General features: G+C 42.1%; 109 protein-coding genes, 1 other RNA gene and 1 other annotated feature (1 of these 111 running past the window's edge). Of the genes, 25 read left to right on the forward strand and 85 right to left on the reverse strand.

The features are described 5' to 3' along the window. Positions 1–419: 419 nt before the first annotated feature. The 9 genes from FAY33_RS15055 to tadA form a co-directional block, all read right to left on the reverse strand. Positions 420–1,139 carry a CvpA family protein gene (locus tag FAY33_RS15055; RefSeq protein ID WP_143322063.1) on the reverse strand — a complete coding sequence of 240 codons (720 nt, stop codon included), beginning with the start codon at positions 1,137–1,139 and terminating at the stop codon, positions 420–422. Positions 1,140–1,150: 11 nt separating this feature from the next. Further along, on the reverse strand, positions 1,151–1,984 hold the full coding sequence (locus FAY33_RS15060) for a Cof-type HAD-IIB family hydrolase (protein WP_143322064.1): 834 nt from the start codon (positions 1,982–1,984) through the stop codon (positions 1,151–1,153). Between the two features lie 12 nt (positions 1,985–1,996). Beyond that, positions 1,997–4,216, reverse strand: coding sequence for a hypothetical protein (locus FAY33_RS15065; RefSeq protein WP_143322065.1), 2,220 nt, complete (start codon positions 4,214–4,216; stop codon positions 1,997–1,999). A gap of 112 nt (positions 4,217–4,328) precedes the next feature. Further along, positions 4,329–4,925, reverse strand: coding sequence for a recombination mediator RecR (recR, locus tag FAY33_RS15070; RefSeq protein ID WP_143322066.1), 597 nt, complete (start codon positions 4,923–4,925; stop codon positions 4,329–4,331). A gap of 2 nt (positions 4,926–4,927) precedes the next feature. Continuing rightward, positions 4,928–5,281: a YbaB/EbfC family nucleoid-associated protein gene (locus tag FAY33_RS15075; protein WP_143322067.1), complete on the reverse strand. Its 354-nt coding sequence runs from the start codon at positions 5,279–5,281 to the stop codon at positions 4,928–4,930. 41 nt (positions 5,282–5,322) lie between these two features. Then, positions 5,323–6,891, reverse strand: coding sequence for a DNA polymerase III subunit gamma/tau (gene dnaX, locus FAY33_RS15080; protein WP_143322068.1), 1,569 nt, complete (start codon positions 6,889–6,891; stop codon positions 5,323–5,325). A gap of 13 nt (positions 6,892–6,904) precedes the next feature. Beyond that, complete coding sequence (locus tag FAY33_RS15085; RefSeq protein WP_143322069.1) at positions 6,905–7,984, reverse strand: ATP-dependent 6-phosphofructokinase; 1,080 nt, start codon at positions 7,982–7,984, stop codon at positions 6,905–6,907. A gap of 211 nt (positions 7,985–8,195) precedes the next feature. Continuing rightward, an RNA gene (gene ffs / locus FAY33_RS15090) (signal recognition particle sRNA large type) lies at positions 8,196–8,457 on the reverse strand. Positions 8,458–8,525: 68 nt separating this feature from the next. Then, positions 8,526–9,014, reverse strand: coding sequence for a tRNA adenosine(34) deaminase TadA (gene tadA / locus FAY33_RS15095; RefSeq protein ID WP_143322070.1), 489 nt, complete (start codon positions 9,012–9,014; stop codon positions 8,526–8,528). A 69-nt stretch (positions 9,015–9,083) separates the two neighbouring features. On the opposite strand from tadA, the gene FAY33_RS15100 reads away from it, so the two are divergent. Continuing rightward, complete coding sequence (locus tag FAY33_RS15100; RefSeq protein ID WP_143322071.1) at positions 9,084–9,779, forward strand: anaerobic ribonucleoside-triphosphate reductase activating protein; 696 nt, start codon at positions 9,084–9,086, stop codon at positions 9,777–9,779. Positions 9,780–9,802: 23 nt separating this feature from the next. On the opposite strand, the gene FAY33_RS20160 is transcribed toward FAY33_RS15100, so the two are convergent. Next, positions 9,803–11,443, reverse strand: coding sequence for a hypothetical protein (locus FAY33_RS20160; protein ID WP_143322072.1), 1,641 nt, complete (start codon positions 11,441–11,443; stop codon positions 9,803–9,805). Between the two features lie 207 nt (positions 11,444–11,650). Further along, positions 11,651–11,971 carry a tyrosine-type recombinase/integrase gene (locus FAY33_RS15110; RefSeq protein WP_243126776.1) on the reverse strand — a complete coding sequence of 107 codons (321 nt, stop codon included), beginning with the start codon at positions 11,969–11,971 and terminating at the stop codon, positions 11,651–11,653. Between FAY33_RS15110 and FAY33_RS15115 the strand changes: the two genes are divergently transcribed. Continuing rightward, positions 11,959–12,783 carry a hypothetical protein gene (locus FAY33_RS15115; RefSeq protein WP_143322074.1) on the forward strand — a complete coding sequence of 275 codons (825 nt, stop codon included), beginning with the start codon at positions 11,959–11,961 and terminating at the stop codon, positions 12,781–12,783. The genes FAY33_RS15110 and FAY33_RS15115 overlap by 13 nt on opposite strands. A 385-nt stretch (positions 12,784–13,168) precedes the next feature. Here the strand turns inward: FAY33_RS15115 and FAY33_RS19990 are convergent, their stop codons facing one another. Continuing rightward, positions 13,169–13,252 (reverse strand): putative holin-like toxin, encoded by an 84-nt coding sequence (locus FAY33_RS19990; RefSeq protein ID WP_347562709.1) that lies wholly within the window; start codon positions 13,250–13,252, stop codon positions 13,169–13,171. 76 nt (positions 13,253–13,328) lie between these two features. Between FAY33_RS19990 and FAY33_RS15120 the strand changes: the two genes are divergently transcribed. The 8 genes from FAY33_RS15120 to FAY33_RS15155 all read left to right on the forward strand — a co-directional run bounded on the left by FAY33_RS15120 (position 13,329) and on the right by FAY33_RS15155 (position 19,093). Beyond that, positions 13,329–13,595, forward strand: a complete 267-nt coding sequence (locus tag FAY33_RS15120) for a DUF3784 domain-containing protein (RefSeq protein WP_143322190.1) — start codon at positions 13,329–13,331, stop codon at positions 13,593–13,595. Positions 13,596–13,814: 219 nt separating this feature from the next. Then, positions 13,815–14,540, forward strand: coding sequence for a glucosamine-6-phosphate deaminase (gene nagB / locus FAY33_RS15125; RefSeq protein WP_143322075.1), 726 nt, complete (start codon positions 13,815–13,817; stop codon positions 14,538–14,540). Positions 14,541–14,906: 366 nt separating this feature from the next. Continuing rightward, positions 14,907–15,737 (forward strand): hypothetical protein, encoded by an 831-nt coding sequence (locus tag FAY33_RS15130; protein WP_143322076.1) that lies wholly within the window; start codon positions 14,907–14,909, stop codon positions 15,735–15,737. Between the two features lie 40 nt (positions 15,738–15,777). Then, the gene (locus tag FAY33_RS15135) at positions 15,778–16,587 is read left to right on the forward strand and encodes an ABC-2 family transporter protein (RefSeq protein WP_243126778.1); all 810 of its coding nucleotides are present in this window, start codon (positions 15,778–15,780) and stop codon (positions 16,585–16,587) included. Beyond that, positions 16,541–17,551: an ATP-binding cassette domain-containing protein gene (locus FAY33_RS15140; protein WP_143322078.1), complete on the forward strand. Its 1,011-nt coding sequence runs from the start codon at positions 16,541–16,543 to the stop codon at positions 17,549–17,551. The genes FAY33_RS15135 and FAY33_RS15140 overlap by 47 nt, the downstream gene beginning before the upstream one ends. A gap of 64 nt (positions 17,552–17,615) precedes the next feature. Next, positions 17,616–18,020, forward strand: coding sequence for a bacteriohemerythrin (locus FAY33_RS15145; RefSeq protein ID WP_143322079.1), 405 nt, complete (start codon positions 17,616–17,618; stop codon positions 18,018–18,020). A gap of 58 nt (positions 18,021–18,078) precedes the next feature. Then, on the forward strand, positions 18,079–18,498 hold the full coding sequence (locus tag FAY33_RS15150; protein ID WP_143322080.1) for an HIT family protein: 420 nt from the start codon (positions 18,079–18,081) through the stop codon (positions 18,496–18,498). Positions 18,499–18,541: 43 nt separating this feature from the next. Beyond that, positions 18,542–19,093 (forward strand): TIGR01440 family protein, encoded by a 552-nt coding sequence (locus FAY33_RS15155; RefSeq protein ID WP_143322081.1) that lies wholly within the window; start codon positions 18,542–18,544, stop codon positions 19,091–19,093. Positions 19,094–19,255: 162 nt separating this feature from the next. On the opposite strand, the gene FAY33_RS15160 is transcribed toward FAY33_RS15155, so the two are convergent. From FAY33_RS15160 to metG, 5 genes are all read right to left on the reverse strand, one after another. Then, positions 19,256–20,917 (reverse strand): peptide ABC transporter substrate-binding protein, encoded by a 1,662-nt coding sequence (locus FAY33_RS15160; protein WP_143322082.1) that lies wholly within the window; start codon positions 20,915–20,917, stop codon positions 19,256–19,258. Between the two features lie 260 nt (positions 20,918–21,177). After that, entirely contained in the window at positions 21,178–22,053 is an 876-nt protein-coding gene (gene rsmA / locus FAY33_RS15165) for a 16S rRNA (adenine(1518)-N(6)/adenine(1519)-N(6))-dimethyltransferase RsmA (protein ID WP_143322083.1), read from the reverse strand. Between the two features lie 20 nt (positions 22,054–22,073). Beyond that, complete coding sequence (locus tag FAY33_RS15170) at positions 22,074–22,841, reverse strand: TatD family hydrolase (protein WP_143322084.1); 768 nt, start codon at positions 22,839–22,841, stop codon at positions 22,074–22,076. 20 nt (positions 22,842–22,861) lie between these two features. Further along, positions 22,862–23,590, reverse strand: coding sequence for a TraX family protein (locus FAY33_RS15175; RefSeq protein ID WP_143322085.1), 729 nt, complete (start codon positions 23,588–23,590; stop codon positions 22,862–22,864). Between the two features lie 85 nt (positions 23,591–23,675). Continuing rightward, on the reverse strand, positions 23,676–25,652 hold the full coding sequence (metG, locus tag FAY33_RS15180; protein ID WP_143322086.1) for a methionine--tRNA ligase: 1,977 nt from the start codon (positions 25,650–25,652) through the stop codon (positions 23,676–23,678). A gap of 92 nt (positions 25,653–25,744) precedes the next feature. Then, positions 25,745–26,032, reverse strand: a binding site (T-box leader). A gap of 142 nt (positions 26,033–26,174) precedes the next feature. Between metG and FAY33_RS15190 the strand changes: the two genes are divergently transcribed. Further along, positions 26,175–27,995, forward strand: coding sequence for a DUF885 domain-containing protein (locus FAY33_RS15190; protein WP_143322088.1), 1,821 nt, complete (start codon positions 26,175–26,177; stop codon positions 27,993–27,995). A gap of 42 nt (positions 27,996–28,037) precedes the next feature. Here FAY33_RS15190 and FAY33_RS15195 read toward each other — a convergent pair whose 3' ends face one another. The 3 genes from FAY33_RS15195 to FAY33_RS15205 form a co-directional block, all read right to left on the reverse strand. Further along, on the reverse strand, positions 28,038–28,574 hold the full coding sequence (locus FAY33_RS15195; RefSeq protein WP_143322089.1) for a GerMN domain-containing protein: 537 nt from the start codon (positions 28,572–28,574) through the stop codon (positions 28,038–28,040). Between the two features lie 27 nt (positions 28,575–28,601). Next, a complete protein-coding gene (locus FAY33_RS15200) occupies positions 28,602–29,051 on the reverse strand; it encodes a MarR family transcriptional regulator (RefSeq protein WP_143322090.1) in 450 nt (149 codons plus the stop codon). 107 nt (positions 29,052–29,158) lie between these two features. After that, positions 29,159–29,686, reverse strand: a complete 528-nt coding sequence (locus FAY33_RS15205; RefSeq protein WP_143322091.1) for a nucleoside recognition domain-containing protein — start codon at positions 29,684–29,686, stop codon at positions 29,159–29,161. A 116-nt stretch (positions 29,687–29,802) separates the two neighbouring features. Between FAY33_RS15205 and FAY33_RS15210 the strand changes: the two genes are divergently transcribed. Further along, positions 29,803–30,162, forward strand: coding sequence for an arsenate reductase family protein (locus FAY33_RS15210; protein ID WP_143322191.1), 360 nt, complete (start codon positions 29,803–29,805; stop codon positions 30,160–30,162). Here the strand turns inward: FAY33_RS15210 and FAY33_RS15215 are convergent. Next, positions 30,151–30,576 (reverse strand): hypothetical protein, encoded by a 426-nt coding sequence (locus tag FAY33_RS15215; protein ID WP_143322092.1) that lies wholly within the window; start codon positions 30,574–30,576, stop codon positions 30,151–30,153. The two genes, FAY33_RS15210 and FAY33_RS15215, sit on opposite strands and share 12 nt — an antisense overlap. 112 nt (positions 30,577–30,688) lie before the next feature. On the opposite strand from FAY33_RS15215, the gene FAY33_RS15220 reads away from it, so the two are divergent. Then, on the forward strand, positions 30,689–31,756 hold the full coding sequence (locus FAY33_RS15220) for an undecaprenyldiphospho-muramoylpentapeptide beta-N-acetylglucosaminyltransferase (protein WP_143322093.1): 1,068 nt from the start codon (positions 30,689–30,691) through the stop codon (positions 31,754–31,756). A gap of 45 nt (positions 31,757–31,801) precedes the next feature. Here FAY33_RS15220 and FAY33_RS15225 read toward each other — a convergent pair whose 3' ends face one another. The 14 genes from FAY33_RS15225 to FAY33_RS15290 are packed head-to-tail and all read right to left on the reverse strand — an operon-like array spanning position 31,802 to position 43,436. Beyond that, complete coding sequence (locus tag FAY33_RS15225; RefSeq protein ID WP_143322094.1) at positions 31,802–32,344, reverse strand: sigma-70 family RNA polymerase sigma factor; 543 nt, start codon at positions 32,342–32,344, stop codon at positions 31,802–31,804. Between the two features lie 17 nt (positions 32,345–32,361). Beyond that, positions 32,362–32,778 (reverse strand): HIT family protein, encoded by a 417-nt coding sequence (locus FAY33_RS15230; protein WP_143322095.1) that lies wholly within the window; start codon positions 32,776–32,778, stop codon positions 32,362–32,364. 37 nt (positions 32,779–32,815) lie between these two features. After that, on the reverse strand, positions 32,816–33,421 hold the full coding sequence (locus FAY33_RS15235; protein ID WP_143322096.1) for a rhomboid family intramembrane serine protease: 606 nt from the start codon (positions 33,419–33,421) through the stop codon (positions 32,816–32,818). Positions 33,422–33,470: 49 nt separating this feature from the next. Beyond that, positions 33,471–34,814, reverse strand: a complete 1,344-nt coding sequence (locus tag FAY33_RS15240; protein WP_143322097.1) for a DUF6382 domain-containing protein — start codon at positions 34,812–34,814, stop codon at positions 33,471–33,473. A gap of 1 nt (position 34,815) precedes the next feature. Further along, entirely contained in the window at positions 34,816–35,205 is a 390-nt protein-coding gene (locus FAY33_RS15245; protein ID WP_143322098.1) for a hypothetical protein, read from the reverse strand. After that, positions 35,202–35,636 (reverse strand): prepilin peptidase, encoded by a 435-nt coding sequence (locus tag FAY33_RS15250; protein ID WP_143322099.1) that lies wholly within the window; start codon positions 35,634–35,636, stop codon positions 35,202–35,204. Before FAY33_RS15250 ends, FAY33_RS15245 begins: the two co-directional genes overlap by 4 nt. 1 nt (position 35,637) lies before the next feature. Then, entirely contained in the window at positions 35,638–36,573 is a 936-nt protein-coding gene (locus FAY33_RS15255) for a hypothetical protein (protein ID WP_243126780.1), read from the reverse strand. A 14-nt stretch (positions 36,574–36,587) separates the two neighbouring features. Beyond that, positions 36,588–38,474 (reverse strand): DUF5702 domain-containing protein, encoded by a 1,887-nt coding sequence (locus FAY33_RS15260; RefSeq protein WP_143322100.1) that lies wholly within the window; start codon positions 38,472–38,474, stop codon positions 36,588–36,590. Next, on the reverse strand, positions 38,474–38,659 hold the full coding sequence (locus FAY33_RS15265) for a Flp1 family type IVb pilin (protein ID WP_143322101.1): 186 nt from the start codon (positions 38,657–38,659) through the stop codon (positions 38,474–38,476). Before FAY33_RS15265 ends, FAY33_RS15260 begins: the two co-directional genes overlap by 1 nt. A gap of 14 nt (positions 38,660–38,673) precedes the next feature. Beyond that, positions 38,674–39,915 (reverse strand): immunoglobulin-like domain-containing protein, encoded by a 1,242-nt coding sequence (locus tag FAY33_RS15270; protein WP_143322102.1) that lies wholly within the window; start codon positions 39,913–39,915, stop codon positions 38,674–38,676. A gap of 8 nt (positions 39,916–39,923) precedes the next feature. Further along, on the reverse strand, positions 39,924–40,688 hold the full coding sequence (locus FAY33_RS15275; protein WP_143322193.1) for a type II secretion system F family protein: 765 nt from the start codon (positions 40,686–40,688) through the stop codon (positions 39,924–39,926). Then, on the reverse strand, positions 40,651–41,871 hold the full coding sequence (locus FAY33_RS15280) for a CpaF family protein (RefSeq protein WP_143322103.1): 1,221 nt from the start codon (positions 41,869–41,871) through the stop codon (positions 40,651–40,653). The genes FAY33_RS15275 and FAY33_RS15280 overlap by 38 nt, the downstream gene beginning before the upstream one ends. An 18-nt stretch (positions 41,872–41,889) precedes the next feature. Then, positions 41,890–42,885, reverse strand: coding sequence for a hypothetical protein (locus FAY33_RS15285; RefSeq protein ID WP_243126781.1), 996 nt, complete (start codon positions 42,883–42,885; stop codon positions 41,890–41,892). A gap of 14 nt (positions 42,886–42,899) precedes the next feature. Then, on the reverse strand, positions 42,900–43,436 hold the full coding sequence (locus FAY33_RS15290; RefSeq protein WP_143322104.1) for a prepilin peptidase: 537 nt from the start codon (positions 43,434–43,436) through the stop codon (positions 42,900–42,902). Between the two features lie 539 nt (positions 43,437–43,975). Here FAY33_RS15290 and FAY33_RS15295 point away from each other — a divergent pair. Genes FAY33_RS15295 through FAY33_RS15305 form a run of 3 tightly spaced genes read left to right on the forward strand, consistent with a single transcriptional unit; the run spans position 43,976 to position 46,970 of the window. Then, positions 43,976–44,251, forward strand: a complete 276-nt coding sequence (locus FAY33_RS15295) for a YaaL family protein (protein ID WP_143322105.1) — start codon at positions 43,976–43,978, stop codon at positions 44,249–44,251. A gap of 21 nt (positions 44,252–44,272) precedes the next feature. Continuing rightward, positions 44,273–46,183 (forward strand): 1,4-alpha-glucan branching protein GlgB, encoded by a 1,911-nt coding sequence (gene glgB, locus FAY33_RS15300; RefSeq protein WP_143322106.1) that lies wholly within the window; start codon positions 44,273–44,275, stop codon positions 46,181–46,183. Between the two features lie 37 nt (positions 46,184–46,220). Continuing rightward, positions 46,221–46,970, forward strand: coding sequence for an aminoglycoside phosphotransferase family protein (locus tag FAY33_RS15305; protein ID WP_143322107.1), 750 nt, complete (start codon positions 46,221–46,223; stop codon positions 46,968–46,970). 57 nt (positions 46,971–47,027) lie between these two features. Here FAY33_RS15305 and FAY33_RS15310 read toward each other — a convergent pair whose 3' ends face one another. The 5 genes from FAY33_RS15310 to FAY33_RS15330 form a co-directional block, all read right to left on the reverse strand. Continuing rightward, on the reverse strand, positions 47,028–47,447 hold the full coding sequence (locus FAY33_RS15310) for a DUF3783 domain-containing protein (protein ID WP_143322108.1): 420 nt from the start codon (positions 47,445–47,447) through the stop codon (positions 47,028–47,030). A gap of 21 nt (positions 47,448–47,468) precedes the next feature. Next, on the reverse strand, positions 47,469–48,455 hold the full coding sequence (locus tag FAY33_RS15315; protein WP_143322109.1) for a diaminopimelate dehydrogenase: 987 nt from the start codon (positions 48,453–48,455) through the stop codon (positions 47,469–47,471). A gap of 135 nt (positions 48,456–48,590) precedes the next feature. After that, positions 48,591–48,872 (reverse strand): septation regulator SpoVG, encoded by a 282-nt coding sequence (gene spoVG / locus FAY33_RS15320; RefSeq protein WP_143322110.1) that lies wholly within the window; start codon positions 48,870–48,872, stop codon positions 48,591–48,593. A 25-nt stretch (positions 48,873–48,897) separates the two neighbouring features. Further along, a complete protein-coding gene (gene glgD / locus FAY33_RS15325; protein ID WP_143322111.1) occupies positions 48,898–50,019 on the reverse strand; it encodes a glucose-1-phosphate adenylyltransferase subunit GlgD in 1,122 nt (373 codons plus the stop codon). Next, positions 50,016–51,290, reverse strand: coding sequence for a glucose-1-phosphate adenylyltransferase (locus tag FAY33_RS15330; RefSeq protein WP_143322112.1), 1,275 nt, complete (start codon positions 51,288–51,290; stop codon positions 50,016–50,018). Before FAY33_RS15330 ends, glgD begins: the two co-directional genes overlap by 4 nt. 243 nt (positions 51,291–51,533) lie before the next feature. On the opposite strand from FAY33_RS15330, the gene asnS reads away from it, so the two are divergent. The 3 genes from asnS (at position 51,534) to FAY33_RS15345 (ending at position 55,942) form a co-directional block, all read left to right on the forward strand. Next, positions 51,534–52,925 (forward strand): asparagine--tRNA ligase, encoded by a 1,392-nt coding sequence (gene asnS / locus FAY33_RS15335; RefSeq protein WP_143322113.1) that lies wholly within the window; start codon positions 51,534–51,536, stop codon positions 52,923–52,925. A gap of 79 nt (positions 52,926–53,004) precedes the next feature. Next, positions 53,005–54,075 carry a DNA repair exonuclease gene (locus FAY33_RS15340; protein WP_143322114.1) on the forward strand — a complete coding sequence of 357 codons (1,071 nt, stop codon included), beginning with the start codon at positions 53,005–53,007 and terminating at the stop codon, positions 54,073–54,075. 4 nt (positions 54,076–54,079) lie between these two features. Next, positions 54,080–55,942, forward strand: coding sequence for an AAA family ATPase (locus FAY33_RS15345; RefSeq protein ID WP_143322115.1), 1,863 nt, complete (start codon positions 54,080–54,082; stop codon positions 55,940–55,942). Between the two features lie 55 nt (positions 55,943–55,997). Here FAY33_RS15345 and brnQ read toward each other — a convergent pair whose 3' ends face one another. The 20 genes from brnQ to FAY33_RS15450 form a co-directional block, all read right to left on the reverse strand. Continuing rightward, positions 55,998–57,320 carry a branched-chain amino acid transport system II carrier protein gene (brnQ, locus tag FAY33_RS15350; protein ID WP_143322116.1) on the reverse strand — a complete coding sequence of 441 codons (1,323 nt, stop codon included), beginning with the start codon at positions 57,318–57,320 and terminating at the stop codon, positions 55,998–56,000. A gap of 12 nt (positions 57,321–57,332) precedes the next feature. After that, entirely contained in the window at positions 57,333–58,511 is a 1,179-nt protein-coding gene (locus FAY33_RS15355) for a ribose-phosphate pyrophosphokinase (RefSeq protein ID WP_143322117.1), read from the reverse strand. A 72-nt stretch (positions 58,512–58,583) separates the two neighbouring features. Next, positions 58,584–59,579 (reverse strand): ATP-binding protein, encoded by a 996-nt coding sequence (locus FAY33_RS15360; protein ID WP_143322118.1) that lies wholly within the window; start codon positions 59,577–59,579, stop codon positions 58,584–58,586. A 36-nt stretch (positions 59,580–59,615) separates the two neighbouring features. After that, positions 59,616–60,677 carry a DnaD domain protein gene (locus FAY33_RS15365; protein ID WP_143322119.1) on the reverse strand — a complete coding sequence of 354 codons (1,062 nt, stop codon included), beginning with the start codon at positions 60,675–60,677 and terminating at the stop codon, positions 59,616–59,618. A gap of 262 nt (positions 60,678–60,939) precedes the next feature. Further along, complete coding sequence (murC, locus tag FAY33_RS15370; RefSeq protein ID WP_143322195.1) at positions 60,940–62,319, reverse strand: UDP-N-acetylmuramate--L-alanine ligase; 1,380 nt, start codon at positions 62,317–62,319, stop codon at positions 60,940–60,942. A 196-nt stretch (positions 62,320–62,515) separates the two neighbouring features. After that, positions 62,516–63,307 (reverse strand): hypothetical protein, encoded by a 792-nt coding sequence (locus tag FAY33_RS15375; protein WP_143322120.1) that lies wholly within the window; start codon positions 63,305–63,307, stop codon positions 62,516–62,518. Positions 63,308–63,492: 185 nt separating this feature from the next. Then, positions 63,493–63,996 (reverse strand): QueT transporter family protein, encoded by a 504-nt coding sequence (locus FAY33_RS15380; protein ID WP_143322121.1) that lies wholly within the window; start codon positions 63,994–63,996, stop codon positions 63,493–63,495. Between the two features lie 423 nt (positions 63,997–64,419). Then, positions 64,420–65,055, reverse strand: a complete 636-nt coding sequence (locus FAY33_RS15390) for a hypothetical protein (protein WP_143322122.1) — start codon at positions 65,053–65,055, stop codon at positions 64,420–64,422. Positions 65,056–65,289: 234 nt separating this feature from the next. Beyond that, a complete protein-coding gene (locus FAY33_RS15395; protein WP_143322123.1) occupies positions 65,290–65,475 on the reverse strand; it encodes a hypothetical protein in 186 nt (61 codons plus the stop codon). Positions 65,476–65,649: 174 nt separating this feature from the next. Next, a complete protein-coding gene (locus FAY33_RS15400; RefSeq protein ID WP_143322124.1) occupies positions 65,650–66,438 on the reverse strand; it encodes an RnfABCDGE type electron transport complex subunit B in 789 nt (262 codons plus the stop codon). A gap of 15 nt (positions 66,439–66,453) precedes the next feature. After that, the gene (gene rsxA, locus FAY33_RS15405; protein ID WP_143322125.1) at positions 66,454–67,032 is read right to left on the reverse strand and encodes an electron transport complex subunit RsxA; all 579 of its coding nucleotides are present in this window, start codon (positions 67,030–67,032) and stop codon (positions 66,454–66,456) included. Between the two features lie 12 nt (positions 67,033–67,044). Next, on the reverse strand, positions 67,045–67,776 hold the full coding sequence (locus tag FAY33_RS15410; RefSeq protein WP_143322197.1) for an electron transport complex subunit E: 732 nt from the start codon (positions 67,774–67,776) through the stop codon (positions 67,045–67,047). Continuing rightward, entirely contained in the window at positions 67,776–68,402 is a 627-nt protein-coding gene (locus tag FAY33_RS15415) for an RnfABCDGE type electron transport complex subunit G (protein ID WP_143322126.1), read from the reverse strand. Before FAY33_RS15415 ends, FAY33_RS15410 begins: the two co-directional genes overlap by 1 nt. Further along, positions 68,399–69,328, reverse strand: a complete 930-nt coding sequence (locus FAY33_RS15420) for an RnfABCDGE type electron transport complex subunit D (RefSeq protein ID WP_143322127.1) — start codon at positions 69,326–69,328, stop codon at positions 68,399–68,401. Before FAY33_RS15420 ends, FAY33_RS15415 begins: the two co-directional genes overlap by 4 nt. Beyond that, positions 69,325–70,659 carry an electron transport complex subunit RsxC gene (gene rsxC / locus FAY33_RS15425; protein WP_143322128.1) on the reverse strand — a complete coding sequence of 445 codons (1,335 nt, stop codon included), beginning with the start codon at positions 70,657–70,659 and terminating at the stop codon, positions 69,325–69,327. Before rsxC ends, FAY33_RS15420 begins: the two co-directional genes overlap by 4 nt. A 188-nt stretch (positions 70,660–70,847) precedes the next feature. Then, positions 70,848–72,152, reverse strand: coding sequence for a TRAP transporter large permease (locus FAY33_RS15430; protein WP_143322129.1), 1,305 nt, complete (start codon positions 72,150–72,152; stop codon positions 70,848–70,850). 4 nt (positions 72,153–72,156) lie between these two features. Beyond that, on the reverse strand, positions 72,157–72,651 hold the full coding sequence (locus FAY33_RS15435; protein WP_143322130.1) for a TRAP transporter small permease: 495 nt from the start codon (positions 72,649–72,651) through the stop codon (positions 72,157–72,159). Between the two features lie 3 nt (positions 72,652–72,654). After that, entirely contained in the window at positions 72,655–73,665 is a 1,011-nt protein-coding gene (dctP, locus tag FAY33_RS15440) for a TRAP transporter substrate-binding protein DctP (protein ID WP_243126785.1), read from the reverse strand. A 105-nt stretch (positions 73,666–73,770) separates the two neighbouring features. Next, a complete protein-coding gene (locus FAY33_RS15445; RefSeq protein ID WP_143322131.1) occupies positions 73,771–74,745 on the reverse strand; it encodes an aminopeptidase in 975 nt (324 codons plus the stop codon). Positions 74,746–74,779: 34 nt separating this feature from the next. Next, positions 74,780–75,241, reverse strand: a complete 462-nt coding sequence (locus FAY33_RS15450) for a RidA family protein (protein ID WP_143322132.1) — start codon at positions 75,239–75,241, stop codon at positions 74,780–74,782. A gap of 203 nt (positions 75,242–75,444) precedes the next feature. Between FAY33_RS15450 and FAY33_RS15455 the strand changes: the two genes are divergently transcribed. Then, positions 75,445–76,335, forward strand: coding sequence for a LysR family transcriptional regulator (locus FAY33_RS15455; RefSeq protein WP_143322133.1), 891 nt, complete (start codon positions 75,445–75,447; stop codon positions 76,333–76,335). A 242-nt stretch (positions 76,336–76,577) separates the two neighbouring features. Here FAY33_RS15455 and FAY33_RS15460 read toward each other — a convergent pair whose 3' ends face one another. The 7 genes from FAY33_RS15460 to FAY33_RS15490 all read right to left on the reverse strand — a co-directional run bounded on the left by FAY33_RS15460 (position 76,578) and on the right by FAY33_RS15490 (position 84,930). Then, positions 76,578–77,369 carry an AAC(3) family N-acetyltransferase gene (locus FAY33_RS15460; protein WP_143322134.1) on the reverse strand — a complete coding sequence of 264 codons (792 nt, stop codon included), beginning with the start codon at positions 77,367–77,369 and terminating at the stop codon, positions 76,578–76,580. Positions 77,370–77,572: 203 nt separating this feature from the next. Further along, a complete protein-coding gene (locus FAY33_RS15465; RefSeq protein WP_143322135.1) occupies positions 77,573–78,691 on the reverse strand; it encodes a glycoside hydrolase family 88 protein in 1,119 nt (372 codons plus the stop codon). 30 nt (positions 78,692–78,721) lie between these two features. After that, positions 78,722–79,849: a glycoside hydrolase family 88 protein gene (locus FAY33_RS15470; RefSeq protein WP_143322136.1), complete on the reverse strand. Its 1,128-nt coding sequence runs from the start codon at positions 79,847–79,849 to the stop codon at positions 78,722–78,724. A gap of 17 nt (positions 79,850–79,866) precedes the next feature. Continuing rightward, on the reverse strand, positions 79,867–81,717 hold the full coding sequence (locus FAY33_RS15475; protein ID WP_143322137.1) for a DUF2264 domain-containing protein: 1,851 nt from the start codon (positions 81,715–81,717) through the stop codon (positions 79,867–79,869). Continuing rightward, entirely contained in the window at positions 81,717–82,559 is an 843-nt protein-coding gene (locus tag FAY33_RS15480; protein ID WP_143322138.1) for a carbohydrate ABC transporter permease, read from the reverse strand. The genes FAY33_RS15475 and FAY33_RS15480 overlap by 1 nt, the downstream gene beginning before the upstream one ends. Then, positions 82,559–83,479: a sugar ABC transporter permease gene (locus FAY33_RS15485; RefSeq protein WP_143322139.1), complete on the reverse strand. Its 921-nt coding sequence runs from the start codon at positions 83,477–83,479 to the stop codon at positions 82,559–82,561. The genes FAY33_RS15480 and FAY33_RS15485 overlap by 1 nt, the downstream gene beginning before the upstream one ends. 89 nt (positions 83,480–83,568) lie before the next feature. After that, positions 83,569–84,930, reverse strand: a complete 1,362-nt coding sequence (locus FAY33_RS15490; RefSeq protein ID WP_243126787.1) for an ABC transporter substrate-binding protein — start codon at positions 84,928–84,930, stop codon at positions 83,569–83,571. A gap of 234 nt (positions 84,931–85,164) precedes the next feature. Between FAY33_RS15490 and FAY33_RS15495 the strand changes: the two genes are divergently transcribed. From FAY33_RS15495 to FAY33_RS15510, 4 genes are all read left to right on the forward strand, one after another. Continuing rightward, positions 85,165–85,908 carry a response regulator gene (locus tag FAY33_RS15495; protein ID WP_143322140.1) on the forward strand — a complete coding sequence of 248 codons (744 nt, stop codon included), beginning with the start codon at positions 85,165–85,167 and terminating at the stop codon, positions 85,906–85,908. Further along, the gene (locus FAY33_RS15500) at positions 85,905–87,749 is read left to right on the forward strand and encodes a sensor histidine kinase (RefSeq protein ID WP_143322141.1); all 1,845 of its coding nucleotides are present in this window, start codon (positions 85,905–85,907) and stop codon (positions 87,747–87,749) included. The genes FAY33_RS15495 and FAY33_RS15500 overlap by 4 nt, the downstream gene beginning before the upstream one ends. A gap of 34 nt (positions 87,750–87,783) precedes the next feature. Continuing rightward, positions 87,784–88,473: a Crp/Fnr family transcriptional regulator gene (locus FAY33_RS15505; protein WP_185967659.1), complete on the forward strand. Its 690-nt coding sequence runs from the start codon at positions 87,784–87,786 to the stop codon at positions 88,471–88,473. Between the two features lie 154 nt (positions 88,474–88,627). Next, complete coding sequence (locus FAY33_RS15510) at positions 88,628–89,815, forward strand: MBL fold metallo-hydrolase (protein WP_143322143.1); 1,188 nt, start codon at positions 88,628–88,630, stop codon at positions 89,813–89,815. A 4-nt stretch (positions 89,816–89,819) separates the two neighbouring features. Here FAY33_RS15510 and wecB read toward each other — a convergent pair whose 3' ends face one another. From wecB to FAY33_RS15560, 10 genes are all read right to left on the reverse strand, one after another. Next, positions 89,820–90,911: a UDP-N-acetylglucosamine 2-epimerase (non-hydrolyzing) gene (gene wecB, locus FAY33_RS15515; protein ID WP_143322144.1), complete on the reverse strand. Its 1,092-nt coding sequence runs from the start codon at positions 90,909–90,911 to the stop codon at positions 89,820–89,822. Between the two features lie 17 nt (positions 90,912–90,928). Continuing rightward, complete coding sequence (locus tag FAY33_RS15520) at positions 90,929–92,533, reverse strand: TlpA disulfide reductase family protein (protein ID WP_143322145.1); 1,605 nt, start codon at positions 92,531–92,533, stop codon at positions 90,929–90,931. Next, entirely contained in the window at positions 92,530–94,425 is a 1,896-nt protein-coding gene (locus tag FAY33_RS15525; RefSeq protein WP_143322146.1) for a hypothetical protein, read from the reverse strand. The genes FAY33_RS15520 and FAY33_RS15525 overlap by 4 nt, the downstream gene beginning before the upstream one ends. 8 nt (positions 94,426–94,433) lie before the next feature. Then, positions 94,434–96,512, reverse strand: a complete 2,079-nt coding sequence (locus FAY33_RS15530) for a cellulose biosynthesis cyclic di-GMP-binding regulatory protein BcsB (RefSeq protein WP_207706030.1) — start codon at positions 96,510–96,512, stop codon at positions 94,434–94,436. 58 nt (positions 96,513–96,570) lie between these two features. After that, positions 96,571–97,881, reverse strand: a complete 1,311-nt coding sequence (locus tag FAY33_RS15535) for a glycosyltransferase (RefSeq protein WP_143322148.1) — start codon at positions 97,879–97,881, stop codon at positions 96,571–96,573. 17 nt (positions 97,882–97,898) lie between these two features. Next, a complete protein-coding gene (locus FAY33_RS15540) occupies positions 97,899–99,497 on the reverse strand; it encodes a DUF2334 domain-containing protein (RefSeq protein WP_143322149.1) in 1,599 nt (532 codons plus the stop codon). Beyond that, entirely contained in the window at positions 99,487–100,350 is an 864-nt protein-coding gene (locus tag FAY33_RS15545; RefSeq protein ID WP_143322150.1) for a diguanylate cyclase, read from the reverse strand. Before FAY33_RS15545 ends, FAY33_RS15540 begins: the two co-directional genes overlap by 11 nt. A gap of 15 nt (positions 100,351–100,365) precedes the next feature. Beyond that, positions 100,366–101,904: a hypothetical protein gene (locus FAY33_RS15550; protein ID WP_143322151.1), complete on the reverse strand. Its 1,539-nt coding sequence runs from the start codon at positions 101,902–101,904 to the stop codon at positions 100,366–100,368. Then, complete coding sequence (locus FAY33_RS15555; RefSeq protein WP_143322152.1) at positions 101,891–102,856, reverse strand: glycosyltransferase family 2 protein; 966 nt, start codon at positions 102,854–102,856, stop codon at positions 101,891–101,893. The genes FAY33_RS15550 and FAY33_RS15555 overlap by 14 nt, the downstream gene beginning before the upstream one ends. A gap of 180 nt (positions 102,857–103,036) precedes the next feature. Then, complete coding sequence (locus tag FAY33_RS15560; RefSeq protein ID WP_143322153.1) at positions 103,037–103,777, reverse strand: cell wall-binding protein; 741 nt, start codon at positions 103,775–103,777, stop codon at positions 103,037–103,039. A gap of 442 nt (positions 103,778–104,219) precedes the next feature. On the opposite strand from FAY33_RS15560, the gene FAY33_RS15565 reads away from it, so the two are divergent. Continuing rightward, entirely contained in the window at positions 104,220–105,899 is a 1,680-nt protein-coding gene (locus FAY33_RS15565) for a methyl-accepting chemotaxis protein (RefSeq protein ID WP_143322154.1), read from the forward strand. A gap of 66 nt (positions 105,900–105,965) precedes the next feature. Here the strand turns inward: FAY33_RS15565 and FAY33_RS15570 are convergent, their stop codons facing one another. From FAY33_RS15570 to yyaC, 8 genes are all read right to left on the reverse strand, one after another. Continuing rightward, on the reverse strand, positions 105,966–106,490 hold the full coding sequence (locus FAY33_RS15570; protein ID WP_143322155.1) for a shikimate kinase: 525 nt from the start codon (positions 106,488–106,490) through the stop codon (positions 105,966–105,968). Continuing rightward, entirely contained in the window at positions 106,490–107,128 is a 639-nt protein-coding gene (locus tag FAY33_RS15575; protein ID WP_143322156.1) for a flavin reductase family protein, read from the reverse strand. The genes FAY33_RS15570 and FAY33_RS15575 overlap by 1 nt, the downstream gene beginning before the upstream one ends. A 13-nt stretch (positions 107,129–107,141) precedes the next feature. Further along, the gene (locus FAY33_RS15580) at positions 107,142–108,812 is read right to left on the reverse strand and encodes a putative manganese-dependent inorganic diphosphatase (protein WP_143322157.1); all 1,671 of its coding nucleotides are present in this window, start codon (positions 108,810–108,812) and stop codon (positions 107,142–107,144) included. Between the two features lie 309 nt (positions 108,813–109,121). Then, positions 109,122–110,066 (reverse strand): ROK family glucokinase, encoded by a 945-nt coding sequence (locus tag FAY33_RS15585; RefSeq protein WP_143322158.1) that lies wholly within the window; start codon positions 110,064–110,066, stop codon positions 109,122–109,124. 47 nt (positions 110,067–110,113) lie between these two features. Beyond that, positions 110,114–112,093, reverse strand: a complete 1,980-nt coding sequence (gene tkt, locus FAY33_RS15590; protein WP_143322159.1) for a transketolase — start codon at positions 112,091–112,093, stop codon at positions 110,114–110,116. Further along, positions 112,090–113,358: a DUF5711 family protein gene (locus FAY33_RS15595; protein WP_143322160.1), complete on the reverse strand. Its 1,269-nt coding sequence runs from the start codon at positions 113,356–113,358 to the stop codon at positions 112,090–112,092. Before FAY33_RS15595 ends, tkt begins: the two co-directional genes overlap by 4 nt. Before the next feature lie 73 nt (positions 113,359–113,431). Further along, positions 113,432–114,769: a LysM peptidoglycan-binding domain-containing protein gene (locus FAY33_RS15600; RefSeq protein WP_143322161.1), complete on the reverse strand. Its 1,338-nt coding sequence runs from the start codon at positions 114,767–114,769 to the stop codon at positions 113,432–113,434. Positions 114,770–114,831: 62 nt separating this feature from the next. Next, positions 114,832–115,343: the 3' portion of a spore protease YyaC gene (gene yyaC / locus FAY33_RS15605; protein ID WP_143322162.1), read on the reverse strand. The gene runs 88 nt beyond the window's last position; 512 of the gene's 600 nt are visible here — the last part of the coding sequence; the start codon falls outside the window, past its right edge; the stop codon is at positions 114,832–114,834.

The raw sequence follows: 115,343 nt of genomic DNA on the forward strand, positions 1-115,343 counted from the left end.
CATTCACAGTCATCAAACATGACTGATTTTTTAGAATTTTCAGGGTTTTACATACTGTTCAATCTTCTGTTTTCAAAGTGCTTTGTTGTTGTCCTGTCGATCAGCAACTCATGTAGTATACCATCTGGCTTCCCGTTTGTCAACAACTTTTTTATTTTTTTCAGTCAGTTTTATTTGACTGCTGATGTGGAGTATTCCGCATCGGAACTATAATATATCATGTACCAATATGATTGTCAAGGGAATTTGTTCCATTTGTTCAAACAATTTTTACTCTTCTGTTTTCTCTTCTATATATAGTAGTAATACGGATACTTTCACGCTTGATAGATAAGACTAAAAAATCTACAAACAAGAATATTCCGGACTCTGTTTGTAGATTTGTTTTAATTGGTCATAAGATAAATACAACTTCTTTCTTACTGGAAGCTCTGGAGAGCCCCTAAAACCAGCAGATTGAGAAAGTTATGGTTATATAAATAGGACAGCCATCTGCTGGACTCAATCTGCCTTGAAAGCGTAAGCCCCCATGAGGTTCCTGAAAAGGCAGTAATAAGAATACAGATCAGCCAGATAAAAACAAGACCCTGAATTCCTCCAAGCAATGCTCCTGTTATTTTATTAATTCCTGACAGGATCGGAAGTTTCGCAATAATATCCAGCCATCTAACGATTAACCTTATAGCCAGATGTACAATGGCAAAAAGGACAACAAAACCAATTGAATTTAAAATCTTATTTGCAAGATAACCTCCAATATAGTCTGCAAAAGCCTGAACTCCTAATAACTGATACATCTCATTGTTATTATTCTCAATAAGAGCACTCTTCATATTCTGAGGAAGATTCAGTTTTTCAATCACGGTTCTTTGCACGGATGGGATCTCAGAAGAATTATCAGGCAAGTCCTGTTCTCCTGATAAACCTACAGTCTTTTTCATATTTTCCGATATTGTCTGCTGAAGATGGGTGTGATCTTTCAAATAACCCGTTACCACCGGCAGAGAAACCCGGACAATCGTTAAAGTAAGTATCAGTGCAACCATTGATACTGCCAGCCGGATAAACCCTTTGCGATGACCATAGAGAACCATACCCAGAAGATAAATACCGGCAATGATTGACAGCCAATTTTCCATATATAACCTCGTCATAGATTTTCACCAAAAATAATATGATTAATCGCAGAAGCAACACCGCTTTTCTCGTTGGTTTCTGTAATATAATCTGCTTCTTCCCGTAACTGATTAATACCATTACCCATTGCTACTCCGACTCCAGCCATGCGAATCATGGTAATATCGTTTTCTCCATCTCCGATTGCCATCGTCTGCTCATATCCAATGCCAAGACGATCAGCCAGACGGCGAATCGCCTCGCCCTTTGTTGCGCCAGGTGCATTGATCTCCAGATTGTTAGGAATGGAAGATGTAACCAGGATATTATCTCTTTTATCCAGTTCCGCTCTTATTTGTGCTCTTTCCGCCATATTGGCAAAAAACAAATTAATCTTTTCTACCGGTTTATGAGTCTGCTTTACATATTCAATAATGCTTGGATAGACATCACGGGTCTTTTGCACCATGATCTTTAATTCATCAGACAGACCATAGTCAGACAGGTGATTATAAAATCGAGGCTCTGTAATTCCACGGCGTTCAATATAGGGATCATACATCACATGGTGGGAATCAATAAAATACAACAAATCCAGTGCTTCTTCAAAAGGAATCATACAGGTATCCAGTGCTTCTTCCTTTTCCATATCATAGATGACCGCTCCGTTGGTTGTAATTGCATAGCGGACTCCAGGTATCTCTTTTACCTCGTTTGGAACTCCGTCAACTGCCCTGCCAGTGCATGGAACAACCCATATTCCGTGTTCCACACATTTAGACAGTGCCTGAAGATTGGCTTCGGACAGTTTTTTATGATCATCCAAAAGCGTTCCGTCAAGGTCTAATGCAATAAGTTTAATATCCAATTTTATACTCCATTAATATATGAAATGTTCTTCTTTTAAAACCAGCAGTCCATCTTTATCATACTTTGAGGAAAACAGGTTTTTAATTCTCTTTCCTAAAGATGGTTTTTCTGCGCGATCTGCTGCACTCTCTATCAGACTCTCTGCATTGGCTTTATTCAGAGGAATTCCGTCTTCTTCCATAATTTCAATACGCTCGTATAATGCAAGCATGCTTTTGCCTGTAATGCTGCAGTCAATCTCATTGGCATAACGGCAGGCATACTGAGCAAACTCATCTAAATCCATCTCTTCCTCAGAATATGAATTCATAGGCTCAACTGCATTCTGGTCATTATAATGTTCCTCATCATATACAGCGGGTTGAGGAATTTCGTTATACTGATTATAAACAGGCTCTGAATTATAACGCGCTGAGCGTTTCTTTGCCTCCTGCTTATGACTTTCTGGTTTTTCAAAAGCAGGCTCTGCTTCAGGAATATACTGAGGCTGTGCGTATTCATCATAAAATTCTTTTTTCGGAATCTGCCCGTTATAAACTGGTGCCGGATAGTCTGATGGAGAAGATGCCTCTCCGCTTCCAATACACTCAAATTTACGAGCCAGAACTGGATGTTCTAAGTGGAGCATCTCCATCTGCTTTGGATTATCAATGAGCACTACTATCATGCCGCTATTATCCTGATCCATTAACTGGTTCAATTCTTCCAGTGCTTCCTGGCTAAGATCTCCAGCCTCTTCTATAATCAGGTCTTTTCCCGCCAGCTTATCTGCACAGGAAAAAATTCCTCTTTTTGATAGCTTGGAGCCGGTAATTTTAGCAACCGGGTTCTTTACACCATTTTCTTTATGGATCTGCTTTAACGCTTCTACAGCCATATGAAGTCCCTTTTCAGGGGTTCTTGCTTCTATCATCAGATGATTGCGGACCGGAACTTCCTCATCTTCCTCATACAGGTCTTCAAATTCCAGATCCTCATCCTCAAAGTCTTCGGGAATATTTTCCATATTCTCATTTTCCTCTGTCTGAGAAAACGATTCTTCTATAGAGTGAAACTGACTGGATACTTCTTCTCCAGCCAAAAGCGAATTCAACCCTTCTGCTGTTGCCGCTGCCTGTCGGGCTGCATAATCGGGACTTTCTAAACCATCGTCAAATTCATCATAGGAATCATTCTGCCCATACGCACTGCTTATGGAAGTACTTTCTGTTCCCGCTTCTAATGGCTCCTCTTCAAACACAGGGTCAGGAAATGCCTGAACAGGTGCTTCATCAGGAATATAAGCATTCTCCTGTCCACCTGCCATTGACAGAGGGCGTCCCACTCTTCGAATATCTTCCAGCACTCTTGTATGTTCGATCTTGCTCTCTTCTTCTTGAAATGGTTCATTGTAAGAAATCTTTGACATCTCTCTTGCCAGAGTCTCCTGAACATCAGCTTCCTGCATGGAGGTCTCAAATCCAGAAGTAATCGCAGGGTCCTGATACATCAGTTCTTGTTCCTGATCAGGCTCTGGAGTTTCATCATAATATTCTTCTTCCGGCTCTGGATCAGACTCTTCGTACACAGCCTTACCTGTCCGGTATTCCTGTTCCACTGCCCGAAGCTTTGCTTCATACTTATCTCTGTTTTCTACAAGATCCATCTGATAATTGGTTAAGGGCGCATATTGAATCTTTAGATCCATAGCCTTATCCACATATTTGCCAAGCCCAAACATCAACATAATCTTATCGCAGGTCTCTACACAGCGATCCGGCATTCCTGCCAGACTATACAATTCAGCTAATTCATAAAGCCACTTTTCATCCAGTTCCACACTGGTGTAGGATTCCAGGGAATGAATGAGCTGCTGGGCTGGTGCACCTTTCAGTTTTAAAATCATATAACGCAAAAGCTGCTGTCTGGGATCCTCGGAAGCAAGGTCGCCAAACTCTTTATAATAAGCTTCCGCTTCCTCAACGTTCCCTTCTTTAATCGCCAGTTCTGCCAGTTTATAAAGCAGACGTTTTCCAATGGGGGCACGTTCAAATGCCTGAAGGAGAATATCCTTAGCCTCCTGATATTCTTCATTCTTCTCATATACCATAGCTACCATGGACAGCAGATTGGTATTGCGGACTCTTCTCCAGTCTATTGTATCAGCTATTTTCATAGCTGTCTCATAGTCGTTTTTGCCGACCAGTTTTTTGATCTGTTCAACCTTTATATTAAACTCGTACTTATCCATTATTTATCTCCTAATGAGTCAAGCGGTATGCCTGCATATCCAGTTGATTCATAATATTAAGGCTGAAAGGTGTATCTCCCTCCACCTTATATCTCCTGACAAAGCAAATGAGTTATAACTCAACCCTGCCTTCCAGGGCCCGTAATAACGTTACCTCGTCTATGTACTCCAAGTCTCCTCCAACGGGAACTCCGCTGGCAATTCTGGTAACCCTTATTCCTGTTGGTTTGATCAGCTTACTGATATACATGGCTGTTGTTTCACCTTCAAGGCTGGAATTGGTGGCAATAATCACCTCATCTACGTCTCCCTGCAGCCTCTGCATCAATTCTTTCAGCTTTATGTCTCCAGGTCCAATTCCAAGCATAGGGGAAATGGCTCCGTGGAGCACATGATAAACGCCTTCAAACTTACCAGTCTTTTCATAAGCTGCTAAATCTCTTGTATCCTCCACAACCATAATTACCTTGTGATTGCGCTTTTCACTTTTGCAAATGGGGCATCGTTCCTGATCTGTCAGAGTAAAGCATTCTTTGCAGTAATGTACATTGCGTTTTGCTTCTGTAATGGATGAAGCAAGACCTGTCACCTGTTCTTCCGGCATATTAATAATGTGAAATGCCAGACGCTGTGCAGATTTGCTGCCAATGCCCGGAAGCTTTGACAATTCTTCGATCAATTTGGTTATCTGACTGCTGAAATAATCCATAATTAAAACGGAAAGCCGCCGCCCAGGCCGCCAAGACCGCCTGTAAGCTTTGACATGGCGGAACTGCTTTCTTCTTCCATCTGACGGAACGCTTCGTTTGTTGCAGCCATAATCAGATCTTCTAACATCTCAATGTCATCAGGGTCCACAACCTCTTTTGACAACTTCACAGATGTAACTTCTTTTTTACCGGAAACAGTGACCGTCACAGCGCCTCCGCCTGCTGCCGCTGTATATTCCTTTTCTTCCAGAGACTTTGTGGTCTCCTCCATCTGACGCTGCATCTTCTGAGCCTGTTTCATTAAATTATTCATATTGCCAGGCATTGCACCTGGAAATCCGCCACGTTTTGCCATGGTTTATATCCTCCTGATTTTCCTGTTTTATTCTTTCTGTTTTATTCTTCGATTGTTATATCCATTAAAATGTTTTCTTTTAATTCTTCTTCGCTGACGTATACAGTATTAAGCCTCTCGGCTCCGTCTCTGAGCCTTGTCTTAAAAGCAATGGACTTCCGGTAATGATCCTCCACATATCGCTCAATCTCCCGTATGGTGGTTTCCCGGCTTCCAATCATATAGTTGCTCTGATCAGAAAACACGACACACAGACAGCTTTCTCCTGCAGGCTCCACAACGGTATCCCGGAAACTCGCCCGGATAGGACCACCGAGTTCCCGCGTAATCTTCCCCCATTCATTCCGGATTAAATTCAAATCCTCTAACTGTCCTTTGGGAAGAGATACGCGCTCTGCTGCGGCCAGTTCCTGAACCGGTTCTTCCTTTTGATGAACCTCTGCTTTTGGAACAATTCCCTGTTCCAACTGCTTCTCAATATTTTTGATCCGCTCAATCAGCGAATCCAGATTCTGTTCCATCTGAGGACGGGTCAGCTTAATGAGAGTGACCTCAATGAGGACACGTTTCTGGGAAGCGTACCGGAGCTGGTTTGCCAGATCGGAAAATACCCGGATGTACCGGAGAATCGTCTCCTGGTCAACGGATCTTCCGTCCTCCCTTAGTAGAATCTGATTTTCCGTAGACATATCAAGGAGAGCATCTCCTCCATCAACAGACTTTAAAATAAGAAGATTCCTTAAATACCAGATAAAGTCAACGACAAACTGACCTAATTCCCTTCCCTGAATAACCAGCTCTTCCAGACAGGAAATGCAGTCCTTGGTCCGATTCTCGGTGACTGCCCGGAACAATTTACCAAATACAGTAATGTCTACAGCACCTAAAACATCAAGAACATTATCATAGGTAAGTACTTCTCCGTAATGAAATGCAATACACTGATCCAAAAGGCTTAATGCGTCCCTGAGAGCACCGTCAGCGGCTTTTGCAATATAAGTAATTGCCCTGTCCTCCACCTGAATCTGTTCCGCTTCTGTAAGATTCTTTAAATGTTCCGCAATGATCTCTACTGTAATCCGCTTGAAATCATATCTCTGACATCTTGATAAGACCGTTACCGGAATCTTCTGGACTTCTGTTGTTGCCAGTATAAAGATGACATAGGAAGGAGGTTCTTCCAACGTCTTCAGCAGTGCATTAAATGCTCCTGTAGAAAGCATATGAACCTCATCAATAATATAAACCCGGTATCTTCCCTCTGTAGGAGGATACTGGACCTGGTCCCGTATCTCTCTGATGTTTTCCACACCGTTATTGGATGCAGCATCAATCTCAACCACATTGAGAGATGCACCTGCTGCAATATTCTTACAAGTCTCACATTCTCCGCAGGGACTTCCGTCTGAGGGGTGTTCGCAATTGACCGACCTTGCAAAAATTTTTGCAATACTGGTCTTACCGGTTCCTCTCGTTCCACAAAACAGATATGCGTGTCCGATACGTCCGGATACAATCTGATTCTTTAATGTCTGTACGATGTGGTCCTGCCCTTTTACATCAGAAAAGGAAGAAGGGCGCCACTTGCGGTACAATGCCGTATATGACATGTCTATAAACTCCTTATTCGTCCCCGAAACTAATTCCTATCATCTTTGCTTCTTTTACAATAGAACACTGGGGATCGACTGTTTTTAATTTACCGGCAATCTCGGAAAGGGGTATCTTTACAATCTCATTGTTCTGAACCGCCACCATATTGCCATAATCTTTGTTCTTAATAAGCATAGCCGCTTCTGCACCAAGTCTGGTGGATAAAACCCGGTCATAAGGGCAGGGATCCCCGCCTCTTTGCATATGTCCTGGTACTGTAACCCGCACTTCCTGACCTGTCCGCTCTGTAATCATAGCACCGATCTCATAGGAAATGGACGGATAAACGACTCCGCTCTTTTTCTTTTCTTTTAATTCTTTTTTTGTCAGAGAGGCATTCTCTTTTGATATGGCTCCTTCTGCAACGGCTATAATAGAAAACTTTTTGCCGTTCTTTGTTCTTGTCTTTAAAGCGTCAATCACAAGATCAAGATCGTAAGGAATCTCCGGCAGAAGAATAATATCTGCTCCGCCTGCAATGCCTGCATATAATGTAAGCCAGCCCACCTTATGTCCCATCACTTCTACAATAAATACCCTGCCATGGGAGGCGGCTGTGGTGTGAATACAGTCAATGGCATTGGTTGCCACATTCACTGCACTCTGAAAACCAAAGGTAATATCGGTTCCCCACAAGTCATTGTCAATTGTCTTTGGCAGGGAAATTACATGAAGCCCTTCTTCCCGCAAAAGATTGGCTGTCTTCTGGCTCCCGTTTCCACCAAGTACAATCAGACATTCAAGCTTTAACTTCTTGTATGTGTGCTTCATGGCTTCCACCTTATCGAGACCATTCTCATCCGGTGTACGCATCAGTTTAAAGGGCTGTCTGGATGTACCAAGAATGGTTCCGCCTCTGGTTAAAATTCCCGAGAATTCCTCCTGCCTCATCACACGGTAATCTGCATAAATAAGACCTTTATAGCCATCTTCAAATCCTACAATCTCTATATCGTCGGATAGCCTGTACAGCGCTTTTGCAACGCCACGCATGGTCGCGTTTAAACTCTGACAGTCTCCCCCGCTTGTAAGCATTCCGATTCTCATCATGAAAGCGCACCTCTTTTTTATTTGGTTTTTTGAGAAATAGGTACTATTATACCCATTTTATTCTCAATTATAATACAAAGGGGAATGGCGGGCAAGGGAAAACTTCATTATAATAAGAAAAGTAAGAAAATATTAAAAATGATATTCAGGAATTGTAAAAGACACCGCAAAACAGGTTCCTGTTCCCGGTGTCTGAAATCTTATATTTAATCCGTGCGTCCCACTTTGAACCACTATCACAGGCGTTACCCTGACAGTTAACTCAGTCCAGGCTCCCTCACGGCACACAGAAACATTCATTTAGTGCTGCTGCATTCCTGCCCTGACACGGTTCATGAAGTTCTGTTGCGTAAGACCCAAACGTCATCGCCACTTATCAGGGGCAGCCCTGCAATAGCAAGCCCTGGGTGAGACATCACCCCTGCTAGAGCGGATTGCAGGTACAGGGCACCGCTATCTCCCCGGCTGCACGGAAGCTTTATGACATATTTTGGTTTAATCGCTGTTAAGTATACATGGAAATGCGGGTATTGTCAAGGATTTACCGGGTATTTGGCTCTTCCATTTTTTGTTTTTTCTTTTCTCTTAACTCTTTAAAAAATGTTTTCATCATGAGAGAGCATTCTTCCCCTAAAACGCCAGTCTTTGTCTCCGCCTGATGATTAAACCGTTCTTCGTGAAGCATATCAAGAATTGACCCGGCGCAACCGGCTTTCTGATTCATGCAGCCAATCACTACTCTGGGAATCCTCGCCTGGACAATGGCTCCGGCACACATGGGACATGGTTCCAGAGTAACGTACATGGTACAGTCTTCTAATCTCCAGTCTCCCATTTTCTTACAAGCTTTTTTTATGGCATTGATCTCCGCATGGGAGAGAACGTTCTGATCTATGGTCCGGCGGTTATAACCTCTGGCAATGATATGATCCTCATAAACGATTACGCAGCCAATGGGAACTTCTCCAATGGCACTGGCTTTTTTAGCCTGTCCTATGGCTGCCCGCATGTATTTTTCATCTGTGGTCATGTTCATTCCTCTTTAAAATTTATTGTGGTATAATGGTAGTATATCACGAAACAAAGGAATGGTGAAGATATGAAACTTTGCGGTCTGCAAAAGACAACGCTTCTTGATTATCCCGGACATGTTGCTGCAACCATTTTTTCAGGCGGCTGTAATTTCCGGTGCCCTTACTGTCATAACAGCGGTCTGATTTATGGAAATGCTCAAGTCCTTTATACAGAAGCAGAACTATTTGATTTTCTGAAAAAGCGGAAAGGAATTCTAGAAGGAGTCTGCATAACCGGAGGCGAACCGACTTTGCAGACAGACTTGGAACCTTTTATTAAAAAGATTAAATCTCTGGGATATTTAATAAAACTGGATACAAACGGATATCAGCCGGAAATTTTAAAACGTCTTGTTTCAGAAGGGGTCATTCATTATGTTGCAATGGATATCAAAGCAGGACGGAATAATTATGAAAATGCGTGTGGTATTACCAACATCAATATGAAAGCAGTAGAAGAAAGTGCCCGCTTCCTGATGGAGGGACATGTATTATGGGAATTTCGTACTACTGTAGTAAAAGGAATTCACACAGAAGAGGATTTCTCCGATATCGCCCTGTGGCTGCAAGGTCCCTCTTCGTATTTTCTTCAAAGCTATGTGGATTCTGATGAAGTACTATGCGGCGGACTCCAGGCATTTTCCAAACATGAATTAGAGCACTTTCTCCGCATTGTACAGCCTTCGATTCCTAACGTTTCCCTTCGGGGGATTGACACTTGATTCCGTACAAAAAGGGGGCTGGATCAGCCCCCTAATTTAATATCTGTATACCAAAAACCAAATCTTCCATCTTCTACCGGCTGCTGCTTTGAAAGAACAAAATTGGGGAAGCCAAACATGGATGCCATATATCTTTCATTGCTATAATAATGGCCCGGAATTCCCAGAAGATACCGAGGCATTCCTTTGGGATTGTTTAATTTTGCAAGTATTAAGTAACGATAATTATAATATCCATGGAGAAGGAAGCTGTTATTGCCATAAACCCATGCCTCTCTTGGTAAAAGACCGATATCCTGCGGTTTAATGGTCAAAATCTCACATCCGTCTTCATAGTCGAATGCCAGAATCCTTGTATGTTCCCGTTTCAGTTTATCCCACACCAGTTCATGGGGACTTTCTTCCTGATCCTCATTTTGAAGAAGACGCTCCAGTTCATCCTGATCTCCAAGTTTTGGTGTTTCTGCCTGATCCTTTGGTTCCTCTTCTACAACTGCATCTACCCGGTGAAGAATGGTTTTTCCAGGGGAAAGGGGTTCTTCCTCATACGCATTCTCTTCCTCAGCCGCTTCCTGACTCACAAGGTCACTTTGAGTCTCCGCAGAGATATCTTCCCGAACAGATTCTTTCCATTCCTGGGATATGGGACCGGTTGGTCTTAAATTTGGATCGGATACTACAGGTCTGGACCTTTGGGGCACTCCGGGAGCCGGTCCCGTGGAAGACGGAGCCGGGTTCTGCCACCAGCCCGGTATAGGACCTGTTGCAAATGGAGCCACACCCTGATTCCAGCCTGCTGTGGGACCAGTAATTGTGGGACCCGGAACAGTTGCTGGCGGAGGTCCTGTCATGAGCGGACTGGTTCCCGGTATCGGTCCTACCATAGCAGGAGATGCTACAGGCGCTGTTGTCATTGGCGTCGGCCGGGTAATGGGCATCGGTCCTGTCATGGTCGGAATACCAGATCCATCTTGTTCCACTGGACCTGTCGTTCCATCCTGCTGTGCCTCCAGAGATTCAGAGCTGTCTTTTTCTGATTCTTCCTGGCTTTCAATGACAGAGTCCTTCTCTGGCTCTGCAACAGTATCCTCTTGGTTCGTCTCCTCTTCTTCCACTTCAACAGACTCTTCTCCTGTCTCAGTTGAAGGTTCCGATGACTCCTTTTCTTCTGTAGTCTCACTTGACTGCAGCGGAAATTCTTCTTCGATCTCACGAACCGCTTTCTTTATCTGTTCTTCTGATATTCCAGGACGATCCTCTTTGGAATCTGCGGAGTGTGCTTTTTTTAATTCCACTTCTGCCGCATGGGCAACCGCATCTTCCCAGATGGTTGTGTAAGACCGCCATGTATTTTTAACGTCGTGGATGGTCAGTCCAAAACACTGATCCACGGTAACGCCGGAATGCTCCACATCAGTCGATGATACTACAGTTCTGAATTCACCAGAACCACCCCGAATAAATATATTTCCAAGGTATATCTCCTGTTCTCCGGCTAATAAGTACACTCCTATGTCATTGCCTCCAACATAAATCCGTTTGACACTTACCGTAATCTTGCATTGGATTCCTCTCGTCTCTATCTTGGCAAATCCGATGTTTTTTCCTTTGATTCCTCCTTCGTAGGCATAAATATATGAGATTAGTCTTCGATAGTTAGACATGCCACCACTCCTTTATAGTTATTTTATGCACAGGGGTATTTTTCCATGACAAAAATTATTTAATATTTCCCCATTTATGCGACATTTGCGTGCCCATGCAACAATTAGATAAAGCCTTTTTAGTTAGGAAATACCCCATATTTGCCCCATTTACAATCTGAAAGAAAAAAAGAGCCGATAACCCGGCCCTTAAAATGCACTTGCGATTTATTCCATTCCTTGCGCTTTTGCATCGTCTAAAACATGAGCATACCTGTTCATAGTCATTGCGTAGTCAGAATGTCCCAGTATCACCTTAAGTACCTGTGGGTCCATTCCTGATTCTATTGCTCTGGCTGCAAATGTATGCCTGAAACAATGCGGTGTAAACTTCTCAAACTCTATTCCTGCATTATTAATTATTTTAACAATCCGTTTTATTTCATTTTCGACTCTCCCTCTGCTAATGGGTAAACCATTATGCTTATAGCTTAGTGATTCTCCATAGCCTTGCCGTACCGGGACCACGAAAAAGTGTGAAGTTTCCAAGAAAGTTTCCAGTCAACCAAATCCGAACCATCTCCTTTTTGGAGAGCAAACGCTCCTGGGCAAGGGAATACCAGTTGCTTATAAGGTATGCCCATTCCTTGGGCTGTACTTCCTTTGCTGACTGCTTTGGGGGAAGCGGATTCATCATTCTTCTTGAAAGCAGTCTCAATTTGTTTGAAACGATATCCTTAAACAAAGGTTCTGCTTCCATTTATAACTTTCACAGTGTCATGAAATCGGAAGTTTATTTTCAGCAATTCCAAGCACGGTTAAATGCGCCCCCTCAATTAAATCAGGAATCCTTTTATATTTTAAAGGATATCTTCTATACAAAGAAATCAGACCATGATATAAAGTCATTTGAAGGTCGTGAACAGCGAAGACAGCTACAGACGGTTGATGTTCAGAAAGCAGTTCAACTCTATGCCATTAAACATTATGCCTATAACTGTCAGGGTGGCTTTACCACAACAAAGATTCCCCTTGCTTCTCACGTTGCTCCATTGAAAAAGACACATTTACTATATCAGTCTATCGAACTGTCCAATTACTACTACCGAAAGTTCCTGATAAGCCACTTATATGAAAAGGATTGCTTTATTATCATGGACCCTCCATACTTGCAAGAGTTCCGGGTACAAAAACAAAGTTATGAATTGGAATTTACTGACCGCCAACACCGCAGTATGCTACAGCTTTTAAGCAGACAAGACTACCCTGCAAAAGTGGTTCTTTGCGGATATAAAGAAAAAGAGAATGATATGTATAGTCGTTACCTGAAACGTGCCCCTGTTCCATGGCATTGCATTTAGTTTAAGCGAGCCGGACAAAGTAAGAAGAATACGGAATCCAGAGAATATATTTTGTGCAACTTTGAATTAGCAGACTTGTGCTCCGAGTACCCCCAGTTTTTTCATCTGATCTACTAAAAATCACTTTCTGCCACCTAGAGAAGCCCAATCCAGTATCAGAATTCGATTTTGGTTCGTTCGCTAATCATTTGTATTTAGAATCTTGCATTTTTTGCCTCATTGTGTTATATTATAATCACAAAGAAACAACCGCCCCTCTACAAGGGGTTTGGCCTGTTAAATAACGATAGAAAATCCACCCTATTAACCGCCAAAGTTTACAAGGGTGGTTTTTCTATGCCCATTTCTGGGACTTTATATCCCTTTCAGGATATTTATGAAAAACCTACTTACGATTATTAAATATAAAAGTAAGCAGTGCAAGAATGAACATTCCAAAAGCCATCCGGTCTTTAACATCAAAATTCATTTGCTTCCTGTTTTTTGAAGTTATATTGATAAATAAAATATTTTATCGTACTATCTTCATATAAAGAAAATTTGCAATATTCAAAGAAAAATCGTCAAATTTTGTTTCAGGATTTAATACTCTGCCTGAAAAGGAACAAGCTTTATATGATAAGGCTTATATAGCTAGAGATATTAGTAAATCGTGTTTTATATGGACAGCCATTATGGCTGTCGGTGCGTTAGGTTCTCTTATTCTAACACCTTGTTTTGCCATTGTTGCATACGCTGTCTGGGTGGTTTTATTTTTGAAAGATATCCACTTTGATACTCATAAAGCATTTGAAAAATACCTATTGAAATAATTGCTTATTTCCAGCAAAAAGCTCATGAAATCTTTGTAAATAGGAAAGGTTCATTTAAGGGTATATCGTGTACCGGATTGCAGTAACAATATATGAAATGGATAAGAAATAGAATCTTTTACTTTTATTCCAAATCCCATTGCACGCATGTTATAAAAATGTTATCCTGTTATAAGAATAGAATGAAAAAATTTTCCGTTTCTATGAAAGGGGTAAGGAATGAAGATTTATCAGGCAAACGATTATAACGATATGAGCAGAAAGGCTGCTAACATTATTTCTGCGCAGATTATCATGAAACCGGATTGTGTGCTGGGGCTGGCAACTGGGTCCACTCCCGTGGGAATCTATAAACAGTTAATTGAATGGTGCAACACGGGAGACCTGGATTTTGCCCAGGTTAAAACCGTTAATCTTGATGAGTATAAAGGACTATCCAGAGACAATGAACAAAGCTACTTCTTTTTTATGAATCAGAACCTGTTTCGCCATGTAAACATTGATAAGGCGAATACCAATATCCCAGATGGAACGGAAACAGACGCACAAAAAGAAGCTGCCCGCTACGAAAACACAATCAAGAATCTGGGCGGAATTGATCTCCAGCTTCTGGGGCTTGGGCATAACGGACACATCGGCTTTAATGAACCTTCTGATATTTTTCCAAAGGACACCCATGTTGTGGATCTGCAGGAAAGCACCATTGATGCCAACAAACGTTTTTTTTCTTCCATAGAGGAGGTTCCCAGACAGGCATACACCATGGGGATCGGCACGATTATCAGAGCCAGAAAAATTCTGCTGGCAGTAAGCGGTAAGGATAAAGCTGACATTTTACATGATGCTATTACAGGACCTGTTACTCCTGCTATTCCGGCTTCTATTTTGCAGCTTCACCCTGATGTTACGGTTATTGCTGACGAAGCAGCACTCTCCAGATTTTAGTCTTTTTATTGACGTTCTTTATTCAATATGCTATAATAATGCAAATTCTTTTTGAAAAGGAGGTGAGACGATATGAAACTTCTCTCAATGAAATCAACTTCATTATGGTTGAATCTTAAGTTTATTTCTGTAATTTTCTGTAACTATGGACCGTCCGTGTATAAGTGCGCCCATTTTTACGAAAATTACAGCGTCTCACCTCAGATTTCATCTGACATCCGGTAATCTTTTTGTGGATTTCTGAGTCATGATCTGACCGACGCTGCAAGTGTCGGTTTTTTTGCCCATTTTTCGTATCATAGGCGTTCGGAAACGGACGGAAACAGAGTTTAACTGTGAAAAACGCAAAATGGAGGATCTGTTTTCATGAAATGCTTAAAAGATATTCTTTCCGGCTATGGTTCTTTCTTCAAAGCCATAGGTTCTACCACAACAATCTGTGCAAAACAGATATTTGACGGGGCATTCTTATACGTTGCAGGCGGTTATGTGGTGCAGGCAGCTCAGTTTATTATGCTAATTTTTATCTGGAGATCCCTGGAGAAAGGAGGCGCCCTCTCCTTTGAGACTTCTCTGGACCAGCTTTTGACCTACACACTTATGTCAACTATTTTCCACCAGGAACTCAATATTATCTCTCCCGCGACTTCTTCTTTATGGGAAGGTTCCATTATTGGAAGATTTCTTCGTCCTATGCCCCTAAACGCAAGCTTTATTGCAGAAACCATAGGACGTTACTGGATCCCAAACTTTATTTTCTTTGGTCTTCCACTTTGGCTGATGTCTCCGCTTTTTGGAATCCGGCCTTTTCCGGCAACCCCCTGGTATGGGGTTCTTGCCATTTTAAGTCTCCTGCTGGCTGCTTCTCTTGGATTTGCCATTGACCTGCTTTTTGCGGCTTTTGCCATGCACTTGAAAAATGGATGCTGGGCTGCTTTGGCGGTAAGAGAGGCAATCTATGCCTTATTATCAGGGGAGATGATTCCGTTTTCTCTTTTTCCCAAAGAAATCGGAACCATATTTTCGCTGCTTCCTTTGGGTTCTATTGCTCATGGACCGCTGACCATATACACCGGAAATACCAGTACACCATTTCTTACTTTGGGACTTCAGATTTTCTGGAATGTCCTGTTATGGATTGCTGCAATCCGGATTTTTGAAAAAAGTAAAGAAAGGATGGTTTCATTTGGTGGATAATTTTAAAATACTATTTCGTTTATTTTGTTTATACGGAAAAATGGATTTTTTGTGGTTTCTTCGGGATTTCAGATATTTTGTATTACAACTGGTTTCTGACTGTATCAGCGGAGGATGCACCATTGCAGGAATTTATCTCTTATCGGCAAACTTTGAACATTTTGCAGGAATGAACCGGGATGAGATTCTATTTATGATGGGTTATTCTGTTTTGGTTGATGGAACTTTTATGGTGTTTTTTGCAGGCAACAATGCGGGGATTATAAGCCGGATCATCGGCAGAGGACAACTGGACCACGCTCTGCTCCAGCCGGTTCCTCTCTGGACAGAACTGGCAACTCAGGGGTTTTCTCCATTTTCCGGCTCTCCGATGTTTCTCTTCGGTGTGGGACTTACCTGGTATGGGGTTTGCAGATCCTCGGTTTTAATCAGTCCTGGCTTTCTGATACTTTTGGTCATCTATGTACTTTGCTCCTGCCTTTTAATTATATCTTTTTTATATCTGCTTTCCTGCATGGCTTTTTACGCACCAGCAGCGGCTGAGGATATTGCGGCAGTCGGAAAGGATATGTTTTCCTCTTTGAAGTCCTATCCTCTTGGCAATATCAATCCTGCAGTGAAACGGGTCTTTCTGACCGTACTGCCAATTGGACTTTCTGCCTGGTTTCCTGCTGTTATTCTTTTAAAGGCGGGAAAAGAAGGTTTTGACACCCTTCCCATACTATCTGCAATTGCTTTGCCGGCAGTGGCAACAGCATTTTGTGCGACAGCAATTTTATTTTTCAAGAAAGGAATGAAACATTATGAACTCTTTGGTTCCCCAAGATACACCGGCTTTGGTCATAGATAATGTAACAAAAATATATTCCCAGTGGCAGAGAAGCGGAAAAATAATTGATATCATTAAAAATATATTCCGCCCGGAAAAACGGTCAATTGCAGCGCTGGATCAGGTATCCCTTTCCATTCAGCCCGGAGAATTCGTGGCTTATGCGGGGGCAAACGGAGCCGGAAAAAGTACTACCATCAAGATTCTCTCCGGTATTTTAATGCCCACAAAGGGAACGGTAGAGGTCCTTGGCTTCAATCCTCAGACTGATCGGATTGCTCTGATGAAACGAGTGGGAATCTTATTCGGACAGCGGACGGAATTGTGGTGGGATCATCCCGTAATTACCAGTTTTGAGTGGAAAAAACAGGTTTGGAACATTCCTGACAATGTCTATAAGAAAAATCTTCGTATGGTTACAGAACTGTTAGACCTTTCTGATATTTTAAAAACTTTCGCAAGAGAATTGAGCCTTGGGCAAAGAATGAGGGCTGATATTGCCATGCTGCTTTTACACAGTCCGGAACTTGTATTTTTAGATGAACCGACTCTGGGTCTGGATGTACTTGCCAAGCAGCAAATGATTCATTTTTTAAAGAGAATTAACAAAGAACAGGGAACAACCGTTGTGGTCACAAGCCATGATATGGATGATTTAGAACAGATGGCACAGCGAATTGTATTGATTAACAAGGGAACCCTGGCTTTTGACGGAAGCTTTGACGATCTGCGAAGCCTGTGCGGAGGATTTCACCGCATTGTTCTATCCACACCTTGCGAGTGCGCTTCTCCTTCTCTGAAAGGCTTGAAGCTGCTTCATGGGGAAAATGGGACTCATGAATATGAATTTGACCCTGTTAAAATTCCAATCAATGAAATCCTTGGAAGCCTCTCTCATTTTCCTTATATACAGGACATTGAAATCAAAAAACCACCGATTGAAGATGTGATTGCAGATCTCTATTTAAGCTGGAGAGAAAAATAGTGATTGGATTTTTATATAAAGTGGTGTAAAATGGTAGCAAAAGCCGAAAAATGGAGGGTATCATATGGCATATACATTTACAAAAGATCTGGAGACAGGTAACCAGTTAATTGATACGGAGCACCGTCAGCTTATTGATGCAATTAACAACCTTTTAAGCGCATGTGCTACCGGGAAAGGCCGCACGGAGCTTGCCCATACAACGAAATTTCTTCAGGATTATACGGCAAAACATTTTAGTGATGAAGAGAAGCTTCAGCTCCAAAGCCAATATCCTGATTATGTAAACCACAGACGGTATCATGAAGATTTCAAAAAGGTTGTGGCTGGAATATGCCAGAAGCTGGAGCGGGACGGAGCCACCGTTTCTCTGGTAGGAGAGGTTAACAGCACAATTGCCGGCTGGCTGATCAACCATATTAAAAAGGAAGATGTAAAAGTAGCTAATCATTTAAAGAGCAGATCTTAATTTCGATGGAACCGCTCCTGATTATAAACATTAATATTGAGAAAGAAGGTACATGATTATGAAAGATCCTAACTGCGCATACTGCATGAAGGGAGATCTGGTAGCAAAATTTGGTTATCCAATCTGTGAAATGGAAACAGGATTTCTGTATTTATTTAAGGAACAAAGCAAACGAGGCAGAGTAATTGTTGCATACAAAGATCATGTCAGTGAGATGATTGATATCAGCGACGAGGAAAGAAACGCATTCTTTTCTGATGTTTCCAAAGCAGCCAAAGCAGTTCACAAAGTATTTCATCCGAACAAGGTTAATTATGGCGCTTATGGCGACACAGGCTGTCATCTTCATATGCACATTGTTCCAAAATACAACGGACAGGATGAATGGGGCGGTACATTTGCCATGAATCCGGACAAGACTTATCTGACCGATGAGGAATATGAAGAGATGGCAAAGGCAATCCGGGAAGCATTATAAAAAAGAAACGCATTCCCGTCTGAAAGGAAGGGGAAGATCATAGATGTTGGAAGAAATCAGACAACAGGCACAGCAGGCTGCGGAAGAATTGCTGGAAGCTGCAAGGTTAAAGACAGGGGATCTGGTTGTAATCGGATGCTCCTCCAGTGAAATATCGGACCACAAAATCGGTTCTCACTCCAGCGCTGAGATTGGAGAAGCAGTTTTTACCGCTATCTACGGGATATTTCATAAGCAGGGCATCCATATTGCCGCCCAATGCTGCGAACACCTTAACCGGGCACTTATACTGGAACAGGAGACGGCAGAACGGTTCGGTTACGAACCAGTTAATGTTGTTCCCCAACTAAAGGCAGGAGGTTCCTTTGCCACGGCTGCTTACCACACCTTATCCAATCCGGTTGCAGTGGAATGGGTTAAAGCACATGCAGGAATTGATATAGGTGATACGCTCATCGGCATGCACCTTCGTGCAGTGGCTGTCCCAGTCCGTCTTAAAATCAGTTCCATTGGTTCCGCCCATGTGGTTGCGGCACGCACCAGAGCTAAATTTATCGGCGGAATCCGCGCCTGCTATGATGATTCAAAGGAGTAATCATGAAGCTGTCACGAAATGAAGCTTTGATGAAAACTTATATGAAAAACAGGTTTTAGGTGACACAAAAATACGCCTTGAATGGGATTTTATGCCCATTCAAGGCGTATTTTATATTTACAACTTTTCAGAAGAGCTATTTTATAACAACTCCATACGGTTTTAATCCATGGTAGCGTACATAAAGAACCAGTAGCCCGATGGGGAATGCCATGTACCTTTTAATTCCGGCTTCTGAAGGTAGAAATCGTTTGAATATACCAAAGGTGCAACTGCTGCATCAGCCATGATCAGCTTTTCTGCTTCATGAAGCTTTTCATAATGCTCTGCTTTATCTACCGTATCTCTTGCCTGGGCTAACAGCGCATCAACTTCAGGGTTCGAATACTTTCCATCATTGTTACCGCTTCCGGAGGAGAATAAGGTGAGCATATTGGAAGGATCATCATAATCATATACCCAGCCTCCACGACAGATCTGGAAATCTCCTGCCCGACGGGTCGGAGTAAAGGTTGACCACTCAACAATCTTAATATCCATCTTTACACCAAGATCACTCCAGGCATTCTGCAAATATTCTGCCACCGGCTTGTTATAACCGGCATCATTGGTCATATACTCAATTACAGGAAAGCCTTTTCCGTCTGGATATCCTGCCTCTGCAAGAAGATCTTTTGCTTTCTGTAAATCTTCTTCATAGTTGCTGGCATGGAAGTAATCTCCGCCATTATTTTTTCTTGTAACTTCTTCAAAGGAAGATCCATCTTCCACATCACTTACTCCTGCCCCCACAAAGTTGGACGCCGGAGCAGCAGTTCCCATCATCAGCGTATTGGCAATGTAATCACGGTCAACAGCAAGGCTCAAAGCCTGACGTACCTTTACATTATCAAAAGGTGCCTTTTGTGTATTAAAAATGGTATAAGAAGTTGCCATACGAGGGTCCAGGTGGAATTCCGGCTGATCCCTCAGTCTTGGAATCTCTTCCGTTGGAACATCACGGATCATCTGAACTTCACCGGTCTGGTATGCACTGTATGCCGCATTAGGATCTTCCATCAGAACAAACTTTAAACTGTTTACAGTAACCTTTTGAGCATTCCAGTAATTTTCATTCTTTACAAATGTAATGTGGGAACCTGGTACCCACTCAGACATCTTTAAAGGACCGTTGGACACATAAGAATCCGGTGTCAGAGACCACTGATCTCCTTTTTCTTCAACCACTTCTTTCTTCACAGGTACCATGGTTGAATGTGTGGTGATTTTATCAAAATAAACACATGGGGATGATAACTCTACAACAAAAGTCCTGGCATCCGGTGCAGATACTCCCAGTGCATCGGTATTGCCCTGAATCGCCTCATCGTATCCCTTAATCATGGAAAGCATATCCTCTGCATAAGGAGCTGCCGTCATAGGATCTGCCAGACGCTTCCAGGTGTATACAAAATCTTCTGCTGTAAGATCTGTTCCATCACTCCATTTTAAACCTTCCCTTAAATGAAACGTATAGGTCAGACCGTCATCACTAACTTTAAAAGATTCTGCCTGTCCGGGAACAATCTTATTGTTCTCATCCACAGTCAATAATGTCTCAAATCCATGCAAAATAATGTTGGAACCGTCAATTGCCGAGTTAAGAGCCGGGTCAATTGTCTCCGGATCAGGTCCGATCTGTACTGCCAGATCCAGACCACCGGCAGATTCATTTCCTGCTGCCTGTGACTTCTCGCCTTTACCTGTTTTACCAGAACCGCCGCAAGCTGATAAAACAAGACCGGAAGCAAGAACAACCGCTAATACAAGTGCTAATTTCTTCATATTACTTCCTCCATTTTTTCTTAAGTCCGCCATTGGCAGACAACCAATGTTTAGCATAGCACAGAAAATTTATTCTTGCAATCTGATTTTTCTATCTTTTTCCCCCATATTTCAGCATATTAGCGTGATAATATGGAAAAGTATAATTTTCTCCGGCAAAGCACAAGTACGGTTAAGGCGGACATATTGACTGTTATTTCACAATGATTCTGAACCATAGAAAAACGGCACACTTCCGAAGAAGATGCCGTAATCATTCTTTAATCTGTATTTTTTAATTGTGTGAAGTAGTTGCTCAATCTGGCAAACTGCTCCAGGGTAAGGGTCTCTCCCCGGACAGAGGGAGACAGTTCCAGACTTTCTATTGCTTCTATAATCTGTTCTTTTGAGAAATTTATCTCCTGGGAATTATTTAAACCATTCTGTAAGGTCTTTCTTCTCTGGTTAAAAGACGCCCGGATCAGACGAAACATCAGATCTGGCTCCAGAACATTTACTGGAGAAATCTTATGTTTTGTCAGGCGGATTACAGCGGAGCCGACTCCCGGACGGGGCATGAAACAATTTGGAGGGACATTTGCCACAATATATGGTTCTGCATAATACTGAACCGCCAGAGACAATGCACCATAATCCTTGGAACCTGGTCCCACCTGCATCCGGTCTGCCACTTCCTTTTGTACCATAACCGTAATGTTATCAATGGGAACCTTTCCTTCAAAAAGTCCCATAATAATTGGTGTTGTAATATAATAAGGAAGATTCGCCACAACTTTTATGGGCCGTCCCTGATTATACCGGTCTACAATCTCTTTAATATCTGTCTTTAATATATCGCCATGGATAACCGTTACATTCTCATAATCAGCCAGAGTTTCATTGAGAATCGGAATTAAATTGGAGTCAATCTCAACAGCAACCACATGGCCGGCACTCTCTGCCAGGTACTGGGTCATGGTGCCGATTCCAGGCCCGATCTCCAGAACACAATCTTCTTTTGTAACACCAGATGCTGCAATAATCTTATCAAGCACATGGGTATCAATCAGGAAATTCTGACCAAATTTTTTCTGGAATGCAAATTCATATTTCTGAATAATCTCAATCGTTTTTTGGGGATTGCCCAGTGTTGCCATCCTTGTCCTCCCTTTGAATGTCAATGAAGCCTGTAAAGTTTTTTGGCATTTTGATTGGTAATTTCTATAATGTCCTCTTCGGAGATTCCTTTGATGGAGCTGATCTCTTCTATTACATAAGGAAGATTGAGCGATGAGTTACGTTTCCCACGATTAGGAACGGGTGCAAGATAAGGACAGTCCGTCTCTAAAACCATCTGATCCATAGGCATATATTCCACCACCTCTTTCAGTTTCCTTGCATTTTTAAAGGTAAGCACTCCGCCGATTCCAAGGTAATAACCCATATTTAAGTATTCCCTTGCCATCTCTTTTGAATAGGAATAACAGTGAATGACCCCTCCTGTCTCCTCTGCTTTTTCTACCTTCATAATATCCAATGTGTCTTTGGCTGCCTCCCGGCTATGAATGATTACGGGAAGACCCACCTCCTTTGCCAGGGATAACTGACGGACAAACCAGATCTTTTGTGTTTCGTGATCCGGCTCTTCCCAATAATAGTCCAAACCAATTTCGCCAATAGCCACAATCTTGTTATGAGAAGACTGGTCTTTCAGCCAGCCAAATTTCTCTTCGTCCAGCTCTTTCACTTCATTGGGATGCACTCCGATGGCTCCATATACATGGGGATACTGGTCTACCATCTTCAATGTATTCTCAGAGGTCTTTATGCTGGCACCGACATTGGTTACTGCTTCTATTCCATGACTGGGAAGATTGGAAAGCAGTTCTTCCCGGTCTTCATCAAATGCCTCATCATCATAATGGGCATGTGTATCAAAAATCATAAGTATCTCCTTTTCATTTACTATTTTATCAGAAAATATGAAAGAACATAGAGAAACAGGAGATGACCCGGATAAAACCAGTAGAAGGCATATTTAAAATTTTTATTTCCTCTTTCTCCATTGTAAAGTCTTATGGGAATCAGGGCAAGGACAGCCGCTCCAAAACAGGGCAGACTTTCTAATGCAGCTAAAACTCCGGCAAAAATAGTCTGAAGCTTTTTATTCTCCCGAAAGATATAAAAGATCAGGATCATGAGGATTCCAATAATATTATAATCCGATTTCAAAAAAACAGACGCTCCACAACCGGCTATGATTGCCAAAGACTGTTTTAAGGGATCCCCATAAGACTTCTGATACGTAGAAATAACCCAAAGTCCAAGAAATAAGGTGAAAAATACATTCTGGTATTCCATATGAAACAGCTCTCCATATATTGCAAGATCGAATGGAATCTCAGAAATCAGAGCAAATATTAATAATCTCAGCCCATACCGTCTTACATTCCTGGTGTGAAGAAATCCTTCTACTAACAAAAAACAAAAAATAGGAAAGGCAATTCTGCCTGCAGTACGAAGGAATACATCAATCAGAGTCCAATACGTCTGGGCTGTTCCTATTTGATTTTTTAAAATTCCATTTTCAATCATGACTACACCAAAATGATCCAAAAACATAGAAATAATCGCAATCATTTTCAACGCAGATCCAGTAATTCCTCTTCTTGCAGAATTGCTTTTTTCAATCATGGAACTCTCCTTTTCAACATGATAGACCGGATTAATTCACCCGGCCTATCCTCATCTACGATTTCGTATCTTCTGAATTTTTATATCAGCAGATTTCTGCTCCTGATGGCATTGTCTTTTCCGGAACCATAAGCGATAAGTTACCGTCTGCATCTTCTGCACATAAAAGCATACCTTCTGACATAATACCAGCCAGTTTTGCTGGTTTTAAGTTTACCACAACCATTACCCTTTTGCCAACCATCTCTTCTGGTGAGTAATGTGCCTTGATTCCGCTGACAATCTGCTTCATCTGACTTCCAATCCGGACCTGGGAACATAAAAGCTTTTTGGACTTTGGCACTGCCTCACAGGAAATGATCTCGCCTACCTGGAATTGAAGCTTGGCAAAATCATCGTAAAGAATCTCTGGTTTCGCCTCAATGTCAATGCCTTCACTTTCTTCTCCCTGTTCTGCCTCATCTGCCTGAACCGGTGGAGCCAGTGTTGCTTCCACTTTTTCCATAACTTCTTTGCTGTCCATACGGGCGAAAAGAATCTCTGGTTTCTCTGTAACCTTATTACCAGACGGATAAAGTCCAAATTCATTCATCTCCGTAAGTTCCCTTTTGCTTGTACACAACTGGGTTAATATCTTTGCTGAAGTCTCGGGCATAAAGGATTCAAGCAGGGAAGCTCCGATTGTGATGGCTTCTGTCAGGTTATAAAGAACAGTCTCAAGACGTGCCTTTTTCTCTTCATCCTTTGCAAGAGTCCATGGTGCGGTTTCATCTATATATTTATTGCTTCTTCTAAAAATATTGAATATAGCTGTCATCGCATCTGCTACACGGAGTTTCTCCATCTTCTCCTGAACTTTCTTTACCTCTTCCAGAACTACCTTCTTTAAATCTTCATCAAACTCATCTGTTTCGTTTCCATTGGTAACAATTCCGTTAAAATATTTATTGGACATGGAAATGGTACGGTTTACAAGATTTCCCAAAATATTGGCAAGATCAGAATTCATACGCTCTATCATCAGTTCCCAGGAGATGATTCCATCATTTTCAAATGGCATCTCATGAAGTACAAAATAACGGACTGCGTCTACACCGAAAAAGTCCACCAAAGTATCTGCATAGAGGACATTTCCTTTTGACTTGCTCATCTTTCCGTCCCCCTGTAACAGCCATGGATGACCAAATACCTGCTTTGGCAGCGGAATATCCAGAGCCATAAGAAAGATCGGCCAGTAAATGGTATGGAAACGGATAATATCTTTCCCGATTAAGTGAAGATTGGCAGGCCAGTATTTTGCAAACTGATCCGTACTTTTTCCGTCGCAGTCATAACCGATTCCGGTGATGTAATTGGTCAGCGCATCTAACCATACATAAGTCACATGTTTTGGATCAAAGCTTACGGGAATCCCCCAGGTAAATGTGGTTCGTGATACGCAAAGGTCCTGCAATCCCGGAAGTAAAAAGTTATTCATCATCTCATTTTTTCTGGAAACCGGCTGAATAAAGTCCGGATTGTCATTAATATGCTTAATGAGACGATCTGCATATTTACTCATACGGAAAAAATATGCTTCTTCTTTTGCAGGCTTTACATCACGTCCACAGTCAGGACATTTTCCATCTACGAGCTGGGATTCAGTAAAAAAAGATTCACAGGGTGTACAGTATAAGCCTTCATAGTATCCCTTGTAGATATCTCCCTGATCATATAACTTTTTAAATATCTTCTGCACCTGTTTTTCATGGTCTTCATCAGTAGTACGGATAAATTTATCATATGAAGTGTTCATTAAATCCCAGATGTTCTTAATCTGACCGGCTGCCTGATCTACAAACTCCTTGGGCGTAATTCCTGCTGCCTCTGCCTTTTCCTCTATCTTCTGGCCATGCTCATCAGTTCCAGTCTGGAAAAATACATCGTAGCCCTCTGCCCGTTTATAACGCGCGATGGCATCTGCCAAAACTGCTTCATAGGTATTACCAATATGGGGCTTACCGGATGCATAGGCAATTGCAGTCGTAATATAATAAGGTTTTTTATTGAAATCTTTAGACATGTGAATTCCTCCTTGTTTCTCAAATAAATATAAATAAATTGCTGTTGACTTTTCTGCAAAGAAAACCCCGTCTTTAGACATCCATTCGGAAATTTAAAGACGGGGAAATATCCCGTGTTACCACTTTAATTCATTCATACCTTACGGTATAAACCTTACCGGCTGCAAAAAGAGCAACGGATTCATAGTAAATCTTCCGCTGTACATAAACAGTCTGACACGATAACGGGTGTAACCGTCGAAACTTAAAAGCAGATTCCATGCCATTCAGTTCCGCTGCTCCAAGGCCATATTGGGAAATAGATTCATGCTTCCTTTTCAGCTTCCGGAAGTCTCTGTACATGAAAGTTATCTCTTACTCTTCTTTTCTCAGCATTCTCACTTATATTTAGTGTTTATGATCCTAGTGTAATAGCTTCGTTAAAGTTTGTCAAGCAGGGAACGCAGATATCCCTTGTTTTGTCATGAGTTTTTTTATATGATCATATAAATAGTAATAGTGAATTACGGAGGAACCCATATATGACAAACTTATTTTTGAAATGGGGGCAAAGAGGGCTGTGCATTCTTCTCTCGGCTGCCCTGTTGGGTGCATGTACACCGCCCCCAAACTCTACCGCAACTCCTTCCCACCCAGGATATGAACAATACAAGGCCACTGATTTATCCATGCAAAAGGAATTTGACTCATTCACCAATGATCTGTTCCGCCAGGAAATAAGCAATTCCGGAATCAGTTTTCATTTCAGCCTTGCAGATCCGGCTTCCAGAGGGATTGATACCGTTCCCCTGACTCTTGGGGATTTTTCTTTGGAGAAGATGAAAAACAACTCCAAAGATCTCATGGATTTAAAAAAGAAACTTACCCGCTTTAATCCAAGACTGCTTACCAAAGACCAGCGTCTTACCTATCAGATTCTATATTCTTACATAGAAACAGAGCTTACTTCCGAAGGGCTGGAGCTTTATTCCCAGCCGTTAACAAGCACCATCGGCATACAGGCACAGCTTCCGGTACTCCTTGCAGAATATACGTTTTATAACCGGGGTGATGTTGACAATTATCTACAGCTTTTATCTACCATTGACGATTACTACGCCCAGATTCTGGAGTTTGAAAAACAGAAATCAGAAGCCGGACTTTTTATGTCAGACACCTCTGCGGACCATGTATTAAAGTCCTGCGAGGCTTATTTAATCCAACCGGATCACAATTTTCTGTCTGAAACATTTAACAGCCGGATTGATGGCTTAACAGATCTGACAGAGGAAGAGAAAGCAGCTTATAAAGAAAAGAATTTAAAGGTTTTAGAAGAACATTTTATACCGGCATACAAAAACTTAATTGATGGTATTACAGCACTTATGGGAACAGGGAAAAATGACAAAGGATTATACTGGTACCCTGATGGAAAGCGGTATTTTGAATATCTGGTTCATACAAACACCGGAACATCTTATGATACCGTAGGAAATCTAAAAAAGGCCATTGAAAAGCAAATGAATTCAGATATCAAAGAACTGGGGAAAATCACCAAAGAACACCCCCAGGTTCTGGAACAGCTTGATACCTACTCATTCCGGTACAGTAAACCGGAAGAGATCCTGGAATCTTTAAAAACGGAAATCAAGAAAGATTTCCCAGAGCTTCCTCCCTGCCAGTATACGGTTAAATATGTTCCGGAGGCACTCCAGTCATCTTTAAGTCCTGCTTTTTATCTGGTTCCTCCTTTGGACCGGTATGAGGATAACACCATTTATATCAATGGCAATCCCCGTTTTGCAAATGACGACCTTTATACCACTCTGGCTCATGAGGGTTATCCTGGACATTTATATCAGAATGTATATTTTTTAAGCAAAAAACCCAGCGACTTGAGAAGCATCCTTTCCTTTTCCAGTTATTCAGAGGGCTGGGCTACTTATGTAGAATTCTATTCCTACACATTAGATAACGGTCTGGACCCTGAACTTGGAAAATTACTGGCACATAATACGGCTGTAACCCTTGGAATCTATGCTTATCTGGATATTTGTATTAATTATGAGGGTTGGGATAAAGAACAGACAGAAAAGTATTTAAGTACCTTCTATAATGTGAAGAATACGGATATCGTGGATTCCATCTACAACAGTCTTGTGGATAATCCCACCAACTATATGGAATACTATGTTGGATATCTGGAAATCATGGAGATGCGCCATGCCGCAGAGAAGGTATTAAAAGATCAGTTTAATCTAAAAGATTTTCATACATTTTTACTTGATATTGGTCCTGCTCCATTCTCTGTCATTCAACCGGAATTCCGCAACTGGCTGGCAAAAGAATTAAGGAAGGGCTAAATAAAACAGGCAGGAGCTTTGCATGTGCTCCTGCCTGTTCTATTATCCGATCTTTTTATAGTCTTTTACATATTCAAGAAAATCATTATCACTCTGCTTAATGGTTTCACTGGAATAGTTCTTTCCATTTACAAGAAGTTTTAATTTATCAAGTTCAAAGTTCTCAATAAAAGTATTACCAACTGCGGTCAGCGTAATTAAATCTTTGGTAGAGCTTTTGGCTGGTACCTTTGACAGATTAAGAGTGCCTGTCCCGTCTTTGGAGTCAAACTTAAGAACTTTGGTATCTTTTTCAAGAACCCCATATTCCACCAGCTTTTCAACCAGGGCATCTGCTGTCAACTCATCTACTGCATCCATTGCCTGGTTCAAACCGGTAGAATCACTGTTCTGGCTATATATCGAGATGATCTCCATCGGTTCCACATTAGGATCAGGAACCTTATCACTTGCGCCTCCTGTAGAAGCCTCTACCTGCGGACCAGGTGCCTCTGTCTCCACTTTACGCTGTGTTGGTGTACACGCTGCCAGGGACATCATCATTATAACACTCATTAATATCACGATGAATTTTCTCATAATTGCGTATTGCCTCCTTAAATTCTCTTAAAGACTCCGAAACCACTGATTTAAATTAGTGAGAGCTTTGATTAAAACTTCTATCTCATCCTTGCCTAACGATTTTATTATACCTTCAATCATCTCCTGATGAAATTTTGCATGGTGCTCATAGGCTTGTTTCCCTCTTTCAGAAAGGGAAATGTATACAACCCGCCGATCTTCTTTCCCTCTCTCACGGATTACATATCCTTTCTTCACAAGGCTGTTCATGGCTATGGTCAGTGTTCCAACCGTAACAGACAACTCTCTGGCAATGGTCGACATATTCTTCGGTTCACCAATACCGATGGCTTCTATTACATGCATATCATTATTTGTAATATTCTTAAATTCCTGCGTAATGATAGCCTGTTGTTCAATATCCATAATATCCCGAAACAGTCTTACCAATACTTCGTTAAGAGTTCCGTAAGTATCCACGTTTATCCCTTCCATATCGTTATGACAATAAAAGCTTCCTCGTAATTATACATGATTATGTATTTATAGACAACCACTTGAATTCTTATGAAATTCTTAAAATAGAACTGAAATAATTCCTTTTATACCAAAAAACGGCTTAAAAAGACACTGGCTGCAATCCCTGCTGCTGTAGCTGCCAAAGCACCGGTCAGAGTATACCTGGTTTTTCTGATTTTCACGGTTCCAAAGTACACACTAAGGCAGTAAAATAATGTCTCCGTACAACTCATCATCACAGAAGTCAGCATCCCCACATAAGAGTCAGTTCCGTACTTTTTGAAAATATCCAGAACCAGCCCGATTGCTGCAGAATTGGATACCAGACGTACCAGAATAACCGGAACCACCGGTGCGGGGAGGAACAAAAATTGTGCAGGCTTTGTCAGCAGTTCTGCCAGAAAATCAAGAAACCCGGAAGCTCTTAAGACCCCAACTCCTGTCATTAGTCCAATGAGCGTAGGAAGAATTCCCGCTACCGTCTTCATTCCGTCTTTGGCACCATTTATAAAATCATCAAAAACAGGTCTCTTAGATAACACGCCAAAGCCTACCATATAAAAAATGATAAGAGGAACCAGTGCTTCCGATAAAAATAATAAAAATCTCATTGTTTCACCCAGTTATTCTTGATTATTACAGTCTATTCCAAATCTCACCTTTTCATTCGAAGGGTTTCAGGGTAAAATAAAGGGAGAATTATAAAATGGAAAGGAGAATTGATTCTATGAGTCTGTTATTTTTACAATATCCACCATGCAGTACCTGCAAAAACGCGAAAAAATGGCTGGACAGCCATCAGATTTCTTATGAAACCAGAAATATCAAAGAGGATAACCCTACGGCACCCGAACTGACTGAGTGGATTAATAAAAGTGGATTTCCTATTAAAAAGTTCTTTAATACAAGTGGTCTTATCTATAAGGAAAAACATTTAAAAGATCTGCTTCCACAAATGAGCGAGAAGGAACAGATTGATCTGTTAGCAACAGACGGTATGCTGGTAAAACGTCCTTTGATTATTGGAAAAGACTTTGTTCTTGTAGGCTTTAAGGAAGAACAGTGGCAAAGTACTCTAAATCCTTAAATACATTGTTACATTTTCACAATAACAAAGAACGCCCAGGCGTTCTTCTAATCCCGCTTCTTTAAAAGACAATGATTTTCTGCTATGGCATCTGTATTGATTCGCCTTTTCAGAAGATAAATGAATGGAGGTTGCTGCAAGCAGCACACAGACTACCATTGACAGGAGAAACGGCTTGTGCACATGGTAAGCCAGTCTGCGGCAATAATGCAGTACACTTAACTGTCTCCTTAACAAACATTTCACTCCCCTGCGATCCATCTCTGCCATAATTTTCTGAAACTCATCCGGAGGCGGAGACGGCGTTACAGGTGTTAATTCCGGGTGTTTCTGCATATAATCAATAAGAGTTCTGTTTGATTTATTTTGTCCTAAAATGGAACATTTTTTTAATCGTTTTTTCTTCTGCTCCATATCTGCACCTCTTAAATACAAGTTATCCTTTCATTCCCACACTCTTTGGGGTTGACTTTTTTCAGTCAGCGTTTACTATTAATAGTATATCGAATTTGGGAGGCAACATTTTATGAAAAAAATTATATTAACCGGTGGAGGAACGGCCGGTCATGTTACCCCGAACCTGGCTTTGATTCCCTCCTTAAAACAGCGGAATTACGACATTCATTACATTGGATCTTACCAGGGAATTGAGCGAAAGCTCATAGAAGGTGCTGGAATTGCCTATATTGGTATCTCCTCAGGAAAATTCCGGCGGTATTTTGATTTGAAAAACTTTTCCGACCCATTCCGGGTTATAAAAGGGTATGGAGAAGCTTTGAAATTTATAAAAACTTATAAACCGGATATCGTTTTCTCAAAAGGCGGATTTGTAGCTGTTCCCGTGGTATTAGCTGCAAAACACTGCAAAATACCCGTCATTATACACGAATCCGATATGACTCCAGGATTGGCAAATAAACTTTGTATTCCCTCTGCCACCCATGTATGCTGCAACTTTCCGGAGACACTTTCTTATCTTCCAAAAGACAAGGCGGTTCTTACCGGTTCCCCAATTCGAAAAGAATTGTTAGAAGGCGACCGGTTAAAAGGCATTCAATATGCCAGATTATTTGAGAATAAACCTGTAATCTTAATCATTGGAGGGAGTCTCGGATCTGTAACGGTAAACAATGCCGTCAGAAACATTCTTCCTAAACTTTTAAAAAAATACCAGATAATACATATCTGCGGGAAAGGCAATCTGGATGAAAGTCTGATTGGAACCGAAGGATATGTACAATATGAGTATGTTGACGCTCCACTTAAACACCTGTTTGCAGCGGCAGACCTCATGATCTCCAGAGCGGGAGCCAATGCCATCTGTGAGATACTTGCCCTGCGTAAACCAAACATCCTCATTCCTCTATCGGCTGCTGCGAGCAGGGGAGACCAGATTTTAAATGCAAAATCTTTCGAAAGACAGGGATTCAGTTGTCTTTTAGAAGAGGAAAACTTATCTGGGGAATCTCTGTTTCAGGCAGTTACAGAGACATATAAGAACCGGGAACAATTCATCTCAAACATGGAACAAAGCGAACAGCATAATGCGATTGATTCCATAGTTGAAATGATTGAATCCATGACAAAAAACTAGAACCCTGTCCCGCTAATATAAGGGGACAGAGTTCAAAAATAATAGTCATAAATCAAAGCTGGGTCCCAGAATCTTTTTTAAACAGACTCTTGTCCGGTATATCCGGGAGCGGCATACTGTTCCCGGAATCTCCAGTAATTCGCAAATCTCAGAAATCGTAAGCTGTTTTAAGAAGTATAAAACAGCCATCTCCTTCCATTCTTTCCTCATATTGGAGATTTCCTCTGTTATCTTTCTTAGTGCTTCCTCCTCAAGAATCACCTCCAGAGGATCTGTAATTACATAATTCGCCAACAAAGCTACTTCGTGAGCAGCATCCTTCTCATTAAGGCTAACTTTCTCGTAATGACCATTCTTTCGAAGACAATCAATGGATTTTCTCTTGAGTATTTTAATCAGCATGCCTTTTTTACGCGTATCCGTCCAGGTTAATGAATAATTCTCAAAATATGCAATAAAAGTTTCCTGTACCACATCATCCAATTCCATATCCGGAACATGGTATGTTTTAGCAATTCTTCGGAGCAGTCCCTGGTACTCTCCATATATGGATTGCAGCAACATATTTTCATCTTCATGTATGCTCATTGATTATGCCCCTCTGGTTACAGGGCGCTCCTTATAGCGGCTCCTGTCTGTGCTAAGTCTTGCGGACTTTCTTTGCCCGATTCCCATGAAACCATAACAGGACCATCCTCATAACGAGGGATTAAATGTACATGAAAATGAAAAACGCTCTGACCGGCTGCTGCTCCATTATTCTGTACCACATTGAAGCCGGCACATCCCAATGAGGTCTTCATGGCGCCTCCAATTTTAGCTGCTAATGGAAGAACCCTGGCTGCTACCTTTCCATCAAGTTCACAAATATCTTTGTAATGCTGTTTTGGAAGTATCAGGGCATGCCCTTTGGAAGCCGGTCCCAAGTCCATAATAACGCGAAATGTATCATCTTCATATAAAGTCTCAGAAGGTATTTCGCCATTTGCAATTTTGCAGAAAATGCAACTTTCTTCTCTCACACGCTCACCTCCTTCCAATTTGATTATTCCCAATTAGTTATACTACAGGCCTTGCGGGTCTCCGATACAGGATTATTGCTATCAAAATCCCAAGGATAAGCCCTGCAATGTGAGCCGCATTATCTACACCTGTGCTGGAAAAACCAAAATACAGGGAACATACAATTACAACAACAAGCTGCCGGGTGCTTATGTCTTCCAGGCGCCCCCGGTTTACTGCCACTGCATATAAAAGTCCGCCAATTACACCAAAAATCGCACCAGAGGCACCTGCGGAAACCACCAGCCGGTAATCACCAAGATTACTAAACATAGATACAACATTGGCTCCCACTCCACAAAGCAGGTAAAAAAAGAAATATTTTACATGTCCCAGTGCTCTCTCCAGATTATCACCTAAAATAAACAGGATAAGCATATTATTCATAATATGATTAATTCCAAAGTGCATAAAAACGGAAGTAAGCAGGCGGTAATACTCCCTGCCTTCCACTACATAGGGTGCAAACAAAGCCCCATGGGATACCATAAACTCCGTATTCTCTGAGGACCCTGCTATCTCCAGATATAGAAAATAGATGACATTTACAGCAATTAGACCAAAATTCACATATGCTTTTTTTCGTCTGCTCCAGTCGTCCATTCCACATCTCCTTCAAAATATTATGTTTATTCTAGCACAGATCGACATATTATGTAAATATAAACCCAAAATTTGCTATAAAAACTTCATCTCCTTTTTTCAATGGTACGGTCTCATTTGTTTCTAACGTCTGGCCATTAACTGATGTTCCATTTGTTGAATTTAAGTCACTTAACAGGTACTCTTCTCCCGACCGGTCAATTCGTGCATGAATGCGGCTGATGGTTTCACTCTCAATTACATAATCTACAATTCCCTCCTGCTTGCCAATTAAGTAAGGAACATAAGATATTATGGCATCAGGAATATCTGTTCCCATTGAGCGCAGGCAGCAGACCTCTTTATCTTCTTTCTTATCAGTCAGTAAAACCGTCTGCATAGTCTCTGGTTCCGCTTTGGGTATAGGGGAAGAAGGATTGTCTATGAAAGCATTTCCTGTATCTTCCTCAAATGCCATCTGCCATTCACAATGTTCCTGTACCTGGGTCTCTGTTTCCTTCCCTTTTAGAACCTCCCCAGACAATGATACGATTCGTTTACAGGAAATCAAAAAAGCGGCGGCAGCTCCTGTAAGTCCAGCGGCAACAGGTGCATACCAGAATTGGTAAATTCTATGAATCCCCAAAAACAGACATAGAACGGCTGCACTGAAAGCGGCTGAAAACAGCCCAATGATAACCGCTTTATATATTGGCGTCTTTCCCTGCTCCTGACCCTGAACTGGCAAATCTTCCTTTTCTAAAGCCAGTTCTTCAAAGGAATTTTGCTCACCGGATTGAGGCTGATACATCTTTTCCCCCTTATACTTTGTATTTGGAGGTGCCTCTTTCTTTTCCTCTTTTCCTATCACAGCAGTTCTTCCCGAAATGACCTCATAAAGATTATTCAACCCATAATTTTCTTTCAGACTCTCTTGATAGAGACCATAAGCCATAACTACACACTCTTTATCCTGATGATTGATTTTCCCAAGAAGGTAACGCAAAAGAGATGTCATGCTTTCGGGCAGATATCCCACTTTACCAGGAACCAGGCAAAGAGATATCTGAAAAGACTTTGGTTCTACATAGATATAATCTGGTTCTAAGAGAACCTGATTCTCATCTAACAGATAAGGTTCCAGATTCTGAAGAGACTTCATAATCCCAGAAATTAATTGTCTTAATTCCTCCTCTCCAAGGCTTTGATATTCCAGTATCCGTGTTAAAGGCTGCCTTGACGTAATTTCATAATAGTAATACCTATGAGCATCTACCTCCTTTATATGAAATTTCATCAACCCTTCTATGGTATTATTCTTCAGCATGGAAACCTCAAACTGTTCGGGAGGACTTTCTTCCAGGTCTATGATCAGATAATTATGTTTCATTTCCCTTTTGTATGTAATCTTCATTTTATTCCTCCTGACTGACAAGTGTGAGCATCCGTAAAAAATTCTCCGGATCAAACACCTTTTGTTCCAGGGAAAGATTCCATTGCCCACCAGATGCGGATGCTTTCACAGTCCTTCCTGTAACGGGACCGGAAGATATTCCTATTTTAAACTGGTACCGTTTCCACGATAAGGGAATTCCTGCTCTATTCTCTGCCCAGGAGACTGCTTCTTTTTCTGATTCTGATTCATTATGCCGAAGTCTCTGGACGGATTCTCCAAGAGCCATTGCTCCAACTGTCTTATCCCTGACTTTATAGGCTGACTGTATGGAAAAAAGAAGTGCCCATAAAACAATTGCCATGACAAACGCCGCTTCTACGGTGAAACTCCCGGAAATACATTTTCTCATATCATCACCATCCCAATCCATAATGGTAGTAAAACCGGAAGAAACGGAACCGATATATGCTTTGCATCTTCTCCCCTTAATTTACATAAACAATAAATTCCGGCACAAATAATTCCATTAATAAAAATTCCATAAATCAAAAGTTTAACATTTAAAAGAAAATTCAGGTAAAATCCGCTGACCACAAAAAACCACCCATCCCCCTCTCCAATTGCCCCTCTGGTAAGACGGCTTAAAAACAATAATAACACCCCGACCAGGCAACTACAGAAACGATCTAATGATAACTGTCTGCAGAAGAATGACAACATTACGCCTGCCATACCTGCTACAACAAACAGCCATACTTTAATACTTTTCTCTTTTCCATCCTGCAGGGCTGCAATAATAAGAAACAAGGAAAAAATAATTCCGGTTATGCCTTTTGGCATTTTAGTTTACCTCCTGCTGAGAACAATAAGAACAAGGTCCAAGGTGACGAACTTGGGACAGAGGAACCGTTGATACATAAGAGATAATAGAAGAGCAGTTTTTATCTGTATGGTATTTTTCACCCCATGGCATAACGTAAACTTTTCCGCTGAAACCCAACTCTTTTTTGCACCGCTCACAGGGCTTATATTTTCCTCCGGAACGATTACGAAGATCTTTCACCTGGTCCAAAGACCTCTCCTGCAAATCATTATATAAATAATGGCAGGTTCTTAATCTGTGATATCTCTGACTTCCTCTTCCAATATAGACAAACTCTTCTTCCTCTCCACCTGCACTCCTGCTGACTCCCTCTTTTCCAATCCATGCCCTGCGGCAGGATCTTGCTGTCATCGGAACACTCTTTAAACCAAAAACAGAAAAAGGGAGGCAAATGCGGTAATTCATTACTAAATCAATGGTTTCTCCGTCCTCCATGAAGGAGGATTTTACAAAAGATATATCTGCCACTCGTTTTGAGTGAACCTGCTCCTCTACCCTATTTCTGACATACAGCAGAACCCCTGTCTCCGTAAGTTGCTCTGATAGCTTAAAATCAAGCTCTTCTTTAACTTCATTCACCTTCTTTCCCTGATTAATCTGTTCCAGAACATACGCATACTGACTCACCGTCTCCCCCGCAGACTCTAATGAAGTCTGAACCCGTCTCGCTTCATTCATAATTTCCATAGGCATCATCATAAGAATCATGGAAAATAAAAACAGTGGCAGGATCAGAGATGCTTCAAGGGTTAAACTTCCCTTTTTGCTAAATTCGAAGGCAGATGATAATACCCTCTTTGCAAAAAATCCTATTATCCTAAAGGGGGATTGTACCTGGAGAGTAACACCTTGTTTGTCTTTTAACACCGACTCTTTGAAAAAGGGCATAATCATCTACCTCCTCCCTATTAATATGCCTTTTCTGTCCGTACTTCTATAGAATAAAAAGGAGCACTTCCTCCAAAAAACAAATGTTTTGATTTTATTACTCCACTGATCTCCGCCTGATAAATACAGTCTTCCATGCGGAAACCAGCCTGCTGCATAGAAATATTCCATTGAATCACATCCATAAGGCGGTATCTTTGCATCTGACTATCCTTAATAAAAAGTAGAAGCTTTAAATATCCCATGTAATTAACGCCCTTATCTCCACCTTTTCCTCCAAATCCCTTGTCCTGATTTCCCATCTCCATCAGATTAGACAGACTTAGATTCCAATTATCTGAGGTTTTAAGCAAAACCACCTTCTCTCCTCTTAAAAGCATTCTTAAATCAACAATTGTTTCCCCAAACGCCCATACAGTCATAATGAAAAAGGCAATTACTCCAGTTAATGGAGTCATACCTGTAACACCGGTAATCACTCCCGCCAATGTCTTTGCTTCTTGCCGCTTTTCACTATCAGACAGAATATGAACGAAATTAAGCCCCTCTCTGACTGCCAGAATATCTGTCACCGCCTGTCTTAAATTTTCTTCATCAGACCTTAAGCCAGAGATCAGATATTCCATCTCATACTGAACCTCTTTTTCTTCATCAGATTGAAAATTAGTTAGAAAACGGCTGCAGTACTCTTCAAATAAGATTCGGTCAAGCAGACTTTCTCCGGTATCTTCTTTTTCAGAAAATTTCCCGGACGGAAGAAGACTTTCTGTTATAACACCTTTTGATACTGTGGCATCTTCGGGAAGCACCAGAGTTAAAAAACCATTACCAGACAGACCTATGATTTTTTCCAGTATACGCTGCTTTTCAGGGTCTTTTACGCCGTTGGAATAAGAAAATACAGGAATCTCTAATCCGGACCAGATATTCTCTACACTTCCCCACAATCCAGAATAATCCGGTTCGTCATCCTCATCTTCATCGCTTTCCCAATTATCAATCATCTCCTCCACCTCAGCCGCACGATCTCGTGCACGGACAATTACAGACTTCATGACTGCCATCTTTTCTGGAAGGTTTTCTATTTCAATTCTTCTTTGCCCCTCCTGACTGACATAAGATTCATAACTAGAAGTATCTTCATATAGATTTTTGCTGATCTCCGGGCTTAAATCACCACTTAGCTCTGCGTTTATATTGTGTGTGTCTTTTAATCCAGCCTGTAACTGATCTGCTGTCCTTTTATAATTCCGAACAAATTTCGAGAGTTTCTCCATCTCTTTTTCCAGCCGGTCCGCTTCTTTACGAAAGCCATTCCCATCATACTGATTCAGTCGCTGGAGTGCTCTCTGCCAACAGTCTTTTTGCTCTTTTAACGATTGATTGATGTCTGCAACCACCTGTTCTAACCGGACGACTTCCTTTGTATGACCGGAAAATGATCTGGAAAGTTTCCCCACGGCAGATGCCTGCTTTAAGCTTTCCATCAGATTATTTGCCCCCTCTGCATCAGGCAAATCTTTAAAAATCCCAAACTTCATATAATCCTTTATTTCCTGGTTTAAATGCTCCCCTCCATTGTCTGTAATCCGGATCAGTTCCTTTTTATCAGCGGAGACCATGTCCATAGAATACCAGCCGGAACTTTCCATATACGGTTCCATATATTTCTTCCAGTTATCATAGATCTCACCCTCATCCTTGAACTCCAAAAGAAAAAGGCGGTACTTGTCCCAGACTTCTCTGTGGTATTGACTGAATACAGAATCCATGGCAGAATCAGCCGCCAGCTTTAAATAACATCTGGCTCCAGCCGTCCGGGCGGACTCTATAAGTCCGCACATCAGACTGAATATGCACAAAAGAGCCAGACTTAAAAATACAGTTATCTGTCCGCTTTTATCCATTAGTACACCTCTTTTGACTGGTTATCAATCTGCTTGAATATAAGTTGAAGAAGTGCGTTAATTCTATCTTTAAAAATAATTACAAGTCCAATTAAAACTACTAAAATCAAAACCACTTCTATCACACCTACACCGTCTTCCTCCTTTATAAAATCCATAATCTGCTCATTTAGAAATTGTCTCATTCTCTCACCTCCTTTCAATAAAATGATAAAAATGCAGGAACTACAATCATAATCATGACAACAAGAAGCATAAGGAACAGAGGAATTAAAAGTTTGGTTCCAGCCTCTTCTCCTAGCTTTTTAGCCAGGTTTTTTCTCTGTTCAAAGGCTGATACCATCTCAAGCTCCAACACCTGACGGAGCTGGCGGCTGCCATTCTTCTGGCTTTGTTCCAAAAGCGTTGAAAGCTTTAAATATGGCTGCAGTGCACACCGCCTGCCAAAATCTCCAAATGCTTTGGATTCCGATACTCCGCTTCCGAGTTGAGACACCGTTCTCACAATCTCCTCATAAGCCGGTCGGATTCTCCTCTTCTTGCCGTCCCCTTCATAACCAGATGCAATCCTGGAAAACGCACTTCGAACGGTAAGACCTGCACCAATATAAACCACCAGCTTTGAAACCACCTCCGAATAGTCAAATAAAAGCTGCTGTTCCCGAAGCTTATCCCCTTTTCTCTTCTTCACACCTTCTTTTGCATAAAGCAATGCTGCCATAAAAATCCCCAGTACCGGAAAAATACGGTAACTGTTATCCGAAGGAAAATAATAGTTCAATTTCTGCCCAGAATATGATTCTGGAAGTTTGAGATAATCTTCTGTCTGCTGCCGGATATCTTCCTCTCCTGCTAACGCAAGAAACTGGTCTGCGGCTTTCTCCTCTTCGGTAAAGACTCGAGGCAAAATTCTAAGATTAAACTTATAGATTTTTTCATGAACTCCAGACGTGGCACGGGCAAGCACCATAACAGCTTCCCCCTCTTCGTTTACCTTTTCGTTATGAACAGTACCAAGGGTATCTACTAAGTCCGGGTTCTCTGATTCCCAACGCAGTTTTATGCCATAATCGCCGAGGCTTGTCTTAAAATTCAAATCTTTTCGAACCTCTTTCAGGGAATTATTCTCCCCTAAAATCTGTTCTTCTAACAGGAGCCGCGCTTCCTTAAATACCTGGTCTGCTTCTTCCTCAGAATAGGTCCTTTCCCGGACAGGAATCTTAACAGATATCTTTTTTTGCTGCTCTTTATCAAGTCCGGATACTTCAACCTCATAAATAGTCTCCCCCTGCCCAGGTCCTGCCCGTTTTAAACTTGTACTTTCTGACATAGCTCTGGCCTGCGCAGAAGATATTACAGCACCGGCTGCACATAGTATTATTCCAGCCGCAACACATGCTATCTGCGTTTTTGTTATGGTAAACTTTCCTTTATCTCTCATGTATTCTCCTATATCTCAATCTCCATGATTTTATGGGCAAAGAAAAAAGATATTATGTAAATCAGCATACAGACTGTCATCAGTATTCTGCCAATTCCAGTGGTATACATAATCGTAAAAAAACCTGGCGATGTAAGGTCAATATAAATTACAATAAAAAATGGAATCAAGTTCATAATCTTCTGTTCAAACTGTTTGGAAGCAGTCATTGTAAGAATCTCCTGTCTGACTGATACCTTGTCCCGGATCACGTTTGCCGTGTGACTAATAATGGATACCAGTTCTCCCCCACTTCGTTTAGCGGCAGCAAACACTTCTGCGAAATTTTTCACATCATCAAGACCACTGCGGTCTGCAAATTCTAAAAGTGCCTGCTCTACAGAACGGTTGACCTTTATCTGATTCTCAATATGTCTGAACTCTCCGGTAACAAGCCCTTTCTCACCGTATAGCAAAACCAGTTCCTTTACCGTAGAAATAAAGGCATTCTCTACAGAATATCCGGCACTTAAAAAAGAGGATAAGAGTAAAATCCCTTCTTTAAATTCCACATTAAGCTGTTGCAGCCTTTTTTCTTTCTGTTGCCTTTTCTTCATCACCGGAACTATATATCCCAATGGAATGAACAGCAAAAACGCAATGATACTGCGGTAAAAAACATAAGAAAATACGGCTGCAATCACCAGCCCCTGTCCCCCATATAAAAGCCATTCATAAGGTGTTAAAACGTATCTGTCATATCTCAATGCCTGCCGCTTTAAGCTTTTGGGCATTCTCAATGGTTCCCACTCTTTTAAGGCTTCCCTGCACTGTTTTGCTGTTGTCTTCGTTTTTATAATCTTCTTCAAACCGGTATAACGGATTGAGTCTGATCTCACCACTTTCATAACCTGCTACCTCCACAATTGACAGTACCCGTCTGCTTTTATCTCTTAATCTTCCAAGATGAATAAGAATGTCCAGTGCTGCACCAATCTGGTTTCTCACTGCCGAAAGAGGGATGTCTGCTGCCATAAGCACCATGGTTTCAAGTCTTGACAACATGTCCTTGGGACTATTTCCATGTCCCGTACTAAGGCTTCCGTCATGTCCTGTATTCATAGCCGATATCATGTCAAGAGCCTCCTTTCCTCTTACTTCTCCTATAATAATTCTGTCTGGATTCATCCTTAAGGATGCCTTAATCAGATCTCCAATGGTGATCTCACCCTCTCCTTCCCCATTCGCACCTCTTGTCTCGAGCCTCACCAGATTCTTAACCTGGGTGATCTGAAGTTCAGCGGAATCTTCTATGGTGATGATTCGTTCCCCTTTTGGAATATAGGCCGACAGGGCATTTAAGAATGTACTCTTACCAGAGTTTGTTCCTCCGCATATGAATATGTTGTATCCCGCCTCCACAATACATCTTAAGAAATGGGCAGATTCTTCCGTTAAGGACCCGATCTTTAAAAGCTTCCTCATGGTAATAGGCTCTGGAAATTTCCTTATGGTCAGCACAGGACCATCTAATGCAACGGGCGGCAATACCACATGGACTCTGGAGCCGTCAGGAAGTCTGGCATCTGCAATAGGTTTTGAAACATTCACCGTGCGGTTCACACTGCTTACAATCTGCTGAATGGTGTCCTCTAACTGCTCCTGACTGTCAAAGGTTTTTTCCCAAAGCTCCATATTTCCATTCCGCTCTACAAATACATCATTAGCTCCATTAACCATAATCTCGGTTACTTTCTTATCATCTACCAGCTCCTGCAAAGCTCCCAGCCTGCGAAAGGAATCGAATAACCTTCCTTTTAACTCCAACTGATCCTTTAATGGAAGAAAAAACTCCTGCCCATATTCCAGGACTTTTCTGTCAATCAAAGCACACAATTCCTCATCCATAACCTGCTGCTGATCATTTAATTCCCTTAAAATATCTTCCCGCATGCGTTTTCGATGTTCTTCATCCATATCTTCCTCTCCCTTCCCCTATTTTCTCAATAACTGTCTGGTGTAATCTCCTAATTCCCCCCATAAAAGCTGCTCCAGATAGGAAGTACTCTTTCCAAAACTGTGATGATAAGGAAGTTTGATCTTTTGAATCCGACTCTTCATAGATTCATGACCAGAAACAGATAAATATGTTTCAAACTCTTCCACTTTGGCTTCAGAAACACAATCTTCTATTATAGGCATATAAACGACATCACAGATTTCAAGAACCTGAACTGCCCCCTTTCCAAACTGCCCAAGGTCCAGAATAATGGCTTCATATGTACTTTCCTTCGCTATGTGCCCCACCAGTTCAGACACTTCCAAAGCCGTTATCTGTTCCAGGTCTTCGGGATAGCGGACCGGGGGAACATAATCCAATTCGCCCCAGGTATAAATTAAGGATGCCAGCCTCACCCAGTTGTAGTTTTCCTGGCTGTAATAATAAAACAGATCGGATAATCCCTGCTTGTGTTCCTCTCCAATTAACTTTCCCAGTCCGGAACAGTCCTCAAAATTCAAATAAAGCACCTTTAAATCCCTGGACAAAAGCTGTCCCATCGTAAGAGAGAAGGAAGTCTTCAAACAGCGATTAACAGGAGAATATACTCCTATTACTCTGCCTTTTTTCGAAATTATGGTGGTATCCTTATCCTGAGCGCTGCTGCAAAAATATTCCATGACCTCCCTTATAATTGCTTCGGCTGACTGGAATTTATAGATACTTTTTTCAGACTCCTCATAAAGTACGTCTTTTCCTTCCGTAAGAAAAATCACCTGTAACGCACGAATCCCGGCAATCTCTTCTCTGGAAACCTTCCCATGAATCAGTAAAAGCTCAATCATATGCACCTCTCCATAACTCTTTAGTTTTTCAAGTTCTGTAAATGCGATTATAGAAAATGGAATCTGACCTCTTTTGTTTACAAAATCTGCAAATCTCTCTGCATATAAAGGATCTGCATCATAGACTGCCATCACTCGATCTGCCAATTAAAAACCTCCTTTTACCGCAAAATTACCACTGTAATAAATGTTCCAAGGAAAAGACATAGCCCGAGAGGGATAACATCTTTGTATCCATCCCTTTCCGGGCGGTAATATGCGGTTATTTTACCTGTTTGGATTACATACCTGATATAGGTGTGAAGACAGGAGAAGCGGTATCGAAACCTATGCCCGCCTGCCATTTTGATCAGGGACCAGAATGCCCCTATAAGAAAACCGGCTCCAATTGCCCATGCACCGGCTGAAAAGCCAAGATATCCACATATAAGTGCCGCCATTTTTATATCACCGGCTCCAATCATACGAAATAAAAACAAGAAAAAAAGTGCTGCTGTTACAACAAACATGCGGAGCAGGAACATAAAAAGCGGCTCCAATAATGAAAACCCAGCGGTTCCAGTTCCTGCCTTTAGAATCTGCAAAAAACCTCCGTTAAGGACGCCAAAAAGCACCCACCAGTTAGGAATTCTGTGTTCCCGTACATCAAAAAAAGCACCTGCTCCCAACAGAAACAGTATAATAAAATTAAAAACAATATCATCTCCTTCTTATTCATGTCAGTTCTAACAATACAAATTAACATAGGAAAATATGCTGGATTATCAGCTAAAATATCTGAAATGCTGTACACAGAACGCGTACAGGAATATGAATCTATTATGCACAGCTTTTCTGGAAATGTCAACCAGTTTTTTTTATTTTTTGTGTTTTATTTTTAACATCGAATTTTCACGAATTAGCTCACTTATTCAATTATTTTGTATTATTTATACAATTATTCTTGTATATAATTATATTTTCAAGTAATATTGACGATATATTTTTATCAAATTATTGACTCCTGCTGCACAGAATGATAAGATAGAATTAGTCTATTTTTTACCAAAAAAGAAAGAGCCAGAGCTTTCATGTGCTTTTTCGGACTGCACGCCCTGCCCTCTCTCATTATCTAAGGATTTTAAAAGAAGCAGGGAAAGAACCACCTATACAGGTAATATATGAATAAAAAGCCATTTTCCAGTTATAATGAGTTTTATAGGGATTCTATAAAAGATCAGGAAACGGAGCTGGAAAAATGAAGCATATTCTCTTTAAAAAGCATCTGACTGAATGGGAAGAGGAACAAAGATTAAGACATGAGATCGAATGTTCCAAGACAGCCATAGATGCTGCCAGGAACCACTTTGAACATGTGGTAGATCCAACACTTATTGATTGCTATATCTACGAACTGAACGCAGCACAGTTGCGTTATCAGTTTCTTCTGCGGCGTTTTAAAAGCAGAGAAATGAAACTGCAGGAAGCAAAGCCGCTTCCAATTGCAAACGGCAAGCACAGAGTGCTATCTTAGAGATCACGGAGGAGTGAGCAAATGGCTGAAGAAAAAGTGGAAATGGGAACTGGGTTTATTACAGAGGTAGACCGCTATCTCTATAACAACGGAAAACATTACGAGATTTATGAAAAGCTGGGCGCTCACCCAAAGACTTACAATGGCAGAGAGGGAATGTATTTTGCTGTCTGGGCCCCTCATGCAAGCCAGGTCAGTGTCGTAGGAGATTTTAACGGCTGGAATTCCGATAAGACTCCCATGACCTGTCTGGCTGACTCCGGAATCTGGGAGGTCTTCGTCCCGGATCTTGGTATTGGCGCACTTTATAAATATGCCATTACCCAGGAAAGCGGAAAGATCTTGTTTAAAGCTGACCCATATGCGTTTGAAGCGGAATACCGCCCTCAGACCGCCTCTGTTACCTCTGATCTTTCCGGTTATGAATGGAACGATAGTTCCTGGTTGGATCAGCGCCGGAAGCAGGATCCCATGGAAGGTCCCATGAGCATTTATGAAGTACATCTGGGTTCCTGGAAGAAAAAGAACCGGGAAGAAAAAGACGGATTTTATACTTACATAGAAGCCGCTCACGAACTGGGCGATTACGTTTCCTCCATGGGCTACACCCATATTGAACTGCTCGGAATTGCAGAACATCCTTATGATGGTTCCTGGGGATACCAGGTGACTGGTTACTTTGCTCCCACCTCCCGTTATGGAACACCAAAAGAATTCATGTATTTTGTTGATTATATGCACCAGAAAGGCATTGGCGTCATCCTGGACTGGGTGCCCGCCCATTTTCCAAAGGATGCCCATGGATTATCTGATTTTGATGGGGGAGCCTGCTACGAATACGCAGACCCACGAAAAGGAGAGCATCCGGACTGGGGAACAAAGGTCTTTGATTACAGTAAATACGAGGTAGATAATTTTCTTATCGCCAATGCTCTTTACTGGGTGGAAAAATTTCATATTGACGGACTGCGGGTCGATGCGGTTGCTTCTATGCTTTATCTGGATTATGGAAGGGACAGGGGGGAGTGGATTCCAAATAAAGACGGCGGCAATGAAAACCTGGAAGCCATCGCATTTTTTAAACACTTAAATACTGTTATGAAAGAACGGGGAGGAAATGCGGTAGTAATTGCGGAAGAATCTACTGCATGGCCGAAAGTCACCCATTCTCCTGATGACGGTGGTTTGGGATTTTCCTTTAAGTGGAACATGGGATGGATGCATGATTTCCTGGAATACATGAAACTGGACCCTTATTTTAGAAAATACAACCACCATAAGATCACCTTTGGACTTACATACTTTACCAGTGAAAAATATATACTTGTGCTGTCTCATGATGAAGTTGTCCATTTAAAAGGCTCCATGATTGAAAAAATGCCTGGACTTCCTGAAGATAAATTCGCCAATTTAAAAGTCGGATACTCCCTTATGTTCGGTCATCCGGGGAAAAAACTTTTGTTTATGGGGCAGGATTTTGGACAATATCACGAATGGGATGAAAAAACCGCTTTAGACTGGTATCTTGCCAGTGAGCCATTGGGACAGGATTTAAAGAACTTTGTCAGAGATCTTTTGCATCTTTATAGAGAATATCCAGCTCTTTATGAAAGAGATTATGACTGGGACGGGTTTTCCTGGATCAATGCCAACGATAGCGACCGGAGCATATTCAGCTTTATCCGCAGAGGTTCCAATCACAAAAACGGATTGCTATTTGTCCTTAATTTCACACCGGTGAAACGGGAGGATTATCGGGTTGGAGTTCCCCAAAAAGGCAAATATACACTTGTATTAGACGAAAGCCATGGTCTTTACTCTTCGGACAAAAAAGCGCCCTCTTTTGCAGCAGAATCTTTGGAATGGGATAAACAGGCATACTCATTTGAATTCCCCCTTCCAGCTTATGGTGTAAGAGTCTTTCGCTTTTAAAATTAATAGATCAGTCTAAATGGAAGGGAGAGGTATAATGGAAGTGGAAGTAATTGCCGAAACAGCAGCTAAAACCGTGTATCGGGATGGAGAAAAAGCAATTAAGGTCTTTTGTAAGGGGTTTCCAAAGGCCGAGGTCCTCAATGAAGCATTAATCACCGCAAGAGTGGAGGAAACAGGAGGAATTCAAGTTCCTAAAGTACTGGAAGTTGGAGTTTTTGAAGAAAAGTGGTCCATTACTTTTGATTTTATTAAGGGCAGGACTTTAAAACAGCTTATGGATGAGCAACCGGATCAACTGCACGAATTAATGGATCAGATGGTAACACTCCATCTTTCTATTATGGAAAAACAATGTCCTCTTTTAAACAAACTGAAAGATAAGATGGCAAAGCAAATCTCCGACAGTGAAGATCTGGAAGATGTGATGCGTTACGATTTGCAGACCCGTTTAGACAGTATGCCAAAACATACGAAACTCTGCCATGGAGACTTTAATCCCAGTAACATCATTGTCAAAGAGGACGGAACCATGTATGTTCTGGACTGGGTTCACGCCACTCAGGGTAATGCCAGTGCAGACGTAGCCAGAACTTATCTTCTCTTCTGCCTTGAGGATCAGCGAAAAGCAGACCTTTACATGGATCTTTTCTGCAGCAAAACAGGCACTGCCAAAAAGTATGTACAATCATGGCTTCCCATTGTAGCTGCAGCACAGCTCTCAAAGAAACGACCGGAAGAAACAGAGCTTCTGCTTCAATGGGCAAATGTTTTTGAATATCAGTAATGCATCTGACCAAAAAGAACCTTGCATGGTTTTCTGTACCATGCAAGGTTCTTTTCTCTATTCTGACTGTGGCTGCTGACTGCCGGACATCACATCGTGTTCCTTCTTAAGTTCTACGTATAGTTCATAGAACGTCCACTTACTGTTGGTTCCGGTAACGACTGCCTTTAACTCAATCTTTGGCACTCCAGCCCGTCTTAAATTCATAATCAGTTCGTCCACCCGCCGGTTGGAAAAGTTCTTCATTACAAGAATCTCCTCCTCTGCAGGAATGCACGCTTCCAATGGTTTTTCTTCAAACCCTTCATATCCAGCCAGATATCCTACTGTCTGATTCATCTGATCTCCGGAAACATTCTTAATGCGGATTCCCATTCGCACCAGAACTGCCTTTAATTTTGCTGCTTTGGTGTCATTTCCACTCTTTTTGGTATGCTCCGGCTGATAGTAAAGAACCATCTCCTTTGTAGCTGCCATAGTTTCCCTCCTGTTGCCCTATTATAACAGTTGTCTTCTCAAATCTTCCCCGCTTAACGGACTTAAATACGCTGGTGCAATATCAAACACGGTCTTACAGCCCTTCTGCCCTTCCTTATTGAGCCGGTAAGCTGCGCGGGCATATGCCGTCAGTACAGACGATGTAAATTCAGGGTTAGAATCTAATTTTAAACTATATTCAACCACATGGCTGTTCTCATCATCCCAGCCGGTCGTACCTGTTCTGATAACAAAACCACCATGGGGAATGCCCTTATGGTCTCTCATAAGCTCTTCTTCACTGATAAAGTGAACCGTAGTGTCATAATCAGAAAAATAATTAGGCATGGTTACAATCTCCTGGCGGATTCGTTCCAGGTCTGCGCCGTCTTCCGCCACAACAAAACATTCTCTGGTGTGCTTCTGTTTTGCTGTTAATTCTGGATTGGTTCCAGCCCGCACTGCCTTTAACGCATCCTCAACAGGAATAGTGTATTGTCTGGCATTCTTTACACCCTGGATTCTTCGAATGGCATCAGAGTGTCCCTGACTAACACCCTTTCCCCAGAATGTATAGTCGTGTCCTCCAGGTAAAACAGAACCTCCATAGAGTCTGTTTATGGAAAACATCCCCGGATCCCAGCCTACCGATATAATTGCCACTTTACCACTCTGCTCTGCCACAGAATCAACGGTCTTAAAATGATCCGGTATTTTGGCATGAGTATCAAAGCTGTCTATTACATTAAAATATTTTACCAGCTCCGGAGTCTGAACCGGCAGATCCTTTGCGCTTCCGCCGCACAAAATGAGTACGTCAATGGAATCTTTTTTTGATACGATTTCATCATAAGGGTAAACTTGTACTCCCTGGGTCAAAAGCTTTACTGATTCCGGCTTCCTTCTGGTAAATACAGCGGCAAGTTCCATGTCCGGATTATGACGAATGGCACATTCCACGCCTCTTCCAAGGTTTCCATATCCTACAATACCAATTCTAACTGTCATATTTTCAACACCTTTCTAAAATTGCTGATATTCATTATAACCCTAATCTCTATATGCTGTAAATAATAGATTTTTTTGTCTCTTATAGAAAAATCCGCAGACAGCACCTTCAACTGTCTGCGGACCTCTTATTTTTTATGCAAGTACTGCTTCTGGTACATCCATGGCAGTGGTTTCATATTTGTCTAAAATCACCTTCTGGATCATATCCCTGGTATTCGAATTGATGGGGTGAGCAATGTCCCGATATTCTCCATCTGCCGCCTTACGGCTCGGCATGGCAATGAACAACCCCTTCTCTCCCTCAATCACCTTAATGTCATGAATTACAAATTCATTGTCCAGTGTAATGGATACGATAGCCCTCATCTTTCCTTCTTTTTCGATGCGCCTTACTCTTACATCTGTAATCTGCATGTTAAACCCCTTCCCGTCACATTTCCTATAATGTGTATCTTTCGTTTTTTTCGAGGACAATTTTTATCTTGTCCGGTGTCCCTATATAGGTGGTATTGGCACGGATGGTATCCCTGCTTTCCACAATACAGTTTTCAATCACCGTATTGTCCCCTATATAAACGTCATTCAAAATAATGGAATTTTTAATGACGCAGTTGTTACCAATATAAGCTTTCTTAAAGAGTACAGAGTTCTCAACAGCTCCGTTAACAATGCTGCCGCTGGATACCAGACTGTTCTTTACCGACGCGCCCTGATTATATTTTGCTGGCGGAAGATCATCAACCTTGGAATAAACATCTGGATACTGGCGAAAAAAGTAGTCCCTTACTTCTGGTTTCAAAAAATCCATATTGGTTCTGTAGTAAGATTCCACGGAAGCAATATTTCTCCAGTAAGTACTCATTTTATAAGCATATATTCTCTTTAAACTCCGATAACGTACCAAGATGTCATTGACAAAGTCATAGCGGTCTTCCCTTGCACACTTCTCGATTAACTCAATCAACTGTCTTCTGCGGATTACATAGATCCCGCATGACACGGTATTGGAGGAGGCAACCATGGGCTTTTCCTCAAAATCTGTAATTCTTCCATCCTGGTTTGTCTTTACCAGTCCAAAACGGGTGGTATCTTCTCCAGGCGGCAGTTCGGTACACACTACGGTAATATCTGATTTCTTCTCAATATGATATTCCAGAACCTTGCTGTAATCCAATTTGTAAATGCCGTCCCCAGCGGCAATTACTGCATAGGGTTCATGGCTGTTTTTTAAAAATGTCAGATTCTGATACAGGGCATCTGCTGTTCCACGATACCAGTCACTGCTTTCTGACGTTATGGTAGGCGTAAATACGAACAGCCCTCCCTGCTTTCTTCCAAAATCCCACCATTTAGATGAACTTAAATGAAGATGAAGAGAGCGTGAGTTATACTGGGTCAAAACCGCCACATTCTGAATGTGGGAATTGGTCATGTTGCTGAGTGCAAAATCTATGCTTCGGTAATTTCCCGCAATAGGCATGGCTGCAATGGCCCTTTTGCTGGAGAGTTCTCTCATTCTCTTACTGTTGCCACCCGCTAATAATATTCCTATCGCCCTCATCGCATACCACCTGCCTTTATGATATAATCTCCACCAGCCAATTGCCCCTCTGTATAATCTTCCAGTGTGGTATTCCCTACAATTGCTGTATTCTTTCCCACTTTTACCTGTTCTGGTATTATGGAATTTTCTCCAACAGTGACCAGATCAGACTGATAAACCTTTGGATCATACCGGCTCTTCTGGTACTCTCCCACGCCAAGCTCTGCTCCCTGTCCTACTTTTACATTTTCAGCAAGAATGGATTTATTAATCACAGCACCTTCTCCGATGACACATTCCCTCATAATTATGGAGTCCTTTATAACTGCTCCTTTTTTTATAACTACCCCGGGACCAAGCACAGAGTTTCTCACTTCTCCATAGACTTCGGTGCCCTCGCCGATGATACTTCTTTCTATCACCGCATCTTCTGAAACATACTGAGGCGGAATGATATCGCTCTTTGTATAAATCTTCCAGTATTCTTCATAAAGGTTAAACTCAGGTATGATATCAATCAGTTCCATATTGGCTTCCCAGTAGGAAGCAAGGGTACCCACATCTTTCCAGTAGCCGTTGTATTCATAAGCAAATACCCTTTTTCCCTCTTCAAAACAGAAAGGGATAATATGTTTTCCAAAATCACAGCCAGGTACATCAGACATGCGGATCAGCGCTTCCTTTAATACCTTCCAGCTAAATATGTAGATTCCCATAGAGGCAAGGTTGCTTCTTGGCTCCACGGGCTTTTCTTCAAACTCTGTAATTTTATTATTCTCATCAGCAATCAAAATTCCAAACCGGCCTGCTTCCTCAATTGGTACAGGCATTGCAGCAATGGTGATATCTGCATTATTGGCTTTATGATATTCCAGCATCACTTCATAATCCATCTTATAAATATGATCCCCGGAAAGGATCAGTACATAATCCGGATTATAGGTCTCCATGTATTCCAGATTCTGATAGATTGCATTAGCTGTTCCTGTATACCAGTCACTTCCTTTGCTCCTTTCATAAGGAGGGAGTATGGTAACACCGCCCACATTACGGTCTAAATCCCAGGGGATTCCGATTCCGATGTGAGTGTTCAAACGCAGCGGCTGATACTGAGTCAGAACTCCAACTGTATCCACCCCTGAATTAATGCAGTTGCTAAGCGGGAAATCGATGATACGGTACTTGCCGCCAAAGGATACTGCTGGTTTGGCAACTTTTTGCGTCAGTACACCTAAACGGCTTCCTTGTCCACCTGCCAAAAGCATGGCAATCATCTCTTTTTTAATCACGTTATCACCTCTTGCTGTGTATTTATTGCTTCTACATTATACCATACTTCCCAAAAATAGTGAACAAATATTTCATTTTACTTCTTCTTTTTTTGTGCAATTTCCGACATTTTTCGTGCATTATACCATTTCTTTACATTTTAGGACTTATTTAACGTTTTTACTTCCTGCCCCCTTGAATCAAGTCTAAAAATACAGTATAATCTTAATAAGTATGCGAACATATTAAAAGGAGACGCAATTATGGATTTAGCAACAGTAAGACAAATATATAAAAACCGGGATTCATTTCTCAATACAAAAGTTACAGTCGGTGGCTGGGTAAGAAATCTCAGAGATTCCAAGACATTCGGCTTTCTTGTTTTAAACGATGGCTCTTATTTTGAAACACTCCAGGTAGTTTATCACGATACCATGGTGAATTTTTCCGAAATATCCAAGCTTAATATCGGTGCTGCTGTAATTGTTAAGGGTACTCTGGTTCCAACTCCCGATGCAAAACAGCCGTTTGAGATTCAGGCAGATGAGATTACAGTAGAAGGTGCTTCTGCACCGGATTATCCTCTTCAGAAAAAGCGTCATTCTTTTGAATATTTACGGACAATCTCTCATTTACGTCCAAGAACCAATACTTTTCAGGCAGTCTTTCGGGTACGTTCCTTAATCGCCTATGCCATTCATCAGTTTTTTCAGGAGAGGGACTTTGTCTATGTGCATACCCCCCTTATTACTGGAAGTGACTGCGAAGGTGCCGGTGAGATGTTCCAGGTAACTACCATGGACCTTAATAATATTCCTAAAACAGAAGACGGTAAGGTGGACTTTTCTGAGGACTTCTTTGGCAAGCCTACAAACTTAACCGTAAGCGGTCAGTTAAACGGAGAGACCTATGCCATGGCTTTCCGCAACATCTATACCTTTGGACCTACCTTCCGTGCAGAGAACTCCAATACTACCCGTCATGCAGCCGAATTCTGGATGATCGAACCGGAGATGGCTTTTGCTGATTTAAATGATGACATGGAGCTGGCTGAATCCATGCTTAAATATGTCATCCGATATGTTCTTGAGCACGCTCCGGAAGAGATGAATTTCTTTAACCAGTTTGTTGACAAGGAATTGCTTAACCGTTTAAATCATGTCCTTAATTCTGAATTTGCCCGTGTTACCTATACAGAAGCCGTAGAGCTTCTCACCAGGCACAACGATGAGTTTGACTATAAAGTATTCTGGGGCTGTGATTTACAGACAGAGCATGAACGTTATTTAACGGAGCAGCTCTTTAAAAAGCCTGTTTTTGTTACAGATTATCCAAAGGAAATTAAGGCTTTCTATATGAAGATGAATCCAGATAACAAAACAGTTGCTGCTGTGGACTGTCTGGTGCCTGGAATCGGTGAAATAATTGGCGGAAGCCAGAGGGAAGATAATTATGACAGACTCGTTGCACGAATGGACGAGCTTGGACTTGAAAAAGAAGATTATGATTTCTATCTTGATCTTAGAAAATACGGTTCAACCCGCCATGCAGGCTTTGGTTTAGGCTTTGAGCGCTGCGTAATGTACCTGACCGGAATGGCTAATATCCGTGATGTAATTCCATTCCCAAGAACCGTTAACAACTGCGAACTTTAAGCCTGTACCACAAGTTCCCTGCTAAATGAGGCGGGGGATTTGTGGTATCTTTATACATAGGACCAGCGAGGTAACGACAATGAAATTTATACATATTGCAGATGTCCACTGGGGCATGAGTCCTGACAGCGACAAGCCCTGGAGTAAGGAACGGTGCCAGGATATTAAGGAAACTTTCGCAAAGGCTGTAAACCAGGCAAAAGACCTGGAAGCGGACTGTCTTCTGATCTCCGGTGATTTGTTCCACCGGCAGCCTCTTGCCAGAGATTTAAAAGAAGTAAATTATTTATTCTCCACCATTCCTGCCGTTCATGTGGTCATCATCGCCGGCAACTATGACCGCATCCGTAAAAACTCCGCCATATTAAGCTTTGACTGGGCACCTAACGTGACTTATCTTATGAGCGAAGAACTGGACAGTGTGTATTTTAAAGAGATCAATACGGAGGTTTATGGTTTCAGCTACTACTCTGCCGAGATCTTTGAAAACCGTCTGGACCACATCAAGGTACCCAATAACGGGCGGATTCACATTTTACTGGGTCATGGAGGAGATGCAAACCATATTCCTTTTGATAAGGGTGCCATGGCAAACCTGGACTTTTCTTACATTGCAATGGGACATGTCCATCGCCCTGAAGTGCTGATTGAGAACCGGATGGCATACGCCGGCTCCTTAGAGCCTCTTGATAAGACAGAATCCGGACAGCACGGTATGATGGTGGGAGAAATCAATGAGGTAACCCGCATGATAACCTCTCTCAAGTTTGTCCCTCTTGCAAAACTCCAGTATATCTCTCTTGCCGTTAACGTAACAACCGCTACCACCAATACGGAGCTGGCTATGAAGATTACACAGGAAATCCAGAGCCGGGGTCCAGAGAATATCTTCCGCTTCCGCATCAAGGGCATGCGTGATCCTGATATCTCTTTTGATCTTAACATGCTCTCTGCACGGTTTAAGATTATGGAGATTGTGGATGAATCCGAGCCTCAGTATGACTTTTCTGCTCTTTTTGCAGAGCATTCCAGTGATATGATCGGATTTTACATTCAGGCTCTCCAAAAACCAGAGATGAGCCCGGTAGAGAAAAAGGCACTCTATTACGGCATTAACGCGTTGCTTCGTACCACAGACGAAAGGAGTTAATTCCATGAAAATACTGGATATTTACATCAATGGTTTTGGAAAATTCCATGGCAGGAATTTAACCTTTGGGGATGGTCTTAACATTGTCTATGGAAAAAATGAAGCTGGCAAATCCACAATCCATACATTTATCAGAGGTATGCTTTTTGGCATCGAGCGTCAGCGGGGAAGAGTCTCCAGAAACGACCTTTACCACAAATATGAACCTTGGGAGAACAGCCAAACCTATGAAGGTCAGATTCGTCTGGAACACAAAGAACACATTTACCGGATTGAACGGACCTTTCAGAAGAATAAAAAGGAATTTAAGATTGTAGATGAAACAGCGGGACGGGAAGTTGAACCGACCAAAGCTTTTTTAGATGATCTTTTATGCGGTCTCAGTGAAACTGCCTATATCAATACCGTCAGTATAAGCCAGTTAAAAAGTGCAACAGACGAAGGCATGGTTTCTGAACTGAAAAATTACATTGCCAATTTGAACAATAGCGGAAATCTTGCCCTTAATGTTACAAAAGCTGCTGCATTATTAAAATCCCAGAAAAAGGAACTGGAATCACAGATGGTCCCAGAAGCAGCACGCACCTATACTTCGTTATTAAGCGAAATCCGCAATACAGAAAAGGAAATTTCCTCTCCGGAATATGAAAATCAGATTACAGAGTTTCATACTCTTCGCACAAAAGTAAAAAGCACTCTGGAAAAACAACAGCAGGAGAAGGAAGAACTGATCAAGAAAGCTGCGAAAGGCAGACAAGTATTAAGCAGTAACCAGTTTACGGACCAGGATTCCATTAATGCCTATTCCTTAAAGGCTCAGGAGAACTTTGATGAGTATATGGAAGCCAGAGAAGCCTGCACAAAAAAACCTCAAAAGGTATTTTCCGTCCTTTCCCTGATTCTTGCAACTCTTCTTTTATGTGGAATGGGGCTTTTGTATTATCTGGGAGAAGCCAATTACCTTACCTCTTATTACGGTCTGGATCTGTTCCTGCTTATGGGAATTATCTTGGGCGCAGCAATTATCTTTTACTTGATCGGACTGATTTTATTTCTCCGGTTGAAGCACAATCAAAAGGATATGGAGATGAGCGCTAAAATTCTCCAGGAAATTCTCTCCAGACACCTTGGCAATACAGAGATTTCTACAGAAGCAATAAGGGCATTTCAGAGCAGAATGACAGAATTCACCAGACTTTGTACGGCTGTTGTAAAGTCAGAAGCCGCTGTCAGCCAAAAGGCAAAAGAAATTGAGGAACTGCAAAAAAGGCAGGATGACTGTGGAGAATCCATTGAAAAACAGCAGAAAAACCAATGGGAGCTTGAAAAGAAGTTAGAACACCTTTCTAATTGTAAGACTCAGGCGGAAGGGCTGAAACATATCCTGGAGGAAAATGACCGGATTCGTGAAGAGATCACCTCCATTGATCTGGCTCTGGAGACTATGATCAATCTCTCCTCCTCTATCCGGGATTCCTTTGGTCTTTATTTAAACCGGACGGCATCTGATTTAATTGCGGGCATTACGGGAGGAATCTATACCAGTATGAGTGTGGATGAAAATTTAAATGTCTTTTTAAATACAAAAACCAAACTGGTTCCCTTAGAGCAGGTCAGCAGCGGAACCATGGACCAGGTATATTTAGCACTCCGTCTTGCAGCCGCCACCTTGATTCAGGAAGGCGGAGAACGTATGCCTTTAATCTTTGATGACAGCTTTGTTCTCTATGATGATGACCGGCTGCGCACCGCCTTAAAATGGCTGATTGGCACCTATACAGATCAAATAATTATATTCACCTGCCATCAGAGGGAAGCACAGATGCTGACAGCTAACCTGATTCCCTATCACCTGGTAGAAATATAAGAAAAAATATGCCCAACGGGATCTTCTGATCCAGCCAGGGCATATTTTATTTTTGTCATGCAGTTCTATGTCTTTCCGTCTTTTTACTTCTCATCATATCAAAAAGCAATCCGATTATACAACCAAAAAGAGCAGGAACAAGCCAGCCCAATCCAATGGGATATGCGGGAAGCTTTGCAAGAGTGCCATGTAACAATGCAAATCCTGCCTGTTCCAGAGATAATAGCACGCTGGCTGCCCCGGTCAGACTAATGGTACAAAAGTAAACTCCTCTCCAGCGCTTTCCGTTGTGGAATACAAAGGAAAGAAGGATTAGTACGATTGCCACGGGATAGAGAGCATTTAAAATCGGAACTGAGATTTCTAATATTCTTGTCAATCCAATATTGGAAATAAGGAAACTTATAAGAGCAAAAATCAATGCCCATACCCGATATCCAATTTGAGGAATAATCGTGCAAAAATACTTACTGCAGCAACTGATCAGCCCAATACAGGTATTTAAGCAGGCAATGAAGAAAATAGCCGCCAGAATCATCAGACCGGCATTGCCATACAGGTAACGCACTGCCTGATTGAGTGTCTGTGCCCCATTTTCTAAGGAACCAAAGGCACCCCCGGTGGCAGCACCAACATGAGCCAACGCTCCATATACAAGAAGCAGAATCACACCCGCAATCAGACCGGCCTTTATGGTTTCGCCTACCACAACCGACTCTTTTCTCACTCCGATCGCCTGGATATTAAGAGATATTACGATTCCAAACGTGAGGGCGGCAAGTGTATCCATGGTCATATACCCCTCTAAAAATCCCTTCATCAAAGGATTAGCGGTATATATGACATCCGGTACGCCATAAGATCCCGGCGGAAAAATTACAATTCCCCAAAAAATCACAGCAATCAGAATAAGAAGACAGGGGGTTAAAATCTTACCCAACCGATTGGTCAACTGATCTGGATTTAATGAAATAAAAAAGGCAATTGCAAAAAATACAGCGGAATAAAGAAACGGAGCTGCCGGATATTCCCCTTTTCCAAGAAACGGAACCACCGCCATCTCAAAGGATGTACTGGCTGTTCTTGGAATGGCAAGACACGGACCAATGGAGAGATAATTAAGCAAGGTAAAAACAAAGGCAAACCTTGGATGAACCCGCTCTGCCAATTGATAAAATCCTCCTGCCTTTGCGACTGAAATTACTCCAAGAACGGGAAAACCAATAGCAGTTAATCCAAAGCCAGCCATGGCAATCCATGTATGTGTTCCTGCCAGTGAACCTAAAAAGGGCGGAAAAATCAGATTTCCCGCCCCAAAAAACATGGAGAAAAGTGTGAGACCAACTAAAACCAGATTACGCTTTGATAATCGTTCCATTCGTCCCCCAGATTACCTGTCACCAGAACGATAACGTTCCAGTACCCGGTTAATTCTTGTTGTAGGATTCAACAGATCACTTAAAGAAGCATCATGATTCAAGTTGTCTATAATCAATGCAATATATTTGCTCATATCCACATCAATGTAATAAGGTCTGGAAAGAAGATCCGGAGTCTGATATACAAGATTGGTTGTAAGAATCCGGTCAATAAAACCATTCTCATAATATTCATCAAACTTGGCAAGGCCATTGGTGAACAGACCAAAGGTTGCACACACAAATACCTTTCTTGCCTTTCTTCTCTTCAACTCTTTGGCAACGTCAAGCATGCTCTCACCAGAAGAAATCATATCATCAACAATAATTACATCCTTGCCTTCCACACTGCTTCCCAGGAATTCATGGGCAACAATCGGGTTGCGTCCATTTACAATCTGTGTATAGTCACGGCGTTTGTAGAACATACCCATATCAAGACCTAACACATTGGCAAAATACACAGCACGTCCCATACCGCCTTCATCCGGACTGATCACCATCATATGATCGCTGTCAATCTCCAGCTCTTTCTCATTCTTCAACAGATGCTTGATGAACTGATAGATGGGTTGTACTGTCTCAAATCCCTTTAATGGAATGGCATTCTGTACTCTGGGATCGTGAGCATCAAATGTAATGATATTCTCCACTCCCATGTTCACCAGTTCCTGAAGAGCAAGAGCACAGTCTAAGGACTCTCTGCTGGATCTCTTATGCTGTCTGCTTTCATATAAGAAAGGCATAATTACGTTGATCCTGCGTGCTTTTCCTGCCGCTGCAGCGATTACACGCTTTAAATCCTGGAAATGATCATCTGGAGACATATGGTTTGTCATACCGCTCAAAGAATAGGTCAGGCTGTAGTTGCAGACATCAACCATAACATATAAGTCATCTCCACGAATGGATTCCTGTAATGTACCTTTTGCTTCTCCAGTTCCAAATCTTGGCGTACTGGCTCCCACCAGATAGGTATCTCTCTGATAACCGGAAAAAGCAATGGTAGACTTATGCTCGCTCTCGCGTTCCTGCCTCCATTCAACCAGATAATCATTCACCTTTCTGCCTAATTCCCTGCAGCTCTTTAAGGGTATGAGGCCAAGGGGACCAACTGGAATGGTCTCTATCGTTTTCTCTTCGTAAAGCATTCTTTTCTCCTCCAACGTATCTAAATACAAAGTAACATTTATTTTATAACATTATGTACAGAATTAGTCAAGTTAATCGGTTCTTTTCGCTTTCTTTCTTATGCGGATATCGTCTCCATAAATCGGGATGATCGTATAGTGGCTGATCAGCCTTGATGTTACCCGTTCTGTATACCGGTCCCGCAATTCATTGATGGGATGATTGGTGGATATAATGGTTGACTTTCGGGAATTAAGCCGTTCATTGATGCAGTAAAAAAGCTCTGATGATGTAAAGCTGTTATTCAGCTCTGTTCCAAGATCATCAATGATCAGAAGATCACAATCTAAAATGTACTGGTACATTCCTTTCATGTCCTCTTCATCCTGATAATCGAACCGGTTCTTGGAAAAAACTTCAAACAGATCGTTGGCGGATAAATAGATGACCGAATAGTACTGGTCAATCAGCTCTTTTGCAATACAGTTTGTCAAAAATGTCTTTCCAACTCCTGTCGGACCTGTAAAGAGCAGGTTCCCGCCTTCTGTGGAAAACTCTCTGGTAAAATTCCTGCAGGTCTCCGCCACTTGTGCCATGTATTGCTTAACGGTACGGTTTAACTGGGGAATCACCCTGGTGTCGTCAAAATATTCTGTGGAAAATGTATTAAAATTCTCCACTGTCACGATCTGTTCAATGTTTGACTGGGCATAGAGGTAACGCATCTCGGATTGGCGGAAACAGTGACATTTAACTCCGTCTGAATATCCTGTATCCTTACAGTCCCCACACCGGTACCGCATCTCCATATAATCCGGGGCAAAACCTGCAGACCTTAAGAGCACCCCCTTTTGTTCTCTTAAGTCTGCAATCTCTTCCCGCAGTTCATTCAACGCTCCCTTATCCCCTTCTAAAAGTCTGCGGGCACAGGCAACAGCTCTTGAACTGATGGACTGATCCAGCTCTTTTATGACCGGAACCTTTTGGTATACCTGTGCAACCCGCTCCTCCTGTTCATGACGGTTCTTAAACTGCTGCTGCCCGTAAGCCCTCATGATGGCATCGTACTGTGAATTGCTCAGTGCCATAATAACCTCCGTTCTATCTTTCGATCTGTAACACGATTACTGTTTGGTTAGTTCTTCAAGAATCAGGGCATCGTAATCAATCTCCCTCTGAGGAAAGTTCTGAAACTGATTCTGGCTGCTCTTTCCCTTAAAGGACTGGGACTGCTTATATCCTCCCTCTGTTCCCGGCTTCTTTCCATTTTTGAATTCTCCGCTCTTTGAACGGTCTGCATACAGCTCGTCCTGCTTCTTAACCTCTGTCATCGTACGGACTCCCGCCTTCTTCCAGCCTTCCAGGATCTTATCTGCATACTGGAAACTGGGTTTGTTGGTTGCTGACAAAGTTCGGTTGCATGCTTCAATCACGATCTCCCTGGTGAAACCATAAGAAGAAAACCATCGCTCTAAAAATCCCCGTTCCATATCACCAGGATTCCTGTCACTTAATCCAAAAGCTCTCATAACTGCATAATAGTCCTTAGTAAAAGAAACGGCATTCCCCTTGGCTTCTTCAACAGTCTTAAAGCCCTTCTCATGCCAGTTAATGGCAACTGTCTCAATATAGCGAATGCTTTTGTGACCCGCCTGTACACAGTATTCAACCAGATACTCAAGAAGTTCTGCCGGCATATGAAGCCCATCATAAAGATAGGCAAAGACTTCACACTCTCTCTGTGTAAAAACCTTATTCATATATTTCTGGGCAATATAAAGGAGCTGGGAAAAATCCTCATCTCCTGCAAGTCCGCTGATCTTCTCCGGGGTATAAGCGGGACGCTCCGCCGGTGTCTCCGTCTTTTTCAGAACAGAAGGTGCCGCCGCCACGCTTCCGGAACAGGCGGTCTCAGAAACTGCCGGAGAAGCCTCAGATTTCTTCACAGCTTCCTCAGCAAGTACTCCCGCCTTTTTCCAATAATTCAGCGCACGCATCACATCCGCCTCTGTATGGTTCAGTGCATCTGCGATCATGGATACCGTTACGTCTTCTCCTTCATGACGCAGAAGGAACAAGTACTCTTTGATGTATTCTCCGTTGGCCTGAGCCATATATTCATCTATGAAATCGTTGGATATCACCGTTGCACGGACCCTTAAACTACTCTTCACATTCACTGCCATAACCTCACCTTTTTATCATGTTCTTATCATAACACAGGTACGGAGAAAAGAAAATAGGGGCAGTTATCCACCAAATAAATTGTGGAAATTGTGGATAATGTGGAAATCAGGTATACATAATACGGATTTCCTCTTCCTATCATGTCGATTTGCTGATAAAACCGACATTTTCCAAATTGTGAGACTTCAAATTATGTAAATCAAAAAATCCACATAGTTTCTTAACATAAAATGTTGAAAACTATGTGGATAATGTGGATAACTACAATCCCAACAGAGTTTCTCCCACTTTTACAATGTCTCCAGCTCCCATAGTTATCAACAAATCACCGTGTATACAATTATTTAAAATAAATGTTTCAATCGCTTCAAAAGAAGGGATGTAATGAGCTTTTACCCCATTTTTCTCGATTCTTTCCACAATATCCCTGGAACTGATCCCCAGATTGTCGGTTTCCCGTGCAGCGTAAATATCTGCCAGCACCACTTCGTCAGCCAGTGACAATGCCTGCGCAAAGTCATCCAGAAAGGCTTTTGTTCTGGTATAAGTATGGGGCTGAAAAACAACCCAGAGTTTTTTATGTGGATAATGTTTGGCAGTCTCCAAGGTGGCTTTTATCTCCTGTGGATGGTGTGCATAATCATCAATGATTGTAACGCCTGCTATCTCTCCCTTTTTTTCAAACCGTCTGTTTGTTCCGGTAAACCGTTTTAATCCTTTTTTTACCATCTCAAGGGTAATTCCCAGTTCGGAGCAAAGAGCAATTGCCGCCAGAGAATTATACACATTGTGTTCTCCCGGAACGCCTAAAACAACCGTATCTACCATAACTTCATCAATCTTTAAATCATATGTTGCCCTGGCAAGATCATCGAACCGGATGTTCTCCGCCTGATACCTGCTTTTGTGGCTTTTTCCGAAGGTGACCACCTTACAGGGAAGTTCTTCAATGATCTCTTCCATGTGGTCAATATCCTGATTCATAACTAATAATCCATTCTCTGGAACCTTTTGTGCAAAAAGGCGGAAGGAATTCCTGATATCTTTTATATCTTTAAAGAAATCCAGATGATCTGCTTCTATATTTAGTATCACTGCTGTAGTTGGGAAAAAGGATAAGAAGCTGTTGGTATATTCACATGCTTCCGTTACGAAAAGATCTGGTCCTCCCACCCTTATATTCCCGTTGATGGAGTTTAATATTCCTCCTACGGAGATAGTCGGGTCTGTGTCCGCAGATAATAAAATTTCAGTAATCATGGATGTGGTTGTAGTCTTTCCATGAGTTCCTGAGATAGCAATGGCATTTGCGTAATTCTTCATCATCTGTCCCAGAAGTTCTGCTCTGCTTAAAATGGGAAGTCCCACCTCGCTGGCTCTTGCAAACTCTGGATTATCCGGATGTACGGCTGCTGTATAAACCACCACATCAATTCCTTCTGTTATATTCTCCGGTCTTTGTCCGTATGCCACCTTTGCACCCTTTGCTTCTAAATGGCGGGTTAGATCTGATTCATGAGCGTCCGATCCAGTTACCGTAAATCCTTCATCAATCAGAATCTCTGCCAGCCCGCTCATGCTGATTCCACCTATTCCAATAAAATGAATTGCCTGTGGTTTATTAAAATCAATCTGATACATGTCTTTTCCATCCTTAATTTTGTATTCGGCATTTCTTAATACTTTCACTTACTTTTACTGCTTTTTTCTTCGAAAGTCAACTGCTTTCTCTTCTATTATATAAGAAAGCATACAGAAAATCTACTGTAGAATCCCAATCAAAAAAAGGCACCTTACAGATTTTATGACCTGTAAAGTGCTTTTTATGACATGATTATCAGAAACCGTCCGCTTCCAGAACTCTCCCAGAGACTAACATAGCCTCCAGAACACCGGAAATCATGCACAGCATTTCTTTAAAACTACGAAACTGCTGCTGTACCCTTGCTTCACGCCAGTATAGAATCCCCTGCCAGGTAAAGTGTTCCCGAAACATCACTTTTACGGAAAATGAGGCATTTCTTCCAACTGCCTGCAGCAACGGACCTGCCTCGGTGCATACCAGTTTATCAAGACAGATGCCAAATACGGGTGGGGATTCCTGCCCCATATCAATATCCATATAACTCTCGCTGGGCTTCCACTGTTCATTATAGGAACACGCAGGGTTATTTAAAGCAAGGGCAGCCCGGTTCACTTCTCGTTTATTTCCCTTTAAAATAGCATCCGACAGCAGAATAAACTGCAGTTCACTTTCAAATGCTTCTTTGCACAATCCATGATTCCAAAATATGTTTCCCTGCCAGCTTGCATGGTAACGAAACCTGAGATAAATATAAAGTGTATTAAGATTTCCTGTATGACGCTCCCGCCTTATCCTCTGCATAGGAAATTCCAAAGGATTGGCTCCCGGCAGACTGCGTGTCTCAAAAGTCTGCCTCGGACCTTCTATCGCATCAAAAATCCGGTCCATATAAATCATCATTTCTGTAAAACTGTTAAATGGAACCCCAAGGGAACTGCCGCTTTGAAAGATCACGCCCTTAATATTCCAGTTCTCATAAGAATCTACTGCTATTGTCAAATACCTGTCTGTCTCATTGACTCCACTTAATCTTCCAACTGCCATCTTTCCATCCCTGTCCTCATGTAATATTCTAATTATAAACATAGATGGTTACATTCTGGTTACATGTTTTATACTTTATAAAATATTATTTTTTCACTGTAACTATACCAGTTTATCTATAAATGGATAATAGAAAGCCCCTGGTCATGTCAGACAACCAGGGGCTTTCTATCAATAAGAATGATCTATTCTGATAAAAACGGTCCAAAAATCGTATGCCTGTAGCGTTTTAAAACACCAAGCAATACATTACCCAAAATACCAATTGCCAGAATCTCTCCTATTCCAACAGTAATCATGGCATACCAGATAAGGTCCTGTGAACCGTAGGCGAACCGGAGTACCCATGGAACCACAATGGTATTGGCAATAATTGGTGGAAGGCATACCAGCCACTGTTTTTTCCGAAGCTGATAGGAACCAATGGCTCCAATTAAAGTGGCGAGACTGCCAAATATCACATCAAGCGTTGCCGCTCCAGCCAGGAAATTAGACAACAGACAGCCGATAAATAAACCTGGGATTGCTGCGGGTGTAAAAAAGGGAAGGATACAAAGGATTTCTGAAATCCGGAACTGGATTGGACCGAAACTGATTGGTGCAAAGATTAAGGTCAGCACAGTGTAGATGGCTGCAATGGCTGCGGAAAAAACCATAAAGTAGGTTCTTCCTGAGGATTTAAAATTCATATTGACTTCTCCTTTAGTTTTGTTTTAAGTGTGGAAGGTTTCGAACACACTTTCTTTTTTTGTAAAATCCCTTGGTTTTACAAGGAATTTTGCAACCTTGGTGATTCAAAAAAGCTTTGTTACGGTAACTTATGTACAGTTTTTGTACAGTTTCTGAAAAATATGGATATTTACCGCTTTGCACTGCTTATTTTGACTTATACAGTATAACACTACGCATTTGCTTTCGCAATCCCCTTTTATTTACTGCCCCCATAAACTTAAAACATAATTGACCGTTCTTTTTATCAGACAGTTACAATTTTTTTGTCTGGTAAAAACAACCGTCTAAGTATCAATCAAGAAAAATATGTTCGTTCTAAACTTAACGATACTCTAAATAATAATTTATTAAAATTGCCCAAATTTATACATGTTTTTTTTCTATCTTTCCTGCCACACCCCCATAAGTATCACCCTTTGTTTTTTCATACCACGCAAACCACGGTTTCCCGCAATATCTTTTGAGATATGTCTAAGCAAGGAAAAATAAACAAAGTTTTCAGCCAAAATTCCTTTTATGGTTGCCTCATCAGCACCAGCTCTGGCAATAAAATAATGTGCAATTCCTATATCCAGAAAATAAAATCTGGCATTCTCTTTAATGTTTAAATAATCACAATCTATGCTTTTGCTTGCATAAGCAATTATGTGGGTAGCCCGAAGCCAACCGATTGCATGGTTGATCATCTTTTTCGTAAATCTTCCACTTTCTTCCTTATACACGATCTTGCTTAAATCCTCAACCAGGTCTCTTATACCCTCTTTTTCTTTTTTCAGAGTAACTGCAATCCCATGGAACAATTTTTCAAATGTATTTGTCTCCATTACATCATCAAAATACTGTTTAGATTCATTGGTAAAAATCTCCAACAAACGCCGCAGTTCCACATCACATAGTTCAAAGCCTTTATGCTCTAAATATATATTAATTACGGAGGGATAACCTCCTATTCTCTGGTAAAGATCAAAGATTTCCTTTAATTCCTTATATTGAGCCGGATCAGAACCTCCAAACAAGTCAACAGAATCATATAAATCCCGCTTTCCAAAAACCTCTGTATAAACCAGAGCAAACTTCGATAAAAAATAAGAGTCATCCCCTGCCCTGAAAAGGGAGGAAATAACTCTCTATAAACTGATAGAAAATACACCTGGATTAAGTTTTGTTTAGGTGTGAAAGGTCTCAAACACACCGGCCTGTTTTTATGAAATCTCCTTTGAAATCAAAATTCATCCGCTCCACCTCCCACCTTATGATGGAAGGACAGAACCCTCCACCCATATGTATGGAAGCCACTCCCCAAACATCTTAAGAATTCCAGCCGTGTTTATTCCGGGCATATGCTGGAATCTTGGAAATGTCATATAGTGTTGACTTCCCGGCTCCATTTTCTGGCACTCTTTATATAACATTTTCAAGGCATCATTTATTAACATGTCATCACGCCTTCCTTGTAAACGCATTATAACACAAGCACATAACAGAATACAATGCAGCAGTCATAACAATTGGGGGAAGTACTTTTTATGCCGCCTCCTCCACAAACTCCCCATGAATTAATAGCAATGTAGATATGTCAGTTGTGCCTTATAGTAGAACTCGCTTTTTATTTACAGGATCACTTTTACCGGACATTTTTCCGCACATTTTCCACAACTCGTGCATCTTCCGTAATCGATTACCGCTACGTTATTGTCCATGTGAATGGCATCATATTCGCACTGCTTTGTACACAGCATACATGCGATACAGCCAACTTCACACTTTGCTTTTACTGTCTTTCCCTTATCATTAGAATTACATGCAACCAGGTGCTTCGCCTTATAGGGGACCAGATCAATCAGATTGTTTGGACAGGCTAACATGCATTTGCCGCATGCCACACATTTCTCCTTATCCACCACTGCTATCCCGTCAATCACATGGATGGCGTCAAATTCACAGACTTTCACGCAGGAACCATAGCCCTTACAGCCATAAACACAGGACTTTTCCCCAGAGCCGGGAACAACGGAAAGCATCCGGCAGTCCTCAATTCCGTAATAATGATACTGAAGGTTTGTCTTATGACAGGTTCCCTTACATTTTACAAAGGCAGTTTTCTTATCCAGGGAACCGGCCTTAACGCCCATGATCGTTCCAATTGCCTCTGCCACCAGGGCACCGCCCACCGGGCAGGCAAAAACCGCTGCCTGACCCGATACAATGGCCTTAGCCAAAGCGTCACAGCCCGCGTATCCACAGCCACCGCAGTTATTACCCGGAAGCTGGTTTCGAACAAGAAGCTCCCTTTCATCTTCAACCACCTTAAATCTTTCGCTGGCAAGCCCTAAGAACACACCGGTGAAAATACCAATGGCTCCCACTACTGCCGTCGCTAATACAATACCTGTTACCATGCTTTCGTCTCCCCCTTATTTGATTAATCCGGAAAATCCAAAAAATGCGATTGCCATAAGGCCCGAGGTAATCAGGACAATGGGAGATCCCTTAAAAGACAAAGGAACGTCATTGTACTCAATTCTCTCACGGACACCTGCCAGCATAATGATGGCAATGGTAAAGCCTACGGAAATACCCACACCGTTAATAACACTTTCCAGAATACCATACCCTTTCTGAACGTTGGCTAAAGCTACACCCAGAACTGCGCAATTGGTTGTAATTAGAGGAAGGTACACTCCCAATGCTTCATAAAGTGAAGGCATGGACTTCTTTAAAAACATTTCTACAAACTGGACCAGGGCTGCAATGACCAGAATGAAAACGATTGTCTGCAAAAACTCCAGGTGAAGTTCCATCAGGATCCCCCTGTAAATTACACTGGTAACAAAAGCCGCAATGGTAATGACGAAAATAACAGCCACGCCCATGCCGGCGGAGGTCTTTACTTTCCTGGATACCCCAAGGAACGGACAAAGACCGAGAAACTGGCTGAGCACCACATTGTTGACCAGGGCTGAACCAATGGCAATCAATAACAATTCTTTCATCAATCCATCCTCCTATTTCTCTTTTCCAGAAACCGTATCACCTGCACTAGCCGGTTCCTTTGCGGATTCCGTCTTGGTTTTTTTCTTAAAGCTACAGGCAGTACAGTTCCCTTTGCAGGTCAATTCAGACTTTAAAACCGGGCCATTGGTCGCAGAAGGTGCCTTAAACTTATTTTGAAGAGCGGTCAAAACAGCCAATACAAAGAACGCACCGGGGGCCAGAACAAAAATAGCAATATGAAAATCCTCTGGTATGACGGCCTTTCCGAATACAGCTCCCGAGCCTAACAACTCCCGTACAAGGCCTATGCAGGTAAGGGCAATGGTAAAGCCCAGCCCCATTCCGATGCCATCAAATGTGGATTCTAAAACACCATTTTTAGACGCATAGGATTCTGCCCTTCCTAAGATAATACAGTTTACTACAATTAGAGGAATGTAAATTCCCAGTGCAGCATACAGGCCGGGGACATAAGCCTGCAAAAACAGCTGCACAATGGTAACCAGTGTCGCAACCACAACAATATAAGCTGGGATTCTCACCCTGTCGGGAATGATTTTACGGAGAACTGATATCAGCATATTAGAAAACAGCAGCACCACGGTGGTGGAAAGCCCCATGCCTGCACCATTTACCGCCGATGTGGTAACAGCCAGAGTCGGGCACATGCCAAGCATCAGGATGAATGTGGGATTTTCCTTTACAATCCCGTTAAATAAACGTTCCATACATTTGTTGTTCATCATTTCTCCTCCTGCCGGTCTATACTGTGATGGACGTAATACAATGCAGCATTGACCGCATTCGTTACCGCGCCTGATGTAATGGTAGCACCGCTGATGGCATGGATTTCCCCTTCAACGGCATTTCCGGATTTTGTAACTATAAAGGCTTCCTCCTTCTTCCCAGCGTACTGATTCTTAAAATCCGGTTCCCTGGCCTTTAACCCCAGTCCGGGTGTCTCGCTGATTTCCAGAAATTCAATGCCATTTATAGTTCCGTCCTTTTTGATCCCTACAGAAATTTTCAGGCGGCCTGCATAGCTGTCGTCAGAATGTGAAATGACCACATATCCCAGGACAGTCCCGCCTTCATCCATAGCCAAAAGAGCGTCTTCCACAGCCACCTTTCCTAATTTCTGTAAAAGCAGTTCTTCATTACATGCCTCCACAGAAGCTATCATTTCATTATTCGTCATAAAATCCGTCGCTTCAGGAAATACCTTTTGATACGCCGCCAGGTTTGCCGATTGGGTCGCCCGTTCAATGGGCCTCTTGGTAACCTCATAACCGCTGCCCAGCAGAAAACCAGATACCAGAGTGATTAGACATAAAACCATTGCATCTTTCATATACCCAGCCTTTTTCATCTCACCTTCCCCTCCTTTCCAAATGCTGCAGGAAGAGAAACCTTTTCAATCAAAGGTACCAGAATATTGCCAATGATAATCGCATAGGAAACACCTTCCGCAGTGCTGCCAAATAAACGAAACAGGCCCGTCAGCACTCCCAGCAGAATGCCAAAAAGGATTTTCCCTCTTGGAGTAACAGGGGTAGTCGCATAATCCGTAGCCATAAAAAATGCCCCAAAAATAAGACCGCCACCGCATAAATGCGCCAGCACATACGGAATATTCTGATGTCCAAACACAAAGACAAAAACTGCAACAGTAAGAATATAAGCCCCCGGAATTTCAATGGAAATCACCTTTTTAAACAAAAGATAAACCGCACCCAGGAGCAGTGCTATGACAGACACCTCTCCAATGGTTCCTGAAATCCTTCCTATAAACATGGCCGTAATATTAACGTTTTGTTCCGCTTTAAGTGCGGCAAGAGGCGTCGCCCCTGCCACTACATCACGATATGTAAAATCCGTCATTTTTCCCGCAAAGGAAATCATCAGAAAGCATCTTGCTGCCAGCGCAGGATTCATGAAGTTCTGGCCAAGACCTCCGTAGAGCTGCTTTACCACAATGATAGCAAATACACCTCCTAAAAAGGGGATCCATAATGGAATGGCAGGAGGCATGTTAAGGCCCAGAATCATTCCTGTCACCAGTGCGCTTCCATCACTTACTGTGATGGGCTTTTTCATCAGAGTTTCAAATACATATTCACTGAGAACACAGGCCAAAACACTGACCAGCAAAACCAGTGCCGCCTTTATTCCAAAATGATATATTCCATACCCTGCCGCCGGAAGCATGGCAATGGCAACATCCAGCATAAGATTTCTGGTTGTAACCCGGCTTCTTATATGAGGTGATGACGATACGTTCAGCAAATCACTCATGGTTTCCTCCTTGCATTCTGCCTGCTTGCCGCCACTTGTCTGCGCATCTCTTTAAATGCCTGGGTAAGAGGGATTTCAGCCGGACAGATATAGCCGCAGCAACCACATTCACAGCATTCCATGCCGTTTAATTTTACAAACTGTTCCAGATCAAAACGCTTTGCAGTCTCCATTAGCATCACAGGAACAATATTTCCAGGACACACATTTACACATCTTCCGCACCGGATGCAGGCGTCAGATACCTGCTTTACTGCCTCATCCTTTGTCAGGCAGGTCAGGGAAGAAGAAACTTTTGTTACTGGAATATTTATATCAAACAGGGAATGCCCCATCATAGGTCCACCGGAGACCATCTTTTGGGGTTCGATGCGAAAACCACCGCAGGCTTCTATAAGTTCCCTATAACTGGTTCCAGTCCTTACATGGAAATTTCCAGGATTTTTTACCGCGTCCCCTGTCACCGTAATGATACGGCGGATTAATGGAATTCCCTTTGCAACTGCATTATAAATAGAAATCACCGTATCCACATTATCTACGATACAGCCTGCATCTGCAGGAAGCATGGAGGAATTAATCTTTCTTCCTGTAACTGCGTAAATCAGGGTCCGCTCACCGCCCTGTGGATATTTTGTCTGTAAGGGACAGACCGTGATTCTTGGTTCATCCTTTACAAGCGCTGTCAGCCGCTTAACAGCTTCCGGCTTATTGCTTTCAATGGCGATGACTCCTCTCGCCCGTTCAAACAGATGAAGAATGATATTGAGTCCTTTGATGATGCTTTCCGGTTCTTCCAGCATAAGACGGTAATCGGAAGTCAAATACGGCTCGCACTCCGCACCGTTTACAATGACCGTATTAATTTTAGATTCATCCTTGGGCGCCAGCTTTACATGGCTGGGAAAGCCGGCGCCTCCAAGACCTACGATTCCTGCTTCCTTTATCATGGTCCTGATTTCTTCCTTTGACAGGGTTTTATAATCACGTCCTTTGCCATAGCCGTCTGCCACATGATACATACCATCATTTTCAACGATCACAGAAGGAATTAAGGTTCCATTTGCAACCCTTCTTGATTCAATCGCTTTCACTTTCCCCGAAACAGAACTAATCACACAGGCAGAAATAAGGCCATCCGCCTCCCCAATCTTCTGACCGACCAGCACCTGTTCCCCTGCTGTTACCAAAGATTTTGCCGGTGCACCGATATGCTGGGATAAGGGGAAAACCATCTCTCCCTTTGGATGCACCACCATGATTGATTTATCTTCCGACAGTTCTTTTCCATCATAGGGATGGATACCGCCTTTAAATGTAGCCAAACCCATTTTATTGACCTCCTTATCTGTAACCCCTTACTTCTTTTGCAATGCCCAGACCTTCCTCCCGCAACAGATCGAATCAATTGGGTCTGGAAAATATCCTGAAATATTATATAACTCTTACAAAAACTGATCAGGAAATGTCCTGACCAGTTCTAGTTTTACTTCCATAATTGTTAGGCCCAGCAAAAATCTCACTTATAACCAGCCAGACCAGGTATGAAGGTTGACAGCCCCGGAACAAACGTCACCAACATCAGTATGACGAAAATAGCCGCATAAAATCTTAACAAGATAGGCATCACATGTTCCAGCTTTCTTCCGGCTATCTTTATTCCCACAAACAGTATGTTTCCTACCGGAGGAGTGATACATCCGATGGAAAGGTTAAAGACAATCATTATTCCGAAATGAAGCGGTGACATACCTAACTGCTGGCAGATAGGTAATAAAATAGGTGTAAAAACTAAGATTGCAGGGGTAAGATCCATAAAGGTCCCTACGAAAAGCAGCAGTAAATTAATGGCAATTAATATAATAATCCGATTATCTGATACAGACAGCACAACGCTTGCAATCGCATCCGGAATGCCTGTAAACGACATTACCCATGCCATAATATTAGAGGAGCCTACCAGAAACATGATGATACCTGACATTTTAGCACTGTTGACCAAAATGGTGTAAATATCTTTTATGTTAATCGTTTTGTAAAAGAATACCGATAAAATCAGACTGTAAAGAACCGCCACCGCAGATGCTTCTGTTGCAGTAAATATTCCGGCACAGATTCCGCCGATTACAATAATAATTAACAAAAGACTTGGAATGGCTTCCAGGGTATAATTGAGAAATTTTTTTAAAGTAATCTCTTTTTTGCTTACAAGATTCTGTTTCTTTGCATATGCATATGTAATTACCATACAGCTAAGCCCCCACAAAATGCCGGGAATATATCCCCCGAGGAACAATGCTGCAATGGAAGTTCCCCCACTGGCAAGGCCATATGTGATCAGACCCGTACTAGGCGGAATCAGTAACCCGGTAGGTGCAGTTGCCACATTCACAGCAGCCGAAAAATCTTCATTATATCCTTCTTCTTTCTCTATCGGACCAATGATAGAGCCCATGGCAGACGCTGCTGCTGTTCCTGAACCGGAAATGGCACCAAACAGCATATTTGCCACAATATTGGTGTGTGCCAGCGAACCGGGAATTTTCCCGGTCAAAGCCGTTGCAAAATTAATCAGACGTATGGCAATTCCACCCTTATTCATAATATTTCCTGCAAGTATGAAAAACGGAATTGCCAGTAAGGTAAAAATATTGATTCCCTGAAACATTTTTAATGCGGCAGCCGGAGCTGCTCCGCTAAAGCCCAAGGACTGGACGATAACGGTCAAAGACGCAACGCATAACGATATACCAATCGGTACTCCTGCTAACAACAGGATCACAAGAATTGAAAAGATTAAAATACTTGCTGCGGCTGTTCCCATGGCCTTATCTATCCTCCTTTGCTCTGTAAGCTGCAATAAGCTCTGCAATATTAATTAAGTTGAACAAAATAATCAGTATGCCGCTGAAAGGCAATATGAGATAAACCACATCCATGGTGATCCCCAACGTTGGTGATACCTGGATTGCCCCAACTCCTAAAAAACTCATTCCTCCTACAAGCAAGACCACGAATGCGGTAGCCATTACCAGAAGTTCAGACAGTATCGACAGCAATACCTTTATAATTGGTGAAAACTTATCCAGAAAGAACGTAAGATTCATGTGCTCACGTTCCCCAAATACCAGGGCTGTTGCAAGTAAAGAAATCCATACAAAAGAATAACTAAGGATATCTTCTGACATGGTAGATGGATTTTTCATGACATAACGCATAAATACCTGATAGATTGCCAAAAACGACATAAAGGCAAATAGTAACGCTACCGTACCGCTTAAAATTTTATTTAACCATGCTTTTAGTATTAAAATTGTGCGCATACCCTATTTTCCCTCCTGTATTTCCTGCAGTCTGTCATAAAGTGGCTGTAGTACCGGAGTTGCAGCAAGCAATTCCTCCCGCACCGTTTTTTGTACATTTTCGAACGGAGTCTTATCCACTTCAATAAATTCAACTCCTATTTTTTCTGCCTCTGCAATACAGTCAGTAATCTGCTTATCCCATTCTTCGCATTCGACGTTTGTAGCAACTTGAAAAGATTCATATAAAACCTTTTTTTCTTTTTCTGACAGGGAATCGAGAAATCCCGTATTACCCACCAGCATATCTGTAAAAATCTGATGTTCCGTACGGCTGTAATATTTGGCAACTTCCCCATGTTTCATGCTGATCAGCGCCATCTCCGGATTCATTGCCGCATCAATTACGTGGTTTTGCATTGCTGTGTATACTTCTCCATATACCATAACAACTGCTGCCGCACCAAATTTCTGAACAAATTTCACATTGGCCTCACTGGATTGAATTCTTACTTTAAGCCCTTTAATATCCTCCGGTGTATGAATTGGTTTTGAAGCGTATATGTTGTTGACTCCATTGGCAAACCACGCAACTCCCCGGATTCCTTTATCAGCAGTGCAGTTATAAATCAGATTTTTAAATACCTCATCGTTCATACATTTCCGGAAACTTTCCTCATCACGAAACAAATAAGGCAGCCCAAAGATTTTATAGCTGTCATCAAAGGATTCTAAATTACTTCCACTTGTAGCAACCAGGTCTAACGTCCCCATCTGAAGAAGTTCCAGCGCTTCACTGTTTCCTCCCATAATTCCGTTATAATAAATCTTCACCTCAACAGAATCACCCATCTGCTCCACTATGTAATCCTTCATAGCCCGTAAGCCAAAGCTGATTGGATGACCCTCCGGCTGGACCGTTGCAACACTTATAATACGTTTTTGGCTTTCTGCCTGGCCAGACACAGTTTTTGAACAGCCATTAAGGAAAATAATCATAAACAACCCCAATACCATTACCCATGTTTTTTTCATGTTAATACCCCTCTGAAAGCTTAATAAACTCCGCATAAAAGCTTTACACCTGTAACTTTAATCAAAGCCTGAGCGAACTGCCCAGGCTCAAATAAGATTGGTTTCCTATACCAGAAGTTCTCCGTCCTTCATGATTACAAGTCCATCAATGTCACAAGTGATCTTTTTCATTACAAGATCCATATGTAATGGGGAATCGGTATGGCCCCCAAACATTAAATTCTTTCCGATTCCAATGTGAAGATTTCCAAAGGAGCCTTCATCTGGTGCCATATGACCGCAAAGAACATTTTTTTCATTAAGCCCAAGCCCAAGTTCCCCCACATTATATACGGAAGAATCATGATAATCCTCTAATATTTTACGCAGAACATCTGCTTCTCTTCCTCCGCGAATGGCTACGATCATTCCATCTTTTACATCCAGATAAATGGGTTCTTCAATCAGATTCAGCTGAGGGTGAGGAATACTTCCATCAATGACTATAACTCCATTGGCGCTTCCTTCCACCGGTCCTAAAGCAACCTCAGCATTGGGCGGAAATGAAGCAGAACCCGGATGGATTGATGTTCCGTAATCAATCACCACATTGCGTCCCTTTACGCTGCAGACTAAATTGGTTCCTCCTTCTGAAGTGAGGGTAAAGGTCTCTCCATGGAATTTTTCAGCTACCCGGTTGATTACTCTTGCTACTTCATCAAAATCAGCCGTCAAGCCTCCTGTTTCAAACATATCAAGTGTGTAATCCTGCACTCCGACCCAACGGAGTCTGCCTGCCTTACACGCCTCGATGCGTGCCTTGCTGTGCATCAATGACATGGTGGTGCAGCCAAATGCAACGTCTACATTTTTCATCGCTATTGCAATTGCCTCTGTCGGTTCCGCGCCATGTCCGGCAGTGGGAGGCATTACTACCATTGTTGTTTCAAAGTAGTCTTTTGCATATTTGTAAACCATTTCTCCGATCTCTCTCTTATTATCATCGGTTATAACAAGAACCTTTTCGCCTTCTTTTAAATGGGTAACGGTGGTTAATAATTGCTTTACTCCCAATGGCATTTCTTTTGACATTTCTTTCATGAAGATTCTCCTTTTTTTATATATTTCTGATTTTTTATTTTACTTCTACAATAAGTTCCACTTCTACCGATGTTCCTCCAGGAAGTGAAGCTGCCCCAACTGCTACACGGCTATGTTTTCCAGCCTCCTCAAACACCTGATTTACAAGGTCTGAAACGGAATTTATAACAAGGGGCTGATCCTTAAATTCAGGGGTACTTGCCACATACCCTTTGATATTTACAATCCTGACAATTTCATCTAAATCACCGGTTAAATCCTTAACTGCCTTCAGACAATTTATAAATGCTGCTTTGGCTGCTTCCTGTGCCTGTTCCAGGCTGACCTCTCCTCCTACAATTCCTTTATGAATCAGCTCTCCATTCACTCTTGCCGCATGTCCTGAGACAAAAACCAATTGCCCTGTACGAACAGCACTTTCAAAGGGGCGTGCATGGAGTGCCTTTTTCCCTGCAAGCGTAAATCCGGCGTTTTTCAACTTTTCCTCGTAATTCATTCTGATGGTCTCCTTTCTTATCTATCCTTAGAGTACCATACATCATTTTCAAAAACTAATGTGAAATTTGCCCTATATTTATTGATATTGTCTATAGATCAGAGTTGAGATTCAATAATATATTAAAAATACTTCTATTTTAATTTTATTTTTCTTGTATTTTTTGATATAATAGTCAAAACAGCAATGTCAGGAGGGAAGACTTGAATTTTAATAATCTTTATTACTTTTCTGTATTAGCCAGTTTTCAGCATTATACAAAGGCTGCGGAATATCTCTGCATAACCCAGCCAAGTCTCAGTCATGCAATTGCTTCACTGGAAAAAGAATATGGGGTTAAGCTTTTTGAAAAAGACGGACGCAATGTAAAGCTAAGTAAGTACGGAAAAATGTTATACTCCTATATATCAAAAGGGTTTAAAGAAATTGAAAACGGCGACCGGCTGTTAAAGCAATTTGCATATAATGATGCCGGCTATATTGATCTGAGTTTTTTATTTGTTTTAGGTTATCAGTTCGTTCCCCAATTAATTAAAAGTTTTAATCACCATTCCGAATACAAAAATATTGCGATTAATTTGAAACAATACAATACACAGGATAGTATTAACGAACTGAAAAGCGGAAACATTGATATCAGTCTCTGCGCTTATATTTCTAATGAACCTAAAATTACATTTTTACCTGTTTTAAAGCAGGAACTGATCTGTATCGTATCCGATCAGCATCCCCTGGCTGTTTATGATTCAGTAGAAATGGAACAATTAATACCTTATCCTTTAATAAAATACTCGGAGGCTGTGGGAGAAATCCAGAATGTAATTGATAAACTATTTGATGGCTGCAGAGATCATCCTCAGACGCAAAGTTACCTTAATGAGGAAATTACGATTGCCGGACTGATCTCCACTGATATTGATCATTGCATTGCAATTGTACCTGACCTGGAACTGCTTGATCGATATAATATAAAAAAAATCAAACTGAATCATCCGGATGCATCTAGAAATATCTATCTTGCAACCGCCAACAATCGCCCCATGCCAAACTGTGTAAAACTTTTTTATGATTTTATCAAGGAATTTTGTCAGTGAGAAAAAGAAATGTCTTATTGAGATCAGAAACATTCAGAGGAAGTCACGATCTTGAAAAAAAATACAAAAGGACAGATCCGTCAAAGAACGGTCTGTCCGGTAAAACTACTATATAAATCAAATACCTGGGATCTGAAAAGCTTGTGTATGAAAAAGCCGGAATTAAATTCCCATTGTATTACCCACTAGAAGAAGAGAATCTGAATGTGTCTGTTGATGGAGCAAAACTTTGAAATTATAGGTTATTGCTCCTTCTTCCACCATTTTACAGGAATCTCATCCAGTTCCATGAGACAGTTGATCTGATTTGACAAAATTTCTTTTGTAACCTCATACACTTTGTTGGCATCACAAAGGATGCAGGACGCATCACCAAATGAAACCTTTTTCGCAGCATTTCTATCGTAAAAAGCCTGCTCCAGTTTTGTGTAAGCTTCTGATATATGATCTGTAAGAGGATTGTAGTGTCGATGCACATAAGAAGGCTTTCGTGTCCCGTCAGGCATGACAATCTCAAAATGGACCGGGTCCTTGGTGAAGCGCTCAGGTACATTTAACAGCTCCTCTACGCAATGGATAAAGGTATTTCTCTCATGCCCAACCCCAAGAAGCAGAATCTTTGCATTCAGCTCTCTCAAACGGTCATAACTTCCCCCTGGTTCGCATGGAGTAGAACAGGTTTCCTCCCCTTTGACAAACGTTTCACAAGCCTTCCCAAATGCCGCCACACTATGGGTCGGATGAAGAGATCTTACCACTCCCTTTCTTTTCAAAAACAGGTTGGGCAGAATCCCAACACAAGCCGGTTCCTTTGCCGGATCATAAATGTTATGGTCCGCTGACATTGTTGCCCATGTATGAGTCGGCAGAATGAGCAGACCGTCTGTGAGATATTCCATAAAAGCATCCAATACCGTTTCAGCGCCTCCTGCTACCTGCCCAATGGATTTCATGGACGAATGGATCAGCAACGTATCATCAGGTACAATTCCCATGGTTTTCATATCCTGCCAGAGATTCTGTTTCGTATACATAATAACAACCTTTCTTTTTCATCCTTTATCCAGGTGTGTATGAAAATGCCGGTTCATGACATGCCCTGGTTTGCAGATTCTTATGATATTCCCCCCATTATAGCCAAATTAGCTCCTTTATGCAATGCCATTCCCGTTTTTCCTGAAAGAGCCCTGCAAAGGTGAGTAACTTCTTCCTCTGCAGGGCTTTTATGTTTTGCCTGTTATTTTGTAAGGGCTTCGCACAGCGCAAGAATCGTCAGGGACTGTCCATATGCCATGGGCGCAACCAGAATGTTTTTATAATGATCCTTATTATATCCCATACCTGTTCCGCCAGACACATGGAGGACCGTTCCGTCGGAATCAATGTTGTTAAGGATTCCGGCAATGGCTTTATTGGCACACTCCAGATAAGAATCATCGAGAATTCCCATCTTGATGCCTTTTAAGATTCCTGCTGCAATAGCTGCGGAGCCAGACACCTCTTCATAGCTGTCCCGGTCATCCAGTACCGTGTGCCAGAGACCGCTTTTGCTCTGTAAGTGAATAAGAGCTTTTGCCTGGGCTTTATAAGTATCTGTCACAAACTGCCGGATTGCAACATTCATGGTTCCCTGGAATAAATCAATGTATTCCAGGATTCCGGCTGTAAACCAGCTATTCCCCCGGCACCAGAATACTCCGCCAAAGTTATTTCGCTCCTGGAAGGTCCAGCCATGATAAAACAGTCCTGTTTTCTTATCATACAGGTATTTAATGTGCATGAGAACCTGATGATATGATTCATCAATCCAGTCCTGTCTGTTGTATTTCAGTCCCATTTTTGTGAGGAATAATACGGTCATGAACAGAGTATCGATCCACATCTCATTTTCATTTAACCGGACACCCAGGCGGTCCCCATTGGCACTGGTTACATGCTGGAATCCGCCCTCTTCCGTTCTTGGAAGGCATTTCATCAGCCACTGTGCCCAGCTAAGACAGAGATCCTCCATCTCCTTGTCTTTCCATGATTCATTTAAGTCTGCAAGAGCCAGAAGGGGAGTTGTGGTATTGATGTTTTTAGAAGGAAGACCTTCCTTTATGTTTTCTTTATACCACTGATACAAAAAATCATTGTAAGCTTTTTTTTCCTCAATTTTCTCCATCTTTGCAAGACCGTAAAGCCCTACGCCCTGGGGCCAGTCCCATTCTTTGATTCCAAAGTCTCTTTTAAAATATCCTACAGACTCTTTGCGGTCTTCCTCTGCCAGAACTGCTTCTGTTTCGCCAAGATGCAGCAATTTATTAACTACAAGATCCAGCTTCGTTCTGATTTCACTGGTGTCTGGTCTTTGCATGTTTTTTCTCCATTCTGCTGATTTTAATAGTTACCACATATCTACGGCATGGCCATTGATTTTTAAAATTGCTTCTATGAAATAAAAATCGCCATAGATAATCGGATATTCGTGAATTGCTTCTTTATAAGAAGCAGAGCATTTATCAAGAAAATAATCCACATCTTCTCCCCACTGGCATCTCTTTTCAGATAATGTTTTTAAAAGATCAAGGGCTGCATCTTCATAGATATTTTTGTCTTTTTCCTCCAGACAGGCAGCCAGTTCAAGAAGACCGGATGCAGCAAGTGCGGCTGCAGAGGAATCTTCCCAGGTACAGGTCTTAGGCTGGCAGAAATCAATGGGAATTAATCCACTTTCCGGAATATGGTTCACATAATAATCTGCAATACGGCAGGCAGTGTCCAGATACTCCTTTTTTCCAGTGTGTTTATAACTGAGGGTGAAACCATAGATGCCCCATCCCTGTCCTCTGGTCCAGGAAGAACCTTCTGCATATCCCTGCCCCTTGTGGCTTTTTACCATACCGCCATTTACCGGATCAAACTCTACGATGTGAGCAACGGACCCGTCTTCTCTGACAAAGTTTCTCATGGCTGTATCCGCATGGCTCACTGCCATCTGATAAAATCTTGGGTCCTTTGTCTCATTTGATGCCCAGTAAAGCAAAGGAAGGTTCATCATACAGTCAATAATGGCATATCCCCTGTGATCTTCCTCCCCCCGGTCATTCCAGGCCCTAAAAAACTGTCCTGCCGAATTGTACCTTCCCGCCAGATTTGATGCCGCCAGAAGCGCCCGGTTAAGGGCATGTTTTGATCCAGTTGCCTTATAATTCACCACTGCGGTGGGAAGCCATTTAAATCCGTTGTCATGATCCATATATTCATAGTGAAGAAAATTTTCATCCAGTTTTTCTTCAATTTCCAGAGCATTGCCAAGTCCGGTCTGATCTCCGGTCCGGTCATATAAAAACCACATGATTCCTCCAAAAAATCCATTGGTCCACCAACCGATTTTCTCTCCGGAACAGTCGTCAAATATGCCGTTTTCCGCCGTATAGGGAATCTTATGCTGACTGCGCTGTGCCACCTTTTTCAGTTTTGCCATAATACGGGCTTCTGCTTTTGCAGCCCAATCCTGATATTCCGCTCTCATCCCGCTTCCTCCTGATTTTATCCATTTACTGTGATTTCTTTTTCTTTATATTTCACAACAATTCCATTTTTAATTATTTCTACTTCCGGACGTTCTTCATAAAAAGTACTCGCTTCTTTTGAAGCATCTCCAAACACACAGCTTACCAGTACATGGCTACCCGCCTTTAGGTGATGACGAATCAGGGGCATGACTGTAAGGGAGTGCATGACGTTGGTATTTGGAAAGCACTGGATTACTTCCGGTGCTCCGCCTGACAGACTTACCATTGCAGAGATTCCCCATGGTAATCTGGCTTCTGCAGATGATTGATTGGTTCTTATCTGACTCTGGGAGTATTTTATACCTGTGCTGCTTTCTGCCTGAATGCTGAATCCCCCGTCAATGATATCAATCTCTGCCTCACAGGTAATCTTATGAATTCTGACATGCCATGGAGAACAGGGAATAATAATACTTTCTGCCCAAACATCACGAACAGGTTCATAGACGGTTTTTAAATAGTCCTCTTCTACCAGGAACTTTTTACACCCCTGCATCATGACAAACCGGTTTTCCCCTCCATGGGAAAAAGCAATGGTATTGTCAAATGCTCCATCGTTGCACTCATAACCTCTGGATATGCTGAAACCAAACTGATTGGAGTAGACAAATTTCTCATACTTTTCCGAAATATGACCATGATTTCCAGGACAATGCTGACCAGCCGGGTATGCCATGACACTGTGATTAGCTCCATGAGTGATAATCATATGAGGACTTTTTAACCTTTTATGAGTTTCATAGTGAAATTCTTTCTTTTCTGCCTTCCAGAATTCATGATCTTTTGGAAGGGCAAGAATAAGAAATGCTTTTAAAGACCAGTAAGGAGAACCCGGACCATTATAATGTTCTGCCATGATCATATTGGGGTAAGAGTAGCCAATTGTCAGGATTCCAGCCTGATCAAAGATTGGTTTCTTAAACCAGCCCTCCATATGGTTTACAAATATCTGTTTCACCACACTGGTATCAGTGCCGGAAGATCCGCAAAACGCAAAAGCGCTCCAGAATGCGCCCTGGGCAAACCGGTAGATCAGGCTTCTTCCAAAAGGAATGCTGCTTCCGTCATTGGCAAAGAAATATAAGAACTCTTTTGCAAATGCCTCTGCCCTGTTCTGCAATACCTTTGCCCACTCCGGATCTCTTTCTTTCATGAAAGTCCCATAAATCTGTCCATAAAAATGGAAGGCAAATGCGATATAATAATCCATCTTATCCTTGCCCCCATCCACGTACCAGCCATGTTCCAGATAGGAGTCTTCAATGAGTTTTTTGTCCTCAGAAAAACGCTCAGAAGAGGAAGGCAGGCCCAGAAGTTCAAATAAAGCATTGGCAAGCACCCGGAAGAACCGCCAGTTGTTCTTTGGCATCTCACAGCCATTCATCTGATTGAGCCACTGATAGAGATTGAATTTCTCCTGTTCTTTCAATCCGTGCCACATGTCTCTGTTTAACAAAAAGAGAACCACAATGGCGGCTGCCTCTACAATTCTCTGATCGTAGTCCTCCATGTCTCCCCAGTATTCGTCCCCTTCTGGATCAGTTCCTGCAATTATTCCCTGTAAGATCAGGTTTTTCCACTCTTTTCCTTCTGTTTGGATTTCCTCATCATCATAGGAGCATAACTGGGAAAAAAGGGGACCAAGCCCCCATAGTATTCTTGCGAAGCCTTCCATGGCAGCAATTCTGCTGCCATAATGGACTCCTGTTGCTCCAATATTTAAATATGCCTTTTTCGGACTGTAATGTTTTTTCAAAGGTCTGATTAATGTAAGCAGACTCCTTGCCATATCTTCCCTTGTTTGAAAACTGTAATCAGCCATCATTATCCTTTCACACCTCCTGAAGTGATCCCTTCTACAAAGTATTTCTGTGCAAAGAAATAAAGAAGTATCGGTGGTATCATAGATACAAATGACATCGCCAGTACCTGATTCCACGGAGTGGATGATCCCTGACCGTCAATGGACATCTTTAGGGCAAGAGATAATGTGAAATTTTTCACACTGCTGATATAAACCAGATTGTTAAAGTAATCATTCCATCTCCAAAGGGTCTGGAAGATTACTACGGAAAACAGTGCCGGTTTCATCAGCGGAAACAGTACCTTAACAAATACCATGAATGGGTTGCAGCCATCAATATATGCGGATTCATCCAGCTCTCTTGGAATTCCGCGGAGAAACTGAATCTGCATAAAGATAAAGAATGGATAACAGGCAAGAATCGCCGGCATCCAGAATGGCATATAAGTATCCACCCAGCCAAATTTATTAAATGCCACATATCTTGGGATAATAACCACGGAATCGGGGAGCATCAACGTGGAAATCATCAACAGAAAAAACAGTTTCTTTCCCGGAAAACGGAATCTTGCAAAACCGTAAGCAACAATTCCCGTTGATAAAACAGTAAATACTACCGTGGGAATAACAAGCTTAAACGTATTTAAATAAAAACTGGTATAAGTAAACTGTCCGCTTCCTCTCCAGCCCTTTTTAAAGGGATCAAAGGAAAAATGCTTTGGAAACAGGTCCATCTTTCCAAACAGTTCCTGGTTTTCTTTAAACGTTGCAAAGAACAGCCAGATTAACGGATAAATCATAAAAATACCGATAAAGATCAGGATGCCGTATGCAGCTAAATTTTTTCTATCTCTCATTTTCATCAGTCTGTTCCTCCGTCATTATAAAATACCCATGCATCCGAAGACTTGAACACAACCATGGTAACTGCCAGAATTGTTAAAAATAAAATCCAGGATGCCGCAGAAGCATATCCCATTTTTAAATTCTGAAATGCGTCTTCATAGATTTTTACTCCCATTAAATAAGTTCCATGGTTGGGGCCTCCATTGGTAATAATAAAGGCAGAAGTAAATTCCTGAAGGGCATGGATAATCTGCATCATCAGGTTAAAGAACACAATCGGAGTGATCATAGGAAGTGTAATCTTCCAGAACTGTCTCCATTTGCTGGCTCCGTCTACAGAAGCGGCTTCGTAAAGTTCTGTTGGAACATTTTTTAATCCTGCCAGAAACAATACCATGGAAGAACCAAACTGCCAGACAACCAGAAGGCTGATGGAAACAAGCGCAATCTTAGGATTGCCAAGCCAGTCTACGGATGGAATTCCAATGACAGCCAGTGCTTTATTTACCATACCTTCTTTCATAAACATGAACTTCCAGAGAATGGAGATTGCCACACTGCCTCCCATAATGGAAGGAAGATAATAAACAGTACGGAAAAAGTTAATTCCTTTTAATTTCATATTTAAAACCATTGCAATTGCCAGTGCCATGATCAGCTTCATGGGAACAGACAGCAGGGAATATTTTATCGTAATGAAAAAGGACTTCCAGAAATATTTGTCCTTATTAAACAAGTTAACATAATTTTTTAATCCTACCCATTTTCCATCACTTAATATAGAAAAATCTGTGAATGAATAATAGAGCGACATTAACAGGGGATAAGCCTGAAGAAGCGCAAATCCAATTAACCATGGGAAGATAAAAACCAGTCCCCATTTCCAGTTTTTGGGGTATTTTCTTACACCCGCACTTGCTGCATATTGATTTTTCATGTATTTCCTCCATCAAAAAAGGAATACCGGCCTTCCACATGTCTGTTCAGGCAGAATCCAGTATCCCTTTATTTCGTTCCTGCTGCCAGTTACTTCTCTGATTTCAATGAGGAAAGTACCTCTGTATACTGGTCAACAATATATTTGGCTCCCTCTTGCGGAGTGAGATCTCCGTAGATAACTTCCTGGATTACATCTTTTCGGATGGTTTCCAGTTCTGTGTTGGCACTGATTGTGTTGATGTTATAAGAATCAGGCTGGCAAAGAGCAACTGCCTTTTTCTGGGTCATATTTAACAGACCTTTTTCTTCCAGAGTCTTTTCTGCTATTTCAGTGGGACAATAGCCTCTTGTTGTCTGTAAGATCTCAATCGCTTCCGGATCATTTTGCAGGAAGTTTAAGAATTTTGCAGTTTCTTCTTTATTCTTTGAGTTGTCATTAATGCAAAGCCCCATATTACTGGAGAAATCAACACCGCTTGACACAGCATTTTCAATAACCGGAATCTTCATAACATCAATGTCACTGGATGTGGAAGATTCATATTTAGGACTGGAACCGGTATTGTCAAGAAGCATTCCAACCTTTCCATTCACCCATTTGTTGTTCTGATCCATCTGACCTACAAAGACTGCCGCTTCACCAAATGGTTCTAAGGTATTTGTCTTATACAGATCCAATATGTTCTGAAGGGAACCTGCCATCTGCTCCTCTGTAAAATTCAGCTCATAAGTATCCTCGTTTACCAGGCTGTCTCCTGTCTGCTGTGCAATATATGCCAGTACAATCAGACGGTTCAATACGTCAATATCTGCAGTCATTAAGTAAGACTCTGAATCCTGTGCATGTATGCTTTCACCCAGTTTTTTAATCTCATCCCAGGTATACTGCTTTGTGCTGTCAATGCCGAAACGGGAAGCAAATTCTGTATTAATATAAAGAACCTGTCCTCCAACCGTACAAGGGAACATCACTGGTTCACCATCGTACATTCCAGATTTTTCAATGGTATCCTTCTTTAAGGTTGTTAAGTCTACCGGAAGTTTGGAAAGGTCTGCAATGTAATGCTTTGCATTCTGCACATCACCGATCCAGTCTCTGGAAAACTGGAAGAGGTCCGGAGCCGTTCCGCTCGATAATGTGGTCATCATCTTTTCATAATAACCATCATATCCCTGATATTCACCCTCAATTTTTACGTTGGGGTTTTTGCTTTCATATAATTCAATTGCCTTTAACGTTGCTTCATGTCTGGAATCACCGCCCCACCATGCAAATCTTAATGTAACCTGTTCCCCGTTGTCTGCGCTTCCAGCCTTTGATGACTCTGCCTCTGTCTGAGCACTTGTTGTTTCTTCCTTCTGGCTGGATGAATTACATCCGGTCAGAGAAAAAGCAAGTGCCGCCGCTGTAATCAGTGAAAATACCCCACTCCATTTCTTTTTCATCATAATCCTCCTCATTACTGAAATAGTTAGTGCTTGTTTGTTCTTGCATTATCTTACCATAGATTCCTAAATTTGAAACTGATCTGCCATTGGCTGTAGATATCATAAAATTCTATCTTTATTTTTCCAGACTATCTTTATTTTATAGAATAGTAGGTTGTCTTGCATTCAATTTTCTTCTTTGTTATACTGAACACGAAACTACATTCTATGGGGAAAGAAATGCAGGGGGATTATATGTATCAATTATTGGTAGTGGATGACGAGATTCATTCAAGAAACACGCTTGCCACATGTTTTCCCTGGGAAGACTTAGGATTTCAGATCTGTGGACAGGCAGATAACGGAAAAGAAGCACTGGATCTAATGAAAGAGAAAGTGGTTCATGTAATCTTTACAGACATCAGTATGCCGGTTATGGATGGCATCGGACTGGCGAAATCCATTGCTTCTTTCAAAGGGACAAAACCGCTTGTGGTATTTTTAAGCGCACATGATGATTTTAAGTACGCACAGGAAGCGCTTCGGTATGGGGTGAGATATTATGCACTGAAACCTTCCAGTTTCTCAGAATTAAAAGAAATATTTGGTCTGATCCGGGAAGAACTGGATGTGAAATTCCAGATTCAGCCTGCTTCTGAGAAAACAGAGAACGGAGATGAAACAATTAAAAAAGTACTGGAATACTGTAAAACTCATTATAGGGAAGGGTCTCTTTCTGATTTATCTGAGTCCCTTTATTTAAATCCATCTTATTTAAGCCAGCTGATCAAACAGAGAACAAGCATGACATTTTCCGATCATCTTGTGAAAATGCGCATGAAACAGGCAGTTCTGTTTCTACAGGACCCTGATGTGAAGATCTATCATATCAGCAGCATGGTTGGATACATTAACTCCAATAACTTTACACGGGCTTTTCGGGCTTATTACGGAATGACGCCCTCGGAATACCGGATGAACATGGAGAAACCAACATGAAACAGACCAAAAAGGGCGTACGCAAACGATTATCTGTGAGGTATAAGTTTTTTACCAAAAGTCTGTTGACCAATTGCCTTCTCCTGCTGATTCCAATTATGATGGTAGGACCTTACAGCATCTTTCAATCCTCTAAGGCAAATACCACCTCCATTGAAAAGAGCACTTATCAGACCCTTCACCAGCTTGAGAAGACCATGGATCTGCTTTACTCGAACATTGATAATGCAAATATCTTCTTCTCCTCCAACCCAAGGGTTACCATTCAGATGAAGAAGGCATTTAACGAAAAAGCTCTGTCTTTAGATTCGTTAAAAAACATTGAAAATCTATCGCTATATTTTCAAAATCTGATTTTTACAGATCCATATATCGAAAATATTTATGTGTATTTTGATAATGGTAATAATCGGATTTATCTTCCTCAAAAAGGAGCAATTCAGACAATTTCTTCTCCAGAAGAACAACTTTTTGTTGATACCTATCAGGCTTCCGGCAACCGGGATTTCTGGATGGAGATCAGTCATAAAAAGGCAATTCGTTCCAAAGGCACCATTGACTCGCTGATCATCTACCAGAGACTTTATACCCGTTTTGCTAAAAAACCAGTGGGTATGATTGCTTTTGAATATAATTTAAACCGTATGGAACAATACTTTCAGACTCTGCTGCAGTACACCAGCCAGACCGTATACTTCATGGACCCTGAGGGAAATATTCTCTACACCAATCAGAAGTCTCCGGATTCTGCAAAAGAGCTGAAATCCGTTTATCACAAACTGGCTGCCAGAGAGGAACAGCACCTGTTTGACATGGAATTTGAGGGTGTGAGTCAAAAAGCAGCCTATTTAAGTTCCAAACGAACCAACGGGCTGACCTATATTACGTTTACGCCCTCTAGTGAGATCTATAAGACTACAAGAAATCTATCCGGCACCTATATGCTTCTTATGTTTTCCGGTATTTTTCTCTCATTTATGCTGGCTTTTTATAAGACTAATAAGGAATACCGGTATTTAAACAGTATAATTGATATATTCAGTGATCCTTCCGCTTCCCAGCAGCATTTTGAGAAGATGCCTGCAAAAGCAGGAAATCCGTTTGAATACATTATGCTGAATATTATACGGTTGTTTTTGGAACAGAAATACTTAAAGGTTCAGGCTTCCGAGCGGGATTACAAACTTCAGATTTTAAAGATGCAGGCTTTGCAGCATCAGATCAATCCCCACTTTCTTCATAATACATTAAACACCATTTACTGGGAGTCCATAAGGCTGACATCTTCGGAAAATTCGTGCAGCACCATGGTTTCCAGCCTTTCCTCCGTCATGCGCTATTCTTTAAGCGATCCTCAGGAAAACGTTATGATACGGGAAGAACTAAACTATTTAAAGACTTATTTAACCATTATGAAAACCAGGTATCAGGATCAATTTGAGATCATTTCCCGCATTGATGAGACCAGTAATCTCTATCCCATTAAAAAAATGATTCTCCAGCCCATTGTAGAGAATGCCATCTATCATGGAATTAAGGAAAAAAAGGGAAAGGGCATGATCTATGTGGGAGTAAAACGTCTGAAACGATCCATACTGTTTTATATTCTGGATAACGGGATTGGAATTCCTTCTGATCAACTGAAAGACCTGCAAGAAAAGCTTTCAAAGAATTCAGGAATTTCCTCCTCTCACATCGGACTGACCAATACCAACCTCCGGTTAACACTCGCCTATGGAAACCAGTGCGGTCTGCGGCTGAAAAGCATCAATGGAAGGTATACACTGGTTTACTTCCGTATTCCGCTGATTCAGACTTCCATAGGGCAGAATAATTCTTAAACGATCAATCATCATGCAAAAGGAGGTTTTACCTATGGCTCACCACTGCAATTGTCACGGTCAGCTATGTACTTCACGAATCTCCCTCTTTGAATCCCTTTCCTGTGAGGAACAAAAAGAATTAATTGCAAAAGCACAGCATCTGGATTACCAAAAGGGGGATACTATCTTTTATGAACATGACCCAGCGGACAAAATTATGATCATCCGATATGGAAAAATCAAAATCAACCGTTACTCTTTAGAAGGAAAAGAATCTGTTCTTGATATTCTGGATGAAGGGGATTTCTACGGAGAGCAGAACCTGTTTGGAGGCAATTTACTGGAAGCAAATGCGGTATCCATGGGAGAAAGCGGTGTCTGTCTGATTTCTGTAAAAGACATTCAGGAACTGATTTTAAAACGACCGGAGGTGGGAATTAAACTTCTTAACGTTATTGGTCATAAGCTTTCCCTTGCCAATGAGCTGGTTCAGTTATTATCCGTCAACGATGCCAAAGCAAGAATTGCAGGTTTTATCTTATATAGAAGCAACCGTACCAGCCTTTCCACCATTGAACTGACCAGAGAAGATATCGCAGCATACATCAACATCCGGAGAGAAACCATCAGCCGGAAGCTGGGAGAGCTGCAAAAAGAAGGCGCCATTATGCTGGAAGGGAATAAAAAGGTTCGGATTCAGAACAAAGATATTCTGCGGGATCTTTTTGAAAATAGCCGGTAAATAAAAAGAAACTTTAAAATAATGATTCAAATCACATTTTTCTTTCTGTTAACGGGTTATACTAGGTTTACAAAAGCGGTTGACGCTAAGAGAGAGAAATATATATCTACAGAAAACTCACAGTTGTTTTTTTAATATGAAGGAGGACTTTAAGATGAAAAAACTTGTAAAGAACAATGTAAACTGGGTAGGTATTATTGACTGGGAGCTGGAATCCTTTCACGGTGCAGATTACTCCATCAATCACGGTTCCAGCCAGAACGCTTATCTCATACAGGAGGAAAAGACCGTTCTGATTGATACGGTGTGGAAACCCCACTCCACTGAATTTATTGACAACCTTGAAAAAGAGATTGATTTAAAGAAAATCGACTTTATTGTAGCAAACCATGGTGAGATTGATCACAGCGGCTCTCTTCCTGCATTGATGGAAAAGATTCCTGGAACTCCCATCTATTGCACAGAAAACGGCGTGAAATCCTTAACTGGACAGTATCACCATCCGGAATGGAACTATCAGGTGGTTAAAACCGGAGATTCTGTGGATATTGGAAACGGCAAAAAGCTTGTATTTGTGGAAATGAAAATGCTTCACTGGCCAGACAGCATGGCTACCTATCTGACAGGAGATAATATTCTTTTCTCCAACGATGCCTTTGGACAGCATTTTGCTGTGGAAGAGCTGTTTAATGACAAGGCAGATCAGTGCCGCCTGTGGGAAGAAGCTCAGAAATATTATGCGAATATCTTAAATCCATTTTCTGTTCTTGTGAAAAAGAAGGTGGAAGAAATCCAGGCGTTAAACCTTCCCATTGATATAATAGCAACCAGTCATGGCTGTATCTGGAGAGATAATCCCATGCAGATCGTAGAAAAATACTATGAGTGGTCCCAGAACTATAAAGAAGACCAGATCACCATTGTCTACGATACCATGTGGGATGGAACCAAACAGCTTGCCCATAAAATCAGCGCTGAGATTGCGCAGATTGCTCCTCAGACCCGTGTGAGAATCTATAATATCTCCAAATCAGACAAAAATGATATTATGACAGAAGTATTCCGGTCAAAAGCGATTGCCCTCGGTTCCCCAACCGTTGGCGGAAACATTCTTTCCTCCGTAGGGGGCTGGCTGGAATTTTTAAAAGAGCTTCGATTTAAAGAGAAAAAAGCGGCTGTCTTTGGCTGCTACGGCTGGAGTGGGGAAGGCACAAAAGTTCTTAGAGAGCGGCTTAGCGGTGCTGGATTCTCCGTAGTCGACCCGGAAATCAAATGTCTCTGGAACCCACGGGAAGACGATTTTGATCAGGCAAAGGATATTGCAAAAGCCCTTTGTGAATAAATCTTCAATTCAAAAGAATATCTGCGATTTTTCTGCAAGCAGAGCCATCTCCGTAAGGATTGCTGGCTCTGCTCATCTTTTTGTATACCTCTCCTTCATCCAGCAGCGTCTTAACTGCCTGATGGATCTTCTCCTCTTTGGTCCCCACCAGGAGAAGAGTCCCCGCCGTTACTCCTTCTGGGCGCTCTGTTGTATCCCGCATTACAAGTACCGGTTTTCCAAGGCTTGGAGCTTCCTCCTGAATTCCTCCGCTGTCAGTCAGAACCAGATAAGACCTTGCCATAAAGTTATGAAAATCAAGGACATCAAGAGGTTCAATCAGATGAATTCTTTCTTCTTCTCCCAAAAACAGTTGTGCCGTTTTTCTGATCTGAGGATTTAAATGAACGGGGTAGATGACTTTTACATCTGGATATTCCTCTATGATTCTTCTGACCGCACGAAACATATGAGTCATTGGAATTCCCATGTTTTCTCTTCTGTGGGCAGTCAAAAGAATCAGCCTGCTGCCTGCTGCCCACTGTAGCTGTTCATGACTGTAGTCCCTGCGTACCGTTGTATTTAATGCGTCAATGGCTGTATTTCCGGTTACAAAGATGAACTCAGAAGATTTCCCCTCTTGCAGAAGATTCTGTTTTGCCTGCTCAGTTGGGGCAAAATGGTATCTGGCGATCAGGCTGACTGCCTGCCTGTTGAACTCTTCAGGAAAAGGAGAATCCATACAATACGTTCTTAATCCTGCTTCCACATGTCCAACTGGAATATGAAGATAAAAGCTTGCCAGTGCCGAAGCAAATGTGGTGGTGGTATCTCCGTGAACCAGCACCAGATCCGGCCGCTCCGTTTCAAGAACTCTGCGAATGGACTGCAATATACTGGCAGTGATTTCGAATAACGTCTGATTCTCTTTCATAATAGAAAGATTATAATCCGGTTTGACTTCAAATACGTTCAGCACCTGATCCAGCATGGTTTTGTGCTGTCCGGTAACACAGACCTTCACCTGTACGTGCTCCCGCCCTTTAAGCTCCTTTACAAGAGGACACATCTTGATGGCTTCCGGTCTTGTTCCAAATATGATCATGATATGTTTCATATACAGTACCTCTCTGATTAATTGGTGTATTCATAAGCCAGCATTGCCATAATCTGGTCAAAAGACATAATTCCTGTTCCATCCTTCCTGCCAAATGCCCCATGGTAGGCATAATCCATATTTACTATCCTCATTTTTTCCATCTTCTTTAATGCTTTTCCCATCAGATCCTGATCCCCTGTTTTCTCACCAATCATGGCAGCAAGGGCATAAACAGCCGTGGAATCATAATTATACCCTTCCACCACCTTTCCCTCCACGCTATATCGTGCTTTCAGTCCCTCCCTGTCCATCTGGTCCTTCAACCAGGCGACCGTATCCTCTTTCAGAAGGTCCGCCTCTGCCAGATGAAGAAGAGTAACCATTGCCTCTGCTGTGTTTAAATCATCGGGTTCATATTGACTGGTTTTAAGATTATACCAACTGTAATATAAGGGAAATGCAGTGCTGATCTTTCCCTCTGTCAGCAGCTTTCTGGCATTCTCATAAGGCTTTCTTAATTCCTGATTTTTCTCCGCCAGTACAGCCATTGTCTTAAGGTCCCCATAACAAAGAGTAAATCGTCTGGCATACTGTTTATAACGGTTATCATAGAAGTCAACATAAAGCCCTTTCTTTACCCCGTATCTGGATAGAGAAGCAATATAACGATTAAGGTCACGGTTATATCCGCCCCATATCTTATCCGCTTCCATTAAAGCATCAATAATCCGCAGATCATCCAACAGAGAGTTGGTGTGTGCCGGCTTCCCCCCGGTCACCTTCCATGCCGTAAGCCCCTGGGAATTCATATAGGAATCAATATAATGGAAAATCTGGTCAAAAAGCGGTCTGTCCTTTTTAAGCAGGGCATATTCAAGCATGGCACCCTGGGATTCACTTAGAACGTCACTTTCCCTCATTTTTTCTCTTGAAAGATCATAGACAGAATGAATTCCTCCGTTTTCATCCATCATACCGCCGATTACAAAATCACCAGTCACCTTACCGCTTCCTTCAATGGCATCCTTTAACAAGCCCTCAAACACGGACACCTCTGTAATGGTTTTGGAACTCCATGCCCGAATCACTCCCCGCTCATCCAGAAATATGGTTGTGGGGATGCTGTGCAGTCCCAGCCTTTTATATGCGGCTAAGCCATTGTCATAATAGGTTGTTAACGGGATATTCTGACCGGACAGATACTGGCGGGCTTTTTCCTTTGTTTCCTTTTTCTCATCCAGACGGTTAATCAGAATAAAATTGACCTCCCCATAATGATCTGCCCGCTCCATAAACTGCTCCGTCAAAGGAAGCTCTTTCTGGCAGTCTCCACACCAGCTTGCCCAGAAGGTCAGAACCGTCGGTTTCCCTTCAAAAGACCGGACAGACACTTCTGTTCCATTCTCATCCTCCAGAAAAAATTCCGGTATCTTCTGGTTTAAATTGCATTGATCTGGAAGGGAGGCAGTAATATCATCAAGAGATGTGGAAGTCTCCTTTACAATCTGCTCTGGTTCTCTCTCCTCTTTTACAGAATATACTGCCAGAAGACCTCCGCCTGTCATTACAATAACCATCAAACAACAAAGAATGGTCCATAATACTTTTTCCATTCCAGTCAGAGGTATTTTTGTTCTCATGATTTCTTGTCTCCTTTCCCGGAATTTCCTCTTTTTATTTTCTCTAATTCTTCAATCAAAGCTCCTACCTGATCCATTAACGCTTTATTTTCACGCTCCAGCTGTTCAATTTTTTCTAATAACTCCTGATATTCCTCTTTTTTGTATTTCTCAGAAACAGTCACAGTTACATTTCCATTCTGAATGGCAGAATCCATATCAAAGGAATTGGTCATGGTTTTATAGCGGGTTTTAATTGCCTGATGTTCTTCCTCCTCAAACTGCCTTAACAACTCTTCTTCTTTGATTCGCTGCTTTTTCTTTTCCTCTTTCTGGATTTCGTTGGACCTTACAAACCCTCTGGCATTTTCAAATATATAACCCACTCCCACAGAAGCAATGATCATAAAAGCAGGAAGCACATGATAATGATATCGGTTCTGACTTTCTACCAGCACATGTATGGCAGCCGTTCCCAGAAAGATAAGAACGGGCAGATAAAGATAAGAAAATCTCCGATACAGTAAATAAATCAGGGTCATAAAGGAGAACAGTATGGTTACCATATATACCATATGATTCCCGGTCTGCATGGACGAAAGAAAGTCTGCCCTGGAAGGGGTCAAGTGCCCCTGCTCTTTTAAAAAAGAGAGATTCCAGGTTGTTCCATAATCATCATTTCCCCACAGCAATTCGTATTTCTTCACAAACAGTTTAAAGTTTTCCATTAAGTCAGAAGAAAGCCGGTTTACTGCCTTTTCCCGACAGGCCCTCTGAGCTTCTACAGGTGACCCGGTCCGTTCTAAATTCTCATATAAAAATTTAGAGTCCTCTTCATTCCAGCCCCCGGCTGAATCCACATTTAACCCCACCAACAGGTTGTACCCGGAAGATTCACTCATAGAAGGCACAGACTGGTTGATGGTCAGTTCAATATTGGTGGTAAGAATGCTGGAAAGAATGAAATAGGAGACAACAATCAAAAGTCCCCTGATCCAGCCTTTGCCTATGAGCTGTACCCAGACAGAAAGGCTGGTCTTTGGTATATTGGGAAGTTTCATATTCTGAGGAACAACACAGATGACCATTGCAATGAGAAGAATCAATGCCATAGGGCGGATGGCGGATGTAACAGCAAGAAGACAGCCTAAAAATATATGAAGAAGCAGACAGAACGCCGCATGCTTTGATACCGCTTTATAATCCATGACAAGGTGAAGGAAAAGAAGCAGGGAAAGATAAAAGAAGAAAGAAAAAGAATATTCCGCCGCCAGCATGTTCACATACAAAATCTGAGAAGGCCAGAATGCCGCCGCCGTAAGGACAATGGCTCCGGATAATCTCCCTCCCAGCTTTCTTCCTATCCGGTAAAGTAAAAATACAGTACCAACGGAAAAAAACACATTGGCAAGCTGACCATGAAAAACACTGGTGCCAAACATGACAAATACATGTTTTAAAATATAACAGTACCCAATGATGTGAGGAAACATTGCAATATAATTACAATATCCTTCCCCCTTTTCCTGAAGAGTTCCTTCTTTTAACAACCTTGCAATCTCATAATAAGTCTTATAATCCGATGCCGGCTCCATGGGAATGCGGGTAATCACTGCATAGCGGGCAGCAAATGCCATACTAAGTATGACTACCACATAAATAACCTCAATCCCGGTTAAAAAACCCTTTTTTTCTCCGGTCTTAAACCTTGCTCCCAAACGGGCAAGCAGCAGCGCAAGGAAATGAGTTCCTGTCCACACCAGAAAGAACAGCAGAATCAGAAATCCTTTCATCTCATAGGGATAACTCTGGCTTCCACCACCACTGGAGACGCCCACAATGAGAATATAGCCAAAAGCCATGACTGACAGTGCCACGGAAAATTGATAGAACAGGTTTTTATCTTGTCTCATTCTTTTCTCTACTCCCCATCTCTTTTCTGATACATGCGAAGCCTCAGCAAAATAATAATAACTGAAACCAGCATCAGAAGCATTGCAGAGGTTGCAACCACAGTAAATATGGCGGACCGTTTATTTTGAATAAATTTCTCCACTGGGCCAGGTTCCTGTTTTACCTCTGAGGAATGAATAAACTGGAATGCAGAAAAACTGGAATCAGGTGTAATTATCACGCAGTCCTTTGTCAGTTTTCCACGGGTCTGGCTGCTTCTTAAGAACTTTTCCACATTTAGAAGACTTTCTTCACTGATTCCTGTGGCTGCAAGCATCCCCCGGTTCCTGGCATAAGGGGATTTTAATAATTGGAGAATTCCGATGGTCTTTGCATAATCCCCGGACAGAATTAACTGGCGGTTACTTTCAAACCCAAGTCCATCGGGGGCATAGGAAAAGCTGAGATTTCCGTTTATTTCAGAAAGAAACTGGTTGGTTTTAAAAGTTCCTGCTGTCATGATGTTATAATCCCCCTCATCAGGATCAAACTCCCCCGCCTTTTTTACTGCAACCGTTCCATAAGGTTTTATTCCAGTGCCATACATGGCAGCCATCTGCCCCAATAGATTCAGTTCCCTGGTAGAAGGCGCATCAGAAACCACAAACATTACATCATGAAATCTTCCTTCCCTGCGAAACGGAGAGGATTTTATATGAAAAGACAGAAGCAGTTGGGAATCCACAGGCAGAAACACACTGGAATCCTTTGATACATAAGCCCAGGGCATCTCATTTTGTCTTGGAGTGCAGATCAGATCTGCAATCTCTAAGTCAAAAGCAATTTTAATACTGCTGGCAGGCGTCTTTGACACATCACCTGGAATCTCAAAGTTCAGTTCATCGCCAGAAGCACTTTCCTGGTTCAGCCGTTTGCTGGCAATTGGAATATCACCCCAGGATACGGTTATAAGGGATCGGGTAAAATCAAGATTCTCACTATAACGGAACTTCAAAGCAATCTTTCCGCCTTCTGAAAGAACATAGTCTCCCGATACGGGAAGATACAGATAACTTTCCTGATGAAAGGGACCTGAGAATTTCATTCCTCCCCCCATAATATCTTCAAATGTATAATTCCCTGCGGTCCGTTCATCCTGCCCGGCTCCCTCTGCTGACAACTGAGAGCTTCCCTTTTCCACCACTGCATAAGACCCATTCTCCTGCATGGTTCTGTTTTCATCCATTAACATATCAGCAGCCTCTAATAGGCTTGAATCTTCTCTTGATGTTACAATCAATAACGGATTCCCCCAGGCATCGTCCGTATATGTTACAGCGGCATACTCCGCCCCCTCCGGGATATCCGGTACCAAAGTTCTGTACTGCTGAGGAAGGTTGTCATAATCAGAGATGAGAATGGTTCTGTCTGGATTGAGGTTTAAAAGATCGGATAAAAGGCAGACCTGGATTTCATTGTTCTCCCTTGTACTTCCGCTTAAATAAGCCATTAAATTCATGGCAGCGCCAATCTCTCCTTCTGCTGCCTGATCGGATACTGCAAGGGCAAGACCATGCCCATCGGAGTTATCAGTTGATACAAAGGGATACGGAAAATACGAAATCTGATGTTGGGGATCTTTGCGCTCGTACCCACAACGAACATGAGAGGTTTCATCAATTCTAAGCCAGTTTGCATCAGAATCCTGATCCACACAGCCCTGTTCATCAAAAAGTCTGGCATAGGCAGATATGGTAACGGAATTAAAACCTGTCCGGATCTGTTCCACTGGAATCTGAACATCAAGAACCTGTGAGTTTCCCTCTTGATACTCCAGTTTATAAGAATTTAAAGGAACATCATTTATGGAAACCGTCATGGAAGATAAGGTTCCTTCCAGAAGCTGGCTGACTTCATACTGAATCTGTGCATACACATATTTCACATCCCAGTAATCCTGAACATTAAAAAACAGCTCCTCAGAAGCATAGATTCCCTTTAATGTCTTCGGAGCAAAGAATTCGTCCTGAGTATAGGTTGCTTCTCCAGGAACTTCCTCCGTTGACATACCCGGTTCCTGATTATCTCCATATGCACTTCCTGGCATTCCTCCTATCAAGAAAAGGAACAGCATCAGATATATAACCGTCTTTTTCCTCATTTTATCAACCTCTATTTCTCCGCCCGCGGCGGTATGATCTCTCTTTTGTTCTGGACTGTGTTTCCTCAAACCGTTCTGTCTTGTCCCAGATTACTTTCCTGCCATAGATGGTGTCCTCCACACCTTTTATCACACCGTTTAAAACCACCAGAACCCACAGTTTTGCATAAGTAAACAGCATAAAAAAGGTAAGCAGAAGATTGCTGAAATTAAATTCATTTCTCTCCACAGATAAGGTAATTGCCACATTTAAAACAAACAATAGAATTGCCATCTCCCATAAAAGGGAAGAAAAACCGCCTAAGGTCACATGCCAGAACCCTAAAATCCCCATAAAAAAGATTAAGTCGGAACAGATAAGGGAAGAAAACATCAACAGATATACCATGGCATAGTAGATCACATCCAGCCTCATTCTCCCCGCTTTTTTATCAAAGGCATATTTAAAATTACTTCTTAACACATATAGATTTCCCTTCACCCATCGGGTCCGCTGTTTAAACCACTGTTTTAAAACCTGTGGTTCCTGCTCCCAGGTAACTGCCTGAGGAATAAACTGAATATAATATCCCATCCGGTATAAACGGAAACTGATTTCTGTGTCCTCCGCAAGCGCATTGACATCCCAGCCCCCCATCCGGTCAATCAATTCCCTTCTTATTACATAGTTTGTTCCGGGAATGGTGCATAACCGAAAGAAGAAAAACCTTCCCGCCTGATTCATACACTGGTAAGCCAGCGTTTCTATGTTTACAAAACGGGTCAAAAGAGAGGCATATTTGTTTCTTGTCCGAAATTTACCTATAACAGCCCCTAGTTTTTCATCACCAATCAGATTTTCCACCAGAATTTTCAGTGCCTGTGGTTCCGGAGTATTATCTGCATCATAAACTGCAATTACTGTTCCCGACGCCACAGATAATGCAATATTTAACGCATTGGACTTTCCCTTTCCCCCGGTTTTATGATCTGTATTAATCACAATCACCTTATAATCTGGATTGTTCTCCTGAATCTTTTTAAGAATCTGAGCAGAATCATCGGTGGAATTATCATTAACCACAATCACCTCATAGCGGTCTGCTGGATAATCGAATTGTAACAGGGCTTTCATTGTCTTTTTTATAACAATTCCTTCATTGTGAGCCGGAACCATAACCGTTACCATGGGATACTCTTTTACTGGCTTATGTCCGTCTGTGCGGTACATTCTCATAATGTAGATAAATCCGCCAATGGAAAGCAGAATGTTTAAAAACATCAGCCCCCATATGACAAAGATGGAATACAATGCCAGAACATCGACAATTGACATAAGACCTTCCCTTCTCTTTACGGTTTTTCCTCTCCCTGATTTTGAAAGAAATAATTTTTCCGGTTCCTGTATCTGGCAAGCGCAATAAAGATTACAAATAAAACAGAAGTAATTCCAACGAGAAGAATCAAAGTCCGGTTTTGGGAACTTAAATCTCTGGAAAACCGCTCCAGCATATTCCGGTGGTAATCATAGGTTTCGGGAAACGTGCTGGGAACATAACTTAAATCCTTTTTCTTTCCATTAAGCATAAGGCTCTGCCCATCGTATTGCATCAGATCTTTTTCTGTCCAGAAACTGTGCTCCATATCCCACAGACTTTTTAAGGGAATGGGGGAGCTGCGGCTTGCACTGATTGCTTTTAGAATCTCTTTCTCATCTGAATGAAGGTTGATTCTAACGGCAGTGGAGTAGGAAGAGGTGCTGCTCACTCCAGAATCATCAAGTTCTGCACCACTGCCAATCCATTGATGCCCGTCCCGATACACTTCATTGGTATTCATTTCAGAAGGCTCCAGGTAGGAATCCTCTCCATCATAGGTAACAATGGTTTTAAAATGACTCATGACTTCAATGGCATCCCGGTTAAACATCCAGTTGCGGGGCACTTGAAGTGCCAGCGGATAGATGTCCTGTTTTTTGTATACCTCCATCGCCTGAGAAAGATATTGAAGCATCAGCGTCTTATCAAAGGGGCTCATCTGGTTATTGGGTACATGAATGATGACTGCCCCACCATTTGCCTGGGCGTAACGAAGGATCTCACAAAAACGGGTCATGGCGGGATACTCTCCATGCACATACAAAGGCATGACCGATATGGCAAAGGGTATCTTTTTTCTTGTAAAAATTTTCACCACTTCAAGAAGCCGTTCCGGGTCTTCATAAGGGTATACGCGGTCAATAAGAAGATACTGGGGGTATATGGGAGGATTTCCCCGGTAGGGCCATTTCCATTGAGCCAGTTCTTTCATGAATACAGCCTTAATCAGACGATCAGAAAGCTGTGTAACCGGAATATGGGCAATCACTCCCAGTTCACCGAAGACATATTTCTCTCTTTCATTAACAATAAGACTTCCACTTTGTCTCTGTGCCCCTTTTAAAAACAGATAACAGGGTTCCTTTACAAGCCCCTCTTTAACAGACAGCCCATCAAAGCTATCGCTAAGCTTACCAGTAGAAAAATTCTGCACTTCATATTCGTCAGACCTTTCGGTCTCATCAAAGTACGCTTTTAAAAACAGATTACCAACAAATAACACATGAGGCTGATATCTGGTGCCGCCTGCCGCTCCTGCCTCATATTGTTTCATTGTCTCCATAAAGTCTTTGGGATATGTGGTCAGATCATAACAGATAATATAAGAAAAATCCTTCATGGAGTTCCTACACTCAGACGCAGTTCCATAGCTTACTTTCATATTCTGGTAAGTAAGAATCTCCACAAGAATATGAACCTGAGAAAGAACCTTCTCCCCGGAACCGTCACTGTAGATCAGCAGCACATCTTCCGGTGCCGGCTCTCCGGCCTCCAGTGCCCATGCTTGTGACACAATCCCCAATTCCAACCCCAGTATAAGCAGTATTGCAAACAGAGTTCTTCTAAACATCATATTGAAGCTCCTCTTCTGCCATCTGCTTAAACATCATCATATTCTCTCCATGTTCTTCCTTCTTATATTCCAGACTGGCAATCTTCACTTCAACTTTAATCGCATCATTGGTTATGCCCAAAAAAGCATCCTTTTCCCGAATCCGGTTCTGCAATCTGCCTTTTACAACATCACTTCCAGCCTTATCACAGGTCATAATAATTGCCAGACCACCTTTGTCATCAATGGAATAAGTTTTATCTTCTACCCGCACCGTATCCACCGCAATCTGTGCCAGCCTTTGAATCACCTGTTCATAATTATTTCTGGATAAAATACGTTTCAGTTCCGCCTCATATTTAAATGCAATGATCATCAAGGATAGAGGAAGTTTGTTTCTTTCCACATAAGATGCCTGGACATGAAGATCATAGTACAGACTTCTAAGGTTATATAGTTTCGTCAGGGGATTTACCATGACCAGTTCCTCCACCTGTTCCCTTAATACATCATTCTCCAGCTCCAGTCTGTGATTGCCGTAGACAAACAGATACATGGCGGCAACCGATGCAATGGGAAGAAAGACCCATACAAAAGACAAAAGAGGAATCTCTATATCAAAGGATAAAAAGAGATATAGGCGGTAAGCCGTATAAACTGTAACCTCAAGCCCTGCCAGTACACAGGCAATGCCAAACAGTTTAAATCCAGCAAATAGGAGGGCTGCAAACATTGCAAGCAGCATAATTACAGCTTCTAATCGTATGAGCGCTGGTGTATCACTTACCGTTATGGCACCTGCAAACAAACAGGCGAGCAAAAACACAAGCCCCAGATCCTGAAACAGATAGCCAAAAGACTTTTTACCTGCCATTGTTTTGTCTCCTCTCTAAACAATCTTTATCTTATGCTGTAACTGGGCAAAAACACAGTACGTCATAACATCCAAAGACAGACCTCCAAGAAACATACGCTGCACCATCTCCACATCCCCGCTTCCAATGATGACAACCACAGACTGGGATATAAAAACTCCAAAAACTAAAATCAGCATGTCTAAAAATACCGTATTTCTCCAGTCTTCTCTCGGACGAATAGAATATCCTTTGTAAAATAAGAAGAATATTGCAATTATAAGAATCAGCACATAACCAATGGTTCTAGGTGCGGAAGTCATTTTAAACGTGCTCCACCCGGACCAGAAGATACTTTTTGCCTTTGGCGGCAGACCTGCTGATCTTTCATAATTTCCACAGGTACTTCTTCGTATTTCCATTCCAGCACCAATGGAAACATCAATCATCTGCACCAGACTTGCCGGATGACGCAGATAATAAAATCCGATATCAGATGTGGTAAACTGATCCATAAATCCATGATACAACGATTGATCCCCTGCTTTTACGAAAGGCAGATAATCATAAGCGGAAGCATCTGTTAAAAGCTCATAGGACGGATCAATTCCAAACTCATGAAGTGTCTTTTCCGGATTGGAGGATCCAAATAAGACTCCTCTTGTCATTGCATGAAATCTGCTGGTTTCACTAAAATCATCAGGTACCAGAAACAGGCATAAAACTGCAAGGCTGCTTAGAATGAATGCAGTTCCCAGACAGGCAGTTCCCCATAGAAAATTATTTCTAACAAATATCAGACGGATTGCATAAAACGCAAATAAAAATCCAAGAACTGCACACTGCCATCTGGAAACAGTAAGAATTCCGGCAAAGGAAAGAAATAACAACAGGCTCAATAAATCTTTGCTTAAGCTCCGTTTTTTCTGAAAGGTCATGGAGGCACCCACGCAGTATAGCATGGCAACGAGCCACACCGCTTCTGGATAAAAGGAATTAAAATAGGTAATATAACCAACGTCTGAAAATATAAAAAGCCCTGCTGCTGCAATCAGCAATCCTTCTGAAAACCGTTTTACTCTCTGGCACACCTGCCAGACTACAAGAAATACTGCCGGAAGATAACAAAGAAGATAAATACCTCCCAAAAACCGGATATCAAAATAATTATCCCTGGTAAAAAGATCATCGACTGCTCTGGCAAGCCGGATTACGGCTTCCTGACTGTTTCTTATTCTGCCAGGCAGATCCTCCCCTGATGGAACTGTGGAATAAGTCTTTATAAAGTAATTGTTATATCGTTCCTCCGGTTCTTTCTGGATATAATAGATACCTGCCGCGTGCATGGCTTCATCCGTGGAACCGTCTAAAGCCACTCCCAGATAATTGGGGGAAAATAAAATAATACAGGCAAGCAAACCCGTAACAGCCGTTACCGCCGTTGCCAGAAGAAAAGGAGAATATTTACCTTCCATTCTCAGATTTACTCTTCTTATAAAAGCCCGGATTGCACCAGGGAGTTTGAACAAACGACCAAAAAGTCCGGCTGTTTTTAACTTTTCACGATTTTTCATGAGACATCTCCATCAGATGATTTACTTCAATGTTGTACCTGGGACGATGCTTCACTTCTATATATATCTTTCCAACATAGGCTCCAATCAGCCCTACAGACAAAAGCTGTACACCTCCCAGAAACCAGATGGACAAAATAATGGAAGTCCAGCCCGCAACCACTTTTCCCGTCAGATAAGAACAGAGTGCATATACAGCCGCCAAAATACTGCAACATACAATCGCAGCACCAAGCCCCGTAATCATTCGGATGGGTTGAATGCTAAATGATGTGATGCCCTCAAAAGCCATGGAAAGCATTTTCTTTAAGGGATATTTTGATTCTCCTGCTACCCTGGATTTTCTGTCATACGTTACAATGGCAGAACGGTAACCAAGCAAAGGAATAATCCCTCTTATAAAAAGATTTCTCTCCGCATATTGGGAAAATGCTTCCACTGCACGCCTGGTCATCAGCCGGTAATCTGCATGATTGTAAACAATCTCAATCTTCATCGCCTGCATGAGCCGGTAAAACCAAAGTGCAGACACTCGTTTAAACATGGTATCCGTATCCCTTTTATTTCTCACTCCATATACAATATCATACCCCTGTTTTGATTTATCAATCATCTCTTCAATCACAGAAGTATCATCCTGCAGATCCGCATCAATGGATATGACCACATCCGCATAATTTTTTGCAGTAAGAAGCCCTGCCGTAAGGGCATTCTGGTGTCCCATATTCCTGGAAAGCTTTAACCCAAACACATTTTGGGATTGCCTGCGGTACACCTCAATCAGATTCCAGGTCCGGTCACGGCTTCCATCGTCCACATAAAGAATAAAACTGTCTTCCTCTATCGCTTTCTTTTTAATGAGTTTTCGTAAAACCCCCATTAATTCTACATTGGTATAAGCCAGCGCCTCCTCTTCGTTATAACAGGGTACAACAATACAAAGCCTTTTCATCCGCATCCCTTCTCTTTCCACCAGCATCAATGGATTTTGTGAAATTATCATACTTGTATTATTTTACCTGGAAATGCAAATATGATACAAAACATCGTTATTTGCAAAAAAGCCACGGCTCAATAAAGAAAATTCCTCTATCGAGTCCGTGACTTTTTTATTCCCTATTTTATTATCTGATTACTGCACCGCTATTCCTGCTGCAATTAAATTTCGGTTTGCAGCCTCTGCATCCACATAGGTAGAACCAACTTCCACCCATTGTCCTCTAATTCCTGTGTTTTCCTTATTAACAGGTCGGACACGGAAAGAATAATTACCGTTTTTCGCCATGTACTGGTTTAAATTAATCCAGTTATTTTCTGTCCTCTTCACCGGTCCAACACGCTTTCCATCCCGGTATATGCTTACCTCATAACTTCCTGCATTGATACAGCTTGTCCAGCTTGCCACAAAGCCATCTGTCCAGTCCGCCGCTTTAATTTCCTGGGTATATTCACTTACAGGAGCCAGATCCACGACAACTCTTATGGTCATCTTCCATTCATCGTCATCATCTTTCACTTCTTCCTCTTTTATCTGCTTTACATAGGTTCCGCCATCAATATGGAAACTGTAATCACTTGTCTTAAAGCAATACCCTGGCACAGTCTTTAATGTAATTTCCAATCTTGGTACATCTCCATCGGGCCACAATAGTCCCTGGTTCGTAAACAGATAATCAATAACTTCATATCTGTCATTGTCAACATCAATTTCAACTGGCTGGTGCATGACCGATCCACCTGGAACAATATTAGTTTCGATCTTCATTGCAACCGTTCTCACTCTTTTTTTTGCTTCTGCAAATGCAGTCATGGAGGGAATTACTGATGCGAACGCTACAGCAAGTAATACAATTAGAATTCTCTTTCCAAACATTGGGGTACCTCTTCTTTTCTATAATATTGGATATACCAATTGGTATACCACTAAAAATGGCCTACAAACTGCGGTTTATTTATACTTTACCGCCATTGGTTAGCCATGTCTAACCGCAATTTTAGCGAATTATTCTTCATCTGTCAATTGTTTGGAAGCGGTATTACTGATGTAAATTTATCAAAAATTAGAAAAATATAAGAAATTCAACCAATTTTATATATTATAATATTAATGGAAAAATAAGGAACAAGACACAAATGAGAAAATATTTTTATTTAAAAGGATACTTTACGAAAATAGTACAGTATTGGCATTGACTATTTAACAAAATATAACTATAATAAATCTAGTAAGAAAGAGTATACAATACCACAAGAATATCGTGCTATTTTATAGATCAAAACGCTTTTGTAAGCGGATATACAAGAGAGGAAAAATTATGCTAAACAAACTAAAAGTTAAAAACCGGCTATTTGTTACATTTTTAATTGTCGTACTATTTTCGTGTCTGGCTGGAATAATCGGAATTCAGCTCATTCGCAATCTTGACAAAGAGTACAACAGGGAACTAAATGATTATGGATTTTCCCAGGGTGATATTGGAAGTCTTGGACAGGCATTTCAGGCACACCGTTCCACGGTTCTCTACATCATTTCTGCCAATGATGCCGCAGAATCCAAAAAACAGAAGGAAGTTCTTACGAATCAGATCAGCACAATCAACGAAAAGCTGGAAAAAGTGGGAGCCCATATGAAAACGGCTTCTGAAAAGGAACGTTTTGCCAGCCTTTCGGAGAAGCTGAAAACCTACGAACAGGTTCGCAATGAGACCATTTCCCTGGCAGATAAATCCCCCCAGGAATCCATGACCTACTTTCGTTCCAATGCCGCCCCTCTTGCCGCCGAGATTGGAGACCTGATTAATACCATACTGGCAGACAAATCTGCTACCGGAGAACTGCGCTCTGCCCAGCTTCAAAGGCAGGCTGTTATATTTATTGTAATCATGATGATCATTATTATTTCCTCCATTGCAGTCTCCATCGTCTATGCAATGCACATTACAAAAGGAATTACCAGACCCCTTGATGAACTAAAGGATGTTGCCGACCGCATGGCTCAGGGTAATTTAAACGTAACCCTTGAATACCGTTCCGGGGATGAACTTGGAAGTCTTGCAGACAGTATGAGAACCATGATGGCGCAGACCTCCCACTATATGCAGTACATATCAGACACCACCGAACGTATGGCTCAGGGAGACTTTGACATTCCCAATAATCCGGAAGAATTCAAGGGCGAATACCGCAAGGTACAGGTTTCCATTGAAAACCTTACAAGCTCCTTAAATGATGTTATGGGACAAATTACCCAAGCCTCCGATCAGGTGGCTTCCGGTGCCGACCAGGTGGCAAGCAGTGCCCAGGCATTGAGCCAGGGAGCCACAGAACAGGCATCTTCGATTGAAGAACTGGCAGCCACGATCAACGATATCTCCAATAACATAAATCATAATGCGGAAAATGCAAAAGAAACCAGTACTCAGGTTAATAATACCTCCCTGGAATTGAGATCCAGCAAGAAGAGAATGGAAAACTTAACAGATGCCATGGATACCATCAGCAATGCTTCTTCTGAGATCAAGAAAGTCATCAAAACCATTGAAGACATTGCATTCCAGACCAATCTTCTGGCTTTAAATGCAGCCGTAGAAGCCGCAAGAGCAGGCGAGGCAGGAAAAGGATTTGCAGTTGTTGCTGATGAAGTCAGAAACCTTGCCAATAAGAGCCAGGAAGCATCTCAGAATACAGCCGTTTTAATTGAAAGTGCCATCAACTCCATTGAAGACGGAAACCATATTGCCAAGGAAACTGCAGAATCCATTGATCATGTGGTAGATTCCGCACAGACAATGGCAAAACTGGTTTATGAAATCTCCAACGCCTCCAAAGATCAGGCACTTGCTGTCAACCAGGTTACACAGGGCATTGACCAGATTGCCAGTGTAATCCAGACAAATTCTGCCACATCAGAAGAAAGCGCCGCAGCCAGCCAGGAGATGTCCAGCCAGGCGAATATGCTCAAGATGCTTATGAAACGATTTAAAATAAAAGAATAACAATCAAAAGAGGTATGAGAAATCCGTCAATAGACACAGATTCCTCATACCTCTTTTTTAATGCTTTTATGTAAGCAGTCCAAACCGTTTCTCCATGATAGATCTCAGTTCATCAACAATATCCCCTGCTTCCAGTCCGCTTTCATCAATCGTGATGTCAGCATATCGCTCATAGTAAGGGGTTCGTTCCTCATAAAGGTCTTTTAACGTCATTCCATCCTTTAACACCACACCACGGTCAACCAGGTTCCCCAGACGTTCCTCCAGACTGTTATAATCTAATTTTAAGTAGACCACAACGCTGATATCCTTTAAGTGCTCCATTGCCTCTTTCCCGTAGATCACGCTTCCGCCAGGTGCGATAACGCTGTGACTGACAGAAAGTTCCCGGTTAATCCGGTTTTCCACTTCCAGAAAACCATCATCCCCTTCATCCGCAATAATCTCTTTTAACAGGCGTCCTTCTTTTTCCTGGATCACAATATCCACATCCACAAAAGAATAACCAAGACGTTTTGCCAGCAAAACTCCTATGGTACTCTTTCCAGAGGCAGGCATTCCAATCAAAGTTATATTATCCCGCTTATCCATTACTTCTTTTTCCTCCTGCCCGTTGACTTCTTGTCTGTCTTTCTGACGGAATATCCAAAACTTCCAAGCTTTTTCCCCAGTTCAAAATACTCGCCATGGGAATAGGAAACCAAGCCGCTTTGGTTCAGATGAAATTTATTCTTCTCATCCATATATCTGCTGTCCACTGTAACTCCTAGAATTTCTGCAAGAAACAGATCATGGCTTCCTAGAGGTTTTACTTCCACCACCTTACAGGCGAGACAGACAGGGCTTTCTTCTATACCAGGCGCTTTAATATGTTTCAGGGTACAAGGCGTCAGTTTCATCTCCGCAAATTTATCCACATCTCTTCCCGACCGGACCCCGCAGTAATCCGTTGCCCTCACAAGGTCTTTTGTCACCAGATTGACCGCAAATTCCCCGGTTTCCTTTATAATGTTATAGGAATACCGTTCCTTACGGATGGAGATAGAAAGCATGGCAGGAGTGGAACAGACCGTTCCCGCCCAGGCTACAGTGATAATATTCGGCTTCTCTCCCTCTCTCTGGCAGCTAACCATAACAGCCGGCACCGGATAGAGCATATTCCCTGCTTTCCAATCTACTTTCTTACTTTTTGCAGGCAGACTCTTTTCCTTTATCTGTTCTCTTTTCATTGAATCTCCTTTTCTAACCCTGAACAGCCAACATAATGCTGGGGACCAACTGCTTCTTTCTGGACACCACCCCAGGCAGACTTATCACATGATCCTGCTTGTCGGCATTCTCATCCTCTGCACGGAATGCACCTGCAACCATCTGTTTTGCTCCCTGACCTTCACAAAGCAGTTCTGTGGACTCCGTCAGAATGTTGGTAAGCATAAAAAACATCATATCCACCCCGTGTTCGTCCTTTGCCTTCTTCATATACGGAAGCATACGTTCTTCCAGTTCTCCTAACTCCTCTGCATTTAGAGAACTGATCTGCCCGACTCCAAAGGTTACCTTTCCAACTGTAAACCTCTTAAAATCCTGATAAAAGATCTCCGCATCTGTCTTTCCCTTTAAGTTGCTGGCTGCTGCAAACATGGAAGACGCATACTTTTCAATATCAATTTCTGCTGTCTTAGCCAAAGCCAGCGCCGCATTCTTATCCGCCTCCGTGCAGGTGGGAGAACGGAACAAAAGAGTGTCCGAAATAATAGCACTGCACAAAAGCCCTGCGATCTTAGGCTCAATGGCAACATCGTTTTCCTGATACATCTGATACACAATTGTAGCTGTACATCCTACCGGTTGATTGCGGAAAAAAACAGGTGCAATGGTTTCCACAGTTCCAAGACGATGGTGATCAATGATCTCCAGAATCTCTGCACTTTCCATTCCTTCCACTGCCTGAGACCGCTCATTATGATCTACCAGAATCAGCCGCTTCCCTTTTGCTCCCAGCAGATTCCGTCTGGAGATCATTCCCTTGTACTTCCCATGCTTATCAAGTATCGGGAAATCCCGGTGGCGTTTACTTGCCATCACGTCCTTAATCTCATCAATATAATCCTCGTCTTCAAAGGTAATCAGCCCCTCCGTTTTCATAAAAAAGCTGATAGGAATGCTCTGGTTTACCAGACGGGCGGCTGTATAAGTATCATACGGAGTGGTTACCACCGTACAGCCCCGCTCCTGAGCCAGTTTTTTGATGGTCATGGAAACAGCAGCACCTTCACAGACAATGATACAGGCAGCTTCCATCTCAATGGCACAAAGCTGGGACTCATACCGGTTTCCCAGAATAACCAGATCTCCTTTGGAAATATAATACTCCATCATATCAGGATTGGCTGCAGCAATAAGCACCTTTCCCTTATCAAAATACGCGTTCGAATCTCCAACCAGAACCTCGCCTTCCAGTGTCTCCACAATATTGGCATACTGGGTGCAGGCTTTCGATAAAATACTGCTGTCATATACATTCATATAGGACTTGGCAATATCTCCTACCGTAATCAGTCCCTCTAACAATCCTTCGGGGGTAACTGCAGGAATGGTGACTACATTTGCCTCCTGCATAAGATTCCATGCCCTTTTCAGAGAAAGGTTTTTCTCCACCCCTTTTGTCTCCCTGATATCAATATCCAATACCTGGGTTTTTACATTCTCTACAAGCTTTGGGGCATCCACACCAAAGTAATTCAGCACAAACTGAGTTTCCTCATTCACTCTTCCTGCACGGCCAGGCTGGTAATCCTCTCCGGATAAGATCTTTTTCAAATTGGCATAACAGACAGCAGAACAAATCGAGTCAGTATCCGGATTCTTATGACCTATGACAATTGTCTTTCTATTTTTCAGGCTCTTTTCCATGATTTCTCCTTTTCATAATCTGTTTACAGGCGGTTCACATTGCGTTCATATCTATTTTTTATACTATTTGTATAGAAAATCAGTTACACAAATTAGTTTATCAGTTAAGTTGCACATAGATTTTTCATAATTGCCCCGGTTGACCATCAATCGGGGCCTCCTCATGTCAAAAAATAACCTCTGCTAAGTATTCCCATTATATCATAATTTAGTAAATTGTAAATAAGTGTCCCCCTACGAAAAAGAGAAAGAAAATACCAGGTATGCCGAAGAATAACCCCCTCGCCCATACCTGGTATTTTTTATCAATTAATCCAGAATCAATCTGGCTGCCCCATAGATTCCGGCATCATTGCCCAGGGTTGCAAGAACGATTCCGCTCTTATTTTTAGAAATAGGAGTAAATCTCTCATAGCTTTGTTGAATGATATCAATCAGAAACTGCCCCGCCTTTGACACACCTCCGCCAATGACGAACACATCAGGGTCTGTAGTCATGGAAATCTGCGCAAGAATCAGCCCCAGATAATGACTTACCACATCCATCACCTGAAGAGCCAGCGCATCACCAGCCTTTGCGCCGTCAAGCACGTCCTTTGCTGTGACTTCATCTCCATAAGTTCTCAGCACAGAAGGAATCTCTTTAGAAGCCATCATTCGCCTTGCTTCTCTTGCAATTCCTGTTGCACTTGCAATCTGTTCCACACAGCCGACTCCACCGCAGTTACAGGTTTCCGTTTCCTCGTCACGGATATGAATGTGACCAATCTCTCCCGCCAGACCATGTTTTCCGGCAACGATCTTCTGGTTTATTACCACACCTCCGCCAACACCGGTACCAAGAGTGACCATGACAATATCATCATAGCCCTTTCCGCCTCCCTGCCACATCTCACCCAGAGCGGCAACATTGGCATCATTGGCACTTTTTACCGGAATTCCCTGAAGCTTTTCGCTCAATTCCCGCTCCGGGTAACAATCTTTCCAGCCTAAATTGACGCAGACCTCCACATAGCCATCCGGCAGAACAGGACCTGGAAGTCCCATTCCCACCCCACAGATCTCTTCCATGGAAATATTAAGATCTTTCAGCTTCTTTAATATGGAGGCGGCAGTGTCTCCAAGAATATATTTGCCGTTCTCTTCTTTTCGGGTTATGACTTCCCACTTATGCAAAAGTTTTCCTGTGACTTCAAACATGCCAACCTTTACAGAAGTACCGCCAACGTCAACACCAATACACTTCATACCCATGACCTCAAACGCTCCTTTTCCTTTTGTATCAGGATGTACCCCATCTCTTATAAGGATTTTGCAACTTCTGCCACATGCTCCGCTGTAAATCCAAAATGTTTGAATAACTGTCCGGCAGGACCGCTGGCACCAAAGCCTTTCATGGTCACATATGCACCGTCAAGTCCTACATATTTGCCCCAGCCAAAGTCACTTAACGCTTCCACTGCCACACGTTTGCGAACCTCTTTTGGAAGAACAGATTCTTTGTATGCCTCAGTCTGCTCCTCAAATAAATCCATACATGGCATGGAAACAACTCGCACCTTCTGACCGGCGAGAAGTTCTTTTGCCTTCACTGCAAGTTCCACCTCAGAACCGCTGGCAATCAGAATGATGTCCGGTGTTCCGGCACAGTCGTCAATAATATAGCCTCCTTTTAAGGCGTCCTTGCTGCTTCCTGGCATTGGAGTCAAATTCTGTCTGGTAAGAACAAGACCGGTAGGAGTCTTTTTAGAAGTCAATGCAGAATACCATGCTGCTTCTGTCTCTGTCTCATCACAAGGACGGAATACATGGAAATTCGGCATAGCCCGAAGCATGGCAAGCTGTTCAATCGGCTCATGGGTTGGTCCGTCTTCACCCACACCAATGCTGTCATGGGTAAATACAAAGATCTGCGGAATTCCCATCAGAGAAGACAAACGAGCCATTGGCTTTGTATAGTCACTGAACACAAAGAAAGTTGCAACAAATGTACGAAGACCGCCGTGAAGCAGCATACCGTTTCCGATTGCAGTCATCGCCAGCTCTCTTACACCAAAGTGCATGTTTCGTCCGCCCCGGTCTTCCTTTGAGTAATCTCCCACATCAGACATGTTAGTCTTATTGGAAGGAGCAAGGTCTGCAGAACCGCCGATTAAGTTTGGCATAAAACTCTTGATCCGGTTTAAAACCTGACCGGATATATTCCTTGTGGCATCTGCCTTTTCAGAATCTTTCCAGAAATCTTTGCATGCTTCAATGGACTTCTCGGCTCCATCGGGGTCATGATATGCGTTCCAGAGATTTTCCATATCCGGGTATTCCTGGCAATATGCTGCAAACATTACATTCCATGCAGCTTCTACTTCTGCCTTATTCTCTGCCAGCTTTCTGTAATGGCTGTAAACCTCTTCGGGAACAAAGAACGGCTCTGTAGAAGGCCAGCCTAAATTCTCCTTTAAAGCAGTGATATTATCCGCTCCAAGAGGCTCTCCGTGAGCGCTTGCTTTTCCCTGCTTTGCAGGACAGCCGTAACCGATCTGGGTCTTAATTGTAATAAAGGAAGGATGCTCTGTATCTGCTTTTGCTTCTTCAATGGCACGGGCAATTGCACCCAGATCATTGCCGTCTTCTACGGTAATTGTCTGGAAATGGAATGCCTCCATGCGTTTTTGAACATCCTCTGTAAATGCAATGTCCGTACTTCCTTCAATAGAAATCTGGTTGGAATCGTAAAGAACGATGAGTTTTCCCAGACCAAGGGTTCCTGCCAGTGAAAATGCTTCTGAAGAGATTCCTTCCATGAGACAGCCATCTCCGCCAAGTACATAGGTGTAATGATCTACAACAGGAAAATTGTCTTTATTAAATACAGATGCCAGATGAGTTTCTGCAATCGCCATACCAACTGCCATACCCATACCTGCGCCAAGAGGACCTGTAGTCGCCTCGATTCCTACGGTATGACCATATTCCGGATGACCCGGAGTCTTTGAACCTAACTGACGAAAATTCATCAAATCTTCTTTGGATAAATTCCCATATCCAAACAAATGAAGGAGGGAATATAATAACATGGAACCATGACCTCCAGATAATACGAAACGGTCCCTGTTTGTCCAGTCTGGATCCGCCGGATTGTGATTTAAGTGGTTTGCCCATAATTCATAAGCGGCGGCTGCACAGCCTAAGGGAAGTCCGGGATGTCCGGAATTAGCTTTCTGGATCGCATCTGCGGATAAGATGCGGATTGCATTGATTGACATGGATTCTACGTTGCTCATTGGTAATGCCCTCCTATTTGTAATCTAATTTCTTTCATATTTTGAGGACCAGTCACGATCAGAGTATTAGGAAATCTGCCGTTACGGACCTTGGATACCGGAAAATCAAATGTGCCTGAAAACTTAAGCCTGCCGGACAGGTTATAAACTCTGCACGAATTCTCATTATACAGAAATACTCGGTCGCCGTCAATATCGGCATTGGTATACGAATACTGGAAATCACTTGTAAATACCTTGTCCCCATTGGCTTTATACACCTGAAGACGTTCTTGCCCATCGGAACCTGTAACAACAAGTCCAACATACTTCTTTGAGTAAAACACACTCTTTATCTCATCCTCAATGGGAATCTGCTTTATAAGCTCTGGTGAAAGTGCATTTTTTGTGGAATAAAAGGATACACTATTATCCGCAAATGCGCAGGAATAAGTATCATCAAGAAACCGAACCTGGGCAACAAGAGAAGAAACATATGGCTCATCAAAGCCGCCCACCAGCCTGTCCGGTACGCTTTTTCCAATTTCTGCAAAATTATGAAATGCCACTCTGCCGTTTAAAGTGCCATTTTTTACATAAGCATAGGCTCCAATGAGCTGAGTCCCATCCGGAGACAGGCTAACATCTACCGGGTAGCCGGAATCTCCGCCTAAAAGAGCCTTGATCTTTACATCAAGCACTGATCCATCCTGTTTAAAGAAATATATGTAATTGGAGGTGGAGTCTTCTAATATGGCTGCCACCACTCCATAAGAAGATACAGAAGCCTTTACAATCGGAAGCACAGTAGTGGCAACACCTGTATTACCTGCTTTGTCAAAGATATAGATCGAATTCCCCTGCTGGTCTGCAATGGCTGCATAATCACCGCTCACATACGCTTTGGGGGATTTCATCTCATAACTTTGAATCCAAACTTCCTTTCCCTTCGAATCTATATAGGAGGCGCCATCCTTGCTGTATTTCAGCACGTTGGAGCCAAAATTCATATATCCTTCAAAACTCCCCTCATTCATCGCCTTTTCCCATACCACACCAAAACTGGTGTACTGATGAAACTGGAAATACTGATAGACACCAATTCCTCCTGCCAGACATACAACAGACAGGACCAGGAAGATTCTGAGCCTCTTTTTCTTCACTTTAACCCGGGCTTTTTTTATGATTTCCTCGCTGGATTCGTCCTTATTGGCAGAAGTGGGGACAATCTGTCGCCTTAGCTGGTTTTTTTTAATCTCTCTGTTCATAGAGTTCAGTTCGCTCATGCAGTTTTCTCCTAAAAATGCCCATATATAGTTGTAGTATACATCATTTTCAGAAGAAACGCATTATATTTTTCTACGGAAGCAGTAATTTCTGACCCTCAATGATCTTATTTTCATCCTCCAATCCATTTAACTCACAGATTTCTTTTACCCGGTTTACCGTATGGTATTCTGCTATACTGATTCCGTAAAGCGTTTCCCCTTCCTGCACCACATGGATTCTTTTTCCTGCCGCGGATGCTTCTTTTGTTTCAGCCGGAGTCTCAGTGCTCTCCTTTAGAGGCTTGCTCTCAGATACTGCCTGACTGGTTTCCGGTACAGCCGCACTGGATTGTGCAGTACTGGTCTCTGTCGAAGCTTTTGTCTCTGCGGAAGTTTTTGTCTCTGTCGGAGCTTTTGTCTCAGCAGAAGCTGCACTGGTCTCACTGGCTTCACCAGAAGATTCTTTTTCTGAAGCCGTTTCAGCCTGAGCCTGTCCGTCCCTGCCTTTTGTTTCCGGAATTGTTTTCGACATAGTTTCCTTATTTACTGCTGTGGTGGGACTAATTCCACCCTCCACTTCCTCTATCACTACCTTTGATTCGGATTTTCCCCCTTTCTTCACACTTTTACCCAGAACCTGTTCCGCCTTTGCAGGAATGGCAGACGCAATCACACTTTCCATACTTCTCATCCGCTCATAGTTGTTAAACATAACAATTCCGCCAGCTAATATGACGACCGACATGGCAGTACACATGCCCTTTAGAAGCCCGGCAGTCTGATGCCTGTCCGTTACTTCTTCTTTACGATCGTCCATTCGCTTGCGGAATTCTTCAATTACCTTATCATTTGTATCGGTTTCGATACGTTTTACATCTTTACGCAAAACCATATAATCCTGCATCATCTGATTTCGCTCATAAAATATACTATAACCCTGAAGCCTGTAAAAACCGTCTTCGGACGTTATGTATATTGTTTCATCCCCCTCTGTTCCACTGCTTAAATACATCAGTTTGTTGCTTCCTTCAAAATACTGGATATGCTGTTTCCAATAATTCAAAGGAGTTAAATCATCTCCTGGACTGCCACATAAAAACCAGCCCATAATTGATCGTTTAGGGAAAAGCTCTTCCAGGCTCTGGTAAGCTTTTTTCCAGGCAATTTCCGTAAAAACCACCTTTCCTCCTGCTTCGGTAACCTCTTCCATCTCCAATGCACCGTCGATGAAAATATATGGTGTCCCATCATTCATTTCAATGGTTCCCAGAAGCAGTCCTACCCGCAGTCCTTGTCCCGGCGCAGGATACAAACGTTTTAAATAAGTGTTTACATAATCCTCAACATACAGTTTTACGATCTGATCCCGTTCCCCGATCTGCCTTATATTCTTTGGCAGCTTCGGGAACGGATTGTATAATTCACCCATTGGCTCACCCCGCTATTCTTATTAATCCAATGAATCATAACATAGCAAAGATGAGAATCGTGTCAAAGTGTGGACGAGTTTTCCCATAACTTTTCGACAAGATAAATACTACGGCTAATGCAGTCAGCCATACGCATAACAATTGACAGCCGGATACTCTGGAGCATAAGAGGATCGTAATTTCCACAGCTTCCCACGATTCCAGTTATAAAAAGATCCCCAACCGCACGCAGTTCCTTGCTCACTCCAAGCCCTGGTTTTAGTGCGCCCCTTCCAAGGGTTACATAGCCGATATGCTCCATATTACCAACGGAGGCATCCACTGCGACCACCACATAATTGGGATAACGCAGCCGTAAAATTGTCTGATACGTCTCAAGATTCATTGCATGAACCGGACGGTCCAGTGTTCCCATAACTTCAATATGTTCCAGTCCCGTTTCTTTTAACTTGTAACCGATTAAGGGCCCAAGGCTGTCTCCCGTGGAACGATCAGTGCCTATACACAAAAAAAGTACACCTGATGCCTTCTTTAATTCCAGCTCCGTACTTATCATATCGTAAAGCCGGGAAG

The organism is Clostridium sp. HBUAS56010, assembly GCF_007115105.1.
Lineage (GTDB): Bacteria > Bacillota > Clostridia > Lachnospirales > Lachnospiraceae > Lacrimispora.

What these genes read in the sequence shown, in the direction of transcription:
- FAY33_RS15305 (WP_143322107.1), top strand. Translation starts at nt 46,221, where the DNA reads ATGGAAGTGGAAGTAATTGCCGAAACAGCAGCTAAAACCGTGTATCGG.
- FAY33_RS15220 (WP_143322093.1), top strand. Translation starts at nt 30,689, where the DNA reads ATGAAAAAAATTATATTAACCGGTGGAGGAACGGCCGGTCATGTTACC.
- FAY33_RS20160 (WP_143322072.1), bottom strand. Translation starts at nt 11,443, where the DNA reads ATGTCTAACTATCGAAGACTAATCTCATATATTTATGCCTACGAAGGA.
- FAY33_RS15055 (WP_143322063.1), bottom strand. Translation starts at nt 1,139, where the DNA reads ATGGAAAATTGGCTGTCAATCATTGCCGGTATTTATCTTCTGGGTATG.
- FAY33_RS15235 (WP_143322096.1), bottom strand. Translation starts at nt 33,421, where the DNA reads ATGGACGACTGGAGCAGACGAAAAAAAGCATATGTGAATTTTGGTCTA.
- FAY33_RS15365 (WP_143322119.1), bottom strand. Translation starts at nt 60,677, where the DNA reads ATGGCAGTGAATGTGAAGAGTAGTTTAAGGGTCCGTGCAACGGTGATA.
- wecB (WP_143322144.1), bottom strand. Translation starts at nt 90,911, where the DNA reads ATGAAACATATCATGATCATATTTGGAACAAGACCGGAAGCCATCAAG.
- FAY33_RS15530 (WP_207706030.1), bottom strand. Translation starts at nt 96,512, where the DNA reads ATGCCAGGAAGTGCATATGGAGATAATCAGGAACCGGGTATGTCAACG.
- rsxC (WP_143322128.1), bottom strand. Translation starts at nt 70,659, where the DNA reads ATGGGTTTGGCTACATTTAAAGGCGGTATCCATCCCTATGATGGAAAA.
- FAY33_RS15215 (WP_143322092.1), bottom strand. Translation starts at nt 30,576, where the DNA reads ATGGAGCAGAAGAAAAAACGATTAAAAAAATGTTCCATTTTAGGACAA.
- FAY33_RS15470 (WP_143322136.1), bottom strand. Translation starts at nt 79,849, where the DNA reads ATGAGAGCGGAATATCAGGATTGGGCTGCAAAAGCAGAAGCCCGTATT.
- FAY33_RS15310 (WP_143322108.1), bottom strand. Translation starts at nt 47,447, where the DNA reads ATGGCAGCTACAAAGGAGATGGTTCTTTACTATCAGCCGGAGCATACC.
- FAY33_RS15225 (WP_143322094.1), bottom strand. Translation starts at nt 32,344, where the DNA reads ATGAGCATACATGAAGATGAAAATATGTTGCTGCAATCCATATATGGA.
- murC (WP_143322195.1), bottom strand. Translation starts at nt 62,319, where the DNA reads ATGTATCAGATTGATTTTAATAAACCACAGGCAATTCATTTTATTGGA.
- FAY33_RS15360 (WP_143322118.1), bottom strand. Translation starts at nt 59,579, where the DNA reads ATGGCACTGAGCAATTCACAGTACGATGCCATCATGAGGGCTTACGGG.
- spoVG (WP_143322110.1), bottom strand. Translation starts at nt 48,872, where the DNA reads ATGCAGATTACAGATGTAAGAGTAAGGCGCATCGAAAAAGAAGGAAAG.
- tadA (WP_143322070.1), bottom strand. Translation starts at nt 9,014, where the DNA reads ATGACCACAGATGAAAAATACATGCGGGCAGCCATAGGACAGGCTAAA.
- FAY33_RS15420 (WP_143322127.1), bottom strand. Translation starts at nt 69,328, where the DNA reads ATGAGTGATTTGCTGAACGTATCGTCATCACCTCATATAAGAAGCCGG.
- FAY33_RS15560 (WP_143322153.1), bottom strand. Translation starts at nt 103,777, where the DNA reads ATGTTTGGAAAGAGAATTCTAATTGTATTACTTGCTGTAGCGTTCGCA.
- rsxA (WP_143322125.1), bottom strand. Translation starts at nt 67,032, where the DNA reads ATGAAAGAATTGTTATTGATTGCCATTGGTTCAGCCCTGGTCAACAAT.
- FAY33_RS15270 (WP_143322102.1), bottom strand. Translation starts at nt 39,915, where the DNA reads ATGAGAGATAAAGGAAAGTTTACCATAACAAAAACGCAGATAGCATGT.
- FAY33_RS15295 (WP_143322105.1), top strand. Translation starts at nt 43,976, where the DNA reads ATGAAGCATATTCTCTTTAAAAAGCATCTGACTGAATGGGAAGAGGAA.
- FAY33_RS15205 (WP_143322091.1), bottom strand. Translation starts at nt 29,686, where the DNA reads ATGAGATTTTTATTATTTTTATCGGAAGCACTGGTTCCTCTTATCATT.
- FAY33_RS15450 (WP_143322132.1), bottom strand. Translation starts at nt 75,241, where the DNA reads ATGAATTACGAGGAAAAGTTGAAAAACGCCGGATTTACGCTTGCAGGG.
- FAY33_RS15475 (WP_143322137.1), bottom strand. Translation starts at nt 81,717, where the DNA reads ATGATGGCTGATTACAGTTTTCAAACAAGGGAAGATATGGCAAGGAGT.
- tkt (WP_143322159.1), bottom strand. Translation starts at nt 112,093, where the DNA reads ATGAGCAACGTAGAATCCATGTCAATCAATGCAATCCGCATCTTATCC.
- FAY33_RS15160 (WP_143322082.1), bottom strand. Translation starts at nt 20,917, where the DNA reads ATGAAGAAATTAGCACTTGTATTAGCGGTTGTTCTTGCTTCCGGTCTT.
- FAY33_RS15075 (WP_143322067.1), bottom strand. Translation starts at nt 5,281, where the DNA reads ATGGCAAAACGTGGCGGATTTCCAGGTGCAATGCCTGGCAATATGAAT.
- FAY33_RS15505 (WP_185967659.1), top strand. Translation starts at nt 87,784, where the DNA reads ATGGCTCACCACTGCAATTGTCACGGTCAGCTATGTACTTCACGAATC.
- FAY33_RS15485 (WP_143322139.1), bottom strand. Translation starts at nt 83,479, where the DNA reads ATGAAAAATCAATATGCAGCAAGTGCGGGTGTAAGAAAATACCCCAAA.
- brnQ (WP_143322116.1), bottom strand. Translation starts at nt 57,320, where the DNA reads ATGGAACGATTATCAAAGCGTAATCTGGTTTTAGTTGGTCTCACACTT.
- FAY33_RS15380 (WP_143322121.1), bottom strand. Translation starts at nt 63,996, where the DNA reads ATGAATTTTAAATCCTCAGGAAGAACCTACTTTATGGTTTTTTCCGCA.
- FAY33_RS15195 (WP_143322089.1), bottom strand. Translation starts at nt 28,574, where the DNA reads ATGAGAAAATTCATCGTGATATTAATGAGTGTTATAATGATGATGTCC.
- FAY33_RS15400 (WP_143322124.1), bottom strand. Translation starts at nt 66,438, where the DNA reads ATGGTAACAGGTATTGTATTAGCGACGGCAGTAGTGGGAGCCATTGGT.
- FAY33_RS15190 (WP_143322088.1), top strand. Translation starts at nt 26,175, where the DNA reads ATGACAAACTTATTTTTGAAATGGGGGCAAAGAGGGCTGTGCATTCTT.
- FAY33_RS15155 (WP_143322081.1), top strand. Translation starts at nt 18,542, where the DNA reads ATGTTGGAAGAAATCAGACAACAGGCACAGCAGGCTGCGGAAGAATTG.
- FAY33_RS15175 (WP_143322085.1), bottom strand. Translation starts at nt 23,590, where the DNA reads ATGATTGAAAAAAGCAATTCTGCAAGAAGAGGAATTACTGGATCTGCG.
- FAY33_RS15555 (WP_143322152.1), bottom strand. Translation starts at nt 102,856, where the DNA reads ATGAAAAGGCTTTGTATTGTTGTACCCTGTTATAACGAAGAGGAGGCG.
- FAY33_RS15340 (WP_143322114.1), top strand. Translation starts at nt 53,005, where the DNA reads ATGAAATTTATACATATTGCAGATGTCCACTGGGGCATGAGTCCTGAC.
- glgB (WP_143322106.1), top strand. Translation starts at nt 44,273, where the DNA reads ATGGCTGAAGAAAAAGTGGAAATGGGAACTGGGTTTATTACAGAGGTA.
- glgD (WP_143322111.1), bottom strand. Translation starts at nt 50,019, where the DNA reads ATGAGGGCGATAGGAATATTATTAGCGGGTGGCAACAGTAAGAGAATG.
- FAY33_RS15525 (WP_143322146.1), bottom strand. Translation starts at nt 94,425, where the DNA reads ATGAGACAAGATAAAAACCTGTTCTATCAATTTTCCGTGGCACTGTCA.
- FAY33_RS15495 (WP_143322140.1), top strand. Translation starts at nt 85,165, where the DNA reads ATGTATCAATTATTGGTAGTGGATGACGAGATTCATTCAAGAAACACG.
- FAY33_RS15510 (WP_143322143.1), top strand. Translation starts at nt 88,628, where the DNA reads ATGAAAAAACTTGTAAAGAACAATGTAAACTGGGTAGGTATTATTGAC.
- FAY33_RS15580 (WP_143322157.1), bottom strand. Translation starts at nt 108,812, where the DNA reads ATGGAAAAGAGCCTGAAAAATAGAAAGACAATTGTCATAGGTCATAAG.
- FAY33_RS15265 (WP_143322101.1), bottom strand. Translation starts at nt 38,659, where the DNA reads ATGAGACAATTTCTAAATGAGCAGATTATGGATTTTATAAAGGAGGAA.
- FAY33_RS15540 (WP_143322149.1), bottom strand. Translation starts at nt 99,497, where the DNA reads ATGATGTTTAGAAGAACTCTGTTTGCAATACTGCTTATACTGGGGTTG.
- FAY33_RS15375 (WP_143322120.1), bottom strand. Translation starts at nt 63,307, where the DNA reads ATGGCAGTTGGAAGATTAAGTGGAGTCAATGAGACAGACAGGTATTTG.
- FAY33_RS15315 (WP_143322109.1), bottom strand. Translation starts at nt 48,455, where the DNA reads ATGACAGTTAGAATTGGTATTGTAGGATATGGAAACCTTGGAAGAGGC.
- FAY33_RS15250 (WP_143322099.1), bottom strand. Translation starts at nt 35,636, where the DNA reads ATGCCAAAAGGCATAACCGGAATTATTTTTTCCTTGTTTCTTATTATT.
- FAY33_RS15065 (WP_143322065.1), bottom strand. Translation starts at nt 4,216, where the DNA reads ATGGATAAGTACGAGTTTAATATAAAGGTTGAACAGATCAAAAAACTG.
- FAY33_RS15445 (WP_143322131.1), bottom strand. Translation starts at nt 74,745, where the DNA reads ATGAAAGAAATGTCAAAAGAAATGCCATTGGGAGTAAAGCAATTATTA.
- FAY33_RS15550 (WP_143322151.1), bottom strand. Translation starts at nt 101,904, where the DNA reads ATGAAAAATCGTGAAAAGTTAAAAACAGCCGGACTTTTTGGTCGTTTG.
- FAY33_RS15100 (WP_143322071.1), top strand. Translation starts at nt 9,084, where the DNA reads ATGAAACTTTGCGGTCTGCAAAAGACAACGCTTCTTGATTATCCCGGA.
- FAY33_RS15600 (WP_143322161.1), bottom strand. Translation starts at nt 114,769, where the DNA reads ATGGGTGAATTATACAATCCGTTCCCGAAGCTGCCAAAGAATATAAGG.
- FAY33_RS15200 (WP_143322090.1), bottom strand. Translation starts at nt 29,051, where the DNA reads ATGGAAGGGATAAACGTGGATACTTACGGAACTCTTAACGAAGTATTG.
- nagB (WP_143322075.1), top strand. Translation starts at nt 13,815, where the DNA reads ATGAAGATTTATCAGGCAAACGATTATAACGATATGAGCAGAAAGGCT.
- FAY33_RS15135 (WP_243126778.1), top strand. Translation starts at nt 15,778, where the DNA reads ATGGATTTTTTGTGGTTTCTTCGGGATTTCAGATATTTTGTATTACAA.
- FAY33_RS15210 (WP_143322191.1), top strand. Translation starts at nt 29,803, where the DNA reads ATGAGTCTGTTATTTTTACAATATCCACCATGCAGTACCTGCAAAAAC.
- FAY33_RS15280 (WP_143322103.1), bottom strand. Translation starts at nt 41,871, where the DNA reads ATGGATGAAGAACATCGAAAACGCATGCGGGAAGATATTTTAAGGGAA.
- FAY33_RS19990 (WP_347562709.1), bottom strand. Translation starts at nt 13,252, where the DNA reads ATGAATTTTGATGTTAAAGACCGGATGGCTTTTGGAATGTTCATTCTT.
- FAY33_RS15465 (WP_143322135.1), bottom strand. Translation starts at nt 78,691, where the DNA reads ATGCAAAGACCAGACACCAGTGAAATCAGAACGAAGCTGGATCTTGTA.
- FAY33_RS15565 (WP_143322154.1), top strand. Translation starts at nt 104,220, where the DNA reads ATGCTAAACAAACTAAAAGTTAAAAACCGGCTATTTGTTACATTTTTA.
- FAY33_RS15570 (WP_143322155.1), bottom strand. Translation starts at nt 106,490, where the DNA reads ATGGATAAGCGGGATAATATAACTTTGATTGGAATGCCTGCCTCTGGA.
- FAY33_RS15275 (WP_143322193.1), bottom strand. Translation starts at nt 40,688, where the DNA reads ATGCCCAAAAGCTTAAAGCGGCAGGCATTGAGATATGACAGATACGTT.
- FAY33_RS15355 (WP_143322117.1), bottom strand. Translation starts at nt 58,511, where the DNA reads ATGCTTTACGAAGAGAAAACGATAGAGACCATTCCAGTTGGTCCCCTT.
- FAY33_RS15170 (WP_143322084.1), bottom strand. Translation starts at nt 22,841, where the DNA reads ATGATTTTTGATACACATGCCCATTATGATGATGAGGCATTTGATGAA.
- FAY33_RS15245 (WP_143322098.1), bottom strand. Translation starts at nt 35,205, where the DNA reads ATGAGAAAATGTATTTCCGGGAGTTTCACCGTAGAAGCGGCGTTTGTC.
- FAY33_RS15535 (WP_143322148.1), bottom strand. Translation starts at nt 97,881, where the DNA reads ATGTCAATTGTCGATGTTCTGGCATTGTATTCCATCTTTGTCATATGG.
- FAY33_RS15140 (WP_143322078.1), top strand. Translation starts at nt 16,541, where the DNA reads ATGAACTCTTTGGTTCCCCAAGATACACCGGCTTTGGTCATAGATAAT.
- FAY33_RS15345 (WP_143322115.1), top strand. Translation starts at nt 54,080, where the DNA reads ATGAAAATACTGGATATTTACATCAATGGTTTTGGAAAATTCCATGGC.
- dctP (WP_243126785.1), bottom strand. Translation starts at nt 73,665, where the DNA reads ATGAAAAAAACATGGGTAATGGTATTGGGGTTGTTTATGATTATTTTC.
- asnS (WP_143322113.1), top strand. Translation starts at nt 51,534, where the DNA reads ATGGATTTAGCAACAGTAAGACAAATATATAAAAACCGGGATTCATTT.
- FAY33_RS15460 (WP_143322134.1), bottom strand. Translation starts at nt 77,369, where the DNA reads ATGTATACGAAACAGAATCTCTGGCAGGATATGAAAACCATGGGAATT.
- FAY33_RS15545 (WP_143322150.1), bottom strand. Translation starts at nt 100,350, where the DNA reads ATGGCAGGTAAAAAGTCTTTTGGCTATCTGTTTCAGGATCTGGGGCTT.
- FAY33_RS15595 (WP_143322160.1), bottom strand. Translation starts at nt 113,358, where the DNA reads ATGAGCGAACTGAACTCTATGAACAGAGAGATTAAAAAAAACCAGCTA.
- FAY33_RS15145 (WP_143322079.1), top strand. Translation starts at nt 17,616, where the DNA reads ATGGCATATACATTTACAAAAGATCTGGAGACAGGTAACCAGTTAATT.
- FAY33_RS15150 (WP_143322080.1), top strand. Translation starts at nt 18,079, where the DNA reads ATGAAAGATCCTAACTGCGCATACTGCATGAAGGGAGATCTGGTAGCA.
- recR (WP_143322066.1), bottom strand. Translation starts at nt 4,925, where the DNA reads ATGGATTATTTCAGCAGTCAGATAACCAAATTGATCGAAGAATTGTCA.
- FAY33_RS15575 (WP_143322156.1), bottom strand. Translation starts at nt 107,128, where the DNA reads ATGAAAAGAGAACAGATAAAGGAAAAGAGTCTGCCTGCAAAAAGTAAG.
- FAY33_RS15410 (WP_143322197.1), bottom strand. Translation starts at nt 67,776, where the DNA reads ATGAACAACAAATGTATGGAACGTTTATTTAACGGGATTGTAAAGGAA.
- FAY33_RS15240 (WP_143322097.1), bottom strand. Translation starts at nt 34,814, where the DNA reads ATGAAGATTACATACAAAAGGGAAATGAAACATAATTATCTGATCATA.
- metG (WP_143322086.1), bottom strand. Translation starts at nt 25,652, where the DNA reads ATGTCTAAAGATTTCAATAAAAAACCTTATTATATTACGACTGCAATT.
- FAY33_RS15415 (WP_143322126.1), bottom strand. Translation starts at nt 68,402, where the DNA reads ATGAAAAAGGCTGGGTATATGAAAGATGCAATGGTTTTATGTCTAATC.
- dnaX (WP_143322068.1), bottom strand. Translation starts at nt 6,891, where the DNA reads ATGTCATATACGGCATTGTACCGCAAGTGGCGCCCTTCTTCCTTTTCT.
- FAY33_RS15520 (WP_143322145.1), bottom strand. Translation starts at nt 92,533, where the DNA reads ATGAGAACAAAAATACCTCTGACTGGAATGGAAAAAGTATTATGGACC.
- FAY33_RS15585 (WP_143322158.1), bottom strand. Translation starts at nt 110,066, where the DNA reads ATGGGTATGAAGTGTATTGGTGTTGACGTTGGCGGTACTTCTGTAAAG.
- FAY33_RS15085 (WP_143322069.1), bottom strand. Translation starts at nt 7,984, where the DNA reads ATGATGAGAATCGGAATGCTTACAAGCGGGGGAGACTGTCAGAGTTTA.
- FAY33_RS15260 (WP_143322100.1), bottom strand. Translation starts at nt 38,474, where the DNA reads ATGGATAAAAGCGGACAGATAACTGTATTTTTAAGTCTGGCTCTTTTG.
- FAY33_RS15500 (WP_143322141.1), top strand. Translation starts at nt 85,905, where the DNA reads ATGAAACAGACCAAAAAGGGCGTACGCAAACGATTATCTGTGAGGTAT.
- FAY33_RS15430 (WP_143322129.1), bottom strand. Translation starts at nt 72,152, where the DNA reads ATGGGAACAGCCGCAGCAAGTATTTTAATCTTTTCAATTCTTGTGATC.
- FAY33_RS15480 (WP_143322138.1), bottom strand. Translation starts at nt 82,559, where the DNA reads ATGAAAATGAGAGATAGAAAAAATTTAGCTGCATACGGCATCCTGATC.
- FAY33_RS15255 (WP_243126780.1), bottom strand. Translation starts at nt 36,573, where the DNA reads ATGATTATGCCCTTTTTCAAAGAGTCGGTGTTAAAAGACAAACAAGGT.
- FAY33_RS15490 (WP_243126787.1), bottom strand. Translation starts at nt 84,930, where the DNA reads ATGATGAAAAAGAAATGGAGTGGGGTATTTTCACTGATTACAGCGGCG.
- FAY33_RS15395 (WP_143322123.1), bottom strand. Translation starts at nt 65,475, where the DNA reads ATGTTAATAAATGATGCCTTGAAAATGTTATATAAAGAGTGCCAGAAA.
- FAY33_RS15130 (WP_143322076.1), top strand. Translation starts at nt 14,907, where the DNA reads ATGAAATGCTTAAAAGATATTCTTTCCGGCTATGGTTCTTTCTTCAAA.
- rsmA (WP_143322083.1), bottom strand. Translation starts at nt 22,053, where the DNA reads ATGGCAACACTGGGCAATCCCCAAAAAACGATTGAGATTATTCAGAAA.
- FAY33_RS15435 (WP_143322130.1), bottom strand. Translation starts at nt 72,651, where the DNA reads ATGCGCACAATTTTAATACTAAAAGCATGGTTAAATAAAATTTTAAGC.